Raw genomic sequence first — 115,343 nt, 5'->3', positions numbered from 1 at the left:
TCCAGCGTCTTGCAGGCGCGATTGACCGGCACCTTGTCCATCAGCGTGAGCTGCGAAAGCTCGCGCTGGGTCAGCGGCCCGCTGTCGCCGAGCACCGCCATGATGCGCCATTCGGTAGTCTTGAGCGCGAACCGCTTGCGATACTGCTCCGCAATGCGGGTCGAGACCGCGTTGGAGGCGACCGACAGCTGGTACGGCAGGAAGTCCGCTAGGCGCTTGGCAGGTTGGCGTTTCGACATGACGCCACCCTTGCGAAGGCGGCGCGCCTTGGCAAGGCCGTTGCGTTTGTAACCGTCACAAGCGTTACTATTCGTACCCCGGTTCGTCCCACCAGGGGTAGAAGTCGGGCATGTTGCCGCTGACCGTGTCGGGATAGGCAGGCGCACGCTTCTCGAGGAAGCTGGCGATGCCCTCCTTCGCATCCGCACTGCGGCTGAGGCGGTAGATCGCACGGCTGTCCACGCGGTGCGCCATCATCGGATGTTCGAGCGGCGAGAGACGCCACAGCATCGCGCGGGTCATGGCGACCGACACGGCCGAGGTGTTGTCGGCAATCTCGCGCGCGATACCCATGGCGGCATCCATCAGCTCTGCTTGCGGGTGGAGCGAGCGGACCAGACCGCGATCGAGCGCTTCCTGCGCGTCGAACACGCGGCCCGTCATGCACCATTCGAGCGCGGTTTGCATCCCGACGAGGCGGGGCAGGAACCAGCTCGAGGCCGCTTCCGGCGTGATCCCGCGCCGCGCGAAGACGAAGCCGAACCGCGCATTGTCGCTCGCCAACCGGATATCGAAGGGCAGCTGCATGGTCGCGCCCACGCCCACGGCCACGCCGTTGCAAGCGCCGATCAGCGGCTTCTGCGAGTTGAACAGGCGCAGCGTCAGCCGCCCGCCGCCATCGCGCACGCGTTCGTCGGACAGGCTGTCCACCGGGTTGGGATCGGAGAAGACGTGCCCCCCGCCCTCCGGCGTGAGGTCGGCCCCGGCGCAGAACGCGCGGTCGCCATGCCCCGTTACGATCACTGCGCGCACGCTGTCATCGGCATCGGTCACGTCGAGCGCATCGATGAACTCGTCCATCATCACGCGGGTGAAGGCGTTCATCTTCTCCGGCCGGTGCAGCGTGACGATGGCCACGCCATCGGCGATGTCGAGCTTGATCTGCGTGTAGGCGCTCATTCGGATTCCCTCTCCTTTAGCGCCTACAGGATGGAACACATGGAACAGGGTCCTGGGAGGAAATACTTCCCCTCCCGCCCAGCCGGGTTCCGAGGCGCTTTTTCTCGCTGCTTTCCATGCACCACGCCTAGCTGCGAAGACAAGTGGTAGGAAAGCGTGCCCTTACCTCACCGCCGCTCGAACGCCGCGATCAGCGAGGCAAGGTGGGCGCGGTGGGCGCGCGTTTCCGCATCCGCCGCAGGTCCTGCCGCTATCGCCTTGATCCGCGCGATCCCTGCCAATGCAGCAGAGCGCGAGACATAGTCGTAGGTCGGCAATGGCCGCGGTCCCATGGGGGTCGGCTCCATCCCGCCGCCAGCACCCGAAGCGATGCCGATCAGGCGGGTGAGATATTCCACCTGAAGGTTCTGGCGATAGGTGTTCACCGCGCCGACGCGGTCAGCGTCGAACATCACGCCGGTCAGTTCCGCCATGTAGGTGCTGACCGGATAGGCCCCGCCATAGCGGCGCGTATCGGTAAGGCGCGCAAGCACATTGGGATGCAGCAGATGGTCGAGCAGCGACTGCTGGACCTGCAGCGCCCGGGCGTGCGGGCGCGGATCCACATTGGTGCCGTACATGTCGAAGCCGCGGCGTTCGACCTGCAGGCGGTTCAGCAGGCTCTCGCCAGCCGAAAAGGCATCGGGCGCGAACGCAAGTTTGCTGACCACGCCGAGCGCGCGGCGCTGTTCGGCCACGGACACGGGCACCAGCGGCTGCTGGGCGCCCGGCTGACCGACAACCGAACGGTTGTTGTAGACGCCCGCGATCCAGCGCGAGGCGATATTCGCCGCGCGCGCCTTCTGGCCCGTCAGGCCGTAATAGCTGTTCACCAGCGCCTGGTAGGTATCGCCGCTGTCGACCACGCGGTCGGCGAGCACGGCGAGCGTCTGGTCGACCAGCGCGGCGCGCTGCGTTGCCCAGCCGATCGGATCGTCCGACAGATCGTCGATCATCACGCGCGGATCGATATGGGTTCCGGGCGAGCGCATGTCGTCGGCATCATTGCCATAGACCAGCGCCGGTTCGGTCGAGCGCGCCACGATGCCGGGCAGCAGGCTTTCTTCGGGCGTATAGCCGTACTGGATGGCCCAGACGTCGTAGGGGCCGGGCCGCGCGATGGCGAACTGGCCCTGCGGCTGGCCCGAAGGCGCGATGTTGATCTCGGTATAATCCATCACCGAATTGGTCGGCAGCGCCGAGCCCGATCCAAGCGAGGACAGCGGCACCGAATGCGAGGAGCGCATGTTGTGCGTCAGGCCCAGCGTGTGGCCGACCTCGTGCAGGACGAGATAGGCCAGTTCCTGCCTCAGCAGCTCGTCCAGTTGGTCATCGGTCGCCCCGCGCGCCGCGAAGACTGAACGTGCGGCCATCATCTTGGTCTGCAAATCGGCGGCCAGCGTGCAGTTGGCGGCATGACGTCCCATGCCCGCAAGGGGCTTGCCGTAGGAAGGCAGGCCCGCCGTATCGAAAATTTCCGACTGCCATATCCGGCTCTTCAGATAGATGAATTCCAGCATGATATCCGCGCCGATGATCTCGCCAGTGCGCGGATTGGTGAAGCTGGGGCCGTATCCGCCGAAGGGGGGCGTGGGCGAAGACGTCCAGCGCATCACGTTGTAGCGGACATCGCCTGCGTCCCAGCTGGCATCGTCGGGCTGGATCTGCACCTCGATCGCGTTGGAGATGCCGGCTGCCTCGAACGCCTCGTTCCAAGCCAGCGTCGCGTCGCGGATCGTGCCGCGCAGCTCCATCGGCGTGGTATTCTCGATCCAGAAGGTGATCGGCTTGACCGGGTCGGACACCGCCGCAGACGGATCCTTCTTTTCCAGCCGCCAGCGGTTGATCACGTCGCGGTAGGGCGCATGCTCGATCGATGTCAGATCGGTCTTTTGGTTGGTGAAATAGCCCACGCGGAAATCGTCGGCGCGCGGTTCGAAACCGGGGGCAGGCATCTTGAGGAAGGAATGCTGCACCAGGATCGCGACCGACCGCGCATCGGTGATGTCTGCTCCGCCGAAATGGAACGGCTTGGGATTGTCGAAGACGTATTCGACGCGGATATCGGTGTTGTCGGGGAAGTTGGCGAAGGTGGAAATCTGCGTCTTGTCTTCGGACAATTCGCCCAGCGCGAAGGCGGAGCCGGGCTTGTCGTCGGGCGATTGCCACGGCCTGATCTGCGAGAGCGCTTCCTTTTCCAGCAGCGCGTCGGCGGAAATCAGGAACTTGCGGCCATCTTCGCTGGTGGCGGCAATCTTGACGTTGCCGATGGGCGCGCGGGCGATGTTCGCTTCCGAAGCGCGGGCGAGCGCGCTGTCGGGATCGAAATAGAAGCTCGTGTTGACCGCTTCCACTTCGACGCGGTCGTACTTCTTGTTGAAGGTGACGATCCGGTTGTCGCGGAAATTGCCGCGGAAATGGTTGGCCTCGACCGGGCCGTTTTCGGTGTAGGTGAAATAGATGAACTCGCTGCCCAGTTGGTCGGCATCGAGTTCGAGATAGACCTCGCCGGTCTTGGGGTCGCGATAAAGCGGGAAGAGGCCGTCGGTCTTGCGGAAACCTTCGACGAACTGGGCGAGCGTCTTGGCCGCTTCTTCGCCGCCTTTTTCCTTGGCTTCGTCCTTGTCCTTGGCCTGTGCCGTACCGGTTGCAAGCAGGGCAGTGCCCAGGAACAGAAATGCCTTCTTCATCGAAATCCCCCTCGTGCCGAGTCCCGGCGCGAAGTGATCGCCTTTCGCGAAGAAAAAGCAAGCGATTAGACGGCGCGGCCATCCCCTGAAAAGCAAGTGCCGCCCGCCCCTTGCGGGACGAGCGGCACTGGATGCGGCCTGTGACCGGAAACGCGCTTAGCGCGGCGCCATGCGGATCGCACCGTCGAGGCGCACGTCCTCGCCGTTGAAATAGCCGCACTCGATCATGGTCATGGCAAGCATGGCGTATTCTTCCGGGTTGCCGAGACGCTTGGGGAACGGGACCGAAGCGGCCAGCGCTTCCTTCACCTGCGGCGGGGCGGCGTTCATCAGCGGGGTGTTGAAGATACCCGGCAGGATGGTGTTCACCCGGATGCCTTCCTGCATCAGGTCGCGTGCGATCGGCAGGGTCATGCCGATGACGCCGCCCTTCGAGGCGGAATAGGCGGCCTGGCCGATCTGGCCGTCTTCACCGGCAACCGATGCCGTGTTGACGATCGCGCCGCGATCGCCGTCTTCCGACAGCGGGTCGAGCGTCATCATGCCGGCAGCCGACTTGGCGATGCAGCGGAAGGTGCCGATGAGGTTCACCTGGATGATGAACTCGAAGGCGGACAGCGGGAAGTGCTTGATCTCGCCCGTCTGCTTGTCGCGGCTGGCGGTCTTCATCGCATTGCCGATACCGGCGCAGTTGACGAGGATGCGTTCCTGGCCGTGGGCTGCGCGGGCCTTGGCGAAACCGGCATCGACATCTTCGTCGCTCATGACGTTGACCTTGCAGAAGATGCCGCCGATGTCCTTGGCGACCGCTTCGCCCTTCTGTTCGTTCATGTCGAAGATGGCGACCTTGGCGCCCTTGGCCGCGAGCGCGCGGGCGGTGGCTTCACCGAGGCCCGATGCGCCGCCGGTGACGACTGCGGGGGTATTGGCTGAAACTTGCATGGAATGTCCTCTCCAAATGGGGGTGATTAGAGCGATTCAACGATGGTGACATTGGCAACGCCGCCGCCTTCGCACATCGTCTGCAGGCCGTATTTCTTGCCGCGCGCCTTCAGCGCATGGACGAGCGTTGCCATCAGCTTGGTGCCGCTTGCACCAAGCGGGTGGCCGAGCGCAATCGCGCCGCCGTTGACGTTGAGGCGGTCGGGATCGGCACCGGTGTGCTTGAGCCAGGCGAGCGGGACCGGGGCGAAGGCCTCGTTGACCTCGAACAGGTCGATGTCCTCGATCTTCATGCCGGCGCGCTGCAGCGCACGGTCGGTGGCGAACAGCGGTTCTTCCAGCATGATCACCGGATCGCCTGCCGTGACGGTCAGGTTGTGGATGCGCGCCATCGGGGTGAGGCCGTATTCCTTCAGCGCCTTCTCGCTGACGACCAGCACCGCGCTCGACCCGTCGCAGATCTGGCTGCTGGTGGCTGCGGTGATGGTGCCTTCGGGGCTGAGCAGCTTGACCGAGGAAATCGATTCCAGCGTCGCATCGAAGCGGATGCCTTCATCGACCGTGTGCATTTCGGTGCCTTCGGGCGTTTCCACCTCGACCGGCACGATCTCGGCATTGAATGCGCCCGAACGGGTCGCCTCGATCGCCTTCTGGTGGCTCGACAGGGCGAAACGGTCGAGATCGTCCTTGGTGAAGCCGTGCTTCTTGACGATCATCTCGGCGCCCATGAACTGCGACCACTGGATACCGGGGTATTTCTCCTCGAGCCCGGGCGACTTGTAGTTCCCCAGCCCCTCTTTCATGTGGAACATGGCGGTCGAGCCCATCGGCACGCGGGTCATGCTTTCGACGCCGCTGGCGATCACCACGTCCTGCGTTCCGCTCATCACGGCCTGCGCGGCGAACTGGATCGCCTGCTGCGAGGAACCGCACTGGCGATCGATGGTGACGGCCGGCACGCCTTCGCCGAGGCGCTTGGCTGCCAGCACGGCATTGCGGCCGACCTGCATGGCCTGTTCGCCGCCCTGGCTGACACAGCCCATCACCACATCGTCGATCGCTTTCGCCTCGAGCCCCGAACGTTCCATGATCGCATCGAGCGACCTTGCAGCGAGGTCGACGGGGTGGATTCCGGCAAGGCGCCCTCCGCGACGGCCCCCGGCAGTACGGACGGCTTCGACGATATAGGCTTCGGGCATTGCTCTCTCCGGTAAAAGTTGGTTTCGATTTGCTACGGGCTAGGATCGCTTTCCGTTTACGTCAACTGCGAAAAGCGGCGGGTGCGGGTGTGCGTTGCATGGTTGCGACAAAAGAACGTTATCACCCGAAAATCGCGGAAAACGGCCAAAAAAACGGTGTTGCAGCAATGATACACCATAGGATGCAAATTGCCCGCATGGGTGCGCAGTCCTTTTCATCAAACCGTCATAAGGCGTAGTCCGTCGCGCAGGGAATGGACGAGGGGAGAATCTGGCATGAAGACCAGTGGCTCCAAGGCCTTCACCCACCGCATTTGGTTGGGGGACCATGGGCTGCGCTTCGGCACGGCGTCTGGGCTACCCAACCTGCAACGCCTTCGCCGCTTCGGCGGTGCGGGCACTTCATAAGGGTATGAAACCAGATGAAAAAATCTACGCAACTTCGCCTTAGCGCCGGATCGCTGTCCGTCGCTCTGGCCATGGTGGCGGCTCCGGCCTTCGCCCAGGATGCGGATGTCACCGACACCGCAGCCTCGGAAGAAGCCGCACCGGCCATTATCGTGACGGGTACGCGCCTCAACGCAAACCCGAACCTCGAGAGCGCTGCTCCCGTCCTCTCGGTTTCGAGCGAGCAGATCCAGTCGACCGGTACGGTTCGTATCGAAGACCTCGTGAACCAGCTGCCGCAGGTTTTCGCCGGCCAGGCCGGTGAAGTCTCGAACGGCGCTTCGGGTACTGCAACCCTCGACCTTCGCGGCCTCGGCTCGGTCCGTACGCTCGTCCTGATCGACGGTCGTCGCCTGCCCTACGGTTCGTCGCAGATCTCGTCGGCCAACCTCGACCTTATCCCGACCCAGCTGATCGAGCGCGTCGACATCCTGACGGGTGGTGCATCGGCAGTTTACGGTTCGGACGCAGTCGGCGGTGTTGCCAACTTCATCCTCAAGCGTGACTTCGAAGGCGTCGAACTGGACTTCCAGGGCGGCTTCCAGCAGCACGGCAACGACATCGACTTCTGGGAAGGCGTCCTTGACAGCGCCAGCCAGCCGAAGCCGGGTCCGATCGTGGACGGCGCAGAATATGCCTTCACCGGCATCTTCGGCACGAACACTGCCGACGGCCGTGGTAACGTCACCATTTACGCCAACTACGAAAAGCGTGAAGCCGTTACCCAGAACAACCGCGCATTCTCTGCCTGTACGGTAGGCCCCTCGAGCCGTGGCTTCGAAGGCGTCGGCTGCGTCGGTTCGGGTAACTTCCGCCTGTTCGGTGGCCCGGGTGGCTTCGCTTTCCAGCAGGAAAACGGCACCATCATCCCCTACGCTGGTGGCCCGCAGCAGACCTACAACTTCGGCCAGCGCAACTTCTTCCAGCGTCCGTCGGAGCGTTTCACGCTTTACGGTAAGGCGTATTACGAAATCTCCGACAACGTCGAAGCTTTCGCCGACATCAGCTATGTCGACAACTTCTCGGATGCACAGATCGCAGAAACCGCTTCGTTCGGTATCGGTTCGTACTCGATCAACTGCGACAACCCGTACATCCAGAACACGCCCGGCCTCCAGCTGACCGACATCTTCGGCTGTTCGGCTCAGGACATCATCGACGGCACGATCGTGAGCGGCATCACCGCTTCGCACCGTAACGTCGAAGGTGGTCCGCGTAACTCGCGCCTCGAAAACTCGGCGTTCCGTATCGTGGGCGGTTTCCGCGGCACGTTCGGCGACATCTGGGACTGGGAAGCTTTCGGTCAGTACGCCGAAACCTCCGACACCTCGACCTCGACCAACGACTTCGTCGTTTCCAAGCTGCAGCAGGCGTTCTTCGCAACGACCGATGCAAACGGCAACGTGGTCTGCGTCGATCCGTCGGGCGGCTGTGTTCCCTACAACCCGTTCCAGCGTAACCCCGATGGCACCACCGCCATCACCCCGGACCAGTACAACTTCATCCAGGGTGTCGGCATCGTCATCGGTGAAACCTCGCAGCTGGTGCTCGGCGCCAACCTGCAGGCAGACCTTGGTGATTACGGCTTCAAGTCGCCGCTCTCCGAAGAAGGCGTCGCCTTCCTCGTGGGTGTGGAATATCGCCAGGACAAGCTGAACGCGATCCCTGACGAAATCAGCCAGGTTCCGGGCGGCGGCTTCACGGGCGTCGGCGGTGCAACCCTGCCGGTTTCGGGTCGTGTGGACGTCCACGAGTTCTACAGCGAACTCCAGATCCCGCTGATCACCGATCGTCCGTTCTTCAACGAACTGGTCCTCGCCGGTCAGTACCGTCACTCGGAGTATGAAGCTTCGGGTAACGACACCACGAACAGCTTCGGCACGGACGCTTTCGGCGCCCAGCTGAGCTGGTCGCCGGTCGACAGCCTGACGCTGCGTGCCAACTTCCAGCGTGCAGTTCGCGCACCGAACGTTATCGAGCTCTACACGGGCCAGAACACCGGTCTGCCGAACCTGAACGTTGCCGGCACCAACAGCAACGGCGTGCAGGTCTATGACCCCTGCGCCACCAGCGCTCCGATTGCTTCGCTCGCAGCTTGCGCCAACACCGGCGTGACTGCAGCACAGTACGGCACCATCCTCGACGTGATCTCGGGCCAGACCCAGGCACTAACGGGTGGTAACCCGCAGCTGCAGCCGGAAAGCTCGGACACCTGGACCTTCGGTGCGGTTTTCGAACCGACCTTCGTCCCGGGTCTGTCGATCTCGGTGGACTACTTCGACATCACCGTCGAAGATTACATCAGTGCCGGTATCGCGGCTCAGGTTTCGCTGGATAACTGCCTTGCAACGGGCGATCCGACGTTCTGTGACCTGATCACCCGTGGTCCGGGCGGTACGCTTGCAGCTGGTCCGCAGGGCGTCGGCTTCCAGCAGACCAACATCAACATCGCAGAACTGACCACGTCGGGCATCGACGGCCAGATCAGCTACCGTACCAACCTCGGTAGCCTGGGCGGCCTGAACTTCAACTACGCAGCGACCTATCTCGATACGGCTGACTTCATCCCGTTCCCGGGTGGTGATCCGATCGTTTGTGCCGGTTACTCGGATAACGGCTGTCTCCAGCCCGTTAACGCGCAGTACCGTCACCGTCTCGCTGTCACCTGGGAAAGCGACTTCAACCTGGATGCTACCGTCGCGTGGCGTCACTACAGCGAAGTCGATGCCTTCGGTGGTGAAGATGTGGGTCCGAACGAGTCGCTGATCGACGACAACCTGCCCGCTCGTAACTACGTCGACCTGTCGATGTTCTACGACGTGACGGAGTCGATCACCCTGCGCTTCGGTGTGAACAACATCCTCAACGCAAACCCGCCGGTCAGTGCATCGTCGGGCCCGCCGCTGGGTAACGGTAACACCTATCCGACCATCTACGACACCGGTCGGACCTTCTTCGCAGGCCTGAACATCCGTTTCGGCGAATAAGAAGAAGCTAAACGCTACGAAGGAGCCGCGGACCGAAAGGTCCGCGGCTTTTTCTTTGCCTGCTGCAGATGGGCGATGGGTGGTGGTTCGGACCCGGGAGACCCTGCGCCGCTCCCACCCCTGGTACCCGCCCCTTCGCACGCCGCCCTCCCCGCTTCCTCACGTGCGTCAGCTCCCTGCTGGGCAATGCGCGGCTTCGGCTTTTGCGATCCGTCGTGGCAGACCGCTGCTCTGGATAGGGCGCCGCTGGAGTGCGTGTCCCCTTGGTGTCCGACGCCAGGTCCGGACCGTCCCAATGGGTAGAGCCTCGCCAGCAAGGCGGTGCACCACTGTCTCCCCCCCCCCCTCGGAGCCGATGATTGAGGCTCAGACCGCCCACAAGGTGCTGAAACAGGCATCGTAACGCAGATCGCGAGCCGTGCCGCACCGGACTTCGGCGACGAATGCGGCCGCGGGTCCCTGATAGCCTTCACCTTCGCGCTTCAGAGCGCGCTAGGGCAATCCCCTGAGGCAAGTCACTCCGGCACCGGCTCGCGCAGCACAGTTCGTGAATTGGCCTGCCGGGAATGTGTGCCGCGCACGCTCGGCCCGGCGGCCAAGCGGGACCTGTCTGCTCGCCGAGGTGACAGGTTCGGTCTGGCCGCAAGGGCGCGGCATCGGGGAGGCGAGTTTTCTGCCCATGGTCCTGCTGGCGGTCTCACTCACATCCAGCAAACATTCCGCAGCGCTCGATCACGAGGCAGTCACTGCCTGCCTCGCCACCGCGCGAACCAGCGTCGCCGTCCACGTGGGCGTCAGATACAAAAACGGCCCCGTACCGAAGTACGGGGCCGTCCTGTCGGCCGTTACCGGCCAGATCGGATTAGAACTTCACGCCGATCGAGGCGAAGTACTCACGACCGTTGAGGTCGTAACCGTTACCGATCGGAGTGTTCGAGATGCCGAGCACTTCGTTGGTGTCCACCAGCGGCGGCTTCTTGTCGAAGATGTTCGAAACACCCACGCGGATGTCGAAGCTGTCGAAGTCGAAGCGCAGCGAGGCGTTGCTGACGAAGTAATCGTCGGCGTAGCCGATGTCGCGGCAGAACACGCCGTCACCCGCGACGATGCCGTCGGGGATGAACGCGCCGGTGACCGGATCGTTGCTGCCCGAACCGTTACCAAGGCAGGTGTTACCGATGAAGCCGGTCGGCTGGCCGTCCGGACCACGTCCGAAGGCATCCGACAGCGGGTCGATACCGTCTTCCTGCTGCTCGGTCTCGCCGATGTAGCGGGTTTGCCAGGTGAAGGTCACGTTGTCGACCTGGGCGCTGAAGATCGCGCGACCCGTCCAGGACGGGAAGCCGAACTCACCGGCGTCGCTGTCCACCGTCGGTTCACCGGTGTCGGTCAGGAAGACCGAGTCACGCTGGATCAGGTGGTTGGCACGCAGGTTCAGGCCGAGACGGATGTCCTTGCCGAAGGCAGCGACATCAGCACCGAAGTTGGCGTTCAGGTCGATACCGCGGACCGCTTCTTCGTTGATGTTCACGAAGCCTGCGAAGACGTCCGTGATCAGCTGACGCGAAGCCGGGTCGGTGTCGTACTGGATGAAGTCACAGAAGTTCGAACGCTGGCCATCGTCGCGCAGGAAGCACTGGTTGACGATGAACTGGCCGGTCGGTTCTGCGATCGCACCCTTCACGTTGATGTCGTAGTAGTTGAAGTTGAAGCCGAAATCGATCGGGCCGAACGACTCTTCGAAAGCGAAGCCGGTCGTGATCGAGGTCGAGGTTTCCGGATCCAGCGCGAAGCTACCACCCGAGGTGATTTCGACGCTCGGCACGGTGACCGTGTTCGCACCGTCGGTACCGACGCGGGTCGGATCGCGGCCTTCACGGCGGCAGTTGTCGAGAACCGAAGCATCACGCGTGTCGTTGCCCGGCTGATAGCCACCAGCCAGCGGTGCGTAGGCGTTCGCCGGGACGGCGCAGGGGTCGGTGATGCCACCGAAGCCCGACTGACCGGCCAGGAACAGTTCGCGCAGGTTCGGCGAACGGAACGACGTACCGTAGGAGAACTTCACGAGCAGCTGCTCGATCGGACGCCAGCCGAACTTCAGCGAGTAGGTACCGTTGGTGCCGTAGAACTCGTCTTCGGTCACACGGCCCGACAGGTTGACGCGCAGGTCTTCGACCAGCGTTTCACCCGACATGAGCGGAAGATCGATTTCGCCGAAGGCTTCCCAGATTTCCTTGCTGCCGGTCGCGCCCTGGTCGGCGAAGAAGCCGAAGAACAGGCCTTCCGAAGCAACTTCGTCGGGGATCGAGGCGAGCGAGTCGTTACGGTATTCACCACCGATCACCATCTTCGCGGTGCCGCCGGGCAGTTCGAAAACGCTACCCTGCAGGTAAGCCGAGACGATGGTCTGTTCGTAGGTCGTGTCGAAGTCACGCGTGTCGAACAGGTAGTCGCGTTCGGCCTGGGTGGCGAAGTCGCCAACCGCGGTCTGGTAAAGGCTCGGCGCGAAGAGGTTCACGGGCACACAGCCTGCAACCACATCGTCGCGGAGATTGTCGGGGTTACGGAAGCCCGTGGTACCGCAAGCACCGCTCGAGAGGACCGGCGGGGTCGCGAAGCGAACCGCGCTGTCGACCGTCGGGTCGAGGCCGAGGGCCAGGGCCAGGCGGTCCTGACGGATACCGGCGCGCGACGAGGTACCTTCCGAACGCGAGTACACACCCGAGATGTCGAAGGTCCAGTCGTTGCCCGGGCCGAAGTTGATGAAGGGCAGGTCGCCGCGGATGCCGAAGACACCGCGATACTGCTCCTGCACCGTCTCGACCACGTTGCGGTCGCCGTCCACGCCGACAACCGGGCGGACCGTGTAGGAACGGCCGGTCGGACGAGCGAAAGCACCACCAGCGAAGGTGTAGAGACCGTCGAAGGTGTTGTTGTCGTCGCCGCAGTCGTTGTTGGCGATGTTACACGGGTTGAACGGGTTGCTGCCCTGAACGTAAGGGAACAGCTGCGGCTGGGTGCTGCGTGCAGTCACTTCTGCGCGGCTGTAGTTCGCTTCGAAGTACGGCGTGATGTTGTAGTCGCCGCCGAAGCTGTACTCACCGTAAGCCATCACGTTGTACGTGTCCTGCGGGCTCACGAACGAGGGGCTGAGGTCGGTACCGTTACGCGTCACTTCGGCGAAGTTGACGTCCAGCAGGCCGTCGCCGTTGCGGTCGACAGGGTTGCCGAATGCGTCGAAGGCGTCGCTGAAGAACGGGATACCCGTGTTACCGGCCTGGCCGGTGGTCGGGTAAACGGTCTCGTCGTAGTAGATCGAGCTGAAGAACAGCGGGCTGTTCGGGATGATGCGGCGGACCGCTGCGTCGATCGTACATTCGGTCGGGATTTCACCGATCGTGCCGTTGCTGTCGGCCAGCGTGTTGGCATTGTCCGAGATGCCCAGCGTACGGATTTCACCGCTGTCGGTGATTTCGTAGTGGGTGTTACAACCCGACAGGAAGTCGCGGTCGCCGATCTTGATCTCGTCGCGCTTCTGGTATTCGAAGCCGATACCGAAGTTCCAGTTGCTGCCGTACTTACCCCAGGCAGCGCTGATGCGGTAATCGTTGCCCGCGCCCTGTTCGTTCACGTCGCCGCTGGCAAACAGTTCGAGGCCGTCGAAGTCCTTGCGCAGGACGATGTTACCCACGCCGGCAACTGCGTCCGAACCGTAGACCGACGATGCACCGTCGAGCAGCAGGTCGTAACGCGCCACGAGCGACGACGGGATGAGGTTGATCGACGGGTTGCTCGGTGCGCCTTCGACACCGGCCGGTGCAAGACGGCGGCCGTTGACGAGCAGCAGGGTGCGGTCGGCACCAAGACCACGAAGGTCGAGGGTCTGCGAGCCCGGGCCGTTGTTGAGCACGAAGCCCTGGAAGGTGGCATCGATCTGGATACCGGCAGCGGATTCGCTCTGCTGGAGGATCGCGGCGGTATCGAACTGGCCGGTGTCCTGCAGCGTTTCGGTTTCGAGAACCTGCAGCGGCGAGATGCTGTTGTAGGTGTCGTTGCGCTGAATGCGCGAACCGGTAACGACGATCGCGCCCGGCACGGCTTCCGTGCTGGCGTCGGTTACGTCGACGGTTTCGGCGACGCATTCGCCACCCACTTCTTCCTGGCCTTCAGGACAATCGGCGTCCTGAGCGAAAGCCTGGCTTCCGACGGTCAGCGCAATTGCCGACGCCGAGAAGGCGAGACCCTTGATGGTTTTCGTGTGAATTTTTCGCATTGAATACTCCAGTCGCGACAACTGGAACTGCGCCCCCGTGTCCCCGGACAACAAAACCGGACACACCCCTAGTGGCGTCCGGTTCCGTCATGATCATGCCCGGGACTTTGAAAGCCCCCAGTCCCAACTAAGGGTGGTTCTGCGTGAACGCCCCGCAAGTGTCAAAGCGCCCACGCGGATTTGGGGCGGATGTTGCGTAAATCCCACATTAATCTGGCGGTCAGGGGAAACCGTGCAAACCTATGCGCAATTATCAGTCTAATTATTGCAACTGATCTGGAATTTTCTTTCGTGAGAGAGTGCAGCCGGTTTTCGCGAATTGAGCAAAAGCCGCGAATCACTGCGGATTTTGCAGCTTCATGACGGGGCGGGACTGGTGCGCCCCGCCCCTCGAAATCAGCTCACCTTCATGTCCAGCTGGCCGTCACCCTCGTCGATCCGGACTATCGATCCATCGGGCACCTTGCCCGACAGGATCATGTCGGCCAGCGGGTCCTGAACATAGCGCTGAACGGCCCGCTTGAGCGGCCTTGCGCCGTAGACCGGGTCGTAGCCGACGCGGCCCAGCCACTTCTTCGCGCCGTCCGTCAGGTCGAGCACGATCTTGCGGTCCTTGAGCAGCTTCTGCACCCGCGCGACCTGGATGTCGACGATCGGCGCCATGTGCTCCTGCGCAAGGCGATGGAACAGGATTATCTCGTCCAGCCGGTTGAGGAATTCGGGCCGGAAATGACCGCGCACCACGTCCATGACCTGCGGCTCGACATCCTCGACCTTCTGGCCATCGTCGAGATTGGCGAGGTACTGGCTGCCGAGGTTGGAGGTGAGGATGATCAGCGTGTTGCTGAAATCCACCACCCTGCCTTGCCCGTCGGTCAGCCGCCCGTCATCGAGCACCTGCAACAGCACGTTGAAGACGTCGGTGTGGGCCTTCTCGACCTCGTCGAACAGCACCACCTGGTAAGGCCTGCGCCGCACTGCCTCGGTCAGCACGCCGCCTTCCTCGTAACCGACATAACCCGGAGGAGCGCCGATCAGGCGGGCGACCGCGTGCTTCTCCATGAATTCGCTCATGTCGATGCGCACCATCGCGCTGTCGTCGTCGAACAGGAAGCCGGCTAGCGCCTTGGTCAGTTCGGTCTTGCCGACGCCGGTGGGGCCCAGGAACAGGAAGCTGCCCAGCGGACGGCCCGGGTCCTGCAGGCCGGCGCGCGCACGGCGCACTGCCTTGGACACGGCATCGATCGCCTGGCTCTGGCCGATGACGCGCTTGCCGAGGATGTTTTCCATGTCGAGCAGCTTCTCGCGCTCGCCTTCCATCATCCGGTCGACCGGAATGCCGGTCCAGCGCGACACCACACCCGCGATGTCGTCTTCGGTGACTTCTTCCTTGAGCAGGGCGTTGTCGGTGTGGCCGCTTGCCTCCTCTAGCTTCTTCTCGAGCTCGGGAATGCGGCCGTATTGGAGCTCGCCCGCCTTGGCGAGATCGCCCGCGCGTTGTGCCTGTTCCAGTTCCAGCCGTGCTTGGTCGAGCTCTTCCTTGACCCGCGCCTCGGCGTGGATCTTGTCGCGCTCGTTCTGCCAGCGGGTGGTGAGTTCCGAGGACTGCTGTTCGAGTTCGGACAGCTCCTTGCGCAGCGCCTCGAGGCGATCCTTGGAGGCGCTGTCGGTCTCCTTCTGCAGCGCCTGCTCTTCGATCCGCAGCTGGATGATGCGGCGATCGAGGCCCTCGATTTCCTCGGGCTTGCTCTCCACTTCCATGCGGATGCGCGAGGCCGCCTCGTCCATCAGGTCGATGGCCTTGTCGGGCAGGAAGCGGTTCTGGATGTAGCGGTTCGACAGCTGCGCCGCCGCGACAATCGCACCGTCGGTGATGCGCACGCCGTGGTGCAGCTCGTACTTGTCCTTGATGCCGCGCAGGATCGAGATCGTGTCCTCGACCGTGGGCTCGTCGATATAGACGGGCTGGAAGCGCCGCTGCAGTGCCGGGTCCTTCTCGACATACTTCTGGTATTCGTCGAGCGTGGTCGCGCCGATGCAGTGGAGTTCGCCGCGCGACAGGGCGGGCTTGAGCAAATTGCCTGCATCCATGCTACCTTCGGACGCGCCCGCGCCAATCAGCGTGTGCATCTCGTCGATGAACAGGATGATCTGGCCTTCGGCGCCCTTCACCTCATCGAGCACCGCCTTGAGGCGTTCCTCGAACTCGCCGCGATACTTCGCGCCTGCAATCAGCGCGCCCATGTCCAGCGCCATCAGCGTGCGGCCCTTGAGGCTGTCGGGTACGTCGCCATTTGCGATGCGCAGCGCGAGGCCTTCGGCAATCGCGGTCTTGCCGGTGCCGGGTTCGCCGATGAGAGCGGGGTTATTCTTGGTCCGGCGGGCGAGGATCTGCACCGTGCGGCGGATTTCCTCGTCACGGCCGATCACCGGATCGAGCTTGCCGTCGCGCGCCGCCTGCGTGAGGTCGCGCGCGTACTTCTTCATCGCGTCATAGCTTTCTTCGGCGCTGGCGCTGTGCGCGGCGCGGCCCTTGGTCGCTTCTTGGATGGCCGCTTCGAGCGACTTGGCATCCACACCCGCCGACTTCAGCGCGCGGCCGGCATCATTGTCCGCCAGCGCAAGCGCCTGCAGCAGGCGTTGCACGGGCACGAAGCTGTCACCGGCCTTCTCGGCCAGCTGTTCGGCCTGGTCGAGCACCCGCACGGCATCATTGTCGAGGCCGGGCGTCTGCTGCGCCCCGCCGCCCGACACGGACGGCACCTTGCCGAGCGCGGTGTCGACTTCGGTGATGGCCACGCCGGGGTTGCCGCCGGCGCGCTGGATCAGCTGCGCAGCCATGCCCTCGCTGTCTTCCAGCAGAGCCTTCAGCAGGTGCAGCGGCGAGATGCGCTGGTGGCTCATGCGGATGGCCACGGTCTGCGCGCTTTGAAGGAAACCCTTGGCGCGATCGGTGAACTTCTCGAGATTCATGCTGGTCCCTCAGTAAGAATTACCGCTCGAATATGGTGTTGCGATTATGCAACACAAGCCCTCCCCCGCAAAAATCACGAGGTGTGTTACTCGAATATAGGGGTGCCTCTTCGCTTGGCGAGAGGCAAGGCGAAAATTATTCCGCCGGCTGGCCTTCCAGCCCCGGCACCATGACGGTGCGGCTGCCGCCGAAATCCTCGCGCACCACGATCAGGCCCTGGCGCTCGAGATGGTCGAGCAGGCGGCGGATGCGGCCCGGCGAGCTGGTGCCATAGGCGCGGGCAAGCGCGTCCTCGTCCACTTCGGTCTCGCCCGCATGGGCGGCCTTGGCGATGACGAGGAAGGGACCGAGCAAATCGTCGTCGACCATGCCCGACAGGTGCATGATCTGCGCCTGTGTCGCTTCGTCCAGTTCGGCCAGCCCTGCCCCTGCAACCGCGAACTTGCGGCGGAAGGCCTGCATGTCGGGCATCGGGCCGATCAGCCGCTCGCGGCGGCAGCGGGTCAGAAAGGTCTGGTACTGCGCGCTGGCGGACTGGAAGGCGATGCCTTCCTCTGCGGCCAGTTCGGCGATGATCTCCGCTATGCGCGAGACGACCGCCGAAGTGTCTACTCTCGGTTTAGGAGCATCCAGCTGGCGCTCCTCAGCACGGGCGATGCTGTCCTCCATCTCCTCCACGCGCGGCGCGGGCGGCGGTGCGGGAGGTGGCGGCGCCTTGGCGACATCGCTGGCAAGGTCGCGGGTGAGGAGGTCGGCCATGTCGGCAGGGGCCGTGTCGGGCAGCGCCATCAGCCCTTCGGCGCGGGCCTTCAGCCCCGTTTTCACCGGTCCGATCTTCACCGCCACCGGCAGGCGAGTGATCGCCGGGCCGAGCGCGAGGAAATGCCCGCGCTCCAGCTCGCGGATGCGTTCCGCCTGCCGCCGTTCCATCCCGAGCAGGTCGGCGGCTCGGACCATGTCGATATCGAGGAAGGTGCGCCCCATGAGGAAGTTCGACGCTTCGGCCGCGACGTTCTTCGCCAGCTTCGCCAGCCGCTGCGTCGCCACCACGCCGGCCAGACCGCGCTTGCGCCCGCGGCACATGAGGTTGGTCATGGCAGACAGCGTCATGCGGCGCGTGTCCTCGGCGATCTCGCCCGCCACGGCAGGCGCGAACATCTGCGCTTCGTCCACCACCACCAGCACCGGATACCAATGCTCGCGCGGGGCATCGAACAGCGCGGTCAGGAACTGGGCGGCGCAGCGGATCTGCTGTTCAACCTCCAGCCCGTCGAGGTCGAGCACCACGCTGGCGCGGTGTTCGCGGATGCGGCGGGCAAGCGCCTCGATCTCTGCGGGCGAATAGGCCGAGCCGTCGATGACCACGTGGCCGAATTCTTCCGCGAGCGAGGGAAAGTCGCCTTCCGGGTCGATCACGACCTGCTGCACCATGCCGGCGCTTTCCTCGAGCAGGCGGCGCAGCAGGTGCGACTTGCCGCTGCCGGAATTGCCCTGGACGAGCAGGCGCGTGGCAAGCAGCTCCTCGATATCGAAGAGGACCGGCTTGCCGGACGATTCATGGCCGATGGTGATGCTGGTGGTCACAAGGCTCTGGCTAGCCAGCCGAATCCCGTTAACGAAATAGCCGCGCGGCGGTTTTGCCCAGCGAGATTGCACCGTTCGTCGCAGGCCGCTAGGCGAAGGGCCGAGAGAGGATTGTCATTCATGGCCAAATGGGTCGGGCGGATCGGATTTGCCCTTCTGTTCATCGTCGTCGCCGTATTCATCACGCTGGCGACCTGGGAGCCGTTCTGGGCACGCGGGGCCGAAGTCGACCCGCCGGACGAGGTCTACACGGCGGAAATCATTCGCAGCGAGTTCGGCGTGCCGCACATCTACGGCAAGCGCGACCGCGACGTGGCCTATGGTGTCGCCATCGCCCATTCGGAAGATGATTTCTCGACCCTACAGGACGTGATCGCGATGGCGCGCGGCCGCTACGGCGCGATTGCGGGACAGGAAGGCGCGGCGGTCGACTACGTCTACCACCTGCTCGACGCGCGCGGCACGGCAGAACGCCGCTATCCCGAACTGCCCGCCGATACGCGGGCGCTGTTCGAAGCCTATGCCGCGGGCCTCAACGACTATGCCGAGCAGAACCCCGACGAGATCAAGCTCGGCAATCTCTTCCCGGTTGCGGGCATGGACGTGGCTGCGGGCTTTGCGCTGCGCCAGCCGTTCTTCTTCGGTCTCAACGGCGTGATCGAGCCGCTGGTGGCAGGCGACGACCTGCGTCCCGAATTCGGCCCCGACATTCCCGGTTTCCCGCGGGGGTCGACGGACCAGCAGGCCGAGGAAAGCGCCGACAAGGTCGCCTATTCTCCCTTCGGTCCCGACGGCGCGCACAACGGCTCCAATGCCTTTGCCGTCACGCCCGCAAAATCCGGTGGCCCCACCACGCTGATCTCCAACAGCCACCAGCCTTGGCGCGGCGGCGTCGCCTGGTACGAACTGGTCGTGGAGAGCGAGGAAGGCTGGCACTATGCCGGGGCCAATTTCCCCGGCTCGCCCTTCCCGTTCCTTGGTCATAACGAGGACCTCGGCTGGACCAACACGGTCAACACGCCTGACATGGTCGACGTCTACCGGCTTGAACTCGACGAGACCGGCACGCGCTACCGCTTCGCCGGCGCATGGCGCGACCTTGAAAGCCGCACGGTCACCCTGCCTGTCCGCCTCGGCCCGATTGTCCTGCCGATCCAGCGCGAGGTGTTCCGCTCGATCCACGGGCCGGTGATCAAGAACGAGAACGGCGCCTTTGCCTTCCGCTATGGCGGGATCGACAATCTCGGCCAGCTGGACGCCTATTACCGGCTAAACAAGGCGAAGGACCTTGCCGAATGGGAGAGCATCCTTGCACGGATGGACATCCCCTCGACCAACTTCATCTACGCCGATCGCGAAGGCAATATCGCCTATGTCTATAACGCCGCCCTGCCCGACCGCCGGCCTGGACCGAACTGGCGCGGCATCCTGGCAGGCGACGATCCCGAGCTCCTGTGGGACGGCCCTGTCGATTACGAGGAGCTGCCGCGGCTTGTGAACCCTGCGTCGGGCTGGCTCTACAATGCGAACAACGCGCCCTTCACCGCTGCGGGCCCCGGCAGCGACCTGTCGCCCGGCGACTTCGCGCCCGAACTGGGCGTGGAACTGAAACAGACCAACCGTTCGCGCCGGGCATGGAAGCTGCTGAGCGAGGCAGACGTGCTAGACCGCGCCAATCTGGAGCGGATCAAGTACGACACCGGTTATGCCCGCGAGGATTACGTCGCGCGGCTGTGGGACGACCTGGAAGAGCTCGACCTGTCGGGCGATCCCGCGCTGGCGCGTGCGCGTGCCCTGCTGATGCAATGGGACTTCACCGCCGACAACGTGGGCCGCGCCGATGCGCTGGCGCTGCTGATAATCCGCGAATTCATGTCCTCGTCCTACCAGAACAAGCCGTGGCCCGATGTCCGCGCCGAACTGGAAGAGGCGGTTGCCCACCTCACCACCCATTTCGGGCGGATCGACCCGCCGATGGGCGAAGTGCTGCGGCTGCGACAGGGCGAAGTCGACCTGCCGCTCGACGGGGGTTCGGACACGCTGCGTGCCTCGACGCTGTGGAACGTGGAGGAGGACGGGCGCCTGTCGGTTAAGCACGGCGACAGTTTCATCCAATGGGTCGAATGGGAACCGGGCAAGCGGGTCCGCTCCCGCTCCATCCAGCCCTATGGCGCGGCAACCACGCGCCCTCTCTCACCGCATTACGCAGACCAATCTACGCTGTTCGTCCAGCACCGCTTGAAGCCGGTGCACTTCTGGCGCGAGGACGTGTTGCAAAATGCCAAGAGTCGCAAGACGGTGACTAATCGCCGCTAATAGATTACGAACACTTAGGAATTTCCAGGGGACTGCAACATGAAACGCGTTATTTCGACCAGCATCATCGCGCTCGCCGTATCGGCCTGCTCGACCTATTCGGACACGGCCGTGGAATCGGCGGCCGCTCCCGCAGCAGAAGCCGCTGCCTTCGAGCCGGCCCCGCTGTCGGCGCTGGTCGCGGAAGTCGACCTTCCGTACGAAAAGTTCGTCCTCGACAATGGCCTGACCGTCATCGTCCATGAAGACCGCAAGGCGCCGCTGGTCGGCGTATCGGTGTGGTACGACGTCGGTTCGAAGCACGAACCGGCCGGCAAGACCGGCTTTGCCCACCTGTTCGAACACCTCATGTTCAACGGCACCGAAAACGCGCCCGCCGACTGGTTCGAATACATCCAGCAGATGGGTGGCACCGATGTGAACGGGACCACGAACCCCGACCGCACCAACTATTTCCAGACCGTACCGACCGGCGCGCTCGACCGCGTGCTGATGCTCGAAAGCGACCGCATGGGCCACCTGCTTGGCGCGGTCACGCAGGAGAAGCTCGATAACCAGCGCGGCGTCGTCCAGAACGAAAAGCGCCAGGGCGACAACAACCCCTTCGGCCTGCTGCGTTACGAAATCTTCGAGAACCTCTTCCCCAAGGGCCACCGCTACCACCACTCGACCATCGGTTCGATGGGTGACCTCGATGCCGCGTCCATGGATGACGTGCGCAGCTGGTTCACCGACCACTACGGCCCGAACAACGCCGTCCTCGTGCTGGCCGGCGACATCGACACAGCGACCGCCCGCGCCAAGGTCGAAAAGTGGTTCGGCGATATCGAGCGCGGCCCCGAAGTGAGCCATCCGACCGTCACTGTCCCCACTCTGGCGGAATCGAAAACCAAAACGGTCACCGACCAGATTTCGACCACGCGCCTTTATCGCATGTGGACGGTGCCGGGTTCGAACTCGGCTGAATCGGTTCCGATGAACCTCGCCTCCTCCGTGCTCGGCGGCCTGTCGAGCTCGCGTCTCGACAATGCGCTGGTCCGTGAAGACCCGGTCGCCGTGTCGGTCAGCAGCTTCAACTTCACGCTCGAAGATGCCGGCGTCTTCATTGTCCAAGCCGACGTGAAGCCGGGTGTCGATCCGGCGGAAGTGGCTGCAAAGCTCGATGCGCAGATCGCCAGCTACATCGCCACCGGCCCGACGGCCGACGAACTGGAGCGTGCCAAGGTCTCGACCATGGCGGGCGTCATCCGCGGCCTTGAATCGGTCGGCGGCTTCGGCGGCAAGGCCCCGCAGCTAGCCTCGGGCGAACTGTTCATGAACGACGCGGGCTATGTCGAGAAGCAGCTGGAGCAGATGGCCGCCACCACTCCCGAAGTGGTCCAGGGCCTGATGCAGAAGTGGCTGACCCGCCCGGTCTTCAACCTCGTCTACAACCCGGGCGAGCGCACCGAAGGCGGCGAAAACCGCGGCGGCGCGATCACCGGTCCGGATTCGCTGGCCGACATCGCGCAGGCCAATTACTGTGCCGAGGAAAGCTGCGAACTGTCGGGCATCGCCACCACGATGCAGGCCGATCGCGACACGCTGCCCGAACTGGCACCGCTGGCCGGTCTCGACTTCCCCGATATCGAACGCGCCACGCTGTCGAACGGGATGGAAGTCTATTTCGCCCACCGCGATGCAGTCCCGACCGTGCAGGTCCAAGTCGAGTTTGATGCCGGTCGTGCAGCCGAAACCGCTGCCACGCTCGGCACGCAGCGCCTGCTGCTGGCGGTGATGGGCGAAGGCACGGAGCGTCTCGACGCGACCGAATATGCCATTGCGCAGGAACGCCTCGGTGCCTCGATCTACGAAGGCTTCGATGCCGACTTCACCAATTTCGGTGTCGCCGCGCTGGCTCCGAACCTGGCTCCCTCGCTCGAACTGCTGGCGGAAACTATCCGTTCGCCGGGCCTGCGTGCCAATGTGATCGAGCGCGAGCGGGCCCGCCTGCTCAACGGCCTGTCGTCGGAACTGAAGGATCCGAACTCGATCGCCGACCGCACCGCGCGGCAGGTGGTCTTCGGTTCGCACCCCTACGGCCTGCCGGCATCGGGTCTCGGCTCTGCCGATCGCCTTAAGGCGCTGACCGAAGCCGACCTGCGCCAGTTCCACGCGACCTGGCTGCGTCCCGACAATGCCCGCATCTACGTGGTGGGCGACACCTCGCTGGCCGAAGTGACCCGCCTGCTCGAAGCGAGCTTCGGGGACTGGAAAGCGCCGGCTACGGCCAAGCCGGAGCGGCTCTACAACGTTGCCATTCCGGCACCGGAACAGCGCATCGTGCTGGTCAACCGCCCCAATTCGCCGCAGTCGGTGATCTACGGCGCACAGGTCCTCGACCTGCGCGGCCGTGACCAGGACATCACGCTCCTGTCGGCTGCGAACGAGGCGCTGGGCGGCGGCTTCCTGGCCCGCATCAACATGAACCTGCGCGAAGCCAAGGGCTGGTCCTATGGCGCCGGCAGCGGCGTCGGCAACGCCTTCGACCGCGTCTATTACGGCGTGCGTGCACCGGTGCAGTCGGACAGGACCGGCGATTCGATCAGCGAGATCCGCAAGGAGATCAACGAATTCGTCGATGCCCGCGGTGTGCAGCCGAACGAGCTGGAGCGGATCGTGAACTCCAACATGCGCGAGCTGCCCGGCCAGTTCGAGACGGCGGGCGACGTGCTCGGCGGCCTCGTGAACATCGTGCGCTACAACCGTCCGGACAATTACTACGAGACCCGGGCGCAGTTCTTCAGCAAGCTGACCGCTGCCGAACTCGATGCAGAAGCGCGCCGGAACCTGGACGAAGGCGACATGGTCTATATCGTGGTCGGTGACGCCAAGGTCGTCGAACCGCAGCTCGAAAGCCTCGGCCTCAAGGTCGAAGTCATCGAGCCGCAGGAGTAAGCCCTTGTTGACATCGGTGTAAGTAGCGCCGATGTCACCACCACCGTTTCGGTCCGCAGGTGCGGGCCAGCCAATTGAGGAGAATACGCATGTCCGTAGCCGGTACCTATGACACCATCGTCAAGAGCCCGATGGGCGACCAGAAGGGCACCTTCACCGTCGTTCCGGGTGACGATGGCTCCAGCTTCACCGGCTCGATGGCCGGCGGCATGGGCTCGATGGACGTCAAGGACGGCACCATCGACGGCAACACGCTGAACTGGAAGATGGACATGACCGTGCCCATGCCGATGACGCTGACCTGCACCGCCACGGTGGACGGCAGCCAGCTGACCGGCAAGGTCAACGCCGGCGCATTCGGCGACATGCCGCTGACCGGCGAGCGCCAGGGCTGATCCCCTCAGGCAATTGCTTTCGAAAGGGGCCGTCGGAGCGATCCGGCGGCCCTTTTCCTTTTCGGCCTACCCCGCCCGCCGCAAGGGCGAGGCATCTTGGTCCCCGGCCGCATAAGCCAGCGCACGCCACTTGCCCGGCGTCATACCTGCCACCTTGCGGAAGGCCCGAACGAAGCTGGACGGCTCCGAATAACCAAGGCCCAGCGCGATCTCGGATACCGGAAGGTCGGTCGAGCGCAGCTTTTCCGCCGCCACCTGCACCAGCGCGTGGCCCGACAGGTCGCGCAGGGATATTCCGTCGGCAGCCAATTGCCGGGCAAGCGACCGGACCGAGGTCCCTCGCGCCTTCGCAAGTTCCGTCATCTGCGGTGCGCGGCCGCGTTCGCGCAACGACGCCAGCACAAGCGTGGTAATCTCGCCCTCGAGATTGCCGCCCTGCCGGTTCGCCCCCGCTGCGTTACCGCCGAGGTCGCGCATCAGGTTCTGCCAAGTCGACGCGCGGTACCCAGGGTTCGCCAGCCTGAGGGTCTGCGCTTCCAGCCGGACGAATGTTCTGTCCGCCCCTCTGCTGATGGTGACAGGAAGCAGCCCGTTGACGGCTTGCAGCAAGAGCGGGTCCACATGCACCGCTTCCACATAGGGCGAGCTTGCCAGGCCCTCACCGGGCGGTCCGAAGCGCGCAAAGGAATCGGCAATGCGCAGCACGAACAGCGTCGTCATGACTTCGACGAAACCTCGGAACTGCCCGAGCGCAGGATCGGCCGAAATGACGAAATCGCACCACGTCCCGTCGTCGACGAGTTGCAGGTCGAGCTGCGGATTGGTGCGATTGATGATCCGCGCAACGGCTTCGAGCGCAGCACCCAGGTCCGGAGCGCTGAACACAACCGTCTCGTGCGGAACGTAAGGCCAGTCGAGGAATTTGCGGATGAGCGCTTCCTCGCCGTGTAATTCCATCAAATTGCCGACCATCCGCAGGTCGTCGGCGACCGATACATTTTCCGTCGAATAGGTCTCCGCGGTCAGGCTCGTCCCGCGCCACAAGTCTTCGGGCCAGCCGAAGCTCGCTGCCCAATAGCGGGTAAGGCCGACCGGCACGGGAGCGGCCGCAAGATCGGGCCGCAGCGTCTCCAGCCTTTCGATCGACTCCTGCAACCGGTTCATCGTCCCCCTTCCCTCGTCAGGAATAAGAGAGTGCCGCAATGGCAGAAAATGTCAATCGATTGGCAGGAAGGGTCAATAGGAAGTCGGAAAAACCTCTGATACGCTGCGCAAGACTCGGAAAGGGTTAGAAAAAGACAGGGAAATTTTACGTCTCACGAGCCCTTCGGATCGCAAAAAAAGAAACTCAGGAGATCGTTATGAAAACCCGTATCGCGACAGCTGTCGCATTGGCAGCAAGCACGGCGCTCGTGGCCACGCCGGTTCTGGCCCAAAAGGCAAGCGCCCTGGTCGGGCTCAATGGCGCACCCGCTGCGAATGCCGAAAACGAACTGAGAAGTCTCGGGTTCAAGAACATCTCCAGCCACAGGGGCTCTGGGGGCTTCGTCAACAGCTACTGGTGGAACGAACGCGGCGACAACTGCGTGGTTGTCGAATCGCGCGACGGCCAGGTCATGACCGTGAACGACGCGACCGATCAGGATTGCGGCCATCATAAGGGTAGCGATGCCGGTGCTGCCGTTGCCGCCGTGGCAGGAGCTGCGATCCTAGGCGCCCTGCTGAGCCACAAGTCGCACCACCGCGAAGGCAAGCAGTACGACGAGACACAGACGCCCGAATTCGAGCGCGGCTACAAGGACGGCCTCTACAACGGCGCGTACCACAATTATAACCGCAACGACGCCTACTCCCACGGTTACTCGAAGGGTGTCGAGGAACGCGAAGCTAACTTGAGCCACCACTATAACCGTGGGGGCTATGTCCAGACCGCGCGTTTCGATGACCTGCAGGGCGCACGCGCGGCAGGCGGCATGGACACGCTGGAGCGGCGCGGTTTCCGCCAGGTGGACAATTTCACCAGCGGCAACACGCGCTATTCGATCCAGTGGAACCGCGACACGCGCCAGTGCGTGCAGGTGACGATCGCCGACGGTCACTTCTACGACCTGCGCGACATCGGCCGCCATCCGCAGTGCCGCTGATCTGACGGGAGAGCAGACGATGCGGTATGCATTCATCGTGGCGGGCGCTTCGGCGCTCGCCCTCTCCGCTTGTGGCGGCGCGGCCGAAGACACTTCCGAAGCCGAAGCGCCGGCCGAAGAGCTCGCGGTGATCCCCGAAACCCTCGCCCCCTTCGGCGACGGGTATCCCAACCCGGGCGATCCTTGCGTCCGACTGGGCGAAAGCGAAGCGACCTCGAACTATCTCGACGACAGCGCCGTCCTCGTCGGCTGCCCCAGCGAAGCGGCGGCGGAAGCCGTGGGCGGGGAAATCGTCGGCAATGTCGAAGGCGTGAGGCTGGTCAGCGTACCGATGGGCGATGCCAATGCTGGCATGGTGTCACCGGTCGGTGAAAACGGCCCCGCGGAAGCGCCTGCTCCGGCCAAGGCTGCCGAGGTCAAGATCCGCGGCGCGAACAGCCTCGAAAGCAAGTGCGCTGCCAAGGTCGGCCGCGAAACGGGTGCGCCCGTGATCGGGACCAACCGGATCGAGGAATCGGAAGCGGCCATCGCCATCTACATCAACGTGCAGGGCGGCGAAGCGCCGTGGCAATGCCTCGCCTATCGCGACGGGACGATCGGCGACATCATGTACACGGGCAGCGAAGGCGCCATGTAATCGGGTGACGGGGCGGCGGGCGGTTTACGCACCCCGCCCCGGCCCAGCGGAGGGAAACCATGCGTAGATTCATCGTAACCGGCGCGCTTGCCATTGTGCTGGCCGCATGCGGAGGCGCGGCAGAAACGGAAGATGCAGCCCCGGCGGAGACCGAGATCGCTGCGGACGCCGGCAGCGAAGCTGCGCAGCCGGCCTATGGCGAAGGCGATGCGCTCGTCGCCGGGACCGATTACAATGCCACCACCCTCCTCAAGTGCGGCTTCGACAATGCCGCGCCCGAGCAGACCTGCGAGGCGGGCATCAAGCGCAACTGGGGCGAGGAAGGCCAGCACCTGATCGAGGTGTCGAAGCCCGACGGTTTCAAGCGGGCGATCTTCCTGCGCGGCACCGAACCCTATGGCGCAGACAGCGCGCAAGCGGACGGTTCGGCCGGATGGGACTTCGCAACCACGCGTGACGGAGACATGGTGACGGTCAAGTTCGGGCCGGAAACCTACGTGCTCGTCGATGCGATGGTGACGGGCGGATAAGCGACCAAGCGGAGGAAATCATGAGCAAGACTGTAGTCGGAATTATCGCCTTCATAGTGGGCATCCTGGGTGGCGTCTTTCTCGCCGCGCCGCTGGTTGGAGGAACGATGGCCGGAGTTGGCGCAGGCGTTGGAATCGCCACAGGGATATGCTCGACCGCCCAGGCGGCACAGGAACTCGGCTATCTGACGCCAGAGCAGCTAGACGAGGTGCTCAACAAGGCTGCCATGGACGTTTCGGGCAAGACCGAAATTCCGGAAGGCGAAGAAGTCGCCAACAGTGCAGCGGCCTGCGAAAAGGTCATGGCCGAACTCGCAAAATCGAAGGAAGGATGAGCGATGACGCATTCGCATCTTTACCGCATGGCAGCGCTCGGGGCGGCTGGGCTGGCCCTTGCCGGCTGCGAATCCTTGCCGGGTAATGTCTACCACCCGTTGAACGGCACGACATGGCGTCTCGTCGATGTTGAAACTTCGGGCACGTCCACGCGCCTCAACCCGGAGCTCCAGGCACGCCACACGCTGACGTTCGAGCGCGGCGGAAGGGTGAATATGCAATTGGATTGCAACCGCGGGTCGGCCAGTTGGGAGGCTACGCTGCCCCAGACCTATAACGGTTCGATCAGCATCTCGCAGGTCGCCGCGACCCGCGCTTTCTGCCCTGACCCGACATTCGGGGAAGCGCTGGCTGCGGATCTGCCGAGTTCCAGCGCCTACACGCTGACGCCCGACGGGCGAGGCCTCGTGATCCGCACTGCGCGGATCGTTTACGCTTTCGAGCGAAACTGACGGCTATGAAGAACAGAGGGCGGATGCGAACCAGACATGCCACCGTGCTGGCGGTATCCGCCCTCTTCCTTGCATCCTGCACCCAGGCGCGTGCGGAAAGCCCTTCGCCGCCACCTGCGCCCGACTGGGATTTCGTCGTCTTCGAGGTGAAGAGCTGGGGCGGTCCGATCACATCGTGGCGTATCCTGCCCAATGGCGGGGGCAGCTGGACCGAGGCTATCCGTCCCGAAGGTCAGCCACCGACCGCGCCCGCTTCGCAGGCCTGGCACGAGATCGAGCCCGAGGCGGCCAATTACATCAAGCTGGAGTCAATCCTGCGCAAGCTCCCGAGCCCGGCACCCGATTTCAACGACTGCGACAATCGTATGAACGACATGGCCTATGGCACGCTACGCCTGACGCGCGGAGCCACCACGACCGAGATCGCGTGGAACGAAGGCTGTCTCGACGACGATTACCAGGATTTCATGGGCATCTTGCGCGAAGCGGACGAGCATATGCGCGCGCTCGGCAAGGCTGCACCTGTCAGCCGAGTGGAGCCGCCCGAAGGCGGCTGACAATCCTCAGCGTTTCCAGAGCCAGTACAGGATCGCGGCGTTGATCGCCGGGGCGAGGATGGCGAGCCATGCGCCGGTCAGCCCGATCTTGTCGCCGAGGATATTCCACGGCAGCCCCAGCGGCATCAGGAAGACACCCGAAAGCGGATCCTGCTCCTGCCCGAACCAGCCGAAGGTGCCGACCGCCAGCAGGAACAGCGCCACCACGTAAAGCACCACGAAAACGATGAAGACCCACTTCATGAAACCGCCCTCCCCGAAGTGGCATGAAGCTATGTCATTCGCGCAGCAATGAAAAGGCCCGCCGGATCGCTCCGGCGGGCCTCTGTCGTTTACGGAAGGACGGTCGTTAGTCGACGATGTCCATTTCCTCGATCAGGCCCTGCGCACCGTCGACCTTGTCCATCACCCACAGCATGTAGCGGGTGTCGACATGGATCGTGCGCGTGGTGCGCGGATCGAAGTCCCAGTCGGAATTGACGCTTTCGAAGGTGCCGTCGAACAGCAGGCCGACCAGCTCTGCGCGCGCGTTGAGCGTGGCCGAGCCGCTGTTGCCACCGGTGCTGTCGAGATCGGACAGGAAGTTGACCGGCACCGAACCGATACTGTCGAGCTTGTACTTGCCGTAATCCTTCTCGCGGATTTCCTTCAGCTGCTTTTCCGGAGCGTTGAAGGGATCGATGCCCGTGTCCTTTTCGAGGATGCCTTCCAGCGTGGTGAACGGCAGGTAGGCCATGCCGTCACGCGGCGAACCGCCGAGCACGGTGCCGTAGGTGACGCGCAGGGTGGAGTTGGCATCGGGATAGGTCGTGATGCCCTGCGAACGCTGCCACTGCATGATCGCGTCCATGTAGGCCGGACGCAGCGCCTGTGCACGGCCTGCACGCTCCTCGCCCTCGGCTTCCTTGGCGCGCTCGTATGGATAGAGCGCTACGGCCAGCTTGACGAAGGGATCGTTGCTGGCCTCGAAGGTCGCCGCATCGGCTTCCATCAGCGACAGGCGGGTTGCCGTCTCGTCCAGCGTGGTGCCGGCGTAATAGGCGTCCAGCTTGTCCGACAGCTGCTGCGTGGTCATGCCCGGCGTCAGGCCGAGCGCCTTGTCGAAGACAGCCACACGGTTTTCCTCGGGCTGCTTGATGTAGGTGCTCAGGAACATCAGCCATTCCGCCTTGTCGACCGAGGCCTCGTAGCGGCGATCGAGCGCCTGCAGGCCCTGGCGGAAGAAGGTCATGTCGCGGTCCTGGTAGCCCGGATCGCGCAGGGCGTTTTCCTTCTCGCGTTCCTTCGACAGGCGATAGAGACGCTGGGCTGCCGACAGCAGCGCAGGACGCGTGGCGTTGTTGTACCAGAAGCTCTTGCGCGCTTCGGCAGCGCTTTCGACCGTGAGAGCCTGAAGGCCCGAGATCGCCTCGCCGTAACCGGCGCGCGACTTGTCGGCGGCAATCCATGCAGCCAGCGCTTCCTCACGCTCGCGGCGGCGATCGACGAGGCCGACACGGCGCGCACCTTCGATCTGGCCGCGCAGGTTCTTCTCGCTGTTGTTGAGACCGGCGAGGCGCGATTCGTACTTCACGCGCGCGTCCGACCCTTCGGGTGCGGCTTCCTCGATCGTGTCGATCCAGTCGTTCAGCAGCGTGACGAAGGTCGGGTAGGACCAGTCGAAGGTGTTCTCCACCTCGGCCAGCGTCGCATAGCGCTGGGTTGAGCCGGGGTAGCCCGCAGCCATGACGAAATCGCCGTCCTCGAGCCCGGCAGCGCTCACCTTCAGGTGATGCTCCGGCGCGTAGGGCACGTTGTTTTCGGAATAGTCGGCCGCCGAACCGTCGGGCGCGACATAGGCGCGGTAGAAGGCGAAGTCGCCCGTGTGGCGCGGCCACATCCAGTTGTCGATGTCGCCGCCGTACTTGCCGATCGAATCCGCCGGAGCGTAGACGAGGCGCACGTCGCGCACTTCGAGGCGCTTGATCAGCGTGTATTCCGCACCGCCGTAGAAGCTAGCGACCTGGCAGCGATAGCCGGCCTCGGCCTCGCATTCGGCGGTGATGTCCTTCATCCGCTGCTCGAGCGTCTCGTAACGCTCGGTCGCGGACATGGCGTCGACGCCGTCGCGCATGCGGCCGGTCACGTCGGTGATCTCGGTCGTCACGTAGATGCGCGAGCCGGGAGCGGCAGGCAGTTCATCCTTGAACGCCTTCGCAAGGAAGCCGTTTTCGAGATAGTTGTTCTCGGCCGTCGAATTGTACTGCACCGAACCGCGCGCGCAGTGGTGGTTGGTGACGACGAGGCCTTGCGGCGAGACGAAGCTGGCCGAGCAGCCGCCGAGCGACACGATCGCGCCCATGGGGAAGCCGGTCAGGTCCGACAGGGCTTCGGGATCGATTTCCAGACCCGTTTCCTTCAGGTCCTTGGCGATTTCGGGCAGCTGGCCGGGCGTGAACATCCCTTCCTTGGCGGCAAGCGGTGCGGTTGCGGTGCAGGCAAGCAGCGCCGCAATCGTTGCGGTCTTACGCATGTAGTTACAGTCCCCTCAATTGTGCGCACGAACGGCGCAAGAACGGCAAAGGGGCTATGCTTTCCAGAGGCTTGGAGCAAGCGCGGGCTCGCCGAATGACATATGCGCCCGACGAACGGGCGGCGGCGCATCAAATGATGTGCTTGCGCACCGCCTGGTAGGCCGCTGCAGCAACGGTATTGGCCAGATTGAGCGAACGGACCTTGTCCGAGCGCATCGGCAGGCTGACCATCTGGTCGCGGTGCGCCTCGACGATTTCGCCCGGAATGCCCTTCGTCTCGCGCCCGAAGACGAGATAGGCATCATCGGGGTAATCCGGTTCGTAGAAATTGCGCGGGGCATATTCCTCGAACAGGAACATCTGGTCGCTGCGCGGAGCCCGTTCGGCAATGAAGTCCGACCAGCTGCCGAATTCGACCAGCCGGATATGCGGCCAGTAGTCGAGGCCGGAGCGCTTCACCCGCTTGTCCGAAATCTCGAAGCCGAGCGGGTGGATCAGGATCAGTTCCATGTCGAGCGCGACGCAAGTGCGCCCCACCGCCCCGGTGTTGCCGGGTATCTCGGGCTGGACGAGGACGATGGAGGTCATCGCCTTGCGCTCAACCGTCGAGCTTGTCCTTCAGGATCTGGTTCACCACCGCCGGATTGGCCTTGCCCTGCATCGCCTTCATCGTCTGGCCGACGAAGAAGCCGAACAGCTTATCCTTGCCGCCGCGGTATTCGTCCACCTTGTCGCCATTGGCCGCGATGATCGCGTCGATCGCCGCCTCGATGGCGCCGGTGTCGCTGACCTGCTTTAGGCCCTTCTCGTCGGCAATCGTCTCCGGATCGCCCCCGGTCTTGAGGACGATCTCGTAGATCTCCTTGGCCTGGCCGCCGGAGATGTCGCCTTTGTCCTGCATGGCGAGGATCTTGGCCTGCGCTTCGGCGGTGGCGTTGGCCGGATCGGCTTCGTCGCCCAGCGATTTCAGGACGCCGGGTGCGACCGAGAGCGCCCAGTTGGCGACCTGCGTAGCGACCTTGGCCTCGGGCTTGCCGATCTGCTTGGCGGTTTCGGCCAGCAGCGTTTCGAAGCGCGCGAAGGTTTCGACCTCTGCGGTCAGTTCGCGGGCATTGTAGGGCGTCAGGCCCAGATCGTTTTCGTAGCGGGTGCGCTTGGCATCCGGTAGCTCGGGCAGCGAAGCGCGGCATTCCTCGAGGAAGCTGTCTTCCAGTTCGAGCGGAAGCAGGTCCGGATCGGGGAAGTAGCGGTAGTCATGCGCATCTTCCTTGGAACGCATGGTCCGCGTGGTGCCGGTGTTCGGGTCGAACAGGCGCGTTTCCTGGTCGACCGTGCCGCCGTTCTCGATCACGTCGACCTGGCGGTTCGCCTCGTATTCGATGACCTGCATCACGAAGCGGACCGAGTTCACGTTCTTGGTCTCGGTGCGCGTGCCGAATTCCTCGCCCGGGCGGCGGACCGACACGTTCACGTCGGCGCGCATGGAGCCTTCTTCCATGTTGCCGTCGCAGGAACCGACATAACGCAGGATCGAGCGCAGCTTGCGGACATAGGCGCCCGCTTCGGCAGGGCTGCGCATGTCGGGCTTCGACACGATTTCCATCAGCGCGATGCCGACGCGATTGAGGTCGACATAGGACATGGTCGGATGCTGGTCGTGCATCAGCTTGCCCGCGTCCTGTTCGACGTGGATGCGCTCGATGCCGATGACCTTGTCTTCGGGAATGCCGGCCTTCTCGTCTGCCTCGATCAGCAGCGAGCCCTCGCCCACCAGCGGGTGGTAGAGCTGGCTGATCTGGTAGCCCTGCGGCAGGTCGGCGTAGAAGTAGTTCTTGCGATCGAAACGCGACCACTTGTTGATCTGCGCCTCGATCGCCATGCCCGTGCGCACCGCCTGGCGGATGCATTCGCGGTTCGGCACGGGCAGCATGCCCGGCATCGCCGCGTCGACGAGGCTGACCTGCGTATTCGGCTCGGCACCGAAGGCGGTGCTTGCGCCCGAAAACAGCTTGGCGTTCGAAGTGACCTGCGCGTGGACTTCGAGGCCGATCACGACCTCCCATTCGCCGGTTGCGCCCTGGATACGGTAAGTGCTCACCACCATTTCTCCGGCTGAGCGTTGAAGTTTGCGCGGTTCTGGATCGCAAGACCTGCGTTCAGCACGCCCTGTTCGTCGAACGGCTTGCCGACCAGCTGGAGGCCGAGCGGCAAGCCATCGGAATTGAGCATGGCGGGCACGCTCATCGCCGGGAGGCCTGCAAGCGAGGCCGGCACCGCGAAGACGTCGTTCAGGTACATCGTCAGCGGGTCTTCGTTGAGCGAACCCAGCGGGAAGCTGGCGGTCGGCGTGGTCGGCGCGAGGATCACGTCGCACTGGGTGAACCCCTGCTCGAAATCGCGGGCGACCAGCGTGCGGATCTTCTGGGCCTGCGTGTAATAGGCGTCGTAGAAACCGGCGCTGAGCACATAGGTACCGATGAGGATGCGGCGCTTCACCTCGTCGCCGAAACCGGCGGCGCGGGTGGCGGCATACATGTCCTGCAGGCCTGCACCCTCGGGCAGTTCGCGCAGGCCGTAGCGCACGCCGTCATAGCGCGCGAGGTTCGACGAGGCTTCTGCCGGGGCGACGATGTAATAGGCGGGCAGCGCATACTTGGTATGCGGCAGCGAGACGTCGACGATCTCGGCGCCTGCATCGCGTAGCCATTCCTTGCCCTGTTCCCAGCTCTTGAGGATTTCCTCGTCGGTGCCGTCCATGCGGTATTCGCGCGGGATGCCGACCTTCTTGCCCTTGAGGTCCGCCGACAGCGCGGCTTCCCAATTGGGCACGGGCATGTCGAGGCTGGTCGCGTCCTTCGGGTCGAAACCGGCCATGGCTTCGAGCATGATCGCGCAATCCTCGACGCTGCGGGCCATTGGGCCGGCCTGGTCGAGCGAGCTCGCGAAGGCGACGACGCCCCAGCGGCTGCAGCGGCCGTAGGTCGGCTTGATGCCGCAGATGCCGGTGAAAGCGGCGGGCTGGCGGATCGAACCGCCGGTATCGGTGCCGGTGGCAGCCGGCGCAATGCGCGCGGCGACCGCGGAGGACGAACCGCCCGAGGAGCCGCCCGGGCTCATCGCGGCATTGGTGCCATCTTTCTTCCACGGCGAATTGACGTTGCCGAAATAGCTCGTCTCGTTGGACGAACCCATGGCGAACTGGTCGAGGTTGAGCTTGCCCAGCATGCCAGCGCCTGCGTCCCACAGGTTCTGCGAGACGGTGCTTTCATACTCGGGCTCGAACCCTTCGAGGATGTGGCTGGCCGCGGTGGTCTGGACGCCCTTGGTGGCGAACAGGTCCTTCATGCCGATCGGCACGCCGCCCATCTTGCCCAGCTCTTCGCCCTTCGCACGCTTCGCGTCGGTCGCGTCGGCAGCAGCCAGCGCGTGGTCGGGCGTGGTAACGATGAAGGCGTTGAGTTCGGCCGCTTCGGCCACGGCCGCGTTGAAGGCTTCGGCTACTTCGCGCGCGGTGAAGTCGCCGCCGGCCACGCCGTCGCGGATCTGCTTGACGCCAAGCTGCGTAAAATCGGTCATTATTCGATCACCTTGGGCACGCCGAAGAAACCGTGTTCGGCGGCAGGGGCATTGGCCAGCACGTCGTCGCGGCGACCGCCGGCAGTGTGCGGGTCGGCATCGACCACGTCGTCGCGCAGGCGCAGCGTGTTGGGGATGACCGCGGTCATCGGCTCCACGCCTGCAGTATCGACCTCGCCCAGCTGCTCGACCCAGTCGAGAATGCCGTTGAGTTCGGGGACCATGCGATCGAGCTCCGCATCCGCCATGCGAATGCGTGCCAGCGAGGCGATTTTCGCCACTTCTTCTCGGGTAACGGACATGGCCGCGCGTTAGCCGCGAGAGCGGCGCGCTTCAAGCGGCCAATGTGCCCTTATTCGACGGGCGCACCCTCGGGAGCGGCCTGGCCCTGCTGTGCCTGCATCTGCTGCTGGAGCTGCATCAGGCGCTGCTGCGCTTCGGGCAGCGGCATGATGTCGATGATTTCGACTTCGAACACGAGGTCGGCATCCGGCGGAATCGGCGATCCCGCGGGGGGATTCGCGCCGTAGGCCTGGTCGGCCGGGATCTCGATGCGGTACTTGCCGCCTTCCTTGGTCTGCAGCAGTCCGTCGACGAAGCCCTGGATCAGGCCGCCATTTTCCTCGAGCGGGAACGGCGTACCGTCAGGGAACACGCCCGGCGGGAACGGGCTGGGCTGCGACCGATCGAATTCGGTGCCGTCGGTCAGCGTGCCGACATATTTCGCGAAGACCACGTCGCCGATCTGCGGCGAAGGACCGGTGCCTTCGGTAATCACTTCCACATCGAGACCCTTGGGCATAGCGGCCCAGGCAAGGCCGCCGCCGATCAGTATGGCCACGATGACGCCCAGCCACAGCTTGGTGAGCGAGCCCTTGGCGATGGGCTGGAGGGGAACGCGGGTGATCTCGGTCATGGAAAATTCGTCCTGATACGCAAAGGGCGCGGATTTCTCCGCGCCCTCATGGCTTGGCTTGGAAGCTAAGGCAACGGCTTACTTGATGCCGTCACGCTCCATGCGCTTGCGCTCGAGCTTGCGGGCGCGGCGAACGGCAGCAGCCTTTTCGCGGGCGCGCTTTTCGCTCGGCTTTTCGTAGTGGCGACGCAGCTTCATTTCGCGATACACGCCTTCACGCTGCAGCTTCTTCTTGAGCGCGCGGAGGGCCTGGTCGACATTGTTATCGCGAACCATGATCTGCATAAACTTCAATACCTCGACTATCGGGCCAGAGCCCGCATTTGCGGGGTTTGCCTCCTTGAATAGGGTTTCGCTCTTTCAACGAAAAGCGCGCCGAATCCCTTTCGGACCGGCTCGAACGGCGCGCACATACGGATTCTTCCTACAAATGGCAAGCCTGCAGTGCCGCCTTTCGCAAACCCGCGCGAGGCGCTAGGGCTGCGCGCAATGTCGACCCTCTCCCCATCCATCGCCACGCTCTACGTCGCCCTAGGCGGCGGAGTCGGTGCCGCGCTGCGTTACCAGACCGGCCGCGCCATGACGCAGTGGCTCGGCGCGCCGATCATGGGCGCCTTCCCCTTCGCCACCCTCGCCGTGAACGCAGTCGGCAGCCTCCTGATGGGCCTGCTGGCCGGCTGGCTGGTCAGGAGCGGCGGCGCGATGAGCGAACAGGCCCGCCTGCTGCTCGGCGTGGGCGTGCTGGGCGGTTTCACCACCTTCAGCGCCTTCAGCCTCGAGATGGTCCTTTTGATCGAGCGCGGCCAGTACCTGTTCGCAACGCTCTATGCCGTCCTGTCCTTTGCGCTCGGCATTTCCGGCCTGATGGTAGGCCTTGCGCTAATGAGGATGACGGCATGAATACCGCCGACGAAGTTCGCCAGTTCACTGTCGCACCCGACGATGACGGCATCCGCGTGGACCGCTGGTTCAAGCGCCACCTGCCGCAGATCGGCTTCGGCACGGTCAGCAAGTGGGCGCGCACCGGCCAGATCCGCGTCGACGGCAAACGCGTGAAGCCCGACGACCGGCTCGAACAGGGTCAGCAGATCCGCGTCCCTCCGGGCGGCAATGCACCGCACAAGAAGGCAAAGGCGCGCCGCGAACTCAAGCCCGCCGAGATCGAACAGGCGGCGGAAATGGTGATCGAGAAGACCAAGTCGGCGCTCGTCCTGAACAAGCCGCCGGGCCTTGCCACGCAGGGCGGCACCAACACCTTCAACCACATCGACGGCCTGCTCGACGCCTATATGGAAGATGGCGACGACCAGCGGCCGCGCCTCGTCCACCGGCTCGACAAGGATACGTCCGGCGTCCTGCTGGTGGCGCGCACGCCCGGCAGCGCGGCATTCTTTTCCAAGCGGTTCTCCGGTCGCAGCGCCAAGAAGATCTACTGGGCGCTGGTGGTCGGCGTGCCGGACATCCGCGAAGGCGTGATCGAGGCCCCGCTTGCCAAGCAGCCCGGATCGGGCGGCGAGAAGATGCATGTCGACCACGAAGGCGGTGCGCCTGCCAAGACCAAGTACCGCGTGGTCGAGAGCGCGGGCAAGAAGGCCGCGTGGCTCGAATTGCAGCCGATGACGGGCCGCACCCATCAGCTGCGCGTCCACTGTGCGGCGATGGGCCACCCGATCGTCGGCGACGGCAAGTACGGCGGCAAGGAGGCCTTCCTGACCGGCTCGATCAGCCGCAAGATGCACCTCCACGCCCGCCGCCTGATCATCGACAGTCCCGACGGCGGAAAGCTGGACGTGACGGCGGAACTGCCCGAACATTTCGCCGCCAGCATGGAGCAGATCGGCTTCGACGAGAAAGCCAGCGACGCGACGCCGATGCGCGACGACCCGCCGCCCAAGTCGCGCGAGGAAAAGAAGCAGCAGGCCCGCCAGCACGCCAAGAACTATCGCAAGGCGCGCAAGGGCGAGCGGCGCGGACGCGGCGCCGCTACGGCCAGCAAGCCCAAGCCGCGGGCGAAGCCGGCCAAACCGCCCAAGGGCAAGCGCTGATGCATCCAAACCCGCTGTTCCGGAGCGAGGACAGGGCCCTGTTCGAGGCGCTGATCGACGAAATCGGGTTCGGCATGGTCTTCCACACCACTCCGGACGGGCCGCGCGTGGCGCATGTCCCGCTGCTGTCCACCGGCGACGGCGCGGTGCAGTTCCACCTCGCGCGCGGCAATGCGCTTACCCGCCACCTCGACCAGGCGACCGCGCTGGTTACCGTCAACGGCCCCGATGCCTACATCAGCCCGCGCTGGTATGACGAGCGCGACACCGTCCCCACCTGGGATTACGTCGCGCTGGAAATGGAAGGCCGCGTGCGGCGCATGGACGACGAGGGCCTCGAAGCCCTGCTCCACGCTGTCATCCAGAAATTCGAGGGACGGCTTGATGGCGAAGGCTGGTCGGCGGACGAATCGAGCGAGACCACATGGTCGCGCCTGTTCAAGGGCATCGTGGGCTTCGAAATGGAAGTTCTCGCCTGGCGCCCGACCTTGAAGCTGTCGCAAAAACGCACTCCGGCCGAGCGCGAACGGATTGCCACGGGCCTTGAAACGAGCGGCAGCCCCAACCTTGCCCAGCTGATGCGGAGCTTTGCGGCATGACGCGGCTTGCCGTCTTCGATTGTGATGGCACGCTGGTCGACGGCCAGGCCGCCGTGTGCGAGACGATGGAGCGTGCCTTCGGGGCGATCGGCGCGCCGCCTCCCGACCGCAACGCCATCCGGCGCACCGTCGGCCTCAGCCTGCCCCTCGCCGTACGCCAGCTGATGATGGACGGTCGCGAGGTCGACCGGCTGCAGGTGGTCGAGGCGTACAAGCGGCTGTTCCGCGAAACGCGCCTTTCGGGCGCCCTGCACGAACCGCTGTTCGACGGCATGGCCGACCTGCTCGAGCGGCTACACGCAGATGGCTGGCTGCTCGGTGTAGCCACGGGAAAGAGCGACCGTGGCCTGCATTCCTGCCTCGATACCCACGGCATCAAGCACCGCTTCGCCACGCTGCACGGCGCGGACCGCTATCCCTCCAAGCCGCATCCCGCCATGCTGGAGGCCGCGCTCGCTGAAACGGGTGTCGATGCGGGCGATGCGGTGATGATCGGCGACACGGTCTTCGACATCCACATGGCCTGCGATATCGGCGTGCGCGCCATAGGGGTCGACTGGGGCTATCACGACGCCGAGGAGTTGCTCGGGGCAGGCGCCGTTGGCGTCGCGCAGACCATGGACGAACTGGAGAAACTGATCCGTGAGTGACGAAGACAAGGCCGCGCAGCGGTTCTGGCTGCTTCAAATCATCCGCCTGTCGGGCGCCGTGATGGTCCTGCTTGGCGTAATGGCCATCGCAGGCGCACTGCCCTGGCCGCAGATGGTCGGTGTGGTGCTGCTGGTGGGCGGCGCAGTGGACTTCTTCTTCATTCCGGTCCTCCTTGCCAAGCACTGGAAGCAGCACGGATGAAACGCTTCTACAAGGACGTGACCGTCGTCCGGACTGACCTTGGCTGGACGGTCCAACTGGATGGCCGACCGATCAAGACGCAGGGCGGCAAGCCGCAGGTTCTGCCAAGCGAGACCTTGGCGGAAATGCTCGCAGCCGAATGGCGTTCGCAGGGCGAGACGATCGATCCCTCGACTTTCCCGTTCCGCGATATGGCGGACTATGCGCTCGACGTGGTGGCAAGCGATCCCCAACCGGTGGTCGAGAAGCTGCTCGGCTATGCGGAAACCGATACGCTTTGCTACCGCGCCGATCCGGAAGACCCGCTCTACCACCGGCAGCAGGAAATCTGGGAGCCGCTGCTGACCGCTTTCGAGGCGCGCGAGGGAGTGACCTTGCATCGCGTCAGCGGCGTGCTGCACAAGCCGCAGGCTGCAGCTTCGCTGGCACGGCTGCGCGAACGACTGGCAGGGCTCGGCGCGTTCGATCTTGCCGCACTTGAACAGCTTACCTCTCTTGCGGCCTCGCTCTTCATCGGGCTCGGCGCGCTCGAGGGGAACTCGGATGCGGAAGCGCTGTGGGCCGCCGCCAATCTCGAAGAAGAATGGCAGGCAGATTTATGGGGCCGCGAAGAAGAAGCGGAAAAGCGCCGCGCCAAGCGGAAGCGCGATTTCCTGGCCGCTGTCGAGTTTGCGCGGGTCGCTGGCTGAGGCTTGCCGACCCGGCTTGCGGCCATTCCGACCGGTCAACCTAGCATCCGCGTGAAGGCCGCCCCGGCCCTGCACCTTCGACGGAAGCTCGAGCCCACCCGCCAGCATCGGCGCGCCGATCTGCTCGCTAGAATGTGTATTCAATGCCGATCAGGGGCGCATGGCCGATTTCATCCGGCCCTTCATCCTCGAAATCCTGTTGGCGCAAGTACGACAGGCCGAGCGTAAGGTTCTCGTTGACCTCGTACTCCACGCCGACTGTCGTACGCAGGCCCGTGATGCCCGTATCGCTATCGACATTGTTGCCCCGCAGTACCCAGAAGAGTTCGGCATCGGCTCCTGCGGACCAGCGGCCGTCGGCGGTCAGGTCGAACCCCACGCCAAGCCGGGGCCGAAGGCGCAAGCCCATCCGATCGGCTCCGTCGACGAAGCGCTGCTCCAGTCGTAGCCGTGTCTTCAGGATGCCGTGACTGGTGGAAAGCTGCTGCATCGTGCGAACTTCGTTCGATCCGCCGTCGTTGATGCGGTACTCGACCGCACCGGCCAGGGTGGCGTTGTCGGCAATGTCCTGCTTGACCCAGCCGCGGAAGAAGTAAGTGTCCACCCGGCCGTCGCCTTCCGAACGGAAGCGCTGGGCGGTTTCGAGCTCGAAAGCCGTGTCGTTATCCAGTCCGACTTCGACCGAAGGGTTGAGCCATAGTTCCGCGGCGTCATCGCTGGCGTAAGCGGTCGACGGGGTTGCCGCCAATGCCACCGATGCAAGCATAATGCCTTGTTTTCTCACCTTGGGTATCCTTCGATTATGCTTGGGTCGGGATCAGGAGATGCTGTGAGGCTTGCGACGCCGGCAGCGGCGCCTGCGTTTTGATGGGGTCGTGAACCGCAGGAGCGGCAAGCAATGCTGCGACATAGGCCGCGTACCCCACGATCAGGACGATACCGGCCGGCCGGCCGAAACGCTTCCAGGTGAGGCTCACGACCAGGACCGCGATCGCAGTCGCTGCCATTACGCCGAGATCGAAGGGAAAGAGCGTCGCCGGAATGGCAGCCGGACTAACAACCATCGTGACGCCCCCGATCCCGAGAATATTGTAGATGCAGGAACCGACAACGTTTCCGAAAGCGATTTCGGCTTCGCCTCTGCGCGCAGCTACGACCGAGGTAACGAGTTCCGGGAGCGAGGTTCCGATCGCCACTATCGTGAGGCCGATCACCGCCTCGCTGAGGCCGGCGATCCGGGCCAGGTCGATCGCTCCGCTCACCAGGAAGCGCGCACCCAGCATCAGCAGAGCCAGTCCGGCCAGTAGGAGCAGAGCGGCCTTCCACCAGCTTTCCCCCTTCTGGTGCAGGGCAGTATCGGTGATTTCCAGCGCCTGCTGGCGGTCGAAAGCCGCCGAGTGGACGGCGTCGGCTGGCACCACACGCTCGTCGCGGTAGCAGCGCACGATATAGACGAAGAGGCCGGCCACCATTGCAAGGCCGATCCATGCCCCGTGCCAACCGGTCGCAGCCAGACCCAGAAGCCCCAGCGATGCCGCGACACACACGCCGGTATCGCGAAGCAGGTTCCCGCCGCGCAAGAAGATTGGGGTAATCAGGGCCGCAAAGCCCAATATCACCAGTACGTTGACGATATTCGAGCCCACGATGTTGCCCCACGCAATTGCGGGCGAGCCTGCCATGGCCGCTTCCACGCTGGTCATCAATTCGGGCGTCGAGGTGCCGAACCCGACAATCACCAGCCCCACAATGAGCGGCGTTACACCTGCTTTTTCGGCGAGCCGGACAGCGCCGCGCACGAGCAGTTCGCCCCCGATCAGCAATCCGGCCAGGCCGACGACAAGGAAGGTAATTGTTTCGAACATGTTGGGAGATGGCCCCGGCTCGATGACTGGAAGGCGCTAAGGCCGAGGACCGAAAGGACACCGCGCGGATTTGCACGGTGTCCTTGTCGGGAGGATTAAGATTGTCAGAAGCGATAGGCGAGGCCGGCACTGAGAACCCACGGATCAAGATCGTGTTCGCTCTGCAGCGCAACGGTCTGACCCGCACTGAAAGTGGCTGTCGTGCCGACGAAGTAGCGCTTGGCGTCGAGCGAGAGGCCGAGTCCGCGATCGTTCAGCGCGATGTCGACACCGCCCTGCAGCAGGAAGCCGAATTCGTCCGACAGGTCGACATCGGTCGCGCCGAGTGCAGCAGCGTCAGCGCCGACATCTTCCGAAAAGATCATGAAGTAGGTGGCGCCGGCGCCGAGGTAGGGCTTGATCCCGCCGCCGAGGTTGAAGTGATACTTCGCCGTCAGGCTTGCAGGCAGGATGATCGCATCGTCGATCAGTTCCGCGCCTTCCAGAGCGCCCGCCCCGGTGACGTCGTGCGGCGTGACGCAGCAGATCGTCTCGAGCGAGAAGTTGGGCGACACGAAGTACTCGATCGCGACGGTCGGCACGACCGAATCCGAAGCTTCGGTCTGCGAATCCGCGGGCAAGCCGATGAGGTCGGTCTCGACCTCGGTGATGGCACCATCGGGCAGAACGCCCGTGACGAAACCCTTGATCTGGATATCGCCGGCTTCCTGAGCGGCGGCAGGCGTTGCGAAAGGCAGCGCAACTGCGGCGCATGCGAGAAGGTAACGGGTCTTGAACATGGGGGAGGTCCTGATGCGGCCTTTGCCCGATCCGCGAGCTGTGCGGATGGGGCCCTGGCTCTCTTGCTTGGGGGGGTGGCCCCGGCGCGCCCTTGGGGAGGGGAGTTAGCGCGCGCCGGAGCCGGGTTGGCTCGCTTAGTCAGCCGAATACGGCAGCGAGGAGTGGTGGACCACGATGCGCAGCTTGCCGTCCGGACCGCGGACATAGCCCCAGGTCTTGTCGACCGTGGTGCGATTGCCCTTGGCGTCGATCACCGTCACGTGGCCCATCGAAGTGGCCGAGTTGCCAGTGATGAGGATGCCGGCATTGTCGATTTCGAACGAACGCCAGCCCTTGAGCGCGAAGCCGCCGTCCTGGGCGAACTTCGGATCGCCGCCCACGAAGTAGGACACAGCGCCGTCACGCGACGTACGGAAGGTCTGTTCGCCTTCGCCGTTGGCAAGGGTCGGCTTGAACAGCACGGGGCCGAGATTGTAGCCGTAAGCGCTGTCGATGATCTCGCCTGCCAGCTTCTTGGCGGCTGCGTGGCCCTTGTTGTCGTATTCGGTTGCGATGGCGACCAGAGCGTTGCCCCAGGCCTGCTGCGCGGCAATGACTTCGGCTTCCGTGATCGGTGCGTAGGTTGCGGTCGATACGGTCTTCTTGGCACCATGGTCATGTGCTGCGACAGGTGCAGCGATGGCAGCGAGCGGAAGGGCGGCGGCGAGGCCGAGGGCCTTGATACGGGTAAGCTTCATGTTTCGTCTCCTGTTAGCCTGCGCGATCTTCTTGCGATGGCGCTGAACCGTTTGCGGGGATCAACCCGACGGAGCTCATCTAGGCGGACGGGACACGGTCCAAATCTGCCGGGCGGCTAACCGCGCGGCGTAGGCCGGATGGCCTATGCGCTTTGCGCCAATTCCTCTAAAGATCGACGAATGCGGCAGCAGGTGCCCTCCTCTCCCCCACCGCTCGAAACGGTTGCGGAACTGCGCGAACTATATCGCGCAGCAGAGGCGCGTGCCGCACGTATGCGTTTGCTGTCGAGCGTCGCGAAGACCCTGTCCGAAGCCAGCCCCGAAGCCTTGAGCGAGGTGCTCGACCAATGCGCGGAGAGGCTGGCTTTCTTTCTTGGATATCGCAGCGCGCGCTTCACCCCTGGCGGCGAGGGATCGGGGATCGCGATCCGCGCGGTCGGCAGCGATCAGCCGCTCGGCTTTATCGCTATTGAAGGCCTTGCTGGCGAACGGGACATCCGGGACGAGGAAGACCGGGAGACGTTTCGTCTCTATCTCGAGCTCATGGGCGCGGCCATCGACCGCAACCGGCGCGACGGAGAGCGCCAGCGACTTGTCGAAACCTTGCTGGATCGCGAAAAGCGGCTTGAAATGCTGGTCGAACGCATGTTCTCGGCGCAGGAAAGCGAACGCCTACGCGTTTCGCAGGAATTGCACGACGGCGTCGCGCAAACCGCGACAGCCCTCGCGAGGCTGATCGAAGGGCCGGGTTCGGAGGCTCCGGACTTGCCAGCGGCAGAGCGGGCACGGCTCGCTGATATCGCCCGAGGCCTGGTGCGGGAGCTGAGGGCAGTCATCGGCGGCTTGCGCCCGACACTGCTCGACGATCTCGGGCTTGAAGCGGCCATACGCGCCCTCGCCGATGGTCTGGAAGACGAAGGCTACAGGGTTTCGGTCAGCCTTTCAGGCTCGGCCGATCGCCTCCCGAGGATCCTGGAAACCGCCCTGTTTCGCGTCGCCCAGGAAGCAATCGCGAACATCCGCAAGCACGCCGGAGGGCCCTGCGCCGTCGGGCTGGAGCTTGCACTTCCAAAAGAGGGCCGCAGCGGCTTCTTGCGCATTGCGGATACCGGTCGCGGCCCGCCCGGTGATTGCCTGCCCCAGGAAGATTCGGGCAAGCACATCGGCATTGGGGTCATGTCGGAGCGCATGACGGCCGTCGGCGGCAGGCTCGACTGGCGGGCAGGCGAACGCGGAGGCGTTGTCGTTACTGCCTATCTCCCCGAGGTGCCGGCTCCATGACTGCAGCAACCCGCGTCCTGATCGTCGATGACCACCAGCTGGCCCGCGAAGGTCTCAAGGCAGTTCTCGCCGGTCCCGACATCGAAATCGTCGACATGGCGTCGACCGGCGAAGAGGCGGTGGAGCAGGTGCGCCAGCACCAGCCGGAAATCGTCCTGATGGACATCCGGCTGGGTGCGGGAATCGATGGCCTGGAGGCGACGCGGCAGATTGTGGCGCTGGGCCTAGGAACACGCGTGCTTATGCTGACCTTGCACGAAATGCCGGCCTATGTTCGCGAAGCGCTGGCCGCAGGGGCAGCCGGTTATATCCTCAAGGACGCCGCAATTGCGGAACTCAAGGCTGCTATCGCGCAGGTTCGGGCGGGCCAGTCGGCCGTATCGCTAGACCTCGTGAACGCCGCGATGCGCGCGGCGCCACTTCCGGGCCGTGAAGCCGACCTTTCCCGCATGCTGACCGGCCGGGAGCGCGATGTAGTGGCGCTGGTCGCGGAAGGGCTGACCAACAAGGAAATCGGTCGCCGGCTCGAAATCAGCCCGGCGACCGTGAAGGTGCATGTCGAGAGGATCATCGGCAAACTCGGCGTCGCCGACCGTACGCAGGCTGCCGTTCTGATAACCCAGATGCGGCGCGAAGACGGGTAGGCTGGGCAGGCGGTGAGACCACAGACAGCCCCCATGCGATTCTGGGCGGATCGTCCTCTGGCGATCAAGGGCTTGGTGTTTATCGCCATCCCTCTCGCCATCCTGTTCAGTGCGCTCGCCTCGCTCTATTTTGCGAGCACTGCCGAAGAAAGGGCCGAGGCCGACGTCCGCCGGGCATTCGCGATCCAGCGCGACACCTATCAGGTCCATGCGCTGCTTTCACAGGCTGCGGCCGGGGTTCGTGGGTATGCGCTGACAGGGCAGGACCGGTTCCTCGAACCGTTCTCCGTGGCGGAGCGGGAATTGCCCCCCACCATGGAACGGCTGGACGAGGCGATCGAGGATCCCGGCGTGCGGAAGGAATTCGTCGTCCTCGAACAGCTGGTCGATGCGAAACGCCAGGGGCTGGGCGACATTGTGCGGGTGTCTCGGGGCGGCGCGGATCTTGCCTCGTCCCGGCAAGCGCTGGAGCAAGAACTGAACGCAAACCGCGACGTGCTCGAACGCCTCGGGAACCAGGTCGACGTCATCCAGCGCAAGGAGGCGGTCCTGCTCGACCAGCGCAGGGAGCGGGTGGATGACGTGCGCTCACGCTTTCTGGCATTGACCGGCATCAGTGCGCTGCTCGGCCTGCTTGGCAGCGTCGCGGCGGTCTATCTTTTCTCCACCGGGATCGTGCGGCGCGTGCGGGTCCTCGAAGGCAATGCCGAGCGCTTGGCGCAGGGTGCAGAGCTGGACGATCTGCCGGAAGAGGCCGACGAGATCGGGCGGCTTGCGCAGCGGCTCGGGCGTGCCAGCGCCCTGCTACGCGCCCGGGAGAAGGACCTGAGCGAGAGTGAGGAACGCTTCCGTCTCGTTGTCGACCGCGTCAGCGACTACGGCATTTTCGCGCTCGATACAGAGGGCAACGTAGCCACCTGGAACCTCGGCGCCGAGCGTATCAAGGGGTGGCGGGCAAGCGAAATTCTGGGTCGCCATTTCAGCTCGTTCTATCCGCCCGAGACCCGCGAATTCCTGCCGCAGCGGATGATAGAGCGCGCGATACGGGACGGCTCTGCCGAGGACGAAGGCTGGCGTGTCCGCCGCGACGGGACGCGCTTCTGGGCCAATGTGGTCATCACCGCCCTGCGTGATGGAGAAGGCACCTTGCGCGGCTTTGCCAAGGTCACGCGGGACATGTCCGAGCGCCGCCGCACGGAAGAGGAACTGCGCAGCGCCCGCGAGGAAGCCATCGCGGCCAGCCGCGCCAAGACCGCCTTCCTTTCGCGAACCAGCCACGAATTGCGGACCCCGATGAACGCCATTCTCGGCTTCGGGCAATTGCTCGAGATCGACGAGGAGCATCTCGCAACGCAACACCGCTCCGCCGTGACGCAGATCATGAAGGCGGGGCGCCACCTGCTATCGCTGATCAATGACCTGCTCGACATCTCGAGCATCGAAGCAGGTGCCAACGAGTTGGCAATCGAGCCGATCGGCCTGCGCGAACTGCTGACCGAAGCGCACGCGATCGGCCTGCCGCTGGTCGAACAGGCCGGGCTTGCCTTCACACTCGACGTACCAGAGGGAGAAGTGACCGTGCTGGCCGACAAACGGCGCGCCTTACAGGTTGCCCTCAACCTCATCGGCAATTCGGCAAAGTACAATCGCACCGGAAAGACCGTACGCCTGTCCGGCCGCATCGAGGGTTCGACTGCGATAATCGAAGTGGAAGACGACGGGCCCGGTATCGAACCTGACAACGTCCCGCGGCTCTTCACGGCATTCGACCGATTGGGCGAGCAGAGCCGGTCAGCCACCGAAGGTACAGGCTTGGGACTGGCGCTTTCGAAGAGCCTGGTGGAATCCATGAAGGGCGAAATCGGGTATCAACCGCTGACGGCCTCCGGCGCACAGTCTGGCGCGCGCTTCTGGTTTTCCCTGCCTCTTGAGGGTTCATCGCCGGAAGACGAGGCCGACGATGCCGCCAGAATTCCCCAAGGATCATGACCATGCAACTCGTGGCGCCTGCCGAAATCACCTCCTGCCGCATTCTTGCGATCGATGATGAAGAGGCCAACGTCCTCTTGCTGCGAAGCGTGCTCGAACGCGAAGGATACACGGACATCCATTGCCTGACCGACCCCAAGAAGGCGATGCGGGCCTATATTGATCTCGAGCCGGATATCGTCCTGCTGGATTTGATGATGCCTGAAATCGATGGCTTCGAACTGCTCGAATCTTTCTCGCGTCATGATCGGGCGGAAGAGTTCCGACCGATCCTCGTCCTGACGGCCGACACGACCCTGCAGGCACGGCGGCGAGCCCTTTCGCTGGGAGCGAAGGATTTCGTCGCCAAGCCTTTCGACGTGATCGAGGTCGGCCTTCGCATTGCCAACCTGCTCGAGACACGCATCTTGTACAAACGTCTCAGGGCGGGCTGAGATTTCCGCTCCAAACGCGCTTTTACGTTTGCGTGGGAATGTCCGCTTTCGGATCGTTGGCGGACTGCAGCAAGACTAGCCGACCCACTCCGCGACCTGTGCTGCGACATCGTTCGCGGCGCGGTTGAGCGCGGGGCCGACGCCCTGCACGTCGGGAGTCACGCCGGGCACGACCGCCTGGAAACGGCGGGTTTCGACTGCCTGGCCCTCGCCGGGACGCACGGCATCGAAGACCACCACCACGCTCGACGTCGTGGCGTCATAGCCGAACTGGCGCAGCGTGCCGGTCAGGCGGTTGGTTGCCAGCGCGCCCGGGTCGTCACCGTCGATTACCACGCGGCCCGACTGGGTACGGATGGTTTCGGCGACAAGGCGGCGGAACAGGCGGGCAGGCTTTTCGACCCAGACGGCATCCTTGAGATAGGCCAGCTCGGTCGCGGTCACCTGGACGGGCACACGGGTCACGTCGAGCGCGGCGGGCGCATCGAAGTCCACGAGTGCGATCGCCGTGCCCGATGCGCTGGAGCCGCCGGTTCCGGCAGGCGCACTGGCGCTCGGCGTCAGGGTGAGCAGGCTTTCGGGCGGTTCGGCGCCGAAGCTGATGCAGCCGCCCAGCAGGAGCGCGGGGGCGAGGATCGCGAGGGTCTTGGTCGGGTTCATCGCGGTATCGCCTCTTAGGGTTCGTATTCGGGCAGCGGCTGGCTGGAAAGCAGCGAGCCCGCGCCCTTCTCTTCGATTTTCTCGGTCACGCTGCGCAGTGCCTTGCTGGTCGCACGCAGGTCGCGCAGCGTCGCCTCGGCAGCGGGCAACGTGCTTTCGGTGAGCTGCTTGGTCGCAGGCCGCGCTTCCTCGAGCGTCTGTTCAAGCGCCCTTGCAGCGCCGCCGGCAGACGCCAGCGTCTTGCGCAGTTCGGCAGCCAGCTGTTCGCCTTCGGTGTTGATCAGGCGGTCGGTAGAGGCCGTCACCTTCTCGAATTCGTCGAGCGCCTCGCTCGCCTCGCGCAAGGTAACCTGCAGCTCGGCCATCGTGCGCTCGATCTGCGGGGCGGTGGCGGCAAGACTGCGGGTCATGTCGTTCGTATTGGCGAGGATACCGGCAATCTCGCCTTGGTTCTCGTCATCGAGCAATTGCGTGAGGCGCTCGGTCAGCGTCGCCAGCCGTTCCAGCAGCAGCGGGGCGTTCGACAACAGCGCATTGAGCCCGCCGTCCTGCGGCGGGATGATCGGCACGCCTTCGGTGCAGGCCGTCGTCTCGCAGGAAATCGGCGGAGCGCCGCTGCGCGCACCGTCAAGCAGGATGGTCGAAACGCCGGTGAAGCTGCCCTGGATGGTGGCAGTGGTCCCGACGAGGATCGGCACTTCTTCCTTCACGGAAATGCGCACGCGGACAAATTCGGGGTCCTTGTCCCACAACACGATCTGGCTGACCTGGCCCACAGGAACGCCGGCAAAGCTCACCTGGCTGCCGTTGGCGAGGCCCGCCACCGACTGCTTGAAGAATATGTCGTATTCCTTCTGGGCGCCTTCGCCCCAGCGAGCCAGCCAGACGATGAACAGCGCGAGCGCCGCCAGCACAGCCAGCGTGACGGCCCCCACCCAGATGTAATTTGCCCGCGTTTCCATCTATCCTCGCTTATGCCTTGCCTTTTTCGGCTTTGTCCAACGCTTTGACCGCGTGCGCGGCGACCGGCATGTCCATGTGGCGGCGCAATTCGTCGAGCGCCTGCGCGGTCAGCGCTGCCCGTCCGCGCGGGCCGTTGAAGTATTCCTGTATCCAGGGATGATCGAGTTCCATGAGGTTCGGAACGGTATCGACCGCGATAACCCGCTTGTCCGCCAGCACCGCCACCCGGTCGCAAATCTCGTGCAGCGTATCGAGGTCGTGGGTGATCAGGAAAACCGTCAGCCCCAGCGTTTCCTTCAGTTCGCGCGTCAGGTTGTCGAATGCCGCCGCGCCGATCGGGTCGAGACCCGCGGTCGGTTCGTCGAGGAACAGCAGTTCGGGATCGAGCGACAGGGCACGGGCAAGGCCTGCGCGCTTTTTCATGCCGCCCGAAAGCTCACTCGGGTACTTGTTGACGGCGTTCTCCGGCAGACCGGAAAGCATGACCTTGTAGCGGGCGATCTCGTGCCGCAGCTCGTCCGAAATGTCGGGATAGAACTGCTTGAGCGGAACTTCGACGTTTTCGCCCACCGTCAGCGTCGAGAAGAGGGCGCCGCCCTGGAACAGCACGCCCCAGCGGTCGCGCACGCCGATTTCCTCGTCCGGCTCGGCATCGATAATTGATCGGCCGAAGACATGGACATCGCCCGCGGTCGGCGGCTGGAGGCCGATGATCGAGCGCATGAGCACCGACTTGCCGGTGCCCGATCCGCCGACCACGCCGATGATTTCGCCACGCCGGACCTTGAGGTCGAGGTTCTGGTGGACGACGTGTTCGCCGAACCGGTTTTCGAGGCCCTCGACCACGATCGGGAACTCGCCCTTGTATCGCTCGTGGCGGCGGGCCTTGTGCGGATCGCTCATCAGCCCCACCCCAGCTCGGTGAAGAACACGGCGAAGAAGGCATCGAGCACGATGACCGCAAAGATGGCGGAAACGACCGACATGGTCGTACGCCTGCCGACCTCTTCGGAATTACCCTTCACCTGCATCCCGTTGTAACAGCCTGCAAGGCCGACGATCAGGCCGAAGACCGGCGCCTTGATGAGGCCGACCCACAAGTCGTAGGTCGGCACGACTTCCTGGATGCGAGACAGGAACGTCCAGAACGGAATGCCGAGCATCGTTTCGCCGATCACCGCACCGCCGAGGATCGCCATGCAGGAAGCGTAGAAACCGAGCAGCGGCATCATGACGACCGCCGCCATGATGCGCGGGATGACCAGCGCTTCCATCGGGGAGATGCCGATCGTACGCATGGCGTCGATTTCCTCGGTCAGCTTCATCGTGCCGATTTCGGCGGCAAAGGCACTGCCCGACCGGCCTGCGACCATGATCGCGGTCATCAGCACGCCCAGTTCGCGCAAGGTGATGCGGCCGACGAGGTTCACCGTCAGCGTCTCTGCCCCGAACTGTGCCAGCTGCACCGCGCCCTGCTGGGCGATCACGACACCGATGAGGAAGCTCATCAAGCCGATGATGGGCAGCGCCGAAACGCCGACGTATTCGACCTGCCGGACCAGCGCGACCATGCGGAAGCGCGAGGGATTGCGCAGGAGCGAACCGCAGGAGATCAGCAGCGCACCGAGGAAACTGACGACACCGATGATACCGGTGCGGGCATTGAACATCTTCTCGCCCATCGCCTCGGGCACGCGGCTCCAGAACGGGAGGCGGGGCGCGGACAGCTTCTCTTCGCCGCCAAGGCCGGAAATGGCTTCGAGCAGGCGCTGGGCGCGTTCGTCCGCGCCGTGGATTTCCGCGTCGTGTTCGGTGGAGATCGTGCAGGCGAGCCAGGCGCCCGTGGTGTCGATCTCGGTCACCCCCGAGATATCGACCCGCGCGATCGCACCGTCGATGCCGCGCAGGTCGTCGTCGGCTGCGCCGATGGTCGATACGAGATAGGGCCCGGTCAGCACCAGCGTGCTGCCGCCCTCCCCTTCGACGACCTCATATTCGGCAAGCCCTGTCATTGACCCCTGCGTATGGGCGGAATTGCCGCATCAAACAAGCACGTTAGCAATGCGCAGCGCCCCAATGCCGTCTCCGGCGTTGCATCGCAGCATGACGGCTGGCAAAGGCCGGTCCCATGAGCACCGAGCTATCCAAGACTTTCGACCCGGCCGAAATCGAGCAGCGCTGGTATGCGCACTGGGAGGACAACGGCCTGTTCCGGCCCGAGCGCAAGGACGCGCAGCCCTTCACCATCGTGAACCCGCCGCCGAACGTCACCGGCTCGCTCCATATCGGGCACGCGCTCGACAACACGCTGCAGGACGTGGTGATCCGCTACGAGCGCCTGCGCGGCAAGGACGCGCTGTGGGTAGTCGGGACCGACCATGCGGGTATCGCCACGCAGATGGTGGTCGAGCGCCAGATGGAGGCGAAACAGGACAAGCGCACCAATTATTCGCGCGAGGATTTCGTCGACAAGGTGTGGGAATGGAAAGAGGAAAGCGGCGGCACGATCACGCGCCAGCTGCGCCGCCTCGGCTGTTCGATGGACTGGAGCCGCGAACAGTTCACCATGGATCCGCATTTCACCGAGGCCGTGCTCAAGGTCTTCGTTGACCTTTATCGGGACGGGCTGATCTACCGCGACAAGCGTCTGGTGAACTGGGACCCCAAGCTCAAGACCGCGATTTCAGACCTCGAAGTCGAGACGCAGGACGTCAAGGGCAGCTTCTGGCACTTCCGCTATCCGCTGGCTGACGGCGTCACGACGTCGGAAGGCAAGGATTACCTCGTCGTGGCGACGACCCGGCCCGAGACGATGCTGGCCGACATGGCCGTCGCCGTGCATCCCGACGACGAACGCTACAAGTCGGTGGTGGGCAAGGACATTCTCCAGCCGATCACCGGGCGGCGCTTCAAGGTCGTGGCCGACGAACATGCCGATCCCGAACTCGGTTCTGGCTGTGTGAAGATCACGCCGGGGCACGACTTCAACGACTTCGACGTGGGCAAGCGCGCCGGCTTCGCCCCGGGCGAAATGCTCAACATGCTCGATGCCGAAGCGAACGTCTGCCAGACGGCCGACGGTCTGGTCCCCGACGAGTTCATCGGCCTGCACCGCTTCCGCCGCGACGGTGTCGATGGCGCGCGCGAATTGGTTGTCGCGCGGATGAAGGAGCTGGGCTTCCTGATCCCGCACGTCACCAAGGACAAGGACGGCAACGAGACCGAACACGATGCCGAACCGCGTACCATCGCGACGCCCTTCGGCGACCGCGGCGGCGTGGTGATCGAACCCTGGCTGACCGACCAGTGGTACGTCGATGCCGAAAAGCTCGCGCAGGCCCCTATCGAGGCAGTGCGTTCGGGCGCGATCGAGATCGTCCCGAAAAGCTGGGAAAAGACCTTCTTCAACTGGATGGAAAACATCCAGCCCTGGTGCGTCAGCCGCCAGCTGTGGTGGGGCCACCGGATTCCCGCGTGGTACGATGCCGAGGGCAACGCCTATGTCGCGATGACCGAGGACGAGGCGCAGGCGCAGGCAGGGGCCGGCGTCGAACTGACCCGCGACGAGGACGTGCTGGACACGTGGTTCTCTTCCGCGCTGTGGCCCTTCGCCACGCTCGGCTGGCCGGAGAACACCGACCTTCTGGCGAAGCATTATCCCAACGACCTGCTGATTTCCGGCTTCGATATCCTGTTCTTCTGGGATGCGCGCATGGCGATGCAGGGCATGAAATTCATGGGCGATGTGCCGTGGAAGCGGCTCTATCTCCACGGCCTCGTACGCGCGGCCGACGGGGCGAAGATGTCCAAGTCCAAGGGCAATGTCGTCGATCCGCTGGGCCTTATCGACCAGTATGGTGCCGACGCGCTCAGGTTCTTCATGGCGGCGATGGAAAGCCAGGGCCGCGACATCAAGATGGATGAGAAGCGCGTCGAAGGGTATCGCAACTTCGCGACCAAGCTGTGGAACGCGACCCGCTTCTGCCAGTCGAACGGCATCGGGGCGAGCACGAGCATCGCCGCGCCCGCTGCCACGCTGGCGGTCAACAAGTGGATCATCGGCGAGGTCGTCGAGACCAAGGACGCGCTCGACAAGGCGCTGGCGGACCTGCGCTTCGATGCCGCGGCGAACACGATCTACCACTTCGTGTGGGACCGGTTCTGCGACTGGTACCTGGAACTCATCAAGGGCAATATCGACGAGGAAACCAGGGCGGTCGCCGGCTGGGCGCTCGACCAGATCTTCGTCATGCTGCACCCCTTCATGCCCTTCATCACGGAAGAACTGTGGTCCAAGCAGGGCGACCGTGCGAACTACCCGCTGATCACTGCCAAGTGGCCCGATCCGCAGGCGGACGTGGATGCCGCGGCCAAGGCCGAAATCGACTGGCTGATCGCGCTCACCAGCGCGGTGCGCACGGCGAAAAACGAACTCGGCATTGCGCCGGGCGCGAAGCTGGCAGCCTATTGCCCCGCCCCGTCGGCGCTCGGCCGCAAGGTGGTGGAAGAGAACGCTGCCGCGATCGAACGCCTTGCGCGCTTGACGCCCGTCCACTTCGCCGATGCTCCTGCGGGCGCGGCGATGCAGGTTGCGGCGGGCGAGGATGCTTTCATCGTGCCGCTCGAAGGCGTGATCGACATTGAGGCCGAGAAGGCCCGCCTGTCGAAGGCACTCGAAGCCTCTGCCAAGGAAGCCAAGTCGCTCGAGGGGCGCCTCGGCAATCCGAACTTCGTCGAGCGTGCCAAGCCCGAAGCGGTCGAGAAGGCGCGCGCCGACCATGCGCACCACACGGCCGAAATCGAACGGCTCGAAGCGGCGCTGGCGCGGCTGGGGTGACGTGAGCCTCGTCCTCGCCACCGACGACACGGGCGGGCCGGAGATTTTCGCTTCGGTCCAGGGCGAAGGGCCGAGCATGGGTATGCCGGTCGCCTTCATGCGGCTGTCGCGCTGCAACCTTGCGTGCGTGTGGTGCGACACGGCCTACACCTGGTATTTCGAGGGCGATAACCGCCCTCACCGCTCTGGCGAATTCTTCGACCGAAAGGGCAATCAGGTGACGCTGGAGGAGGCGGAGGTGGCGGAGCGCATCCTCGCGCTCGGCCAGAACCGCCTCGTGATCACTGGCGGTGAGCCGCTGCTGCAGGCCCCTGCGCTTGCGAAGCTGCTCGACCTGCTGCCCGATATGTCGGTCGAAGTGGAAACCAACGGCACTACCAAGGCCACGACTGCGCTCGATATCCGGATCGACCAGTTCAACGTCAGCCCGAAGCTGGCGCATAGCGGCAATCCGGCAGACCTGGCGCTGATCCCCGAACGGCTCGACGCCTACGCCACCGATCCTCGCGCCTTCTTCAAGTTCGTGATCGCAGAACCTTCGGACGTGGACGAGGTAATAGCCCTGCACGAACGCTATCGCTTCCGTCCCGGCCACGTTTTCCTGATGCCGGAAGGTACCGATAGCGATACGCTGCGGACGCGCGAAAAATGGCTCGCGGACCTGTGCCTGGAACACGGCTTCCGCATGAGTGACCGCCTGCATATCCACCTGTTCGGCGATACCCGCGGAACGTGATTGCGTTTCGCTCGCGCCTCCGCGCGAGCGTCCTCGCTAGACGCGCAGCAAGCTGCGCCCGCTGCGGGCGGGCGGTCGCCCTTGCCTCGCCTGCGGCTCGGTAGGCCGCAACCGAGACCCCTTATCCCTGGCTACGCCACCTTTGGACAGTGCGCTGGACGATGTCCTCTTCGCCGCCGCTCTGGCTCCACAGTTCGACGAAGCTCGGGTCTTCCGATGCCGGACGCTTGATTTCCTCGAGATTGTCGAAGCTCACGCGGATCGGGATGGCGACACCTTCGCCGCAGATGATGCACTCGCGGTTGCGCAGCGCCGGGATGGCATCGAGGAAGCCGCGCGCGCCTTCGGGCATGGCCGCGCGGACGAAGTCCTGGTCGCGGTCGTTGTTGAGGCGCATCGAGATGATAGTACCGCACTGCGACAGCACGCCTTCCGCAAGGTCGGACGGACGCTGCGTGATCAGGCCCAGCGAAATACCGTATTTACGGCCTTCCTTGGCGATACGCGAAAGGATCGTGCCGACCGAGTTGCCGTCGGCGTTCTTTTCGCTCGGCACGTAACGGTGGGCTTCTTCGCAGACCAGCAGGATCGGCGTGGTCTTTTCCTCGCGGCCCCAGATGGCGAAGTCGAACACGAGGCGGCTGAGCACCGCGACCACGGTCGAGGTGATGTCCGAAGGCACGCCCGAGACGTCGATGATCGAGATCGGCTTGCCGTTGGCAGGCATGCGGAAAATCTTGGAGACGAATTCGGCCATGGTGTCGGCCACCAGCATGCCGGAGAACATGAACTGGTAGCGCGGGTCGGCCTTCAGTTCGTCCAGCTTGTTCTTGATGCGCATGTAAGGTGCGGAATTGGTCGCCTTGTCGAGCTTGCCCATCGCGTCCTGGATGGCGTTCGACAGGTCGGACAGCAGGTAGGGGATCGGCGAATCAACCGTGATCTTGCCCATCTGTTCGGCAAGGCGGCTCTTCTGGCGGGCCAGCAACAGGCACTTGGCCAGAATGTCCGCATCGATCTGGCGGTCATTGCCATTGCTGGTGAGCAGCACTTCGCAGTGCTCCTCGAAGTTCATGATCCAGTACGGCATCTGCAGGTTCGATACGTCGAGGATCACCCCGGTCGTGCGGAAGGCCGCCGAATATTCGCCGTGCGGGTCGATCATGACGATGTGACCTTCGGGCGCCGCCTCGCAGATCCGGTGCAGGATCAGCGCGGCGCTGGTCGATTTACCGGTACCGGTCGAACCGAGCAGCGCGAAGTGCTTGCCGAGCATGGCGTCGACATAGAGGCCTGCGCGGATGTCCTTGGTCGGATAGACGCGGCCGATGGTGACGGCGCTGCGGCCGTCGCTGGCGTAAACTTGTTTCAGGTCGGCGGTGCTGGCCGGATAGACCATCGCACCCGGAACCGGATAGCGCGTCACACCGCGGCGGAAGCCGTGCAGCCTGCCGGTGAGCTTTTCTTCCACGCCCTCGCCAAGGAAGTCGATATTGGCGAGGATGCTGCCTGCGCGGCGGTCCTGCTTCTGGTTGCGAACACTGGCTAGGAGCCAGCTGTTGCCGACGCGAATCTTGATCTGTGAACCGACCTGGCCGGCCATCGCGATGGAAGGGTCGGCATCGTCGGCACACTCAGTCAGTCGCTGGACGTCGATGGCGATCATCGAACCGGAACCGGAGATTTCGAGCACGACGCCGATGGGCTGAAGGCCGTTATCGGAAACGCCGTCGGCAACCGGGTCCGCCTCCAGCTCGGCAACCGGGGTCGGCGGCTCGGATTTTACGGGTGCAGGCGCTTCGGCCTCGACCGGCGCGACGGGTGCTTCGGCCTGCGGCTGCTGGGGCGCGTAGTCCTGCGGCGGAACTAACGGCGCGGCCTGTTCTGCCACGGGCGCTTCATATTGCGGTTCGGGCGAGGCCTCCGAAACCTGCTGCGGCTGGTGGACATAGCCCGAACGCGACACGGCGGCGGCCGGAGCCTGTGCCTGCTCGGAGCGCCGGATACGGTCGCGCAGCGAATTGCCGCGCGGCTGCGGCGGCTCCGCGCCTTCTTCCTTGGCCGGATCGAAGGTCCGAAAGTTTCCGCTACCCATGTCGTTCATAACTGGCGCAAGCCCCCAATGCACATCACGCAGAATTGCATGACGGGGATGACGCAGAAGGGTTAAAATCGCGTCAACGATGACGCTTTTTGGCGCTTGTCAGAGCCTGGCGAAGAGGCGCCCTGCACCCCAGCCCATACCGACCGAAAGCATCACGGCAAGCAGACCGTAGGCAAGGCCCCAATTGTTTGCCCCGTTCTCGACCACGCGTTCGAAGCCTACCTTGCGCACCTCCACTTCCGATATTGCGGAGGCGATGACGCGGCCGCGGGTCACGGCAAAGGTTTCTGCCGAATAGGTCCCGGTGGTCACGTTCGAGGGTAGCTCGATGCGCGCTTGGTAAAGCACGCCCTCGTTTATCTGCACGCCGCCGAAATCTTCCCGGTAAAGGCCTTGCCGACGCTTGAGATCGACGAGGCCCGCAGCAAAACGCCGCTCCACCGCCGGTTCGATCGACCCGCTTGGCGACAGCTGGATATAGTCGGTGCCGAATTCGTAGATGGCGGCCGTCTTGTCGTCGACGATCTCGTTGATGGGACGCGATGACGCGACCGCGAAATAGCTGGGCACGGAGCGGAAATCGCTGCTTTCCGCATTGATCCAGACGCCTGCGAAACGTTCTTTTTCTCGCAGGCGGATCGGTTCGCTCGGGCCTTTCAGGACAACGACGATATCATATTCCTCGCCCGGGCCACCCGAGGGGTCGAGGATTGCGCCGAACAGGAGCAGCTCCTGCCCCACGAAGCCCTGGCGCACCTGCACCTCGTGCTGCGACACTTCGGGCACCAGCACCGGATCGCGCTGTCCCATCAGCACGAAGGCGGCGATCGTGAGGAGTATCGCGCGGATCACAGCGGCGACACCGTGAAGATCTCGTCCGGCCGGTAGAACAGGCGAAGGAACATGTTGAAGGCCACGAGCAGCACGATGCCGGCAAGCACGAGGCGCAGTACTTCCGGCTTGGCCTTGACCGCGAATTGCGATCCGAACTGCGCACCCGACACCGAACCGAGCAGCAGCAATGCGACCAGCACGATGTCGACAGCGCGCGTGGTCAGCGAATGCATGAGTGTCGTCGCGATGGTCACGAAGAGGATGTTGAACAGGCTCGTGCCCACCACGACGTTCGCACTCATGCCGAGAATGTAGAGCATGGCGGGGACGAGGATAAAGCCGCCGCCCACGCCCATCAGCATGGTCAGCATTCCGACGACCACTCCGACCAGAAGCGGGGCCAGCGGCGAGATGTAGAGGCCCGAGGCGTAGAACCGCCAGCGGAACGGAAGGCTGGCCACCAGCGGATGGTGGCGCCGGCGCGGGGCCTGCTTGCCGGCGGCACCGCGCAGCGTCTGCAGGGCTTCCTTGGCCATCAGGATGCCGATCGAGCCAAGCAGAACGACGTAGAGCGCGTTGATGACCACGTCGATCTGGCCGATCGCGCGGAAGAAATTGAACAGCAGGGCTCCGAAACCAGAACCGATCACGCCGCCCCCGATCAGGACCGCACCCATGCGGTAATCCACGCCGCGACGCTTCGAATGGGCGATCACTCCCGAAACGCTTGCGCCGGTGACCTGAGTCGAGGCCGAGGCTGCCGCTACCGTGGGAGGGATGCCGTAGAAAATGAGCAGCGGAGTTGTCAGGAAGCCGCCACCGACGCCGAACAGGCCCGACAGCACGCCCGTCAGCGCACCCAGCGCGACGATGACGAGGCCATCGACCGACAGGTTCGCGATTGGCAGGTAGACGTCCATTGCGGTGCCCTATCGCAGGCGCACCGTCGATAAAAGCTGAACCGTGTCAAAAGCCCGTCGAAAGGGTCAGCGCAGGCCCGTCACCCGGCTCCGCATCGCCGGCAATCCGGATGCGATAGTCGAGCCCGATGCGCGCCGGGACATCGCCGATCTCCATCTCGAGGGTGGCTGACGGACCGACATCGATTCGCCCGGCGCCTTTCTGGATCCCGCCCCATGCTCCTGCTCCGATACGCAGGCGCGCCAGATCGAACTTTGCGACTTCGCGATCCACGACCAGCTGGCCATCGGCGAAGCCGGTCGCGAAATCGCCGCCGACGTAACCGGCTTGCGCATAGGCGCGCGCACCCAGCGCTTGCGGCAGGTCGCGATTTTCATAGCCGTAGGTGGCGAAAGCTGCGGGGCGTACCTGTGTACCGGAGCCGGCGTGCGCGGCGCGAACTTCCACGTGGATCGCAAGCCGCTTGTTACCCAGTGGCCGCACGCGCAGTCCCAGGGCCGCTTCGCGCTGGCCGGGTTCGCGCAGGGCAGCACTTGCTCGCAAGTAGATTGCCGGATCGCGCCGCGATCCCGGGGCGAGCGAATAGGCAAGCAATGCACCTGCCTGGCTGCCTCCATAGGCAGGGGGTGCCGGACCAGTGCCAACCTCGCCCTCGTTCCCGCCGCGCAGCATCAGCCACCCGTCGAACCGCCAGCGGCGCTGCGGAACTTCCTCGGAAGCAGCGGGAAGAGGAGCCACCGTCCCGGCCATATCGTCCCTGGGGAGCACGTCTGCGATGCTGGAAGGCATGGGAAGGCGCGCCATCGCTGCCATGAGCAGCAGATTGTGCCCAGCGAGGGTCCGTCCCTCGGAGAAGGGAGCTGGAAGCGTAGCGATGTCGTAGGCGGCATTGAGGTCCCTTCCATGCGAAACGCGCTTGGCGAGCCTTTTTTGGGCAGGACCTGCCAGTACGGCGCTGGCTGCAAGCTCATTAGTCGTCCTCGCCGGGGCTACTTCTAGGACGAAGCGCTCCACGGCGGGTGCTACCCATTGCGGCACAAGCTGGTGGGGAAAGGGGTTCTCCCACGTCGCCATGCGCAGCATGGTCCAGCCGCCCAGCACGACGAGGAGGAAGATGAGCGGACGTCCGCGCCGCTCGACCCCGGCGGAAATCATGCCGGTAATTCCTTTTGCAGCGCCATGGCCGGATGGTCGCTATGTTCCGTCTTGTCCCAGACGACCGGCGCGCCGCACAGCGTTCCGAAGTAGGCGGCGAGCGCCCTCCTCCCGCTCATGATCGCGATAATGTTCGAAACGAACACGCGCGGAACGGCGCGCAGACCTTCGGCGGCCCCGTATTCGCGTGCCGTGAAGACCGCTCTTGCCGCCCACCGCCAGAACAGACCCGCAAACGTGAACAGGAGCAATGCACGAAGCATGGGCGATGGTTCGAGCGCAGCGACAAGGCCGAATTCGACCGCCAGCCCCGAAACGAAGGATGCGGCAACGAGCAAATAGGCACAGGCGAGCACCAGAGCCGCCAGCGGGCCGCGCCGGTCGCGCAGGGTCATCCACCGGTTCAGCACCGACCCGCCCCACCCGAGCCGGTCCCAGCCCTGTAGCGCGATGCCATGCACCCAGCGGGTCTTCTGGCGGACCGAGGTTTCCAGCGAGGACGGGAAATAGGCGCGCGTCGCGACCAACCTGCCGCCTTCTGTTCGCACGCGCAGGAACCGCCCTGCCCCGCCCAGCGCGACCACCCTCTGGCCAAGCTCGTAATCCTCCGTCAGCGAATAGCGTGCGAAAGGTTCGCCCTGGTGGGCGCGCGCCAGCCGGTCCAGCATCGGGCGGGCAATGGCAGAGCCGACCCCCGCTCCCGGGATGGCGCAGCCGAGGGCATTGCGCACGACCATCACCTTGGCATGGGATTCCGCAAACTCGTCGGAATAGTGGCTCGCGATCCAGCGAGAATCCGATGGCGGCAGTGCCATGACCGGCAATTGCACGAAATCGCTATGCCAGACTGCACGGTCGAGCAGTACGAGCGCTGCGGGATCGACCATGTCCTCTGCATCGTGCAGCACGACCATATGCGCTTTGCAGCACATCCGCGCCTCGTCATCCCGCAGCGCAAGATAGAGACGGTTCAGGCAGTGCGCCTTGCTGGTCGGCCCATCCTCCCCGACGATGACCATGCGCACCCGCCGATCCGTTCGCGCGGCAACGGCGATAGAGGCCTGCGTTTCAGGATCGTTGCGATAGCAGCCGACATAGATCCGCAGGTCCTCTTGCGGCCATGATGCAAGCGCATGGGTCAGAGTCGGACCGATAACCGCGTCTTCCCGCCAGGCGGGAATGAACACGGCGGCCATGCCCGTCAGTTCCTCGTCCCGAAGATCTGTTCCGGGGAGCCTTTCGGTCTTCGCGCGGCCTGTCAGGCGCAGCCAGACATAGGCAGCGTCCATCGCCAGCTCGTCCAGCAATCCGATGCCGAAAAACACCGCTGCCATGAGCAAGAGTTCATGCTGAATGAGCGCCAGCCATTCGCCGGCGGTAAATTGTGCGACCAACAAACCGTTTCCCCCCAGTGAGTTACCTAACGCAGGGAATCGACCCTTGCAACGAGCGATGCTTTGCGAAAGAGAGCACCCCGATATGACTGACAGGCAAAATCCCATCCGTCTCGTGTTCGCCCCGGTTCGCGCCCTCTTCGTCAGCGACGCTTCTGCGGGCATCCTGCTGATCCTGGTTGCACTCGCTGCGATGATCGCGGCTAACTCGCCCCTGGCGAACGAGTATCACCACCTCTTCCACGGTGAGCTGTTCTCTGCCGAGGCGTTCAAGCTCAACACGCTGCACCTGTGGATCAATGACGGCCTTATGGCGATTTTCTTCTTCGTCGTGGGCCTCGAGGTGAAACGCGAGTGGATCGAGGGCCAGTTGTCCGACAACGACCAGCGCAAGATGCCGGTTCTCGCGGCGGCGGCAGGCATGATCCTGCCTGCGCTGGTGTACCTCTTCTTCGTCAATGCCGAAGGCGCGCAGGACCTGACGCGCGGCTGGGCTATCCCGGCCGCCACCGACATCGCCTTCGCCATGGGCGTGCTGGGTCTGCTGGGTAACCGCGTTCCCGCTTCGCTGCGCCTGTTCCTGCTCACTGTCGCCATCGTCGACGATATCGGCGCAGTGCTGGTGATCGCCTTGTTCTATACGGCCAACCTCAAGTTCAGCTGGCTGGTCGGCGCAGTAATCGTGACCGGCATCATGATGGCGATGAACCGCGCGCGCGTGAGCGCTTATACGCCTTTCATCCTGATGGCCCTCCTGCTGTGGTTCCTGGTGCTGAATTCCGGCGTCCATGCCACTATCGCTGGCGTCGTGGCGGCGCTTACCATTCCCATGGTCGGCAAGGACGACGACACCATGCTCGAACATCTCGAGCACAACCTCGCACCGTGGAGCGCCTATCTCATCGTGCCCGTGTTCGGTTTCGCGAATGCCGGCGTCGAGCTGGGCGCACTGGGCCTTGCGGGCATCCTTGCCCCGCTCCCGCTGGCGATTGCCGCTGGCCTGTTCGTGGGCAAGCAGGTCGGTATTTTCTCGGCCATCTGGATCGCCGACAAAGTCGGTTTCGCACCGCGTCCGGAAGGGGCGAACTGGGCGGAAATCTGGGGCGTATCGATCCTGTGCGGGATCGGCTTCACCATGTCGCTGTTCATTTCCAGCCTGGCATTCGCCGGCAACAGCCTGCTGATCGAGGAAGCCAAGATCGGCATCCTGATGGGCTCCCTCATCTCCGCAGTGGTCGGCTACACGATCCTTCGCATGACGACCGACCACCCCGACGACCAGCGCTCGCCCTATCTCGAGGAAGACGAACGCTAGGTAGGGGTGCTTACCAGCTTCCGGTATTCTGCATGCTGGCCCAGGGTTCCTGCGGCTCGAGGTAGCCTTCCTGCAAGAGCTCGATGGAAATTCCGTCGGGTGTCCGCACGAAAGCCATGTGCCCGTCGCGCGGCGGACGGTTGATCGTGTGTCCGGCGTCCATCAGCCGCTGGCAGGTCTCGTAGATATTGTCGACGCGGTAGGCGAGATGGCCGAAATTGCGGCCGCCAGAATAAACCTCGCCATCGCTCCCGTCTTCGGGCGGCCAGTTATAGGTGAGTTCCACCTCGGCCACGCCTTCCTGCCCGGGTGCGGCCAGGAAGATAAGCGTGAAGCGGCCCTGCTCGCTATCCGCCCGGCGGACTTCCTTCAGGCCGATCAGCTCGAAGAACGCCACCGTCGCTTCGGGATCGGTGACACGGATCATCGTGTGGAGATATTTGGTCATGAACCGCAACTAGGCATCTTGGCCTCCAAGCGAAAGGGGGCCCGTCACAAGGACGAGCCCCCTCCGGTTGACCTCGTGCGAAATCAGAAGCTGGCTGTGATCGTCCCGACCAGCGCATCGTCGGTGAAGCCATCGATCGAGGGGCCCTCGACGCCGACGTAGGACACGCCCACTTCGAGAATACCGGCCGTCACGCTCGCGCCGATCGACCAGTCCATGCCGCTGTCGTCTGCATCGCCGGCAAGCAGCGGCGGAGCCAGTGCGCCATCGGTATAGCCGAGGTGTCCGGTCACCGTGACCGGCGTGCCCGGCAGGCCGGCACTGAGATCGGTGTAGACATAGAGGTTGTCGTCGCCGCCGAGCGAATCCTGTTCGAAGGCGTAGGCAACGCCAACGGTCGCCTCTGCCGGGCCGAGGTTGAAGCCGACGGAGGCGTAAGGCTCCCAATAATCGGTATCGAGGCCCAGTTCCTCGGTCGGATAGGCGTAATAGAGCAGGCCGACATCGAGACTGACCGCGTCGGTCAACTGGCCCGACCAGCCGCCGTAAATGTCGAATTCCATCTCGCCGTAGACATCTCCGCCATCGATGGAGGATGCCCATACGCCGACGTAGAAGCCGCTTTCGTGCGCGACGTCGACGCCGCCCTGGATCGCCGGGTCACCGCCCGAAAGCGATACGCCGCGGAAACGGTAGTCGGTGGTCAGGGCAGCATTGGCCGATACGGTGATCGGGCCGGATTCTTCTTCGTCCTGCGCAAGCGCCGGGGAGGAGATGCCGCATGCAAGGGCGGCGAGGGATACGGCCAGACGGCCGCGAAAGGACGTGAGCATTTCGAACTCCTTGGGTTCGGATTGGTGCTTCGTCCCACCTGCGTTTTCGCCGGGTCCCGATTCTTGAAAGAGCTCCTCGGGCGAAATCGAAATAAAGGTGCAATATCCTCTTCATCTGCGCAAGATAGCTGCTTCATCTTTTCGCTATCGCAGCGTGAAGCGTGTCTATTGTGCAACTGCGAACGCATTCACCCCTCGCTCATCGCTTGCTGCCATGACGGCTAACCCCTAAATGCGCCCGCAACAGGTAACCGCTTCGAACCATGCTCAACGCTCTTCGCCAGATTTTCCGCAAGCCAGAAAAGGTGGGCCGCATCGCGCACGTCCCGCAGGGTGAGCGCTGGTACGTTATCGGCGATATCCATGGCCGGCTCGACCTGCTTCAGGCCCTGCAGGAGGCGATCGAGGCGGACGATGCGGCCTGTGCCCCGGCAAATTCCACCGTGGTATTCCTCGGCGACCTCGTCGACCGCGGGCCGGACAGTGCAGGTGTCATCAAGCTGGCGCGCAGCTGGGGCAAGACGCGCAAGGTTCGCTATCTGGCCGGCAATCACGAGGAAATGTTCCTCGAAAGCTTCGAGGACAAGGAAGTGCTCCGCCATTTCCTGCGCCACGGTGGCCGCGAGACGGTGCTGAGCTACGGGCTCAAGCGCAAGGAATACAATCGCATGCAGATTGCCGAGGTGCAGAAGGCAATGCACAAGATCGTTCCGCAGAAGCACCGCGATTTCCTCGCGGCCTTCGAGGACATGATCGTGGTCGGCGACTATGTCCTCGTCCATGCCGGCATCAATCCCAAGCGCCCGGTCGAGGAACAGAAGCGCAAGGACCTCCTGTGGATCCGTGAGCGTTTCCTCGATCACGCCGAGCCTTTCAGCCACGTCGTCGTCCACGGGCATACGATCTTCGAGGAAGTCGAGGACACGGGCGACCGCGTCGGGATCGACACCGGCGCCTTCCGCACCGGGGTACTTACCGCGCTGGTGCTTGAAGGCGACAGCCGACGCCGGATCCAGGCGTTCGAGGCCGAAGACGGCAGCATCGCCGTCCGCAAGCAGGACTGATTTCCCGATAGTGATGCCAGGGGGCCTGTAAGCCGGGTTCTGTCTCCGCAGACGGTATCCGGAAGACCGGACCGTATCTGTGGCGGCAGCCATTCGTCTGGGCCATGGGTTGCCCCATGGCTCAAGCAGCCAACCCGGGCGGTCGATGCGAAACGCATCTGCTCCCTTGCGGGAACGTGCCGCCCCTATTCGGCCTTGCTCCGGGTGGGGTTTACCGTGCGAGCCCTGTTGCCAGCGCCCCGGTGCGCTCTTACCGCACCCTTTCATCCTTGCCTGATCCCGCAAGCGGGCCATCGGCGGTTTGCTTTCTGCGGCACTTTCCCTGGGGTCGCCCCCGGCGGGCGTTACCCGCCACCCTCGTTTCGTGGAGCCCGGACTTTCCTCGGATGCAAGCATCCGCGGCTGCCCGGCCCCCTGGCAAGGGTGCAGATAATGCGCCCCGCCGATTTATCCAAGCGCGAAGCTCAGCCGACGAAGAGACCGGCCGCGATGCTGGCAAGGAAGACCGCTCCGAGCAACAACGAATACTTGCGCACGAAAGCATCCTGCCGGTCGTAGAATTCGTCCTGTTCGGAGCCGAGTTGCAAGGACACCAGTTTCATCGCGTCATTCTCCCTGCCCCCCTTGGATCACCCCCGTTTACTGCGCGTCGATCGTGATGGTGACGGCGCGCCTGTTCTTGGCCCATGCGGCTTCATTGCTACCCAGTTCCACGGGGCGTTCCTTGCCGTAGCTGACGGCAGTCAGTCGCCGCTCGTCGATCCCGAGGGAGATAAGGTAGTTGCGAGCGGCATTTGCACGCCGCTCGCCCAGCGCGAGGTTGTATTCGCGCGTACCGCGTTCGTCGGCATGGCCCTCGATACGGGCAGGTTTGCCCGGATATTTCGAGAGCCATGCCGCTTGCGACCGAAGGGCGGCAGCATCGATATCGTCGATATTGAAGCGATCGGTATCGAAGAAGATCACGTCCTGGCCCGCCATCTGGCTGAGGAAGTCGGCCTGGCTGCCCGGTATCATCGAGTTGCCAGAAGCGGTGGGGGCCGAAACCGCCGCACCGGGAGCGGGCGGAAGATCCTCGACCTTCTTCTTGCCGCAGGCCGACAGGCCAAGCGCAAGCGTGAGGACGAGGACGGAAGTAAGATTGGGAGACATCGGATTATTCGCTCCATCAGGAAGCCCGCTGCCGGGCCGTTCGACTGATGGATAGCGCGGTTGGCAAAGAACCGTTCGTACGCCGTTTTTATGCCTGCGTTAAAAAGCCGTGGGAACGGGATTGCAGGATCTGGGCTAAGCCGACTCAGCGCCCAAGCGATCTCGGCGCACGTAGCCGGCGGAAGTCCCCTCACACCTTCGATCACAACCGCCGGCTACGCCTTTTTCCAAGGCGAGCCAGTCGGCCTCGGGACGCGAGGGCAAGCTCAGTCGACCTGGACGAGAGGCTCCGTCAATCGATAGCCTACCCCGCTCTCCGTAACGATAAGCTCCGGGTCCGACGGATCGACCTCCAGCTTGTCTCTGAGCATGGCGATATAGCTGCGCAGGTACTGTCCATCGACGACCGGATCATCCCAACCCGCGATCATCAGGCGCCGCTGCGTCACGACCTGCCCCGCGTTGCGCGCCAGGGTTTCGAAAATGGCGAATTCCTTGGGCGAAAAATGGATCGGCTCGCCCATGAGGACGACCTCGCGCGTTTTCAGATCGACCCGCAACAGGTCCGATTGCAGGACCTTGGGTTCCTTGCCCCGCGCCTCGTTGCGCCGCCGTTCGACCACGCGAATCCGCGCAAGCAGCTCTTCCATGCCGAACGGCTTGTCGATGTAGTCGTCCGCGCCTTGGTCGAGAGCGCGGACCTTGTCCGTTTCCATGTGACGGGCCGAAACGACGATCACCGACGCCTCGGCCTTCTTCTTGAAGGTCGAGATAAGGTCCGACCCGTCCGCATCGGGTAGGCCCAGGTCGAGCAGGACGAGATCGAGCTCAGAGACGCCTACGGCGGCCAGTGCGGTTTTCGCATCCACCGCCTCGAGCACGTCATGCCCGAGAGCGGACAGGACCGGCCTCAGTGTGCGGATGATGGAGGGTTCGTCATCGACGATGAGTATCTTCATGGCCGCGCCTCGTTATTGCGTTCGTCGCGCTGGAGCAGGGGAAACCGCAGCGAAACCCGCGCCCCCCTGCCCTCGCTGGCCGGGGATTCCACCGATATGCTGCCTCCGCAGCCTTCGACGAAGCCCTTGGCGATGAACAGGCCAAGTCCGGACCCTTCTGAGGCACGACGGGCGCTACCCTTGTAGAACCGCTCGAAAACCCGCTTGAGATCGGGTCCGTCGATACCGTCTCCCTGGTCTGTCACGGACAGCTGCGCGACGCCGTCACTTGCTTCGACCTCGATCGAGACGGGAGCGCCCGCGCCGTATTTGCCGGCATTGTCGAGCACGTTGAAAATGGCCTGCTCGACCATGGCCGGGTTCGCCGAAATCACCACCGGACCATCGCCCAGCCTGCGTTCGAACACCACATCCGGGTACAGTGTGCGAGCCTGCCGTAAGGCGAGATTGGCCAGTTCACCGAGGTCGACGACCTGCATCGCCTTGGGCGAGACGCCGGCCTCGATCCGGCCCACGTCGAGCAGTTCGCTGGTATAGCGGTCGAGCCGGTGGCACTGCTCTATGATCGAGGCGAGCAGTGCTGCGCGCTCTTCCTCGGGCAGGCGGATAGCGGGCGAGGACAGGGCCCCGGCTGCCGCCTCGATGACCGTTATGGGCGTCCGCAGGTCGTGCGAAACCGAAGACAGCAGCGAATCCTTCAGCGCCTCGCTACGCGCCTGCGCTCTCGCCTCGGCTACTTCGTCGAGCAGGACGCAGCGCTCGATCGCCAGCGCAATGAGTGCGGAAATCGAATTGAGGTCGGGGATGCCCGGACGGTCACTGCCCGCCTCGGCAAGGTGGAACTGGGCAATCCCGATCACACCCCGTGCGCCGGTCAATTCGAGCACGATTGGATCCAGCGTGCCGGCAGAAGCGGGCGTCATCGGCTCCTGCCCTATCGGGTAGGTCACGATTTCGCCCGTACTCGGACGCAGGAACAGGTCGCCCTGGGACAGGAATATCTTCACCGACCTTACCCCCTGACGCGGCAGGAGGTCGCGCATGACGGCCTCTACTTCCTCCACCTTGAGCGCGCGCTGGAGACGGTCGCTCACGGTCAGCAGGAAGGCGGTCTTGAACTGCGCCTGGGACGCGCGGTCGACGGAGTCGCGCAGCCTGCCGACCAGCAGGCCGGTGATGAGCGCGGTGACGTTGAAAGCGATCAGCGGCACGGCCTCGTCCGCCGTGGTGACCCCGAATTCGAACACCGGCTCGCTGAGGAAGAAATTGTAGACCAGCGACGCGGCAATCGCCGAACCCAGCGCAGCAAAGAGGCCCGAATGCACTGCGATCAGGATAACGCCGCTCAGATATACCAGCACGGCAGTAATCGGGCGGTCGGCCCATTGGGCAACATAGGTTCCCGCGGTCGCGATGAGGAATATCGCGACATCGAGTGCCCATGCGTGGTTGGTCTTGTTCAAGCGGCGGCCTTCATCGTGCTGGTCGGGAAGCATCCCTCCTAACCGCTTTGGCCGCCAGCCGCATGCACGGGTTTTCTACACCCCTGCCATCGCGGCCGGATGAAACAGCAAGCTACCGATGCGCGCCGCGGTCCCGGTCGAGCAGGAGCTGGAACAGGATCGCACGGATTTCGCCGTCGATCTCGCCATCGATCTTGCGCGGGCGCCAGCGGCGCTGGAACGCTTCCACGGCCTTGTGCCCGTTGGTGATGTCGTAGCCGTAGCGCTCCAGCGCGAGATAGAACGCCCCGTCGTTGTCGAACGGGTCGCCCAGTTCGATCTTCGGGGTGGAAAGGCACAGGCCGTATTCCGCCAGCCGTTCCCACGGAAACAGTTCGCCCGGATCGATCTTGCGCGCCGGTGCCACGTCGGAATGGCCGACCACGTTGGCGCGCGGAATATCGTATTGCTTCACCATGCGCGCCAGCAGCGGCACCAGAGCCTCGAACTGCGCTTCGGAGAAGTCGCGATAGCCGTTGAGATGGCCGGGATGATCGAGCTCGATCCCGATGCTGGCCGAATTCACGTCTTTGTGCCCGCGCCAGTAGGACAGGCCCGCATGCCAGGCGCGCTTTTCCTCGGGCACGAGGCGGATGACCTCGCCTTCCTCGCTGATGAGGTAGTGCGCGGAAACCTTGGTTTCGGGATCGCACATACGCTCCAGCGCGGCCTCCGCGCCGAGCATTTCGGTATAATGGATGACCACCATGGTGATGGGGAGCGCGCGCTCGTCGAAATTGGGTGACAGCGCCTCGCGGTGGACGAGTTCGTCCCGGCTCCCCTCCGCGCTCAACCGATGAGCCCTTCGCCTTCGGGCATGACCGCGCCCATCACCAGCGTATCGTCGGTGCGGGCGTATTGCAGACCGCCGCCGGTCTGCTCTGCCAGCAGGGCAATCATGTGGGCCGCCGCAGTGCGGCTGGAGAGTTCGTGGGCCGGCAGGCTGCCGTCGAGCGCCTTGCCGATGGTGTCGTCGAACGCGATCTTGGGGCCGCTGGCGCGAACCACGATCTCGCAATTGCCTTCGCGGATTTCGGCGCCGACATCCAGCGTGCCGCCGCGCACCAGCGCGTCGATCGCGATCTGGGCGAAGTTGAGGAGCACCTTGACCGCCGGCTTGCCGAGGTTCGCGGTCTCGATGGCCCAGTTTATCTCGATCTTGTTCTTGTCCGCGACCAGCGCCTCGATCAGCGCGCGCGGTTCAGCCACGTCGACGCGGTCGCCGAAACCGCCAGCCGCACCGAAGGCGAGACGGAAGAACTTGAGCTTGTTGGTGGAAATCGCCGCGCTCTGTTCCAGCAGCGCGACCACGTTGGCACGCATTTCGGGGTCGGTTTCCATCGCCAGCAGTTCAAGCCCGTTGCTGAGCGCGCCGACCGGGCTGAGCATGTCGTGGCACAGGCGCGAGCAGAGCATTGCCGCAAGATCGGTGGAAGTACTGTCAGTCATGAAGATCCCGTCGGGTACGATATATTAAGCGCCTTCTAGCGTTCGCGGATCACATAGGGAAGCGCATGGAAACCGCCATCCCCCGAGCGCCAGAAGGTGACTCCGCCTGCCGCGATAATCGCCCAGACCGCCCCGTCGCCTGCCGCCAGTTCGGCATCGCGGGGCGACGGACCGATGCGGCCGTTGGGATGCGAGTGGTAATAGCCGAGCACCTGCGGGCCGCCCGCGCGGGCAGCGCGGTGGGCATCGATCAGGGTCTGCGGATCGATCTCGAAATGGTGCCCGGGTTCCTCATGGACGTTGGCGGCGGGCACAATTTCCTCGATCCGCGAATCGGCGCCGAGCAACACGCCGCAGCATTCGCGCGGGTGGGCATTCGCCGCTTCATCCAGCAGGCGCTGCATCACGTCACTTGAGAGTTCGAGCGTCATCGCGCATGGCCCTAGCATGGCCGAGCCAGAAATCCTCTCCGGAACGCTGTCAGAGGGCGGTCGCCTCGACAAGGTGCTTGCCGAGGCCAGCGGCCTGTCGCGCGAACGGGTCAAGACGCTGATCGCCCAAGGCGCGGTGACGATCGGCAAGACCGTGGCGAAATCGGCGTCCGCCAAGGTCAGGGGCGAGGAAAACTGGCGCATCGCCTTGCCCCCGCCCCAGCCGCTCGACACGCCCGCGCAGGACATCCCGCTCGACATCGTGTTCGAGGACGACGACCTCCTGGTGGTCAACAAACCCGCCGGAATGGTCGTGCACCCGGCTGCCGGCAATCTGGAAGGCACGCTGGTCAATGCCCTGCTCCACCACTGCCGCGGCAAGCTGTCGGGCATCAACGGGGTCGAGCGTCCCGGCATCGTCCACCGCATCGACAAGGACACGAGCGGGCTGCTGGTTGTCGCCAAGTCCGATGCAGCGCACGAGGGTCTTGCCAAGCAGTTCGCCGACCATTCGATAACGCGCCGCTACCTCGCGGTCTGCGCCGGACATCCGAACCCTCCATCGGGCACGGTTTCGGGCCGCATCGGGCGGTCGGACAAGGATCGCAAGAAGATGACGATCCTCCCCGACACCTCTTCGCGCGGGAAGCACGCGGTCACGCATTTCGAGACGCTGGAGCGGCTCGAAGGTGCATCGCTGATCGAATGCAGGCTGGAAACGGGCCGCACGCACCAGGTCCGCGTTCACTGTGCGTCAATCGGTCATGCGCTATTGGGAGACCCTGTCTATGGACGCACTCCCAAGGCCCTCCGGACCCTTCTCGAACGGCTCGATTTCCGCCGCCAGGCGCTGCACGCCGCGAGGCTCGGATTCAGACATCCTATCACCGGTGAAACCTTGGATTTCTGCGCCGAATTGCCTGCCGATATGCGGGAACTGATCGACGAAACCGCTCGTTGAAATCGACGAAAGGGCCGTGCAATCCGGCGCCCGCTACTGTATAAGTAACCGAGTGGCCCGAATGACCGGATGCCCATCAGGGGTCCGGCAAGAGAGGTCGACGCAAGAAAGGTCAGGATATTAGTGTCTAACGCAAAATCTTTGAGCGTCCCGGCGCTCGGCGGTGAGCAGAGCCTCAACCGCTATCTCTCTGAAATCAAGAAGTTCCCGGTGCTGACGGCTGAGCAGGAATACATGCTCGCCAAGCGTTTCGAGGAACACGAGGATCCCGAAGCTGCGGCGCAGCTCGTGACCTCGCACCTGCGACTCGTAGCCAAAATCGCCATGGGCTACCGCGGCTATGGCCTGCCCGTCTCGGACCTCATTTCCGAAGGCAATGTCGGCCTTATGCAGGGCGTAAAGAAGTTCGAGGCCGATCGCGGCTTCCGTCTCGCCACCTATGCCATGTGGTGGATCAAGGCTTCGATCCAGGAATACATCCTGCGTTCGTGGAGCCTCGTGAAGATGGGCACCACCGCTGCGCAGAAGAAGCTGTTCTTCAATCTGCGCCGCATGAAGAAGAATCTCGACGCCTACGAGGACACCGACCTCCACCCCGACGACGTCACGAAGATCGCGACCGATCTCGGCGTGCCGGAGCAGGAAGTCGTCAACATGAACCGCCGGATGATGATGGGCGGCGACGGCTCGCTCAACACGCCGATGCGCAACGGCGAAGAAGGTTCGGGCGAATGGCAGGACTGGCTGACGGACGACCGTCCGCTGCAGGACGAAACCGTTGCCGAAGCGGAAGAAAAGGAAGTCCGCCACGAAATGCTCGTGGAAGCGATGGACAGCCTCAACGACCGCGAGAAGCACATTCTCACCGAACGCCGCCTGACGGACAATCCGCAGACGCTCGAAGAGCTCAGCCAGGTTTATTCGGTCAGCCGCGAACGCATTCGCCAGATCGAGGTGCGCGCCTTCGAGAAGCTCCAGAAGGCTATGCAGCGTATTGCCGGCGAAAGGCTGCTGCCAGGCGTCGCCTGAGGCATCCGCGCCTGAGTACAGACACGGAAGGGGCGGCCATGTGCCGCCCCTTTTTCGTCTGTGACTGCCAGGCGTGCTTGGGATTGGCATTGCCTTGCGGTTGCATTCCGGTCCCCCGGTCGCTTCAATAAAGGTGGGTAGCGATCGCCATAGGTCGCGTGGGTTCGAGGTAGCCAGGGGGGACCGATGAAATTCACCACTTTGACGACTGGCCTTCCACTGGCCATTGCAGGGATTGCAGTGTCTTTCCCGTCCGAAGGCCAAGCGCAGAAACGGATCGAGCAGCAAACCGGCCCGTGGAAGCACAGGGGCGCAGGCGTGGTCTTCCCGGACAAGGTCGGTCAGTTCGAGCGAACCTCGATCACCGAGTTTTCGTCCGACGGGCGAGATGCCGGTGTGCGCTACAAGCTCGTCAACGACGGCGGGACGCTGTCAGTCACCATCTTTCTCTACCCCAAAATCAAAGGCGTAAACTGCGCCGAGAATTTTGCCGACGGCGCAGGCCTGATCGCGAAGTATCCGGGTGCGCAGGAAAACCGCTTCTGGATTTCGCCTTCGCCCGACCGTTCGCGCTCATCCGCAGCGCTTTCCATCCGGTTCGATGTGCCGGAAAACTCCACCGGCGAAGGTCATCAGGCATCGCTTTCCGACCTGTATCTCTACTGCCCGGCCAAGGGCGATTGGCTGGTCAAATATCGCGCCACCTGGTTCGGCGGGACGGCGGAAAATTTCCCGGACCCGCTGGACCTGACGTCAGCCATCGACTGGCGCCCCGCCGAGCGCTGAGCGCGCGCCTCCCGCTATTTCGGAGGCGCCAGGTCGAGCACCGCGGCAATCATCGCACGCGTCCCCAGCGTCACGCTCTCGCGCGGCGAGATCTTGAACAGCGGCGAGTGATGCGAAGGGACCGGCGGCCCGCCATTGGCGGCCGCCTCGAAGTCTTCGGGCGGAGTGCCCCCGACCGCGAAGTAATAGCCCGGCACGCCCTGTTCCTTGGTGACGAAATAGGCGAAATCTTCCGCCCCCATGCCGGTCTGGACCGCAGGCAGGAAGCCGTCTTCGCCGAATGCGTCGATCATCACCGCATTAAGTCGGCGCGCAAGCGCAGGATCGTTTGCCGTGACCGGCGTCCCTTCTGTGCGGGTGACGCGCGGCAGCAGGTCTTCGGGAAGGCCGTGCGCGCGGCCGATATTGACGGCGATCCGCTCGATCGCCTCGTGGACCTGGGCCCGCACCTCCTCGTCATTGGCGCGCACCGTGAGCTGAAGCCGCGCTTCGTCGGAGATGATGTTGTGCTTGGTGCCCGAATGGAATGAACCCACGGTGACGACCACCGGTGACAGCGGCCCCACTTCGCGGCTGTCGATCGACTGGAGCGCCGTCACGATCTGCGCTCCGATATAGACGGGATCGCGGCCCTGGTGGGGCGATGCGCCATGCGCGCCGATACCGGGCACGACGATGTCCACCGAATCCGCGCTCGAGCCGACGATGTCTTCCGACCCCGAAACCTTGCCGGTCGACAGGTCCGCATCGACATGGAAGGCGACCGCGTAATCGGGCTTGCCGAAGCGTTCGTAGAGGCCATCCTTGAGCATCAGCTCCGCCCCGCCCACTCGCTCTTCCGCAGGCTGGACGACGAACATCAGCGTGCCGGACCACTGGTCCTTCATCTCCATCAGTTGCCGCGCGGTGCCGACCATGGAGGTGATGTGAACATCATGCCCGCAGGCGTGCATCACGGGGTATTCAACGCCGTCCTGCGCGACCTGGACGGCCTTGGATGCATAGGGCAGGCCGGATTTCTCCGGCAAAGGCAGGCCGTCCATGTCCGCACGCAGCATGACCAGCGGACCCGGACCGTTGCGGACCATGCCCACGACGCCGGTCCCGCCGACGCCTTCGGTTACCTCCATGCCGGTCGCACGCAATTCGGCTGCCATCCGTTTGGCGGTGTTGGTTTCGAGGAAGGACAGTTCGGGATTTTCGTGGAAGTGCCTGAACAGCGCGCCCAGGTGGTCGGCATAGTCTGCCTCCACGGCCTTGGCGATTTCGCCGGTATCGGCACTCGCGTGGCTTGCCCCCATTGCCAGCGCCACTGCGGCGGCGCCGATCCATTTGCTGTCGACTCGCATGTCCTTCTCCCCTGTTGCGGATTGGAACAGAGCATGCCGCCGCGCTATCAACAAGCGCGATTGCGCGGTGCGTCCGTGCACAGTAGACGCGCTGGCATGCGTGTCGTCGTGCGTTTCCTCTTCCGCTTCCTCGTCGGTTTCCTGGGCCTGAGCATCGCGCTGGTCGTGCTGTTCAAATTCGTGCCCGTGCCGGTGACTGCGACCATGATCATGGACGGCAACGGTATCACCAAGGATTGGGAACCGCTGTCGAACATCGACCGCAACATGGTGCGCGCCGTCATCGCGGCAGAGGACGGAAAATTCTGCACGCACGATGGTTTCGACCGCGAAGCCATCGAAAATGCCATCCAGCAGAATGCCAAGGGCGGGCGAATCCGCGGCGGTTCGACCGTGAGCCAGCAGACCGCGAAGAACGTCTTTCTGTGGCAGGGCGGAGGCTATTTTCGCAAAGGTCTGGAGGCCTATTTCACCGTTCTCATCGAGAATATCTGGGGCAAACGGCGGATCATGGAGGTCTATCTCAATGTCGCGGAAACGGGGATCGGCACTTATGGCGCGGAAGCCGGGGCGCAGCGATATTTCGGCAAGTCGGCAACACGGCTGACCCCGCTGGAGGCGGCGCGCATGGCGGCAGCCCTCCCCTTGCCGAAGGAACGGTCGGTCAAGAACCCGGGCGGCTGGCTGCGGCGCCACGGCAATACCATTTCCGCCCGTATCGGCGTCGTCGGCCGCGACGGTCTCGACACCTGCATTTACGAATAGGCAGCGTTCGGCACAGCAGACCTTTACCCTGCAACACCGTAGGTGTATGTTATATCATTGCAGATGCGATATTTCGTATCCCGCTGTATTCCAGCGTTTTTCCTTGAAGGATGTCCGGAAAAACGGCAGTCGGGCGGGATTAGGGGCATGGGGAGCCGGCGAAATTGGGAACAGGCCACGGCCACCATCACGCGCACGCGGGGCACGGTCATGACGGGCACGGCCATGGAGGCCATGGCCACTCGCATGCACCGAAGGATTTCGGCCGCGCATTCCTGATCGGCATCATCCTCAACAGCGGTTTCGTGATCATCGAGGCTGCATACGGATGGATTTCCGGTTCGATGGCGCTGATCGCGGACGCCGGGCACAATCTTTCCGATGTTCTTGCCCTGCTGCTGGCCTGGGGAGCCAGCGTGGCTGCCAAGCGTCCGCCGAACGAGCGTTTCACCTACGGCTACAAGAGCTCGACCATCCTCGCCGCGCTCGCCAATGCGGCGCTTTTGCTCGTCGCAATTGGTGCAATCGCGTTCGAGACCGCGCACCGGATGACCGATCCGCTGCCGGTCGACGGAACGACCATGATCATCGTCGCCGGCATCGGCATCGCGATCAACACCGGCACCGCCCTGCTTTTCCTTCGCGGGCGCGAGCATGACCTCAATATCCGCGGCGCCTTCCTGCACATGGCGGCCGACGCGCTGGTCAGTCTCGGCGTGGTGCTGGCGGGGATCGCCATCCTTTATACCGGGGCGCTCTGGATCGATCCGGTGGTCAGCCTGATCATCGTGGCCGTCATTGCCTGGGGAACATGGGGGCTGCTCAAGGATAGCTTAGCCATGAGCTTGCTTGCCGTGCCCAAGGGTATCTCCGAAAAAGCCGTCCGCGGCTATCTCGCCTCGCTGGACGGGGTGAGCGAGGTGCACGACCTCCATATCTGGCCCATGTCGACCACCGAAACCGCGCTGACCGCGCATCTCGTCATGCCCGGCGGGCATCCGGGCGATGCCTTCCTGCGCGAAGCCGCGCACGAGCTGGAGCACCATCACCGGATCAATCACGCGACCATCCAGGTGGAGACGACCAGCAAGCAATGCGGGGTCGGCTGCCCGTGAAACCGGCAAGCGCAGCGGCCCGCGAAAGGCTGAAGGCGGCCATGGCACGCCTTGCAGGCGGGGACCGCGGCGCGCTGGAGGAAATTTATCGCGCCACCTCGGCGAAGCTTTTCGGCATCTGCCTGCGTATCTTGGGGGACGAGAAGGAAGCCGAGGACGCGTTGCAGGACGTCTACATCAATCTCTGGCGCAGGGCCGACCGGTACGATCCCGGCCGAGCGAGCCCGATTGCGTGGCTGGCAACCTTCGCCCGCAACCGCGCGGTCGACCGCCTGCGCGCCGGCAAGCTGCGCCAGGCGAGCGTCGGCGAGGAAGAGGCCGCGCCGATAGCGGACGCATCTCCGCTCGCCGAAGACCTGCTCATCGACGCCGAGCGCGAGGCCCGTGTCCACCAGTGCATCGAAAAGCTGGAAGACGAGCCGCGTAGCGCCATCCGCTCCGCTTTCTTCGAAGGCCGCACTTACGCCGACCTCGCAGAAAGCAGCGGAACGCCGCTGGGGACGATGAAGAGCCGGATCCGCCGCGCCCTTGCGCGTCTGAAGACTTGCCTGGAGAAGGGGGAATGACCGATGCGCCCCGCCCCGACGACGACACGCTTACCGCGGAATATGCGCTCGGCCTGCTGGAGGGCGAGGAACTGCTGGCCGCGCGCGGCCGCGAGGCAAGCGATCCCAGCTTTGCGGCAGCGGTTGCCTGGTGGCAGGACCGGCTGGCCCCGATGCTCGACGAGATTTCGCCTGCGACACCGCGCGCAGAGGTCTGGCGCCGCATCGAGGAGGCGCTGGACGGTGCTGCCCCGTCGGCTGAGGTCATCGATCTCAGGAACCGGATGCGCCGCTGGCAGGTCTTCGGCACGGTGAGTGCCGCCGCTGCCGCAGCGATTGCCGTCTTCGCCTTCACGTTCATGACCCTGCCCACCACACCTCAGGTGCAGCCACAGGCGGAAGCACCGCTGGTCGCATCGGTGCCGATTGCGGACACCGACCTTAGGCTGGCCGTCACCTACCTGCCCGACCGCGGCGAACTGCTCGTTTCGGCAAGCGGCCTGACCGCCGATGGGGTCCACGACCACGAGCTGTGGCTCGTCCCGCAGGACGATACGCCGCTCCTCTCGCTAGGCGTGGTAGCGCCCGGCGAGGAACGCCGCGTGACGCTGGAACCGGCAGTCGCGGCGAAGATGGCCGACGGTGCGCCGCTGCTCCTCACGCGCGAGCCGCTGGGCGGCAAGCCGGAAGGCGTCGATGCCGGGCCGGTGGTCGCGGAAGGCCAGCTGAAAAAAATCTGAGGCCGCATGCATCCGCGGGGCAACACGCTCCGTAACTCTCCCACGCAAGAAGGACGGGCTTGCACGAAAAGGAGAGTTTCAATGCCGATTTCGAACCAGCTCAAGGCCGCAGCAGCGGCGTCCGTACTTGCCATGGGCGGGTTTGCGCTCGCCGCCGCGACGCCGGCTGTCGCGCACAACCTTGGCAAGCATTCGATGAAGAGCCAGCCCAACATCGTCGAGGCCGCCATGGGCACCGGTGTGCACGACAGGCTGGTCGCCGCCGTCAAGGCCGCCGACCTCGTCGACACGCTGTCTTCGCCCGGCCCCTTCACCGTCTTCGCGCCGACCGACGATGCATTCGGCGAACTGCCGGCCGGCACCGTCGATGCGCTGCTGCAGCCGGCCAACAAGGGCAAGCTGCAGACCGTGCTGACCTATCACGTCGTCTCGGGCCGTATCCCGGCAGCCCAGCTTTCGGCCGCGATCAAGCAGGCCGGTGGCAGCTATGAATTCGAAACGGTCGCGGGCGAGACGCTGACCGCCAGCTTCGATGGGCACACCATCGTCGTCACCGACGCCCTGGGTCGCGAAACCAAGGTCGTGCAGGCCGATGTGAAGACCACCAACGGCGTGATCCACGTCACGGACGGCGTCTTCCTTCCGAGCGCCTGAAGGTTGCAAGGCACCGCCACTTAGCCTTCCCCCTCGAAAGGCGGTGTCAACTTGTCCCGCCCGGCTTGCGTAGCGCCGGGCGGGATTTTTCATGTCCGGTTTGAGGCCTTGAGCGTGAGCGACCAGTTCTGCGGCGCGGTCGATGCGACGCCCACCGGCGTCTTGGGGCGATAGGGCTTCTCCAGCCGGTCGACCTCGTCGGGGGTGAGACCGAGCGCCATGGCCTCTACCGCCGCGCCGATATGGCCCGGCTTGGTCGCCCCGATAATCGGCGCAGTGATGCCCGGCGTGGCGAAATGCCATGCGAGCGCCACGGTCGCGCGCGAAACGCCGCGATCGGCAGCGATCCGGCCGACTGCCTCGATCACCTCGCGATCCGCATCCACGTTCTGCGTGTAGAGCAGCTTGCCGAACCCGTCGGTCTCGCTGCGCACGGTGGCCTCGTCCCATGCGCGGGCGAGCTTGCCACGCGCGAGCGGGGACCAGGGAATGATGCCGACGCCCTGGTCGCGGCAGAGCGGGATCATCTCGCGCTCTTCCTCGCGGTAGAGCAGGTTGACGTGGTTCTGCATCGAGATGAAGCGCGTCCAGCCGTTAGCGCGGGCTACCTCCTGCGCCTTGGCGAACTGCCACGCGGCCATGGAGGATGCGCCGATGTAGCGCGCCTTGCCCGCCTTCACGATGTCGTGCAGCGCCTCCATCGTTTCTTCGATCGGAGTGGTGTCGTCCCAGCGGTGGATCTGGAACAGGTCGACATATTCCATGCCGAGCCGCGCCAGGCTGTCGTCGATCGCCTGGAACAGGCTCTTGCGCGAATTGCCGCCGGTATTGGGCGCCTGCCGCCAGGGCAGGAAGGCCTTGGTCGCCAGCACGATCTCGTCGCGCTTTGCGAACTGGGGGAGCAGGCGGCCCACGACCTCTTCCGATGCGCCCATCGAGTACATGTTGGCCGTGTCGAAGAAGTTGATGCCCGCTTCCACTGCCTCGCGGATGAAGGGGCGGCTGTCCTCTTCCGACAGCACCCACTCGCCATGCCAGCCTTTGCTGGTGTCGCCATAGCTCATGCACCCGAGGCACAGGCGCGAGACCTTTAGGCCCGAAGGGCCGAGATTGACGTATTCCACCGTGTCAGTTCCCTACGCTCAGGCCGCCATCGACGCTGATTGTCTGGCCGACCACGTAATCGGCCAGCGGCGAGGCAAGGAACAGCGCCGCGCCCGCCATGTCCTGCGGCAGGCCGAGACGGCCCCGCGGGGTGCTTGCGATGGTAGCATCGCGGAACTTCTCGTTGCCGAGAAAGGCGTCGTTGATCTTGGTGTGGACGTATCCCGGCGCAATGCCGTTCACGCGGATGCCTTCTGCCGCAAAGGCGAGGCTGAGCGAGCGGACCATGCTGATCGCGGCCGCCTTGCTGGCGCCATAGGCCGGGTTGCCGATCAGGCCGCGATAACCGCCGATCGAGCTGATGATGATCAGCGATCCGCCGGTATCCGCCAGCTTGGGGCGCACGGCATTGGAACAATCGAGCAGCGAATCGAGATTGACCGCCATGACCGCGTCCCAGCCTTCGCGGTTGAATTCGTCGCGGTTGTAGCGGGCGATGCCCTGGCACAGCACCACCACGTCGAGCCGTTCGGGCCATGCGAAGGCATCGAGCGCCGCGCGGTCCGCCACGTCGAGCGAATGGAAGGTCAGCCCTTCGAGGACGCTGCCGTCTTCGGGCGAATAGTCGTCCGCGCTGGGCCTGGTGCCGGTCACGTGGACCTCGGCCCCCTGTTCGCGGAAGCCGTGGGCGATGCCGTTGCCGATTCCGCTCGTCCCTCCGACGACGAGGACGGTCTTGCCGGTAAAATCGAGCGGATTGGCCATGTCTGTCTCCTCAGATCGCGCGGCTGACGACTTCCTTCATGATCTCGTTCGTGCCGCCATAGATGCGCTGGACGCGGGCATCGCGCCACAGGCGGGCAATGGGATATTCGTTCATGTAGCCTGCCCCGCCATGCAGCTGCAGCGATTTGTCGCAGCATTCCCACTGCAGTTCGGTGTGCCACAGCTTGGCGGCGCTTGCCTCGTCGGTGGTCAGTTCGCCCTTGAGGTGGCGCTGGATCGCCCAGTCGAGATGCGCCCAGCCGACCTGCAGCTTGGCGGCGAGGTCTGCGAGCACGAACTTGGTGTTCTGGAATTCGAACACGGTGCGTCCGAAGGCCTTGCGGTCCTTGGTGAACTTCACCGCCTCGTCGAAAGCGCGCTGGGCGCCGGCCTGCGCACCGACGGCGATCGACAGGCGTTCCTGCGGCAGTTCCTCCATCAAATGGATGAAGCCCCGCCCTTCGCCGCCGAGCAGATTGTCCTTCGGCACGCGGCAGTCGTTGAAGAAAAGCTCGGACGTATCGGCGGCGTGCTGACCGATCTTGTCGAGATTGCGCCCACGCTCGAAACCGGGCGTGCCGGCATCGACCAGGATGAGCGAGGTGCCCTTGGCGCCCTGCGAGGGGTCGGTCTTGGCGACCACTATAACCACGTCCGCATTCTGGCCGTTGGTGATGTAGGTCTTCGAGCCGTTGATAACCCATTCGTCGCCGTCGAGCGTCGCGGTGGTGCGCACGCCCTGCAGGTCGGAGCCCGCACCCGGCTCGGTCATGGCGATGGCGGTGATGACATCGCCGCTGATCATGCCGGGCAGGTATTTCGACTTCTGCTCCTCGGTGCCGAGCCGCTCGAAGTAATTGACCGTGATGTCGTTCTGCAGCGTGAATCCGGCAGACGAGCCAAGGTAGCTCAGTTCTTCCGCGATCACGCAATTGAAGCCGAAATCGAGGCCGAGCCCGCCGTTCTCTTCCGCGACCGTGGGGCACAGCATCCCCGCCTCGCCCAGCGCTTTCCACGCGCTGCGCGGGACGATGCCCTCTTCCTCGTGCTGGTCGAGATAGGGCGTCATGTGTTCGGCAAAGACCTTGCGCACCGTGTCGCGGAAAGCCTCGTGGTCTTCGGAATAGGCGAAGCGTTTGGACGTATCGAGCATCTGGGGGGACCTTATGCGTTCTGGAAACCTGCAAGCCGCTTGGTGATGATCTCCTCGGCCTGAGCCATGATGCCGTCGATCAGCTCCTTGCAGGTCGGGATGTCGTGGATGAGGCCTGCAACCATGCCGCAGGACCATGCGCCTGCATCCATGTCGCCTTCGGTCATGATGCGCGGATAAACGCCGGCGACCTGTTCGATGATATCCTCGAACTTGAGGTCCGAGCCCTTTTCCTTCTCGATGCGGAGCAGTTCCTCCACTGCGTCATTGGTCATCACGCGCTCGGTGTTTCGCAGCGGGCGCATGACGAGGCGCGTGTCGAGTTCGGAAGCCGCGACGATCGCCTTCTTCACGTTCTCGTGCACCGGCGCTTCCTTGGTGGCGATGAAGCGCGTGCCCATGTTGATGCCGTCCGCGCCCATCGCGAGGCTGGCGACGAGGCTGCGGCCATCGGCCATGCCGCCGCTGGCGACGAAGGGGATTTCCAGCTCGTCCGCCGCGCGGGGCAGCAGGATCATGTTGGGGATGTCGTCCTCGCCCGGGTGCCCGCCGCATTCGAAGCCGTCGACCGAAACCGCGTCGCAGCCGATCGACTGGGCCTTGAGGCTGTGGCGCACGCTGGTGCACTTGTGGATGACCTTGACGCCCGCATCCTTGAAATAGGGCAGGACCTGTGCGGGATTGTTGCCCGCCGTCTCCACGATCTTCACCCCGCCTTCGATGATCACGCGCACCAGCCCCGGATAATCGGGCGCGTTGACGGTGGGCAGGAAGGTCAGGTTCACGCCGAAGGGCTTGTCGGTCATGTCCTTGCAGCGCGCGATCTCGTTGGCGAGCTTTTCGGGCGTGCCCTGCGTCAGGCCGGTGATGATGCCGAGACCGCCGGCATTGGACACGGCTGCCGCCATTTCGGCGAAACCGACATAATGCATGCCGCCCTGGATGATCGGATGCTCGATGCCGAACATTTCGGTGATGCGAGTCTTCATGGCCTGCCTCTCCTGCTGGTTGCTTTTCGCAACCGGTATCGGGCGGGCAGGAGAGAGTCTAGCGCTTCGCGATGCCTTCTAGCGCCCGCAGCAGTTCAAGGCCGCGTTCCGTAAGGGCAAGTCCCTCGCCCGATTTCTCCGCGAGGCCCTCGTGCTCCAGATCCTCGCCGGTCGGCGCGCGCATCAGACGCCCGTACCGGCCGGAATGATAGATCAGCGGTTCGGCATCGCGGCGCTCGAATTCGACCACTTCGCCGAGGAAGATCGCATGGTCGCCGCCTTCGTATTCGAAGCGGGCGCGGCAACCGAACCGCGCAGCGTATCCTGCCAGCAGCGGCGCGCCTTCCGGCCCGTCGACCACGTCGAGCCCGGCAAACTTGTCGTTGCCCGGCTGCGCAAAGCGGTCGGACATGGCCTGCTGGTCTGCGGCCAGCACGTGGACCGCCCAGCTCTGCGCCTCGCGAAAGACCGGCAGGCTGCCCGAATGGAGCGAGAGGCTCCACAGCACCATCGGCGGGTCGAGGCTCACCGAATTGAAGCTGTTGGCAGTCAGGCCCACCGGACGCCCGTCGGCATCGCGCGTCGTCACGATGGTGACGCCGGTCACGAATGAGCCAAGTGCGCTGCGGAAGGCCTGCGGGTCGAACATCGCCAGCGGCGCTAACGCCACGCGCCGAAGAGAGCAATGGGGGCGTTGCGCGCAATAGCTGAAACAGGAATGTCACACTTCGCGCAATTTCTGTGCAAACGAATCCACTGGAATTGACCGAGTGAACGTTATCAAATAGGTGAACGTTCACATTTAGCTTTGCGTGCGCGCCAAGCGCATGTCTTGGGAGGAGAATCACAGATGGCTTTTGGACGTAAGCCCTCTTTTGCCAAATTCATGGCGGGGGCATCGGTGGTGGCAATGGGACTCAGCGCCACCCAGGCAATGGCGCAAGACGCCACTGCCGGCGAGGAGGCGGCTGAAGAAGTCGTCGCAGAAGACGACGTTATCGTCGTCACCGGTATTCGCGCTTCGCTGCGCGATGCCATGAACATCAAGCGCAACGCGCAGGGTGTCGTCGATGCGATTTCGGCAGAAGATATCGGCAAATTCCCCGATACCAACCTGGCCGAATCGCTGCAGCGTATCACCGGCGTGTCGATCGACCGTGAAAACGGCGAAGGCGCCCGCGTCACGGTTCGCGGCTTCGGTCCGGAATACAACCTCGTCACGCTCAACGGCCGCCAGATGCCGACTTCGACTCTCGGTGACGGCGCCAGCGCGCCTTCGTCGCGTTCGTTCGACTTCGGCAACCTCGCTTCCGAAGCAGTCGTCGCCGTCGAGGTCTACAAGACCGGCCGCGCGACCGTTCCTTCGGGCGGTATCGGTTCGTCGATCAACATCCGCACCCCGCGCCCGCTCAACAATCCGGGCTTCAGCGGCAGCTTTGCCGTCAAGGGCGTCTATGACGAATCCGAAAACGACGATGTGAGCATCACGCCGGAAGTTTCGGGCGTCATCAGCAAGACCTTCGCCGAAGACCGCATCGGTATCGCTGTCACCGGCAGCTACCAGAAGCGCAAATCGGGCTTCAACCAGTTCTTCAGCGAATTCCGCGACGGTTACCTTGGTTGCGGCAGCGGCTACGAAAACGAGTGGGGCGCTATCCCCTGCGATCCGGGCAACGACTGGCGTGGTAACTACAACCTCCAGGAAAACCGCCCCGACGCCAACACCGTCTACGCGGTTCCGCAGAACGGTTCGTACAACGTCACCAACATCGACCGCGAGCGCATCAACGGCCAGGCCGTGCTGCAGGCGAAGCTGGGCGACAACGTCACCGCGACGCTCGACTACACCTTCTCGCAGAACACTGTCGAAGCCGCGCAGAGCTCGGTCGGCATCTGGTTCAACCACGTCACGACTTCGAGTGCGTGGGGTGACGGCCCGGTTGCGGACATCCTGTTCTACTCGGAAAACTTCGGCGGCGCACCGTCCGACCTTTCCTACAGCGGCTCGCTCACGGCCAACCGCTCGATCAACCACTCGCTGGGTGGCAACATCGAATGGGAAGCGCCCAACGGCTTTACCTTCACGCTCGACGCGCACAGCTCGAGCGCAGAATCGAAGCCGACGCTGCCGTACGGTTCGAACCTGTCGGTCGGCACCGCCGTGTTCAACGTGCAGACGCAGACCATCGACTACACGTCCTACCTGCCGGTCATTTCCTACACGAATGCGACCGGTACGGACGGCAACGACGTGGCGCAGCGCTTTGCCACGGGTAACGCGTTCCGCAATGCCTACTTCAAGGACGAGATCGATCAGGTCCAGCTGAGCGGCAACTACACGCCGGAAGCAGATTCCTTCCTGCAGTCGCTCGACTTCGGCGTGACCTACACCAACAACCGCGTCCAGTCGGCCTACGGCTTCATCCAGAACGATACCTGGGGCGGCCTCGGCACTCCGGCTGATATTCCGGACGACATCTTCTTCCCGATCAGCGTGACCGATGCGTTCCGCGGCCTTGAAGGTGTCGATAACCCGAACATCATCCAGAGCTTCTACGGCTTCGACGTGGAACGCATGGTCGACCTGCTGGAAAGCCAGTTCGGCATCTGCTCGAGCCCGGCAACCGGCGCTGCACAGCCCGGCACCTGCCTTGCTGTCCAGGACATCGACCGTCGCATCACGGAAAAGACCCTGGCTCCTTACGCCGAGGCGGCATTCTCGTTCGACGTCGGCGCTGGTGAGGCACACCTCATCACGGGCCTTCGTTACGAAGTGACCGATGTCGATTCGCGGGCTCTTTCGCTGATCCCCGACGGTTCGGCCTGGGTTGCGGCGAACGAGTTCAACCTCAGCTACGCAGATGCTCGTGACTTCACCCGTGCCAAGGGTAGCTACGACTTCTGGCTGCCGAACATCGACTTCGACATCGAGCCGATCCAGGATGTGATCTTCCGTGCTTCCTACAGCCACACGATCACCCGCCCGACCTACGACAACCTGCAGGGTGGCCTGAGCCTGAACCCGCTGTTCCGCGTGGACGGTGGCGACGGTAACCAGGGCAACCCGAACCTGCTGCCGTTCAAGTCGGAGAACTTCGACGCTTCGGTCGAATGGTACTACGGCAACGCCAGCTACATGTCGGTCGGCTACTTCCGCAAGAACGTGGAGAACTACATCACGGTCGGCGGGATCCAGCAGTTCTTCGAAGGTGTCTACCAGCCCTACAATGGTCCGCGTGCTGCAGAAGCGCGTGCAGCCCTTGGCGGCGGTGCCATCTCGAACGACGACATCCGCGCCTACATCATTGCCAACTACCCCGAGACGACCTCGTTCAACCCGGTCACCGGCCAGACCGCCATCCTCGGCGTTCCGGGCGATCCGCTGCTCGAGTTCAACATCTCCGTTCCGATCAACTCGGACCAGAAGGCAACGATCGACGGTTGGGAATTCGCGCTCCAGCACAACTTCTGGGAAACCGGCTTCGGTGTCATCCTGAACTACACCATCGTCAACGGCGATGCCGAGTTCGACAACACCCAGCCCTACCGAATCCCGCAGTTCGCGCTGGTCGGTCTTTCGGATAGCGCCAACGCCGTCCTGTTCTACGACAAGGGTCCGTTCCAGGCTCGTGCGGCGTGGAACTGGCGTGACGACTTCCTGGCCGGTTACAGCCAGAACCCGACCAACCCGTTCTATCGTGACGAGTACTGGCAGATCGACGCCAGCGCCTCGTACGAGTTCGACAACGGGCTGACGGTGTTCGCGGAAGCGATCAACCTGACCGGCGAGAACCTGAAGGGTTACCGCCGCAGCGAGAACAACACCTTCTTCGCCTATCGTGGTGCACCGCGCTACGCGGCGGGTGTTCGCTTCAGCTTCTAAGAGGCAGCCGGGGGCGGATCCGTCCGCCCCCCTTCGCTTGGAAACGAAGGGCCGCGCTGCCGAAAGGCTGGCGCGGCCCTTTCCTTTTGCCCCATGCATCGGGCATGTAGGGGCAGAGTTCAGGACATGGCGCGACAGATGCAAAATGTGGTGATTGCCGGTGGAGGCACCGCGGGGTGGCTTTCCGCCGCCTATCTCGCCGCACGTCGTCCCGACCTGTCGATTACCCTGGTCGAGGCACCGGACATCCCGACCATCGGTGTGGGAGAGGGCACCTGGCCGACCATGCGCGACACGCTGCGCACCATCGGCATCCCCGAAGCGGAATTCCTGCGCGAATGCGATGCCAGCTTCAAACAGGGCTCGCGTTTCGACGGCTGGCGCACCGGAAAGGCCGGCGACAGCTATCTCCACCCGTTCACGGCCCCCGCTCCCGGCGATATGCGGGCACTCCTGTCGGCATGGCAGCAGCATGCGCCGGGCGTTGCCTTCGCCTCCGCAGTGACGCCGCAGGCCGATGCCTGCGTTCGCAACCTTGCCCCGCGACAGCGTTCCATGCCGGATTACGCGGGCGCGCTGAATTACGGCTATCACCTCGACGCGGGCAAATTCGCACGCCTGCTCGAACGCCACGCGACCGCGCGGCTCGGCGTTACTCATCTTGCCGATCATATTTCCGGTGTCGAAGTCGGTGCAGACGGGCTGGTGGATGCGCTGGTCTTGCGCGAAAACGGCAGGCTGGAAGGCGATTTCTTCCTCGACTGCACCGGCATGGCCGCGGTGCTTGCGGATGGACACCTCGAAGGGGGATGGGTCGACCGGTCCGACGTGTCGTTCAACGACCGCGCGCTCGCCGTACAGGTCCCCACCCTCCCCGACGCGCCGATCGCCTCGCAGACCATCGGCACCGCGCACGAAGCGGGCTGGCTGTGGGACATTGCACTACCGACCCGCCGCGGGATCGGCTGCGTCTATTCCTCCCGCTTCTGCGACGATGCACAGGCGGAGGCTACCTTGCGCACGTACATCGCTGCCAATGTCGCCGGAGCCGACCTCGACAGCCTCGCCCCGCGCAAGCTGTCCTTCAGGACCGGGCACCGCGAACGGTTCTGGCAGGGCAATTGCCTTGCCGTCGGTCTTTCGGCAGGGTTCATCGAGCCGCTCGAAGCTTCTGCCATCGTGCTGATCGAACTGTCGCTGAAGGCACTGGCGGAAAACTTCCCCGCGAGCCGGGCGGCGCTGCCCGCCCACGCGGCGCGGTTCAACACGCTGTTCCGCTACCGCTGGAACCGGATCGTGGACTTTCTCAAGCTCCACTACGTGCTGAGCGAAAGAACAGAACCCTACTGGCGAGCCCAGCGCGCCCCCGAAACTGTCCCCGCCTCGCTGGGCGAACAGCTGGTGCTGTGGCGTGACCAGCCGCCCTCGCAATGGGACTTTCCGCAGATCGACGAGATATTCTCCGCCTACAGCCAGCACTACGTGCTTTACGGCATGGGCTTCCCGGCGCCCGAAACTGCGCCGGGCGCGGATCTCGAACTTGCGCAGCGCCGCCTTGCCGAAGTGCGCGAACGTGCGCGCGGCTTGGCTGCTGCATTACCGACAAATCGCGTCTATCTCGACGCTGTGAACACAACCGCTGCGCCGGATGCGCGCGAGGGAGAAATTGCCTGAAATGAGCAACCACCAAGTCCTGAACAATGCCGATCACCGCGATCTGCGGGTCCTGCTCGAGCCTAGTGCGGAGCGCGGCGACGCCGTCATGGGCACGCTGGTCACGCCGATCGAATTCCGGCGCGTGCAGGCGGAATATCCGATCGTGTTCCGCAAGAACCAGGAAGATGACAGCTTCACCGCGCTTGCCCTGTTCGGGTTCGAGAACGGCGAGAACCTGTTCCTGAAGGACGGAAACTGGGACGCGCGTTACCGCCCGCTCAGCCTTGCCATCCAGCCGTTCCTCATCGGGCGGACGCAGAACGGCGAAGGTGTGGGCCAGGTGCACATCGACATGGACCATCCGCGCGTCTCGAAAAACGGCGAAGGCACCCGCGTTTTCGACGAGGATGGAGGGACCACGCCGTTCCTCGAGGATATTGCAGGCATGCTGGGCGAACTCGACCAGGGCCACCGCGACAGCGCCGGCTTCTTCGACGCCCTGAAGCGGCACGATCTGCTCGAGCCGTTCACGCTGGAAGTGCCCTTGTCGGACGGCTCGAAGCATTCGCTCGTCGGCTTTCACATCGTCAATGAAAGCAAGCTCCAGAGCCTCGATGGCGATGCCCTCGCCGACTTGCATGGAAGCGGCCACCTGATGCCCGTATTCATGGCGCTGGCCTCGCTGTCGCATTTCTCCGATCTCGTCGAACGCAAGGATGCCAAGGTCCGGAATGGCTGAAGCCGACCCTTCCATCTTCGCCGCCATGAAGGCGGTACCCGAACGCGAAGTTCGGGATGAAGCGGCGCTGGATGCGCTGCTGAAGGACGCGCGCGAACCGTTTCTCGTGCGCGGACTGGTGAAGGATTGGCCGCTGGTCCAGGCCGGGCTGGAATCGAACAATGCAGCCCGTGCCTATCTCGTGGAGCGGGCGCGCCCGGTACAATTCGCGATCTCGTTGGGTCCGCCAGCCCAGGGCGGTCGCATGTTCTACGACGACGACATGTCGATGAATTTCCGCATGGGCAAAGGAAAGCTGGCGGAGATATTCGCCGGCTTCGAAAAGCACGAAGGCCAGCCCGATGCACCGACAGCCTATCTTGGCTCCATCGACATCAAGAGCCATTTCGATGGCGTGGCGGAGGAAAATCCGCCTCCGCTGGGCGAACGCAACCCGCGACACAGTATCTGGATAGGCAATGCGACCAGGGTCGCTGCCCATAGCGACTTTCCCGACAACCTGGCCTGTTGCGCTGTCGGAAAGCGGCGGTTCACGCTGTTTCCGCCCGACCAGTTCCGCAACCTCTACCTGGGGCCGCTGGACAACACTCCTGCGGGCAGGCCCATCAGCATGGTCGATTTCCATGCCCCGGACCTCGATCGTTTCCCGCGCTTCGCCGAGGCTCTGGGCCATGCGCAGGTGGCGAACATGGAGCCGGGGGACGCGCTGTTCGTTCCTTCCATGTGGTGGCACCATGTCGAAGGGCTTTCGGACTTCAACGTCCTCGTGAATTACTGGTGGCGCGATGGCGCAGCCTGGGGCGGCGATCCGCAGGTGGCGCTGAACCACGCGATACTTGCATTGCGTGACCTTCCGCAGGCCGACCGCGAGATCTGGCGCGACCTGTTCGACCACTATGTGTTTTCCCATGAACCTGCGAACCATGCGCACATTCCCGCCGGGAAAAGGGGTGTCCTCGACCCGCTCGATGCACCTGCCGCCTCGCGCCTGCGCTCATTTCTCCTCAGGATGCTGAACTCATGAAGACCGATTACACTCCTCGCCGCATCGTCATTGCCGGGGGCGGCACTGCCGGATGGATGGCGGCGTGTGCGCTCGCCCGCACGATGGGCAAGACGATCGAACTGACGCTGGTGGAAAGCGACGCGATCGGTACGGTCGGCGTGGGCGAGAGCACGATCCCGCCGCTGGTGAAATACAATCAGCTGATCGGCATCGACGAAAACACCTTCATGCGCGAGACGCAGGCGACCTTCAAACTCGGCATCGAGTTCGAGAACTGGAAGGTCGATGGCGAAAAGTACTTCCACTCCTTCGGCGCAACCGGCCGCGACCACTGGTCGGCAGGCTTCCAGCATTTCTGGCTCCACGGCCTGACCAAGGGTCACACCGAAAGCTTCGACGACTACTGCCTCGAACTCAAGGCAGCCTATGCCGGCAAGTTCGCCCACCTGCCGGAAAACCGGATCAACTACGCCTACCAGCTCGATGCCACCCGCTATGCCGCCTACCTGCGGCGTGAAGCCGAGGCGCATGGCGCCATGCGCAAGGAAGGCAAGATCGCGCGCGTCGAGCTTGATGGGGAAAACGGCAATATCGCTGCCCTGCACCTCGAAGACGGTTCGCGCATAGAAGGCGACCTGTTCGTCGACTGCACCGGCTTCCGAGCCCTGCTGATCGAAGGCGCGCTGCACGTCGGCTTCGACGATTGGAGCCACCAGTTGCCCTGCGACCGCGCCATCGCGGTCCAGACCGAGAGCGTTCGTCCGCCGATCCCCTATACGCGTGCCATCGCACATGATTCAGGCTGGCAGTGGCGCATCCCGCTCCAGCACCGCCAGGGCAACGGCATAGTTTACTGCAGCCGCTATCTCTCCGACGACGAGGCCGAGGCTCGCCTGCTTTCGTCGGTCGAAGGCGAGACCTGCAGCAAGCCCAACCGCATCCGCTTCGTCACCGGCGCGCGCCGCAAGCAGTGGCACCGCAATTGTGTCGCGGTCGGTCTTTCGAGCGGATTCATGGAGCCGCTGGAATCGACCTCGATCCACCTCATCCAGCGCGCGGTACTGCGGATTATCCGCATGATACCGTTCGGAGAGATCGCCCAGGCCGATATCGACGAGTTCAATGACCAGCAGTTGACCGACATGGTCCAGATCCGCGATTTCCTTATCCTCCACTACAAGGCGACCGAGCGGCGGGACTCGCCCTTCTGGCGCCAGTGTGCGGACATGGAGATTCCCGAAAGCCTGGCGCACAAGATCGAGCTTTTCCGCGAAACCGGGCGCGTTTTCCGCCGCGACGAGGAACTTTTCGCCGAGAACAGCTGGGTTCAGGTCATGATGGGCCAAGGCATCATGCCCAAGACCTATCACCCTGTGGCGACCAAGATGAGCGAAGAGGAACTGACCCGCTTCCTTGCCACGATCAGGGAAAACGTGGCGCGAACGGTTGCAGGATTACCCGAACATCATGCCTATGTGGCACGGTATTGCGGGGCCAACCAGGCCGAAGCGGCCTGACGACGTAGACAGAGTGCGGCCTATTCCTGCGCGGGATCGCAGGAGCCGGACCGCAGGGATGGAAAGAACGAGGGGGGTTTTAGACGATGGGGCGCAGGCGCCAGGCGGTGACCATCAAGCATGTGGCGGCAGATGCGGGCGTTTCGCTCCAGACCGTCAGCCGTGTCATCAACAATGAACCCAACGTCCGCCCCGTCATGAAGGAGCGGGTGCAGGCCAGCATCGACAAGCTGGGTTACGTGCCGTCCAAGGCCGCCCAGCAGATGAGCGGATCGCGTTCGTATCTCATCCTCGCGATCAACGACCGCGACCTCACGATTGCCGACTGGAAGGCCCGCGAGGGCCGCGACTGGGTCGACCAGATGATGTTCGGCGGCATGCTGACCTGTGCTGAGCACGGCTATCGCATGATGATCGAACTGGTTGACACGCATACCGACCATGTCGAGCGCGAGCTGGGCGCTGCCATTTCGGCGCTGCAGCCCGACGGCGTCATCCTCACCCCGCCCCACTCGGAAAACCCGCTCATTACGGGCCTTCTGGCGGAACGGAACATTCCCTTCGCCCGGATCGGCTCGACCCAGCCGGGGCCGGGCATCGCTATGACGATGGGCGATACGCACAATGCGCGGATCGCGACCGAACACCTGCTCGGGCTCGGCCATACAGCCATCGGCTTCATCGCCGGGCCTGCGGAATTCAGCCTCAGCGGCTGGCGCGTGGCCGGCTGGCAGGAAGCGATGTTCGCGGCCGGACTTTCGACCGAGGGACTGCTCGAAAAGGGCGATTTCGGGTTCGAGACCGGCCTCGCCGCAACGCGCAAGCTGCTGGGCGCCGCCAATCGCCCGACCGCCATCATCGCCAGCAGCGACCAGATGAGCATTGCCGTGCTCGAAGCGGCCAAGGAGTACGGCCTCGAAGTCCCCCGCGACCTGTCGGTCATCAGCTTCGACAATTCGCCGATCGTGCGGTTCACGCAGCCCGCCCTTACTGCCATCGACCAGCCGATTGCGGCCACGGCTTCGCGGGCGGTCGAATTGCTGATTGCGGCGCGCGACACCCCTCCTCCCACCGAGCCGGTTCGCGTGAAGGGCGAGCTGGTGGTCCGCGATTCGACCGCGCCGGCTCCCGGCCCCAATGCCGCCTGAGGCCGGATCGCAGGCGGAGCAATCGCGCCGGTTCCTGTATCTTTACGCACTGGCGGCCGCCGGCGGCGCGGTCGCCTACGTCCCGTTCCTGACATTGCTCCTTCCCCTTCGCGTTACCGCGATGGAAGGCTCGGACACGGTCGGCGTGCTCGCATATATCGCCTTTGCCGGCGCGATTTCCGCGAGCCTTGCCAATATCTTCTTCGGCTGGGCGAGCGACCGCACGAACAATCGCCGCATCTGGATCGCAGCCGGCCTCGGATTGTCGTGCCTGTTGTTGGTGTCGGTCAGCCGCACCAGCAATCCGACAGAACTGCTTGCCCTCATCGTAGTCTGGCAAATCGCACTCAACATGATGCTGGCCCCGCTGGCCGCCTGGGCCGGAGATTGCGTACCCGATGGCCAAAAGGGGCGACTGGGAGGACTTCTGGCCTGCGCCCCGGCCCTGGGTGCGCTCTCCGGTGCAGTGATCACCCTGCCCGGCGTCGCGGAACCCGATGCGCGCCTGTTGATCGTCGCGGTCATCGTGGCGCTGATGGTTGCGCCCGTCCTCCTGTTCGGCCGACCGCGCCCGATGCCGCACCTCATGGAAGCGCCGGAAATCCAAACGCCGCTGAGAGCGTCGGTCCTGCCCCGGATCGACCGCACGGTGGCCCGGATGTGGTTCGCGCGGCTGCTGGTCCAGATCGCCGAAGCCGCGCTCTTCGCTTATCTTCTCGTCTGGTTCGCGACGATCGATCCCACGTTCGGCGACAACCAGACGGCGACCGTTTTTACAGTCGTGCTGGCCCTGTCCATTCCCGCTGCCATGCTGGCAGGCAAATGGTCGGACCGGACAGACCGCCCGATCGTCCCGCTTGCATGGGGAGCAGGTGTCGGAGCGGCGGGCCTCGTGATCATGGGTCTTGCCGACGGACTTGTGCCGGCCATCGCGGGCTATGTCGTTTTCGGCCTCGCCACCAGCGTGTTCCTGGCATTGCACACCAGCCAGACACTGCGTTTCCTGCCCAGGCCCGCCACGCGCGGACGCGATCTCGGCCTGTTCAACCTCACCAACACCGTTCCGAGCCTCATCATGCCCTGGCTGACGCTGGCGCTCGTACCGGTGTTCGGCTTCGATGCGCTGTTCCTCGTCCTGGCCGCACTTGCAGCCCTGGCCATGCTCCTGCTGATAACCCTGACCCGCAAAATCTGACCGCTTGATTTTGCTGTCGAAGCATGTCACTTCTCGAGATTGATAACGTTCTCAATCAACCGAGAGCGGGAGGGATAGGATAATGAAAGCGTATTGGTTGGCAACGGCAGCGGCCCTTGCCGCGGCGGGGTGCACCACTGTTCCGGGCGACGTCGAGAGCGCACCGGCCGCAACCGCAGTTTCGGCCGAAGACGCCGTCGTTTCCGACCTCGTTTCGCGCATGAGCCTGGAGCGCAAGGTCGCACAGCTCATCCAGCCGCAGATCAATTCCTTCACCGCCGAAGACATGCGCCGCTACCGGTTCGGCAGCTATCTCAATGGCGGCAATGGCGGCCCCTATGGCGACGAATTCGCCCCCGCTTCCGAATGGCTGCGCCTTGCCGACGAAATGTACGATGCCTCGGTGGAGCCGCTCGCCAACGGCGAACCGGCAATCCCGACCATGTGGGGCACGGATGCCGTTCACGGCCACACCAATGTCGTGGGCGCGACGATCTTCCCGCATAATATCGCGCTCGGCGCGGCGGGCGATGCGGACCTCGTCCGACGCATCGGCAAGGCCACTGCGGTCGAAATCGAGGTCACCGGTATCGACTGGAACTTCTCGCCCACCGTTGCCGTCGCACAGGACGACCGCTGGGGCCGGACCTACGAAAGCTATTCCGAAAATCCCGATCTCGTCGCCAAGCTGGGCGCCGCACTTGTCGAGGGACTGCAGGGCCGCAAGGGCGATCCCGATTTCCTCGGCGACGGCCACGTGATTGCCACGGCCAAGCACTTCTTCGGCGATGGCGGCACGGCCAATGGCGTCGACCAAGGCGAAGTAAACGGCGATATCGAGCAGCTCATCGCGCTGCACGGCCGCCCCTACCCCGCGACCATCGCCGCCGGCGTCGAATCCGTGATGGCCAGCTTCAACTCGATCAACGGGCGCAAGATGCACGGCAACGAGGCCCTGCTGACCGGCGTCCTGCGCAATCGCATGGACTTCGACGGTCTGGTGGTGGGCGACTGGAACGGTCACGGCCAGGTCGCGGGCTGCACTGTCACGGATTGCGCGCAGTCGCTGCTTGCCGGCCTCGACATCTACATGGTGCCCGACGACTGGAAGGCGCTGATGGAAACGCTGGTCGCGCAGGTCAAGGACGGCACCATCCCGATGTCGCGTCTCGATGAGGCGGTGACGCGGGTCCTCAAGGTCAAGTACCGCGCCGGCCTGCTCGGCGCGGATGCCAAGCGTCCGTCGGAACGCGGCTATGCCGGACAGTTCGACAAGCTCGCTTCGAGCGAACACCGCGCCATCGCGCGCGAGGCCGTGGCCCGTTCGCAGGTCATCCTGAAGAACAACGGCGTCCTGCCGCTGCGCAGCGGCGCAAAAGTGCTCGTTGCCGGCACTGCCGCAGACGATATCGGCCAGGCGTCGGGCGGCTGGACGCTCGAATGGCAGGGCGGCAGCGAATACGTGATGGGCGGCGATGCCGGAAAGAACGGCGCGTTGTTCCCCAACGCCAGTTCCATCTGGGACGGGCTGAAGGAAGCGGTGACCGCCAGGGGCGGCAGCGCGACCCTTTCGCTCGACGGCAGCTTTAGCGCCCGTCCGGACGTTGCCATCGTCGTCTTCGGCGAGAAGCCCTATGCCGAATTTGCCGGCGACCAGGGCGACATGGTCTTCCGCGACGAGGAGGGGCTGAAACTGCTCCGCTCTTTCCGAGAAAAGGGCATTCCGACCGTTGCTGTCTTCCTTTCGGGCCGTCCCATGTGGATGAACCGCGAGCTGAACGCCGCTGATGCCTTCGTCGCATCGTGGCTGCCGGGTAGCGAAGGCGCCGGCGTGGCCGACGTGCTGACCGGCGCCCGCCCTGCATCCGGCCGCCTGTCGTTCTCCTGGCCCGCCGATTGTAACGGCAAGCCCGTGAACGGCCCTGAAGGCGCGTTGTTTGCTTTCGGCTATGGCCGCAGCCTCGAGGACACCTCGCCGCTCGGCCAGCTCGACGAGAGCTGCCTTGCGCTCGAGAGCTTCGACAGTTCCGAACTGTTCGGCTCGGGTCGCCTCGCCTCGGGCGTGGTAGCCTATGCCGCAGGCGGAAACCTCTCCATGGCGAGCGACATGCTCGCGCAGATGCGCGGCACCTCCAGCGCGGCGGGCGTCGCCGTTCGCGGGGTCGATCGCAATGCGCAGGAAGATGCGCGTGAGATCACCATGCAGCCGGGCTCGCGCTTCGGCATCCTGCAGCCCGAAGGCGGCAGCGGCGCCTATCGCATCACTTACCAGGTGCAGGGCCGCCCGACCGGTCCGGTCAGCCTGACCGTCGCAAATGGCGACCAGACCACCACGATCGACGTGACGCGCGAATTCCAGCACGCGGGCGACAAGGGATGGCGCGAAATGGTCGTCACCGCGGCCTGTGCAGCGACGCTCGGCAACCGGATCGAATTTGCGACCGGGTCCAGGCTGACCTTCGGCATCGCGTCCGTATCGCGCGAGGATTTGCCGGAAGGCACGGAATGCACGTTCTGAAGGACATTCGTATTCGCTTTGCCTGAGCCCGTAAGGCTGGCAAACCGGACAGATTAGGAATGCCGGCAATTCATCGGGTCGCCGGCCATTGGGAGGGTAAACTGAATGGCATTGGCACCTGACGTTGCGTCGAGCACCGATCCGGCACCGGTCGTCGACGACGACACGCCGCCGGTAAATGCACCGGGCCTGCAGTATTTCGTAATGGGCCTGTTCTTCATCTTCGGCGGGATCACCTCGCTGAACGATGTGATCATTCCCAAGCTGAAAGAGTTGTTCACGCTCAGCTACACCGAAGCGATGCTGGTGCAGTTCTGCTTCTTCGCCGCCTACCTCGTGATCGGAATTCCCGGGGCGAAGCTAGTCAAGAAAATCGGCTACATGCGCGGCGCGGTGGCAGGCCTTGCCACAATGATCCTGGGCTGCCTGCTGTTCATCCCGGCGAGCCAGACGGCAACCTATGCTATTTTCCTCGGCGCCTTGTTCATCCTCGCCAGCGGCGTGGTGATCGTCCAGGTGGTGGCCAACCCGCTCATCAGCCTGCTCGGGCCGCCGTCCACCACCCACAGCCGCCTGACCTTTGCACAGGCGTTCAATTCGCTGGGCACCACGGTCTTCCCGATTGTCGGGGCGGCCGTGATCCTCGGCAGCCTTGCAAACATGTCGGCAGACCAGCTGTCGGGCGCCGAGCTGCAAGCCTATCGCGCCGCGGAGAGCGAAGCGATCTGGCAGGGCTACCTCGGCGTTGCCGCGCTGATCGCGCTTGTTGCCGCAGCCGTCTGGATGTTCCGCAACCGCCTCCCACATGACGAGAAGATCATGGGCGACGGCGAACTGGTGTCGAACGGCCGCTATCTCGTCGGCCTGGCGCTGGCGGCAGCAGGCGCATTCCTCGCTCTCAACGTGAGCGGCTGGCTCGGCGTGCTCTTCATCCTCGCCGCACCGGTGGTCTGGCTGTACGACAACGCCCTGCTGCGGCGCACCCGCTTCAGCTTCGGCGCGCTGTGCATCTTCCTATACGTCGGCGCGGAAGTCGCCATCGGTTCGATCATCATCAACTACCTCTCGACCGAGCGCGTGCTGGGCGAGCCGGAAAGCGTGATCGGCTGGATGATCGGCCTCTACTGGGGCGGTGCCATGATCGGCCGCTTCATCGGTTCGGGCCTGCTGCGCGTCTTCAGCCCGGGCAAGATCCTGGCCTTCAACGCCATCGGCGCGATCCTGCTGATCGTCATCTCGGCCAATACCGCAGGCCAGGTGGCTGCCTATTCGCTGCTGGCCGTGGGCCTGATGAACTCCATCATGTTCCCGACGATCTTCTCGCTCGCCTGTGAGAAGCTGGGCCCGCGTGCGGCAGACGGTTCGGGTATCATCAACGTCGCCATCTTCGGCGGCGCGGTGGTCCCCCTGCTCTACGGCGTGGTGGCGGATGCCACCGGCGGCAACCTCGCACTCGCCATGGTGATCCCGGTGATCTGCTACGGCATTATCGCCGCCTTTGGTATCTACGCGCGGCGGCCTGCCGTCGCCTGATCCGTCCGGGGTGCAAATTCGGGGGTTCGCATGGCGACTTCGGTCTGCCATGCGGGCCCCCTAGCTTTTGGACCCGATGCAATCGCCATGACCGACGCCGACCTTGCTGCACATCTTGCCGCCACCGCGGGCCGCATCCTGCTGGAAGTGCGCGCGAGCGGCATGTTCGAAGGCAAGGCGCTGGGCCGGGCGGGCGACGAGACGGCCAATCAGTTCCTCTGCCACGCGCTTCGCCAGCAGCGCCCCGATGACGGCCTCCTTTCCGAAGAGCGCAAGGACACGGACGAACGCCTGTCGAAGGACCGCGTGTGGATCGTCGATCCGGTGGACGGGACGCACGAATATGGCGAGGAACGGTCCGACTGGGCAGTCCATGTGGCGCTGTGCATCGAGGGCCGGCCCGAAGTCGGCGCGGTAGCCCTTCCCGGCCTCGACCTGGTGCTGCGCAGCGATGCGCCCGCTCCGCTGGCCGCTGCGGCTGCACCGCCCCGCATGGTGGTGAGCCGCACCCGTCCCGCAACAGAGGCCGTGGCAGTCGCCGACGCGATCGGTGCGCAGCTCGTGCCCATGGGCTCGGCAGGGGCCAAGGCGATGGCAGTCGTGCGCGGCGAGGCGGAAATCTACCTCCACACCGGCGGCCAGTACGAATGGGACAGCGCCGCGCCGGTCGCGGTCGCGCTCGCCCATGGCCTGCACGCCAGCCGCATCGACGGCAGCCCGCTGGTCTACAACCAGGCGGACAGCTACATGCCGGACCTGCTTATCTGCCGGCCCGAATATGCCGAGCAGGTGCTGTCCGAAGTGGCGCGCGTTTCAGCCTAGCCTTCGACCTGCGCCAGCAATTGCCGCGCCCGTGACAGGTGCGGCCGGTCGAGCATCCGGCCATTGTGTCCGATCGTGCCCGCGCCCGGGTTGGCGTCGAACAGGGCCACGATTTCGCGCGCTTCGGCCACTTCCTCGTTGCTCGGCGAGAACGCAGCATTGATGACCGGAACCTGTGCCGGATGGATGGCCAGCATCCCGCGATAGCCGTCGCGGCGGACCCGTTCAGCGCGCTTCTTCAAGCCCTCGAGATTGCGGAAATCCCCGTCGATGGTCTCGATTGCCGGAACGCCTGCCGCAGCCGCGCCGAGCAGGGTTAGGCTGCGCGCCAGTTCGTAGGTGAAGGTGTATTCGCCGTCCTCGCCTTTATTGGACAGGGCGCCGATGGAATCGGCCAGGTCTTCCGCCCCCCAGGTCATGGCAGCAAGCCGCGGGGCACCCGCGTAATCGCCCGTGGTGAACATGGCGGCGGCGACTTCGGTCACCAGCGCGATGACCGGGGTGGAGCCGGGTGCAATGCCGAGTTCGACCTCGAGCGACGTTATCAGTCGGTCCAGTTCCTCGACGTCGTGACGCCCGCGCGATTTGGGCAGCATGATGCCCCCCGGCCTGCCCGCCATGATCGCCGCAAGGTCGTCTGCCGCATGCGGACCATCCAGCGGGTTCACGCGCACCCACAAGCGGGCACGCGCCTCTTCACTCTGTGCGAGTAGAAACGCGCGAATGCCTTCGCGAGCGGCGGGTTTGGCTTCCTCGGCCACGGCATCTTCGAGGTCGAAGATGACGATGTCGGCCTCGCCTTCGGTCGCCTTAGCCATCTTGCGCTCGCTATCTCCGGGCGCGAACAGCCAGGAGCGAAAACGCGGGGTCAGAACGGGGGTATCGGTCAAGTCAGCCATCCTCAATTTACAGGCCCAGCCGCACGCCGGCCCACACGGTGCGCGGTGTGCCGAGGTCGATCGATCCGCCCTGGTTGCGGGTGACGATTGTCTCGTCGGTCAGGTTCTCGCCGCGCAGGACGAGCGCGAAGCGGTCGCTGAAGGGTATTTCCGCAAACACGCCCAGAGTCGTCGCAGCAGGCAGCACGTCACTTTCCAGGTCATCTTCGAACTGGTCCCCGACATGGCGCAGCGTGGCGGCCAGCAGCCAGCCTTCCGCCGGTCGCCAGCCGAGTGTCGCGCTGCCCGCCCAGCGCGGTGTCTGCGACGGGCGATTGCCGTCGAAATCCGCACCGGGCTGGGTTGCCTTCGCATCGGTATAGGCGAGCGAGCCGTCGAAGCGCAGCTGGCCGAAGGTGATCCCGACCGAGACTTCTGCCCCGCGCGCGCGGATTTCCTCGATGTTGCGGCGCTGGCGGGTCACTGCGTCCAGCGTCACATTGGCGATAGCATCCTCGACGCGGTTCTCGAACACGGTCGCGGACAGCTCCACGCCTTCCGCCGGCTCAAGGTCTACGCCCACCTCGTATCCGACAAGGCGCTCGTTCTTCAGCTCGGCGTTGGCATTGGTGGTGACCGGAAAGACCACGAAGGGACGGTAGAGCTCGTTGAGCGTCGGCAAGCGCAGGCCGGTATAGGCCGCCGCTCGCAGCCGCGCAGTGTCGCCCAGGCGGTAAAGCAGCCCGCCGCGGAAAGATTCCTCCCAGCCCGACCTGTCCGCGAAATCGTCGCGCCGCACCAGGATGCCGCCCGCATTGCGCGCTTCGTAGAAGCCTTGCGAAATCGCGTAGCGGTCGATGCGCGCGCCGCCCGTCAGCGTCAGCGCGCCGAGCGTCCAGTCGTGTTCGATGAATAGGCCGAGGTCGCTGTTGGTCCCGCCGGCATTGCGCCGCTCGGTCACATTGCCGGAAAAGGCGCTGATTGCCGTCTCGTAGAGCTCGCCGTCCGAGCGGCGGTAGTCCGCACCGATCCGCAGGACGTGGTCCTCGCCGACCGGCGGGCGCAATTCCAGCTTGCCGCCGAGCCCGGTGGAGGGAGTGTTGCGCTGGTCGAGCACAGGCACGAACCGCGTCGAGCTGATCACGATATTGGTGAAATTGCGCGCCTGCACATAGGCGAGCGCCTCGAACGCCCAGTCACCATGACCGACCAGGCGCAGGCTGGCATCCTGCCCCGTGCTGGAGCTGTCCGCCCCGTCGAAGCGCAGGGTCCGACGGTCGTCGTAGACAAGCCCCCTCGCCTGCAATTCCATCGTCTCGCCAATCGGGACGACGCCGCGCACCTGCACCGAATAGCTGTCATAGGCCGCGCGCGCGGTAGCAGGCACGCGGTCTTGCTCCGGCGTGGTCTGGAAGCCGGGATCGCGGTCCCATCGCGCCGATAATGCGCCGAAGCCGCCGCCCAGGCCTGCAGCGACATGCGCCGAGGCCTCGGTCCCGCCGCGGTCGTTCACCAGCGCCTGTGCGCCGAAGGTGCCGAGATCGTCCAGCCCGGCGCTCGATAGTTCGATCGTGCCGGCCAGCGCGCCCGCGCCGAAGGGCCCTGCCCCGCCGCCACGCGTCACGCGGACCTCGCCCAGCGTTTCGGGAGCGATGGCGCTGAACGGAATGAAGCCGAAGAAGGGATCGGCCATCGGCACACCGTCGAGCAGAACCAGCGCGCGGCTGGTCGCATTGCCGCCCAGCGCCCGCAAGGTTGCGCCCTGTGCGCTGGGATTGGCCGAGCGGCTGTCCGAACGGCGGAACTGCTGGAACCCCGCGACGCCCGACAGGACATCCTCGATCCTGCCCGAGGCGCTTGAGACGATCTCCTCGCGCGAAATCGCCTGCGTCGAATAGGCGGGTGCTGCGGGCGTTTCGGAAAGTCCCTCGCCTGTCACGACGATTACGCCCGTATCCTCCTCGCCGCTGTCTTGCGCGCTGAGCGGGGCGCACAGCGCCATGGAAGAGACTAGAAGGGTCCCAATTCGCGAGAGGTTTTTCATCGCCGACGCTTTCGGCGAGGCGGCACGGCGGGTCAAGGGATGCTCGACCGCCGCATCGCTATGCCTCGGCCAGATCGCCAAGCGTGTCGCGCAAGGGACCGAGGTATTCGGCGTAAGGCCTCCAGACCTCCATCCCGTCGCGGTTGAGCGGACGGCGAACCTGCTCGCTACTGGGCGTGCGCACGACGCGGTCGGACTGGTGGAACTGGAGGATATCGTCCTCCCACTCCAGCCCGAGGTAATCGAGCGCGGCACCGATCTGCGTTTGCGGGTCCTCGACCAGCGCGCTGTAATCGACATGGTGGATCATGCCCGGCGCAACCGCGTCGAAATGCGCCATCAGGCGGACATTGTCGGCATAAGCGCGGCCCATGTCCTCCAGCGTGAAGGACGAAGGGTGGGCGCTGGTGAAGGACTGGGTGAAGTTCGACCAGCAGCAGTCCATCGCCGGACGGCGGATGTCGATGAAGCGCGCCTGCGGCAGAATCTTGCGGATGAAGAGCACATTGCTCCAGTTCTGCGGCAGCTTGTCGAGGAAGAAGCGGGTGCCTTCGGTCCGATGCACCTCTGCCCGCTCCATGTAATCGCGTCCGAAGGCCGCAGCCTGCTCGTCCGGCAGGGCGGTAATCGCCTGCGGTACGGTCAGCTTCCCGCGGCGCGTGGCGAGTTCCATGTAGCTGCGCAGGATGGCCGGCACATAGGGCAGTTCGCCCACCGGCTCGATCTGCGAATGCGAGCCGAGCATCTGCTCGAGCAGGGTCGACCCCGAACGGGGCAGCGAGATGATGAAGACCGGAACGGCATCCCCCACCGGCGCCTGCGACATCTTGGACAGGTAGGCTGCATCGACCATGCGCGCGGTTTCCGCGACCTCGCCGCTCAGTTCCTCGGCATTGTAGTCGAGCGACTTTGCGCGCAGGTCATTGCCCAGCTTGTAATGCCCGAACGCCTCGGCGTGCTGCTTGCGGTCGTGGAATGCCCGCGCAAGGGCGAAATGGAGCGGTGCGATATTGCGTTCGTCGATGGCGATTGCCAGCGCCGCGCGCATCGTCTCGATATCCTCGTCGGTGAGGATCTTCGCCTTGATGCTGGCCAGCCCCCACCAGGCATCGCCGAACCCGTCGTCGGCAGCGATCGCCTGCCGGTATGCCGCGACTGCTTCGTCGACCTGGCCCGCCGAACGCAGGCTGTGGCCATAGGCGATGAGGGTCGGTGCATGATTGGGGTTCTGCTGCGCCAGTTCGCCATACATCTCGCGCGCCCGTTCGCTCTCGCCGATCTTCTCGTAGATCGAGGCGAGGAGCAGGCGGGTGTTGGGATCGGGGCGTTCCTGCTGGAGCGCTTCCAGCATCCGTGCCGAAGGGACCGGCCGGGCCTGCTGGTTGAGGATCGTCGCCAGCTGGAACCGGTTGTCGTAGGCGCGCGCGCCCATCTGGATGGCCTTGCGCATGAAGTGTTCGGCCTGGCCCAGCGCGCCGAGCCGGTTTGCTGTTTGTCCCAGCATCGCCAGCGCATCCGCATTGTCGGGATTCTGGCGCAGGAAACCGATAAGATATTGCGCGGCCTGCTCGTACTTGCCGTCCTCGATCATTTCCCGCGCAGGGAACAGTCGCGGATGGATGGAGATCGTGCCGGCACCCGGCGCGTTGGTCACATTGCCGTTCATGCGTAGCCCAATACCTTGCGCAGGCCCGGAGCCTGATAGTCGACGAGCGCGCGGTGACGTTCGCCAAGTTCCTTGGGCAATTCGATACCTACACCGGTAAGATTTTCCCGCGCTGTAGCGCTTTCCTCGCGTGCGGAGCCAGTGCGGACGCGCTCGCGCCAGTCGCCAGGCTTGGCGATACCCGAAGCCTCGAGGAGGTCGGAAAAGAAGGTTTCCGCCGCGTCGCTGTCAAGGTCGGCCAAGTGGCGCATGAGGTCTTCGTATTTGACGACATGGCAGCGCGCGCCAAGCCATGCGGCGGCGTTGAGCTCGTAGATGTCATTGAGCGAAGGAAGCTTCTGCGGCAGGCCGAAAATCATCATCGTCAGCAGCTCGTCACCCGACAGGGCGCCGCTGCTCAGATGGTCGACATTGCCCTGGAACTGGTCCGACAGGATGAAGCGCGCACGGGCGATGACCCAGTCGTAGGGATCGCGGTAGAGCAGGATGCGGTGTGCGGGCGCAGTCTCGATGGCCGAGGCATCGGCGTAGAACAAATGACCCCAGCTCAGTTTGGGGGTGGCCGGATCGAAGGCCTGGCGGTGCGCCTGCAGATTGCCCCACTGGATGAAATCCGCCGGGTAGGTCTGCTCCACCGGCACGAACATCCGCATGATGTTGCGCAGCAGGTGGCTACCGCTCTTGGGGATGGAATTGAGGAAGACGGGGCGTTCCAGCCGCGCCTGCTCGAACCGCCTGCTCGCTTCGTCCAGATTGTCTCGCTGAACCAGAATTTCCGGCATTTTTGCTCCTTGGGGGAGGCCCTAACAGAAGGGGCGACATGTTGCCATGCCGCCCCGTCATTTCGGGCGTTCAACCGCCCAATGTGTCGCCGATCAGAAGTTCATCGACACGTTGATGAATGCGCGGCGTCCGACGAACGGATACTGCGAGGCAGCAACCACCGGGCCGAGCATCGAGATCTGGCCACCGTTCAGCACCGAGACGCGCGGCGGGCGCGTGTCGAAGATGTTGCTGAGACCCGCGGTGAAGGTAGCGCGGCCGTCCGCGATTTCCTTCGTCAGCGAGAAGTTGTGGTAGAACACCGCGTCGGTTTCCACGACCGGGCAGTAGGTGCCGCGGATCGGGACCGGGTTGCCGTCGTTCGGGTTGATCGAGTCGATGCAGGGACCGTCGAAGGCCGCTTCGAGTTCGGCGCGGTTCGACGTACCGCCGATGACGTTGATGCCGTAGAACAGCGTCAGGTCGGACGGCAGACGCCAGTTGGCGCGGAAGTCGCCGACCCACTTGGGCGAACCGGCTTCTCCGTTGTCGCTTTCCACCGGCGAGGTCGGGAGCAGACGCGTGTCGTCCTTCAGCTGCCAGGTCATGTCGGCGGTGAAGCTGAGGTCGCCCCACGAACCAAGGCCCTGCTCGACACGCAGCGCGAGGTCGATGCCCTCGTTTTCCTGCTGCGAGATGTTGATGTAGGGATCCTGCACGGTCTGGATTTCGAACGCAGTGGTCGAGTTCGGATCACGGTTACGCGTGATGAGGTCGCACAGCGGCTCGTTGGCGAAATCTTCCGAATCGTAGCAGCCGAAGATGATCGTGCCTGCACCGAGCTGGTCGATTTCGTCCTTCACCTTGATCTTGAAGTAATCGACCGCAAGGCTGAGACGCGTGTCGGCGAATAGGTCGGGCGTCAGGATGACACCGACGACCGCAGCTTCGGAGGTTTCCGCTTCGAGGAAGCCGATACCGCCCGACGATAGCGAACCGAAGGTGATCGCGCCGGCCTGGTAGTCCAGCGGGATGCCGTCGGCGAGGCAGTTGTCGTAGATGCGCTGCGAGATGTCGCCTGCGGCAAATGCGCCGGCATAGCCGCCGCAGATGTCGAAGCGCTGCGACACGAAGCCCGTTTCATCGGCCAGGAACTGCTCGAACAGCGCCGGAGCACGATAGGACGTGCCGTAGCTGCCGCGCAGGCGGAGCCAGTCGGTCATCGCCCAGTTTGCACCCAGCTTGTAGGTGAAGTTGCCGTTGTCTTCGTCGGTGAAACCATCCGATGCGCGGGTAGCCTTCACATTGGTGACGCGCGCGGCACCGTTGAAGGTCAGCTCTTCGAAGAAGGGCTTGTCCGCTAGGATCGGGATGTTGATTTCGCCGAACGCTTCGGTCGTGACGCTCTTGCCGGCGGTGATGCCGGACAGGGCAGCGCCCCAGGCGTTACCGGCCAGGGTGATGTCACCCGGCGTGTCGTTGATGCGGTCGCGGCGTGCGGTCACACCGACAGCGATACCGAGCGGGCCGGCGGGAAGCTGGATCGGCTCGCCCGAAATCACTGCTTCACCGGTCAGCTGGGTGTAGACCGTGCGGCCTTCTTCCCAGTCGAACAGGAAGTCGATTTCTTCCGCGGTCAGGTCGCCGCGCAGGAAGCGCGGATCGGCCCACGGAATGTCGATGCACTGCTTGCCGGAGACCGGCAGGGTCGTGCCGACGCAGGACGAGTACTGGAAGTAACCGCTGTCGTACGCATCCTGCAGGATCTGCTGCGCGCGGTAGCGACCGTCGCTGCGGCTGTACTGGGCGTAGATTTCATACTTCCAGTTGCCGGCATCGGAAATGTTGCCGCGCACGCCGCCCACGCCGCGGTAGTAATCCACGCGCTGGCTGTTGTCGGCCTGGTTGGTGATCGGCGTCGGGCTCAGGAAGTTGATGCCCTGGAAGCCGTCGGCCCAGTAGTTCCAGTAGTTGCCCGCACCGGTCGAATAGATGTCGCCGGTCCAGCCGAAGTTCCAGAACTGGCGCCAGCCGTTCTGGTAGGTCTCGCGGCGGTTGAACAGGAATTCGCCGAACAGCTCGACCGCGTCGGACAGTTCGAACGAAGCTTCGCCGTATGCCGTGTAGAGGTCGGTTTCGGGAATGATCGTCTGTTCTTCGACGAACGGGTGATAGGCGTTCTGCACCGCAAGCGATGCTGCGTCATATCCAGTCGGGAAGAAGCCGGCAGGAGCCGAGAAGTCGCCGACATAGGCCGGAGCGCCATAGGCCGGGATGTTCAGCGCACCGCCGAAATAGGGGAAGCTGTCCGGATACTGGTACTGCAGCAGGACCGAACGGCCGCCGATCGAGGTGTTGATGCCCGTGTCGGGTCCGCCGGGACCGTCGAGACGCATGTTGTCGATCAGGTTGTAGGTCCAGATGTGGCCCCAGCGCAGGTCTTCACAGTGCGGCTGGCCGGTACGCGGATCGATAAGGTCGGCGCGCGAACCGTCTTCGCGGAAAGTGTAGGCTTCCGGGCAGGCGAGATAGTCGCGATCGCCGCGAGCAAGCTCGTTGGTGCGCGAATAGTCGCCGGCGATGGTGATGTGACCGCGGCTGAAGTTCTTCGTGTAGGCGATGCTGCCGCGATATTCCTCGCCGCCGCCATCGAAGGGCACCGAAACGTTGAAGTCGACGGTCAGGCCGTCTTCACGCTTGCCGGTGAAGATGTTGACCACGCCGGCGACCGCGTCCGAACCATAGACCGACGAAGCGCCGGTCTTCAGGATCTGGATGTCGTTGATGATCGACAGGGGCAGGACGTTGAGGTCGAAGGACGACACACCGCCACGCGTACCGGCCGGGCCGGCACGGCGGCCGTTCAGCAGGACCAGCGTGCGGTTCGCACCGAGGCCGCGCAGGTTGATGGTCTGTGCGCCGGGACCGCCGTTGGTCACGAAGTTCGACGACAGGGCCGAGGTGATCTGGGTCGAACCGGCAGCGATCGGCGAGCTCTGCAGGGCTTCGGCAAGGCTGAGCTTGCCTTCCTGGCGGGCGATCCCCGGGTCGACGATCGCAATCGGGTCCGGGCTGTTGAACTGGTTGACCGAGCCGATGCGCGAACCGGTCACGACGATTGCCGGCGGAAGTTCTTCTTCCGCGGTGTCGACGGTTACAGGCTCTTCCTGCTGGGTGTCCTGCGCCGCGGCGCTGGTGGAAAGTGCGATGGCGGCAAGGCCCGCCCCTGCGCAAAGGATGGAACGGCTCGCGAATGCGTAACCCGATTTGGTCTTGAGCATCAAACCCCTCGTGTCAAAACTCTTCTGGATTGGACGGGAGTGCTGCACGCCCCTGCAAGATGCAAGGCGCGATCGCCCCCTATCCCCAAATCGGCGACCAGTGAGACATAGAAGCAACAGGCTGGAAAACGCGGCTAGGCCTTGTTGCGAAAGGCATTTTGGTCCGCAGCAAGGCTCAATTGGCGTCCGATGTTGCCATTGTGTCGAGTGCCGCGAGGAAGCCGTCGGCAAAGCGGCGCGCAGCGGCCCGAGTAGCCGCCCGGTCGGTCTCGTCGCCCACCTCGTAAGTATAGGCGGGTATGTCGTAGGTCTCGTGAAACCAGTTCTTCGACGTCCCCGATCCGGGGTTCGCATTCCGGCGCTCGATGGTGAAGTCGTAGCCCTCCAGCGCGCCTTCGAGATCCCCGAGCCATCCCTTGAGAAATGCCTCTTCAAGCGGGCCCGTTTCCTCTTCCCCTTGCACATAGAAGAGATTGCTGCGGGTCGAATGGAAATCGACCATGGCCATAGGCGCCGCCCTTGAGGAGTTGATATCCAGCCAGCGTTTGACTGCAGCCGTTTCGGGCTGCGAGAAGATGCCCCAGTCGCGGTTGAGGTCGCGCCCGCCGCGATTGGCTCGCCAGTGGCCTCGCGCAACGCCGTCGGGATTGAGCAGCGGGACCACCAGGAAGCGGTGTCTCTCCGCCAGGCCAGGGTCCTCAGCCAGTCGTTCGACGATGCGATTGACGAATGCTTCCATGGCGACCGCGCCGCTCACTTCGGGCGGGTGCTGGCGGCCGAGGAGCACGACCAGCCGCCCCGCACTTTCGCTTCCCAGCGTCAATGCCTCTACCGGGCGTCCGTCGAGCGACCGGCCGAGCACGGTCCGTTTAGCGCCGCCGCTTTGCCAGCGGTCCATCGCTCGGCCGTGCCAGCGTGTATCGAGCACCTCCTGTGCACTGACACGCGCGTTGCCAACAGGCAGGACCAAGCTCGCCCGCTTGCCATCCTGTGAGAGCTCCACCTCGAGCTGCCGATCGGTGCTGCCGTCGCTCCACTTGGGAGCATAGCGGTGGTCACCGACGAGATAGTCGAGATGGACCGTCACCGGCGCGCCCTGCCCTGCCTCGTAGCGGAAGGCGTACCACGGGCTCGGGTTGATCGGCGGGGCGTGCTCTGGTGCGACCAGAAGGGTGAATTCGCGCTCGCCGTTAATAACGCAGCGCGACAGCGGCGCGCCTTCGAAATCGAAATATATCCGGACCGCCGGGGTAGCGCAGCCACTGGCCGCTGCTACGGGGCCCGAATGCACCGACGGGGGCACGCTCGTCGAGCATGCCCCCGTGGCCAATGCGACCCAGATTATCAGGTGTCGCATCTTCACTGCTTGCAACCCTCCAGGTCAGAACTCCTTGCGCAGTTCGATGTGGAACACCCGGCCGCGCGCACTGTGCAGTTCGCTGTAATAGCCGAACTGCTCGTCCGCCAGCGGGGGATCCTTGTCGAAGAGGTTGTTGATGGCAAACCGGAGGCGGGTGCCGTCCAGCGCGGTGTCGTTGTCGATCGAATAGGCGATCGATAGATTGACGGTCATCTGGTCCTTGACACGGAAGAAGTTCCCGTTGGGATCGTCCGTGTCCAGCAGGACGTCGCGCGTGACGCTCGTGTCCCAGACCTCGCCAACATAATTGGTGAAGAGGCCGACATCCACCGGACCGCTTTCCCAGTTGACCGAACCGCTGAAGCGCCACTTGGGACGCCCGTCGACCTCGAGCAGTTCGCCAAGGCCGCCCACCGTCACGTCGGTCGGAAGCTCGCCATTGGCAATGCCCTCCAGCAGTTCCTGGCTGTCGGGGCCGGCCGACTGCACGAAGCTGTTCAGGCGCGCCGCGTTGAAGCGCAGGCGGAACTTGCCGAGCCCGAAATCGGGCACGCGGTAGAAAAGGCCGAAGTCCCAGCCCTTTGAAACACGGCTGTCGAGGTTGAGATAGGGGTCGAGCACCTGGATGATAGAACCGGCCGGAGCAAGGCTCGTGCCTGCGAACAGCGCGATGTCCTCGGCTGTCGGATCGGCGCGGATCACGTTCGGGTTCGTGTCGCCATTGAGGCGGCGCAGCAGGTCGAGCGCGATGGCGTTGTCGTCGCCGAAGGTGCCGACGAGCCCGGTCTGCTTCACGCGCCAGTAGTCCGCGGTCAGCGTCAAGCCGGGAATGAATTCCGGCTCCAGCACGATGCCCAGGTTGATGCTTTCGCTGTCTTCGGGAACGAGGTTCTCGGTACCCGAACGGAAGCTGACGGTACTCGCCCCCGGGCAGGCGCCCAGATTGGCGAGCAGGCCCTTCTCGACCTGCGCCTGGCAGAAGACGAAGTCGTCGCGGGTGTTGACGCGGGTGGTGCCCTCGTCGTTCACCTGCACCAGGTTTGGCGCACGGAAGCCTTCCGACCAGGCACCACGCAGCGTGACGCCGGGGAAAGTCGTCCACGAGGCCGCGATACGCGGGACCATTGCGGTCTCGTCGATATCGGTGAAGCGCTCGATGCGGCCGGCCAGCTGGACGTTGAATTCCTCGACCAGCGGGATGTTCATGTCGGGGCTGACGAGCGGCACGAAGACTTCGGCGAAGGCCGAATAGACCTCGCGCTCGCCGCTGGTGTCGGGCGAAGGGCTGGTGCCGACGACGTCGCTGCCGTTGAAGTCGCCCGTCACGCTGTCCGTGAAGGTGATCGTGCCGTCGAGGCGCGGGTCACGGTCGTCGAAGAAAGTCTCGCGGCGCCATTCGACGCCTGCCGCCACGCCCAGGTTTCCGCCCGGAAGCGAGAACAGGTCGTCACGGCTGACCTTGAAGTCGGCCAGCGCAAGGCTGGTGCCGCCCTTGCGGAAGACGTCGATCCGCATGGAATCCATCACCGATTCCGGATTGGGCGTGCAGTCGCCCTCGCCCGGATCGCCCAGGCACCCGCCGTTGAACGGGTTGTAGGCATCGGGACCGGTGCGGTTGATGGCTTCCTGCGCCAGCGTCAGCGACACGCGATTGCGCGCAAGGTCGTTGGTCTTGGCTTCCGAATAGAGCACGCCGGTGTCGAAGTCCCACGAGCCGAAATTGCCGCGCAGGCCGCCGACCAGGCGATAGACGTCCTTGTCGACCGACACGTCGCGGCTACCGACATCGACGAAGCGGTAACGCTCCATGATGACGTCCGCACCGCCAGAAGCGATGGTCGTGCCCGGCAGGCGGTTCGGGCTGCCGACGGGACCGAAGGGGTTCCAGTAGGCATTGCGCGAAATGCCGATCGGCACTGCGCCGAGGATCGCCGAGGCCTCGTTGTTGCGGCGGCTTTCGGAACGGTAGAAGCTGCCTTCGAAATAGGCCTCGAGGCTGCTGGTCAGCTCGTAATTGAGCAGCGCCATCGCGTTGTAGCGCTTCTTCTCGCTGATCAGAGTGCCGTCATAGTTCTGGTTGTAGCGCACGGCGGTGGTCGGCGTGGTGCCGTTACGCGCGCAAACGCCATTGCCGAAATCGAGGCGGCAACCCGGGAAATAGTCCGGCTGCAGGTAGAAATCGTCATCGCCGATCGGCGTGCGGCTCGAAGGCGCTTGGATATCGAACTGGCCGAACGGGCCGAAAGTGTTGCGGTTGTTGAACGAGGCATCGCCTTCGAAATCGGTGCCTTCGACCAGCGGCAGGCGGTTCTCGTCCGCCGCATATTCGCGTTCCGAAGTCGGCATGCCGTTTTCATAGTAATAGCCGCCGTAGACGGTCATGTTGCCCCGTCCGCCGGCGAAATCGAAGCCGAGGCCGCCGCTCAAGCGATAGCTGTAAAGGCTGGTGCCGTCCGAAGCGCGCCAGTCCCCTTCGACGAAACCGCCGTTGAGATTGCCCTTCAGCACCGTGTTGATGACACCGGCGACCGCGTCGGCGCCGTAGATGGCCGATGCGCCGTCACGCAGGACCTCGATCCGCCGGATGCTGCCGGGCGCGATTTCGTTGGTGTCGGAGCTGACAACCGGGACCAGCAGTTCGGTCTGGAAACCCGGGTGCAGCGTCATCCGGCGACCGTTGATCAGCAGCAGCGTGTTGCCCGTGCCAAGGTCGCGCAAATTGATCGAGCCGACGTCGCCGCGCGCGCTGTTCTGCGTGGTAGCGTTCTGTTCGTTGAAAGCGACCGTACCGGCCTGCGGAATGGCGCGGAACAGTTCGTCGCCCGAAGATGCACCGGTGTTCTCGATCGCCTGCTCGTCGAGCACGGTGACCGGCAGCACATCGTTGATCTGCGCACCCTGGATCTGCGAGCCGGTGACGACGATGACCTGCTCGTCCTCCTCGGTCACGGGCTGCTCAACGGCAGCGGCCGGTGCGGACGCGGTGCTCTGCGCCTGTGCGGTGGTGGCAGCAAGGAGGCTGGTGCCTCCCAGCAGGCCGATCCGGGCAATGGTCTTGATACGCATGGAATTCTCCCCGTTATTCCTCGAATGTCCGCCTGGTGAGCCAGGTTTCGAAAATACCCGGCCACTGGTTCAGGATCTGGTCGCTCGAACCGAGGCCCCAACCGTGGCCTCCGTCCTCGAAAATATGCAGTTCCGCCGCCGCGCCCTTTGCCTTCAGGGCCTGGAACAGGGTGATGCCATGTCCCGGGGGCGTGATAGGATCGTCGGCGGAAGCAAAGATGATGGTCGGCGGCGCGTCCTTGCTCGCATGGGTATCGAGCGACCAGGCATCTTCAGCCGCGCTGGTCGGGTTCTCGCCGATGATCTCGCGCCGCGTGCGCGTGGTGTCGTAGGGCTTGCGCAGCGACACGACAGGGAACAGCAGCGCTGCGAAATCGGGCTTTGCGCAGGCCGTCTCGAACCGGTCGCTGCCTTCGTAAAGCGCATGGTCGGGCCGGTAGGCGGTGTAGCCTGCAAGGTGCCCGCCGGCGGAGAACCCCATCACCCCGATCCGGTCGGGACGGATGCCGAATTCCTTCGCGCGCGAGCGGATGATCTTCATCGCGCGCTGCGCATCGGCGAAAGGCGCGCTCGCGTCCCAGCCATCGTTCGGCAGGCGGTAGATAAGGTCGAAGACGGTAAAGCCGCGGTCCTGCAGCCAGCGCGCCGCAGGCTCGCTTTCCTTCCACAGCTGGATGCGAAAATAGCCGCCCCCGCCGCAGATCATCACCGCCATGCCGTTGGGGTGGTTGGGCCGGTAGACGCGCATGCGCGGGGTCGAGATATTCGATACCGCACCGTAGCCCGCACCTTCCGTGCCAATCTTTTCCGGACCCGTGGGTCCTCCCCTGCCCGGCGGCGAACCCGGCCAGAGCATGATTTCCTCGTAGGGGTGGGCGAGTGCGCGCGTGCCGGACATCGCCAGGCCCGCCGCACCCGCCACCAGCGCGCTCGAGGAGAGAAACCCGCGCCGGTTGATCATACCGCTCCTCCGAGGGATTCGCTGATCGCCTCGCTGTGGGGGCCGCTGCGTTCGTGCCGCTCGATGTCCTCTTCGGGCAGCGGCATCGGATTGCCCGCCATGGCGGCGGCAAGCCGGTCGGTGTCGAGCGCGTTTTCCCACTTCGCCACGACGATGGTGGCAACGGCGTTGCCGACGAAATTGGTCAGCGCCCGGCATTCGCTCATGAAGCGGTCGATGCCGAGGATCAGCGCCATGCCGGCGACCGGCACCGACGGCACGACCGAAAGCGTTGCGGCGAGGATGACGAAGCCTGCCCCGGTAACGCCCGCCGCGCCCTTGGAACTGACCATGGCGACGAGCACCAGCGCGACCTGCTCGCCCAGCGACAGGTCGATACCCACGGCCTGCGCGATGAACAGTGCCGCCAGCGTCATGTAGATGTTCGTGCCGTCGAGGTTAAAGGAATAGCCCGTCGGTACGACCAGCCCGACCACCGGCTTGCGGCATCCGGCGATTTCCATCTTCTCCATCAGGCTGGGCAGCGCCGCTTCCGAGGAGGACGTACCGAGCACCAGTAGCAGTTCTTCGCGCAGGTACTTGATGAGTGCGAAGATTGAGAAGCCGGTGGCCCATGCCACCACGCCCAGCACGACGAGGACGAAGAGGAGCGAGGTGATGTAGAATGTCGCCACCAGCTTCGCGAGGCTGGCGAGCGAGCCGATGCCGAATTCCCCGATGGTGAAGGCGATTGCGCCGAACGCCCCGATGGGCGCCAGCTTCATCAGCATGTGCACCAGCTTGAAGATGACCTGGCCGAAAGAGCTCAGCACGTCGAACACGAGATCGCTGTGCGGGCGCGTCGCGGCAATGGCGACACCGCTGAGGATGGCGACCAGCAAGACTTGGAGGATCGATCCGCTCGTTACCGCGCTGAACAGGGTGGTCGGGATGATGCCGAGCAGGAAGCCGCTAAGGGTCTGCTCTTCGGCAGTGCTTGCGTAATTGGACACTGCCTCGGTATCGAGCGTGGCCGGATCGATGTTGAGCCCGGCACCCGGCTGGACCACGTTCGCAACGATCAGGCCGATGATCAGCGCAAGGGTCGAGAAGAACAGGAAATAGGCGAAGGCCTTCCAGGCCACACTGCCAACGGAAGACATGTCCTTCATGCCTGCGATACCGGTGGCCACGGTTACGAAGATAACCGGCGCGATGATCATTTTCACCAGATTGATGAAGGCATCGCCGAGCGGTTTCAGCGAAGCGCCGAATTCCGGATAGAAATGGCCAACCAAGGCCCCGACGACGATGGCCGCCAGAACCTGCGCATAGAGCTTGCGGTAGATCGGCACCTTGCGATCCGGCGTCCCGCCCGAATCCGCGACCAGCTCAGCTGCGACCAATAATCTTCTCCCCAAATCGGCGGTCTTCACCGCTCGGGCGAAATAATTGCGCGCAGCGCGGAGAGCAGCAATCACGAGAATGCAATTATGTTACTGTTGTAAAATCATGGCGTTACCGATTGTTGGCCCGAAATTTGTGCGGTTTTTCACACACGATGGTTGCAGTTTGTGCGAAAACTCGCACAACTCTCATGCATGAAGGGGTGGAGGGCACAACCGGGCAGGCTGGCTGCCATAGCGCTGCTGGTGGCGCTTGCTCTCTTTGCCATCATCAAGACCGACGACGTGATGCGCGCCAACGCGCTCGTAGCCGAAGAAGAAGCTGCCATGGACGGCGCGGCAATTCTTGCATCGAGCCTTTCCAGCGAACTCGACAAGTTCAGCCTGCTCCCTCTTGCACTGGCAGAAGATCCGCAGGTGAAGGCGCTGGTGGCAGGCGACCGCGACGCAGCGCGCGCGCTCGACCGCAGACTGGAAACCCTGGCATCGCAATCCGATGCGGCTGCGATCTACGTGATGGATGCGCAAGGGCTGACCCTGGCGGCAAGCAATCATGCCCTGCCCACCAGCTTCGTGAACTCCAACTACGCCTTCCGCAGTTATTTCCGCGAGGCGATGGACAAGGGGTCGTCGACCCAGTTCGCGCTCGGCACGGTCAGCCGCAAGCCGGGGCTCTATATCGCTGCGCGCGTCGGCCCTTCGAATGCTCCTTCAGGCGTTGTCGCGGTTAAGGTCGAGTTCGATCGCACGGAAGAGAACTGGCGCCGCGCAACGCGCGGGGTCTACGTGACCGACCGCGAGGGCGTGGTACTGCTGACCAGCGAGGAAGCCTGGCGCTTTCATCTCACCGGGAGCGGCCCTGCCGCTCCCCGCGACCCGGCAGAAGACCTCCGGCAGTTCGGGATCGCCGAATTGCCGCGGCTCGAGCTGCCCCTTGCAGGTGCGTCCGGCGAGATCGTGCAGGTTCCGCTGGTCGAAGCGCAGCAGGCCATCGGGCCTGCCGGTTGGGATATCCACCTCATCGTCGATCCGGGGCCGCGCGTGGCTGCGGCCTTGGCAACAGGACGCCTGATACTCGTCTCGATTGCGGTCGTCGTGCTCGCCATTGTCTTTGCCCTGTTCGCGGCCAATCGACGGCGGCGTGCGCACGAGGAAGCGGTTGTCGCGCAGCGCACGCGTACGCTGCGCGAGCAATTGTCACAGGCAAATCGTCTCGCGACACTCGGCCAGATCTCTGCCGGAGTGAATCACGAAATCGGCCAACCTGTCTCGGCAATCCGCGTGTTTGCGGAAAGCGGATCAAAGCTGGTCGCCGCCGGCAAGACCGGTCAGGCAGTGCAGAACTTTGGCGAAATCGTCTCCCTTGCCGACCGGATCGGGGCGATCACGAGCGAGCTTCGGCGCTTCGGCCGCCGCCAGCCCGGCGAGAAACGGATCGTCGCGATCGGCGAGATAATCGACGGTGCGCTGCTGCTGCTGCGCGACCGCATCCATTCGCACGGGCGGGATATCGATCTTCCCGAGGAGGATCTGCGCAGGGTCACGGTTGAGGCCGAACACGTCCGCCTGGAACAGGTCTTGGTCAACCTGCTCCAGAACGCCCTGGATGCGACCGACTTCGGAGAACGGATCGCCATCGAAATCGAGCTCTTGCCCGATGCCGTGCACCTCCA

Annotated in this window: 97 protein-coding genes and 1 other RNA gene (2 of these 98 running past the window's edge); 43 read left to right on the top strand and 55 right to left on the bottom strand. The window is 64.2% G+C overall.

The features are described 5' to 3' along the window. The 5 genes from LC083_RS10075 to LC083_RS10055 all read right to left on the bottom strand — a co-directional run. Positions 1-239, bottom strand: partial view of a MarR family winged helix-turn-helix transcriptional regulator gene (locus LC083_RS10075; protein ID WP_222554456.1) — the 5' portion only. 232 nt of this gene lie to the left of the window's left edge; 239 of the gene's 471 nt are visible here — the first part of the coding sequence; it begins with the start codon at positions 237-239; the stop codon falls past the left edge of the window. A gap of 67 nt (positions 240-306) precedes the next feature. Beyond that, a complete protein-coding gene (locus LC083_RS10070) occupies positions 307-1,179 on the bottom strand; it encodes a crotonase/enoyl-CoA hydratase family protein (RefSeq protein WP_226700286.1) in 873 nt (290 codons plus the stop codon). A gap of 167 nt (positions 1,180-1,346) precedes the next feature. Further along, positions 1,347-3,908, bottom strand: coding sequence for a zinc-dependent metalloprotease (locus tag LC083_RS10065; RefSeq protein WP_226700285.1), 2,562 nt, complete (start codon positions 3,906-3,908; stop codon positions 1,347-1,349). A 156-nt stretch (positions 3,909-4,064) separates the two neighbouring features. Then, the gene (locus LC083_RS10060) at positions 4,065-4,850 is read right to left on the bottom strand and encodes an SDR family NAD(P)-dependent oxidoreductase (protein ID WP_226700284.1); all 786 of its coding nucleotides are present in this window, start codon (positions 4,848-4,850) and stop codon (positions 4,065-4,067) included. A 26-nt stretch (positions 4,851-4,876) separates the two neighbouring features. After that, the gene (locus tag LC083_RS10055) at positions 4,877-6,049 is read right to left on the bottom strand and encodes an acetyl-CoA C-acetyltransferase (protein ID WP_226700283.1); all 1,173 of its coding nucleotides are present in this window, start codon (positions 6,047-6,049) and stop codon (positions 4,877-4,879) included. A 422-nt stretch (positions 6,050-6,471) separates the two neighbouring features. On the opposite strand from LC083_RS10055, the gene LC083_RS10050 reads away from it, so the two are divergent. Further along, positions 6,472-9,483, top strand: coding sequence for a TonB-dependent receptor domain-containing protein (locus LC083_RS10050; protein ID WP_226700282.1), 3,012 nt, complete (start codon positions 6,472-6,474; stop codon positions 9,481-9,483). 862 nt (positions 9,484-10,345) lie between these two features. Here LC083_RS10050 and LC083_RS10045 read toward each other — a convergent pair. The 3 genes from LC083_RS10045 to LC083_RS10035 form a co-directional block, all read right to left on the bottom strand. Then, positions 10,346-13,756 carry a TonB-dependent receptor domain-containing protein gene (locus LC083_RS10045; protein WP_226700281.1) on the bottom strand — a complete coding sequence of 1,137 codons (3,411 nt, stop codon included), beginning with the start codon at positions 13,754-13,756 and terminating at the stop codon, positions 10,346-10,348. 396 nt (positions 13,757-14,152) lie between these two features. Next, entirely contained in the window at positions 14,153-16,729 is a 2,577-nt protein-coding gene (clpB, locus tag LC083_RS10040; protein ID WP_226700280.1) for an ATP-dependent chaperone ClpB, read from the bottom strand. 136 nt (positions 16,730-16,865) lie between these two features. Further along, positions 16,866-18,314, bottom strand: a complete 1,449-nt coding sequence (locus LC083_RS10035; protein ID WP_226700279.1) for an ATP-binding protein — start codon at positions 18,312-18,314, stop codon at positions 16,866-16,868. Between the two features lie 120 nt (positions 18,315-18,434). Between LC083_RS10035 and LC083_RS10030 the strand changes: the two genes are divergently transcribed. The 3 genes from LC083_RS10030 to LC083_RS10020 all read left to right on the top strand — a co-directional run bounded on the left by LC083_RS10030 (position 18,435) and on the right by LC083_RS10020 (position 23,962). Then, a complete protein-coding gene (locus LC083_RS10030; RefSeq protein ID WP_226700278.1) occupies positions 18,435-20,630 on the top strand; it encodes an acylase in 2,196 nt (731 codons plus the stop codon). Positions 20,631-20,669: 39 nt separating this feature from the next. Next, entirely contained in the window at positions 20,670-23,567 is a 2,898-nt protein-coding gene (locus LC083_RS10025; RefSeq protein WP_226700277.1) for a M16 family metallopeptidase, read from the top strand. An 89-nt stretch (positions 23,568-23,656) separates the two neighbouring features. Then, entirely contained in the window at positions 23,657-23,962 is a 306-nt protein-coding gene (locus tag LC083_RS10020) for a hypothetical protein (RefSeq protein WP_160606190.1), read from the top strand. A 66-nt stretch (positions 23,963-24,028) separates the two neighbouring features. On the opposite strand, the gene LC083_RS10015 is transcribed toward LC083_RS10020, so the two are convergent. Beyond that, a complete protein-coding gene (locus LC083_RS10015) occupies positions 24,029-25,126 on the bottom strand; it encodes a helix-turn-helix domain-containing protein (RefSeq protein ID WP_226700276.1) in 1,098 nt (365 codons plus the stop codon). Positions 25,127-25,323: 197 nt separating this feature from the next. Here LC083_RS10015 and LC083_RS10010 point away from each other — a divergent pair, with 197 nt between their 5' ends. From LC083_RS10010 to LC083_RS09985, 6 genes are read left to right on the top strand one after another with little or no spacing between them, the layout of a single operon-like run. Next, positions 25,324-26,106 carry a hypothetical protein gene (locus tag LC083_RS10010; protein ID WP_226700275.1) on the top strand — a complete coding sequence of 261 codons (783 nt, stop codon included), beginning with the start codon at positions 25,324-25,326 and terminating at the stop codon, positions 26,104-26,106. A gap of 19 nt (positions 26,107-26,125) precedes the next feature. After that, a complete protein-coding gene (locus LC083_RS10005) occupies positions 26,126-26,743 on the top strand; it encodes a hypothetical protein (RefSeq protein ID WP_226700274.1) in 618 nt (205 codons plus the stop codon). 59 nt (positions 26,744-26,802) lie between these two features. Beyond that, positions 26,803-27,273, top strand: coding sequence for a hypothetical protein (locus tag LC083_RS10000; RefSeq protein ID WP_226700273.1), 471 nt, complete (start codon positions 26,803-26,805; stop codon positions 27,271-27,273). Between the two features lie 20 nt (positions 27,274-27,293). Beyond that, complete coding sequence (locus tag LC083_RS09995) at positions 27,294-27,608, top strand: hypothetical protein (RefSeq protein WP_226700272.1); 315 nt, start codon at positions 27,294-27,296, stop codon at positions 27,606-27,608. 3 nt (positions 27,609-27,611) lie between these two features. Further along, complete coding sequence (locus tag LC083_RS09990; protein ID WP_226700271.1) at positions 27,612-28,061, top strand: META domain-containing protein; 450 nt, start codon at positions 27,612-27,614, stop codon at positions 28,059-28,061. Between the two features lie 23 nt (positions 28,062-28,084). Beyond that, the gene (locus tag LC083_RS09985) at positions 28,085-28,618 is read left to right on the top strand and encodes a hypothetical protein (RefSeq protein ID WP_226700270.1); all 534 of its coding nucleotides are present in this window, start codon (positions 28,085-28,087) and stop codon (positions 28,616-28,618) included. 6 nt (positions 28,619-28,624) lie between these two features. Here LC083_RS09985 and LC083_RS09980 read toward each other — a convergent pair whose 3' ends face one another. From LC083_RS09980 to rpsU, 8 genes are all read right to left on the bottom strand, one after another. After that, a complete protein-coding gene (locus tag LC083_RS09980) occupies positions 28,625-28,861 on the bottom strand; it encodes a hypothetical protein (RefSeq protein ID WP_224832070.1) in 237 nt (78 codons plus the stop codon). Between the two features lie 106 nt (positions 28,862-28,967). Further along, positions 28,968-31,130: a S46 family peptidase gene (locus LC083_RS09975; RefSeq protein ID WP_226700269.1), complete on the bottom strand. Its 2,163-nt coding sequence runs from the start codon at positions 31,128-31,130 to the stop codon at positions 28,968-28,970. 130 nt (positions 31,131-31,260) lie between these two features. Then, positions 31,261-31,719 carry a tRNA (cytidine(34)-2'-O)-methyltransferase gene (locus LC083_RS09970; RefSeq protein ID WP_226700268.1) on the bottom strand — a complete coding sequence of 153 codons (459 nt, stop codon included), beginning with the start codon at positions 31,717-31,719 and terminating at the stop codon, positions 31,261-31,263. Positions 31,720-31,729: 10 nt separating this feature from the next. After that, the gene (gene gatB / locus LC083_RS09965) at positions 31,730-33,235 is read right to left on the bottom strand and encodes an Asp-tRNA(Asn)/Glu-tRNA(Gln) amidotransferase subunit GatB (protein ID WP_226700267.1); all 1,506 of its coding nucleotides are present in this window, start codon (positions 33,233-33,235) and stop codon (positions 31,730-31,732) included. Then, a complete protein-coding gene (gene gatA / locus LC083_RS09960) occupies positions 33,226-34,707 on the bottom strand; it encodes an Asp-tRNA(Asn)/Glu-tRNA(Gln) amidotransferase subunit GatA (RefSeq protein ID WP_226700266.1) in 1,482 nt (493 codons plus the stop codon). Before gatA ends, gatB begins: the two co-directional genes overlap by 10 nt. Beyond that, positions 34,707-35,009: an Asp-tRNA(Asn)/Glu-tRNA(Gln) amidotransferase subunit GatC gene (gene gatC / locus LC083_RS09955; RefSeq protein WP_160606178.1), complete on the bottom strand. Its 303-nt coding sequence runs from the start codon at positions 35,007-35,009 to the stop codon at positions 34,707-34,709. The genes gatA and gatC overlap by 1 nt, the downstream gene beginning before the upstream one ends. Before the next feature lie 50 nt (positions 35,010-35,059). Then, positions 35,060-35,623, bottom strand: a complete 564-nt coding sequence (locus LC083_RS09950) for an FKBP-type peptidyl-prolyl cis-trans isomerase (protein ID WP_226700265.1) — start codon at positions 35,621-35,623, stop codon at positions 35,060-35,062. 78 nt (positions 35,624-35,701) lie between these two features. Next, the gene (gene rpsU, locus LC083_RS09945) at positions 35,702-35,908 is read right to left on the bottom strand and encodes a 30S ribosomal protein S21 (protein ID WP_006834591.1); all 207 of its coding nucleotides are present in this window, start codon (positions 35,906-35,908) and stop codon (positions 35,702-35,704) included. 204 nt (positions 35,909-36,112) lie between these two features. Here rpsU and crcB point away from each other — a divergent pair, with 204 nt between their 5' ends. From crcB to LC083_RS09915, 6 genes are read left to right on the top strand one after another with little or no spacing between them, the layout of a single operon-like run. Continuing rightward, complete coding sequence (gene crcB, locus LC083_RS09940) at positions 36,113-36,523, top strand: fluoride efflux transporter CrcB (RefSeq protein WP_222554481.1); 411 nt, start codon at positions 36,113-36,115, stop codon at positions 36,521-36,523. Further along, positions 36,520-37,668, top strand: coding sequence for an RluA family pseudouridine synthase (locus tag LC083_RS09935; RefSeq protein WP_226700264.1), 1,149 nt, complete (start codon positions 36,520-36,522; stop codon positions 37,666-37,668). Before crcB ends, LC083_RS09935 begins: the two co-directional genes overlap by 4 nt. Further along, positions 37,668-38,267, top strand: a complete 600-nt coding sequence (locus LC083_RS09930) for an FMN-binding negative transcriptional regulator (RefSeq protein WP_226700263.1) — start codon at positions 37,668-37,670, stop codon at positions 38,265-38,267. Before LC083_RS09935 ends, LC083_RS09930 begins: the two co-directional genes overlap by 1 nt. After that, a complete protein-coding gene (locus LC083_RS09925) occupies positions 38,264-38,917 on the top strand; it encodes an HAD-IA family hydrolase (RefSeq protein ID WP_226700262.1) in 654 nt (217 codons plus the stop codon). Before LC083_RS09930 ends, LC083_RS09925 begins: the two co-directional genes overlap by 4 nt. Then, a complete protein-coding gene (locus LC083_RS09920; RefSeq protein WP_222554485.1) occupies positions 38,910-39,119 on the top strand; it encodes a hypothetical protein in 210 nt (69 codons plus the stop codon). The genes LC083_RS09925 and LC083_RS09920 overlap by 8 nt, the downstream gene beginning before the upstream one ends. Continuing rightward, positions 39,116-39,808, top strand: coding sequence for an ATP12 family chaperone protein (locus LC083_RS09915; protein ID WP_226700261.1), 693 nt, complete (start codon positions 39,116-39,118; stop codon positions 39,806-39,808). The genes LC083_RS09920 and LC083_RS09915 overlap by 4 nt, the downstream gene beginning before the upstream one ends. A gap of 127 nt (positions 39,809-39,935) precedes the next feature. Here LC083_RS09915 and LC083_RS09910 read toward each other — a convergent pair whose 3' ends face one another. From LC083_RS09910 to LC083_RS09895, 4 genes are all read right to left on the bottom strand, one after another. Continuing rightward, entirely contained in the window at positions 39,936-40,592 is a 657-nt protein-coding gene (locus tag LC083_RS09910) for a DUF2490 domain-containing protein (RefSeq protein WP_226700260.1), read from the bottom strand. Between the two features lie 16 nt (positions 40,593-40,608). Further along, positions 40,609-41,673 carry a calcium/sodium antiporter gene (locus tag LC083_RS09905; RefSeq protein ID WP_226700259.1) on the bottom strand — a complete coding sequence of 355 codons (1,065 nt, stop codon included), beginning with the start codon at positions 41,671-41,673 and terminating at the stop codon, positions 40,609-40,611. Between the two features lie 104 nt (positions 41,674-41,777). Beyond that, positions 41,778-42,452, bottom strand: coding sequence for an OmpW/AlkL family protein (locus LC083_RS09900; RefSeq protein WP_226700258.1), 675 nt, complete (start codon positions 42,450-42,452; stop codon positions 41,778-41,780). Between the two features lie 135 nt (positions 42,453-42,587). Then, positions 42,588-43,190, bottom strand: a complete 603-nt coding sequence (locus LC083_RS09895) for a phosphoribosyl-AMP cyclohydrolase (RefSeq protein WP_226700257.1) — start codon at positions 43,188-43,190, stop codon at positions 42,588-42,590. A gap of 180 nt (positions 43,191-43,370) precedes the next feature. Between LC083_RS09895 and LC083_RS09890 the strand changes: the two genes are divergently transcribed. Genes LC083_RS09890 through LC083_RS09875 form a run of 4 tightly spaced genes read left to right on the top strand, consistent with a single transcriptional unit; the run spans position 43,371 to position 47,538 of the window. After that, positions 43,371-44,471: a sensor histidine kinase gene (locus tag LC083_RS09890; protein ID WP_226700256.1), complete on the top strand. Its 1,101-nt coding sequence runs from the start codon at positions 43,371-43,373 to the stop codon at positions 44,469-44,471. Further along, a complete protein-coding gene (locus LC083_RS09885; RefSeq protein ID WP_226700255.1) occupies positions 44,468-45,115 on the top strand; it encodes a response regulator in 648 nt (215 codons plus the stop codon). Before LC083_RS09890 ends, LC083_RS09885 begins: the two co-directional genes overlap by 4 nt. A 33-nt stretch (positions 45,116-45,148) precedes the next feature. Further along, positions 45,149-47,104 (top strand): ATP-binding protein, encoded by a 1,956-nt coding sequence (locus LC083_RS09880; RefSeq protein ID WP_226700254.1) that lies wholly within the window; start codon positions 45,149-45,151, stop codon positions 47,102-47,104. After that, the gene (locus LC083_RS09875) at positions 47,101-47,538 is read left to right on the top strand and encodes a response regulator (protein WP_226700253.1); all 438 of its coding nucleotides are present in this window, start codon (positions 47,101-47,103) and stop codon (positions 47,536-47,538) included. Before LC083_RS09880 ends, LC083_RS09875 begins: the two co-directional genes overlap by 4 nt. A 75-nt stretch (positions 47,539-47,613) precedes the next feature. Here LC083_RS09875 and LC083_RS09870 read toward each other — a convergent pair whose 3' ends face one another. Genes LC083_RS09870 through LC083_RS09855 form a run of 4 tightly spaced genes read right to left on the bottom strand, consistent with a single transcriptional unit; the run spans position 47,614 to position 51,173 of the window. Then, positions 47,614-48,198: an ABC-type transport auxiliary lipoprotein family protein gene (locus LC083_RS09870; protein ID WP_222554495.1), complete on the bottom strand. Its 585-nt coding sequence runs from the start codon at positions 48,196-48,198 to the stop codon at positions 47,614-47,616. A gap of 14 nt (positions 48,199-48,212) precedes the next feature. Beyond that, positions 48,213-49,160, bottom strand: coding sequence for an MlaD family protein (locus LC083_RS09865; RefSeq protein WP_226700252.1), 948 nt, complete (start codon positions 49,158-49,160; stop codon positions 48,213-48,215). 10 nt (positions 49,161-49,170) lie between these two features. Further along, complete coding sequence (locus LC083_RS09860; protein ID WP_226700251.1) at positions 49,171-50,064, bottom strand: ABC transporter ATP-binding protein; 894 nt, start codon at positions 50,062-50,064, stop codon at positions 49,171-49,173. Then, positions 50,064-51,173, bottom strand: a complete 1,110-nt coding sequence (locus LC083_RS09855) for an MlaE family ABC transporter permease (RefSeq protein WP_226700250.1) — start codon at positions 51,171-51,173, stop codon at positions 50,064-50,066. The genes LC083_RS09860 and LC083_RS09855 overlap by 1 nt, the downstream gene beginning before the upstream one ends. Before the next feature lie 116 nt (positions 51,174-51,289). On the opposite strand from LC083_RS09855, the gene LC083_RS09850 reads away from it, so the two are divergent. Both LC083_RS09850 and LC083_RS09845 read left to right on the top strand, forming a co-directional pair. After that, positions 51,290-53,998 (top strand): valine--tRNA ligase, encoded by a 2,709-nt coding sequence (locus tag LC083_RS09850; protein WP_226700249.1) that lies wholly within the window; start codon positions 51,290-51,292, stop codon positions 53,996-53,998. A gap of 1 nt (position 53,999) precedes the next feature. Beyond that, positions 54,000-54,734, top strand: coding sequence for a 7-carboxy-7-deazaguanine synthase QueE (locus LC083_RS09845; protein WP_226700789.1), 735 nt, complete (start codon positions 54,000-54,002; stop codon positions 54,732-54,734). Between the two features lie 121 nt (positions 54,735-54,855). On the opposite strand, the gene LC083_RS09840 is transcribed toward LC083_RS09845, so the two are convergent. The 5 genes from LC083_RS09840 to LC083_RS09820 all read right to left on the bottom strand — a co-directional run bounded on the left by LC083_RS09840 (position 54,856) and on the right by LC083_RS09820 (position 61,142). Next, on the bottom strand, positions 54,856-56,838 hold the full coding sequence (locus tag LC083_RS09840) for an ATP-binding protein (RefSeq protein ID WP_226700248.1): 1,983 nt from the start codon (positions 56,836-56,838) through the stop codon (positions 54,856-54,858). 99 nt (positions 56,839-56,937) lie between these two features. Then, entirely contained in the window at positions 56,938-57,648 is a 711-nt protein-coding gene (locus tag LC083_RS09835; protein WP_226700788.1) for a TIGR02186 family protein, read from the bottom strand. A gap of 38 nt (positions 57,649-57,686) precedes the next feature. Beyond that, positions 57,687-58,592 (bottom strand): sulfite exporter TauE/SafE family protein, encoded by a 906-nt coding sequence (locus LC083_RS09830; RefSeq protein ID WP_226700247.1) that lies wholly within the window; start codon positions 58,590-58,592, stop codon positions 57,687-57,689. A 46-nt stretch (positions 58,593-58,638) separates the two neighbouring features. Then, the gene (locus LC083_RS09825) at positions 58,639-59,748 is read right to left on the bottom strand and encodes a hypothetical protein (protein WP_226700246.1); all 1,110 of its coding nucleotides are present in this window, start codon (positions 59,746-59,748) and stop codon (positions 58,639-58,641) included. Beyond that, on the bottom strand, positions 59,745-61,142 hold the full coding sequence (locus LC083_RS09820) for a glycosyl transferase family protein (RefSeq protein WP_319003436.1): 1,398 nt from the start codon (positions 61,140-61,142) through the stop codon (positions 59,745-59,747). The genes LC083_RS09825 and LC083_RS09820 overlap by 4 nt, the downstream gene beginning before the upstream one ends. 85 nt (positions 61,143-61,227) lie before the next feature. Here LC083_RS09820 and nhaA point away from each other — a divergent pair, with 85 nt between their 5' ends. Beyond that, positions 61,228-62,457, top strand: a complete 1,230-nt coding sequence (gene nhaA, locus LC083_RS09815) for a Na+/H+ antiporter NhaA (RefSeq protein WP_226700244.1) — start codon at positions 61,228-61,230, stop codon at positions 62,455-62,457. A gap of 10 nt (positions 62,458-62,467) precedes the next feature. Here nhaA and LC083_RS09810 read toward each other — a convergent pair whose 3' ends face one another. Together LC083_RS09810 and LC083_RS09805 are read right to left on the bottom strand one after the other, a co-directional pair. Further along, a complete protein-coding gene (locus LC083_RS09810) occupies positions 62,468-62,905 on the bottom strand; it encodes a VOC family protein (protein WP_226700243.1) in 438 nt (145 codons plus the stop codon). Positions 62,906-62,988: 83 nt separating this feature from the next. Then, entirely contained in the window at positions 62,989-63,738 is a 750-nt protein-coding gene (locus LC083_RS09805) for a TorF family putative porin (protein ID WP_226700242.1), read from the bottom strand. Between the two features lie 263 nt (positions 63,739-64,001). Between LC083_RS09805 and LC083_RS09800 the strand changes: the two genes are divergently transcribed. Further along, positions 64,002-64,802 (top strand): metallophosphoesterase family protein, encoded by an 801-nt coding sequence (locus LC083_RS09800; protein ID WP_226700241.1) that lies wholly within the window; start codon positions 64,002-64,004, stop codon positions 64,800-64,802. A 12-nt stretch (positions 64,803-64,814) separates the two neighbouring features. Here LC083_RS09800 and rnpB read toward each other — a convergent pair. From rnpB to LC083_RS09760, 8 genes are all read right to left on the bottom strand, one after another. Continuing rightward, an RNA gene (rnpB, locus tag LC083_RS09795) (RNase P RNA component class A) lies at positions 64,815-65,220 on the bottom strand. Positions 65,221-65,266: 46 nt separating this feature from the next. After that, positions 65,267-65,404 carry a hypothetical protein gene (locus LC083_RS09790; RefSeq protein WP_226700240.1) on the bottom strand — a complete coding sequence of 46 codons (138 nt, stop codon included), beginning with the start codon at positions 65,402-65,404 and terminating at the stop codon, positions 65,267-65,269. A 37-nt stretch (positions 65,405-65,441) separates the two neighbouring features. Continuing rightward, the gene (pal, locus tag LC083_RS09785) at positions 65,442-65,954 is read right to left on the bottom strand and encodes a peptidoglycan-associated lipoprotein Pal (protein WP_226700239.1); all 513 of its coding nucleotides are present in this window, start codon (positions 65,952-65,954) and stop codon (positions 65,442-65,444) included. Positions 65,955-66,220: 266 nt separating this feature from the next. Next, the gene (locus LC083_RS09780) at positions 66,221-66,913 is read right to left on the bottom strand and encodes a response regulator (protein WP_226700238.1); all 693 of its coding nucleotides are present in this window, start codon (positions 66,911-66,913) and stop codon (positions 66,221-66,223) included. Beyond that, positions 66,910-68,376, bottom strand: coding sequence for an ATP-binding protein (locus LC083_RS09775; protein WP_226700237.1), 1,467 nt, complete (start codon positions 68,374-68,376; stop codon positions 66,910-66,912). The genes LC083_RS09780 and LC083_RS09775 overlap by 4 nt, the downstream gene beginning before the upstream one ends. A 112-nt stretch (positions 68,377-68,488) precedes the next feature. Beyond that, the gene (locus LC083_RS09770; protein ID WP_226700787.1) at positions 68,489-69,124 is read right to left on the bottom strand and encodes an N-acetylmuramoyl-L-alanine amidase; all 636 of its coding nucleotides are present in this window, start codon (positions 69,122-69,124) and stop codon (positions 68,489-68,491) included. An 80-nt stretch (positions 69,125-69,204) separates the two neighbouring features. Then, positions 69,205-69,864 carry a histidine phosphotransferase family protein gene (locus LC083_RS09765; RefSeq protein ID WP_226700236.1) on the bottom strand — a complete coding sequence of 220 codons (660 nt, stop codon included), beginning with the start codon at positions 69,862-69,864 and terminating at the stop codon, positions 69,205-69,207. 35 nt (positions 69,865-69,899) lie between these two features. Beyond that, on the bottom strand, positions 69,900-70,295 hold the full coding sequence (locus tag LC083_RS09760; RefSeq protein WP_226700235.1) for a Mov34/MPN/PAD-1 family protein: 396 nt from the start codon (positions 70,293-70,295) through the stop codon (positions 69,900-69,902). Between the two features lie 16 nt (positions 70,296-70,311). Between LC083_RS09760 and LC083_RS09755 the strand changes: the two genes are divergently transcribed. The 3 genes from LC083_RS09755 (at position 70,312) to LC083_RS09745 (ending at position 73,071) form a co-directional block, all read left to right on the top strand. Then, positions 70,312-71,256 (top strand): RluA family pseudouridine synthase, encoded by a 945-nt coding sequence (locus LC083_RS09755; RefSeq protein WP_226700234.1) that lies wholly within the window; start codon positions 70,312-70,314, stop codon positions 71,254-71,256. A gap of 69 nt (positions 71,257-71,325) precedes the next feature. Beyond that, positions 71,326-72,285 carry an RNA polymerase sigma factor RpoH gene (rpoH, locus tag LC083_RS09750; RefSeq protein WP_264187267.1) on the top strand — a complete coding sequence of 320 codons (960 nt, stop codon included), beginning with the start codon at positions 71,326-71,328 and terminating at the stop codon, positions 72,283-72,285. Positions 72,286-72,471: 186 nt separating this feature from the next. Next, positions 72,472-73,071, top strand: coding sequence for a hypothetical protein (locus LC083_RS09745; RefSeq protein WP_226700232.1), 600 nt, complete (start codon positions 72,472-72,474; stop codon positions 73,069-73,071). Positions 73,072-73,085: 14 nt separating this feature from the next. Here LC083_RS09745 and LC083_RS09740 read toward each other — a convergent pair whose 3' ends face one another. Further along, on the bottom strand, positions 73,086-74,420 hold the full coding sequence (locus LC083_RS09740; RefSeq protein WP_226700231.1) for a M20 metallopeptidase family protein: 1,335 nt from the start codon (positions 74,418-74,420) through the stop codon (positions 73,086-73,088). A 96-nt stretch (positions 74,421-74,516) separates the two neighbouring features. Here LC083_RS09740 and mtgA point away from each other — a divergent pair, with 96 nt between their 5' ends. The 5 genes from mtgA to LC083_RS09715 all read left to right on the top strand — a co-directional run bounded on the left by mtgA (position 74,517) and on the right by LC083_RS09715 (position 78,239). Continuing rightward, the gene (gene mtgA / locus LC083_RS09735) at positions 74,517-75,185 is read left to right on the top strand and encodes a monofunctional biosynthetic peptidoglycan transglycosylase (RefSeq protein ID WP_226700230.1); all 669 of its coding nucleotides are present in this window, start codon (positions 74,517-74,519) and stop codon (positions 75,183-75,185) included. A gap of 164 nt (positions 75,186-75,349) precedes the next feature. After that, entirely contained in the window at positions 75,350-76,300 is a 951-nt protein-coding gene (locus LC083_RS09730; protein WP_226700229.1) for a cation diffusion facilitator family transporter, read from the top strand. Continuing rightward, entirely contained in the window at positions 76,297-76,866 is a 570-nt protein-coding gene (locus LC083_RS09725; RefSeq protein ID WP_226700228.1) for a sigma-70 family RNA polymerase sigma factor, read from the top strand. Before LC083_RS09730 ends, LC083_RS09725 begins: the two co-directional genes overlap by 4 nt. Next, complete coding sequence (locus tag LC083_RS09720) at positions 76,863-77,585, top strand: anti-sigma factor domain-containing protein (protein ID WP_226700227.1); 723 nt, start codon at positions 76,863-76,865, stop codon at positions 77,583-77,585. The genes LC083_RS09725 and LC083_RS09720 overlap by 4 nt, the downstream gene beginning before the upstream one ends. Positions 77,586-77,666: 81 nt before the next feature. Continuing rightward, a complete protein-coding gene (locus tag LC083_RS09715) occupies positions 77,667-78,239 on the top strand; it encodes a fasciclin domain-containing protein (RefSeq protein WP_226700226.1) in 573 nt (190 codons plus the stop codon). 89 nt (positions 78,240-78,328) lie between these two features. On the opposite strand, the gene LC083_RS09710 is transcribed toward LC083_RS09715, so the two are convergent. The 5 genes from LC083_RS09710 to LC083_RS09690 are packed head-to-tail and all read right to left on the bottom strand — an operon-like array spanning position 78,329 to position 82,920. Continuing rightward, a complete protein-coding gene (locus tag LC083_RS09710) occupies positions 78,329-79,363 on the bottom strand; it encodes an aldo/keto reductase (RefSeq protein ID WP_226700225.1) in 1,035 nt (344 codons plus the stop codon). A gap of 4 nt (positions 79,364-79,367) precedes the next feature. Then, positions 79,368-80,108: an SDR family NAD(P)-dependent oxidoreductase gene (locus LC083_RS09705; RefSeq protein WP_226700224.1), complete on the bottom strand. Its 741-nt coding sequence runs from the start codon at positions 80,106-80,108 to the stop codon at positions 79,368-79,370. Positions 80,109-80,118: 10 nt separating this feature from the next. Next, on the bottom strand, positions 80,119-81,261 hold the full coding sequence (locus tag LC083_RS09700; protein ID WP_226700223.1) for an acyl-CoA dehydrogenase family protein: 1,143 nt from the start codon (positions 81,259-81,261) through the stop codon (positions 80,119-80,121). Between the two features lie 11 nt (positions 81,262-81,272). Beyond that, positions 81,273-82,250: an NAD(P)H-dependent flavin oxidoreductase gene (locus LC083_RS09695; protein WP_222554524.1), complete on the bottom strand. Its 978-nt coding sequence runs from the start codon at positions 82,248-82,250 to the stop codon at positions 81,273-81,275. A 58-nt stretch (positions 82,251-82,308) separates the two neighbouring features. Further along, entirely contained in the window at positions 82,309-82,920 is a 612-nt protein-coding gene (locus LC083_RS09690) for a flavin reductase family protein (protein ID WP_226700222.1), read from the bottom strand. 240 nt (positions 82,921-83,160) lie between these two features. Here LC083_RS09690 and LC083_RS09685 point away from each other — a divergent pair, with 240 nt between their 5' ends. The 10 genes from LC083_RS09685 (at position 83,161) to LC083_RS09640 (ending at position 98,267) form a co-directional block, all read left to right on the top strand. Further along, the gene (locus tag LC083_RS09685) at positions 83,161-86,133 is read left to right on the top strand and encodes a TonB-dependent receptor (RefSeq protein WP_226700221.1); all 2,973 of its coding nucleotides are present in this window, start codon (positions 83,161-83,163) and stop codon (positions 86,131-86,133) included. 126 nt (positions 86,134-86,259) lie between these two features. Continuing rightward, positions 86,260-87,807, top strand: coding sequence for a tryptophan halogenase family protein (locus LC083_RS09680; RefSeq protein WP_226700220.1), 1,548 nt, complete (start codon positions 86,260-86,262; stop codon positions 87,805-87,807). 1 nt (position 87,808) lies between these two features. After that, on the top strand, positions 87,809-88,528 hold the full coding sequence (locus LC083_RS09675; RefSeq protein ID WP_226700219.1) for a SapC family protein: 720 nt from the start codon (positions 87,809-87,811) through the stop codon (positions 88,526-88,528). After that, a complete protein-coding gene (locus LC083_RS09670) occupies positions 88,521-89,552 on the top strand; it encodes a cupin-like domain-containing protein (protein ID WP_226700218.1) in 1,032 nt (343 codons plus the stop codon). The genes LC083_RS09675 and LC083_RS09670 overlap by 8 nt, the downstream gene beginning before the upstream one ends. Next, positions 89,549-91,051: a tryptophan halogenase family protein gene (locus tag LC083_RS09665; RefSeq protein ID WP_226700217.1), complete on the top strand. Its 1,503-nt coding sequence runs from the start codon at positions 89,549-89,551 to the stop codon at positions 91,049-91,051. Before LC083_RS09670 ends, LC083_RS09665 begins: the two co-directional genes overlap by 4 nt. Before the next feature lie 86 nt (positions 91,052-91,137). Next, positions 91,138-92,199: a LacI family DNA-binding transcriptional regulator gene (locus tag LC083_RS09660; RefSeq protein ID WP_226700216.1), complete on the top strand. Its 1,062-nt coding sequence runs from the start codon at positions 91,138-91,140 to the stop codon at positions 92,197-92,199. After that, the gene (locus LC083_RS09655) at positions 92,189-93,394 is read left to right on the top strand and encodes an MFS transporter (RefSeq protein ID WP_226700215.1); all 1,206 of its coding nucleotides are present in this window, start codon (positions 92,189-92,191) and stop codon (positions 93,392-93,394) included. Before LC083_RS09660 ends, LC083_RS09655 begins: the two co-directional genes overlap by 11 nt. A gap of 82 nt (positions 93,395-93,476) precedes the next feature. Continuing rightward, positions 93,477-95,912, top strand: coding sequence for a glycoside hydrolase family 3 protein (locus LC083_RS09650; RefSeq protein WP_226700214.1), 2,436 nt, complete (start codon positions 93,477-93,479; stop codon positions 95,910-95,912). Positions 95,913-96,017: 105 nt separating this feature from the next. Then, positions 96,018-97,445: a sugar MFS transporter gene (locus LC083_RS09645; protein ID WP_226700213.1), complete on the top strand. Its 1,428-nt coding sequence runs from the start codon at positions 96,018-96,020 to the stop codon at positions 97,443-97,445. 87 nt (positions 97,446-97,532) lie between these two features. Continuing rightward, on the top strand, positions 97,533-98,267 hold the full coding sequence (locus LC083_RS09640; RefSeq protein ID WP_226700212.1) for a 3'(2'),5'-bisphosphate nucleotidase CysQ: 735 nt from the start codon (positions 97,533-97,535) through the stop codon (positions 98,265-98,267). Here the strand turns inward: LC083_RS09640 and LC083_RS09635 are convergent. The 9 genes from LC083_RS09635 to LC083_RS09595 all read right to left on the bottom strand — a co-directional run bounded on the left by LC083_RS09635 (position 98,264) and on the right by LC083_RS09595 (position 113,670). Continuing rightward, complete coding sequence (locus tag LC083_RS09635; RefSeq protein WP_226700211.1) at positions 98,264-99,157, bottom strand: HpcH/HpaI aldolase/citrate lyase family protein; 894 nt, start codon at positions 99,155-99,157, stop codon at positions 98,264-98,266. The genes LC083_RS09640 and LC083_RS09635 overlap by 4 nt on opposite strands. 16 nt (positions 99,158-99,173) lie before the next feature. Further along, positions 99,174-101,147 (bottom strand): TonB-dependent receptor plug domain-containing protein, encoded by a 1,974-nt coding sequence (locus LC083_RS09630; protein ID WP_226700210.1) that lies wholly within the window; start codon positions 101,145-101,147, stop codon positions 99,174-99,176. Positions 101,148-101,247: 100 nt separating this feature from the next. Next, positions 101,248-102,855, bottom strand: a complete 1,608-nt coding sequence (locus LC083_RS09625) for a tetratricopeptide repeat-containing sulfotransferase family protein (protein WP_226700209.1) — start codon at positions 102,853-102,855, stop codon at positions 101,248-101,250. Then, a complete protein-coding gene (locus LC083_RS09620) occupies positions 102,852-103,637 on the bottom strand; it encodes a hypothetical protein (RefSeq protein WP_226700208.1) in 786 nt (261 codons plus the stop codon). The genes LC083_RS09625 and LC083_RS09620 overlap by 4 nt, the downstream gene beginning before the upstream one ends. 93 nt (positions 103,638-103,730) lie before the next feature. Then, positions 103,731-106,898 carry a TonB-dependent receptor domain-containing protein gene (locus LC083_RS09615; protein ID WP_226700207.1) on the bottom strand — a complete coding sequence of 1,056 codons (3,168 nt, stop codon included), beginning with the start codon at positions 106,896-106,898 and terminating at the stop codon, positions 103,731-103,733. 175 nt (positions 106,899-107,073) lie between these two features. After that, entirely contained in the window at positions 107,074-108,255 is a 1,182-nt protein-coding gene (locus tag LC083_RS09610; RefSeq protein WP_226700206.1) for a M14 family metallopeptidase, read from the bottom strand. A gap of 24 nt (positions 108,256-108,279) precedes the next feature. Continuing rightward, the gene (locus LC083_RS09605; RefSeq protein WP_226700205.1) at positions 108,280-111,324 is read right to left on the bottom strand and encodes a TonB-dependent receptor domain-containing protein; all 3,045 of its coding nucleotides are present in this window, start codon (positions 111,322-111,324) and stop codon (positions 108,280-108,282) included. A 13-nt stretch (positions 111,325-111,337) separates the two neighbouring features. Further along, on the bottom strand, positions 111,338-112,285 hold the full coding sequence (locus LC083_RS09600; protein ID WP_226700204.1) for an alpha/beta hydrolase: 948 nt from the start codon (positions 112,283-112,285) through the stop codon (positions 111,338-111,340). Further along, the gene (locus LC083_RS09595) at positions 112,282-113,670 is read right to left on the bottom strand and encodes a dicarboxylate/amino acid:cation symporter (RefSeq protein WP_413469454.1); all 1,389 of its coding nucleotides are present in this window, start codon (positions 113,668-113,670) and stop codon (positions 112,282-112,284) included. The genes LC083_RS09600 and LC083_RS09595 overlap by 4 nt, the downstream gene beginning before the upstream one ends. Before the next feature lie 195 nt (positions 113,671-113,865). On the opposite strand from LC083_RS09595, the gene LC083_RS09590 reads away from it, so the two are divergent. Then, positions 113,866-115,343 carry the 5' portion of a sensor histidine kinase gene (locus LC083_RS09590; RefSeq protein WP_226700203.1) on the top strand. It continues 199 nt past the right edge of the window, so only the first 1,478 of its 1,677 coding nucleotides appear in the window; its start codon is at positions 113,866-113,868; the stop codon falls past the right edge of the window.

The sequence above is a fragment of the Qipengyuania gaetbuli genome (genome assembly GCF_020524765.1).
Classification (GTDB): Bacteria; Pseudomonadota; Alphaproteobacteria; order Sphingomonadales; family Sphingomonadaceae; genus Qipengyuania; species Qipengyuania gaetbuli_A.
The sequence above is the reverse complement of the archived record's forward strand: the minus strand, read 5'-3'. Positions and strand labels throughout refer to the sequence as shown.

What these genes read in the sequence shown, in the direction of transcription:
- LC083_RS10070 (WP_226700286.1), bottom strand. Translation starts at nt 1,179, where the DNA reads ATGAGCGCCTACACGCAGATCAAGCTCGACATCGCCGATGGCGTGGCC.
- LC083_RS10065 (WP_226700285.1), bottom strand. Translation starts at nt 3,908, where the DNA reads ATGAAGAAGGCATTTCTGTTCCTGGGCACTGCCCTGCTTGCAACCGGT.
- LC083_RS10060 (WP_226700284.1), bottom strand. Translation starts at nt 4,850, where the DNA reads ATGCAAGTTTCAGCCAATACCCCCGCAGTCGTCACCGGCGGCGCATCG.
- LC083_RS10055 (WP_226700283.1), bottom strand. Translation starts at nt 6,049, where the DNA reads ATGCCCGAAGCCTATATCGTCGAAGCCGTCCGTACTGCCGGGGGCCGT.
- LC083_RS10050 (WP_226700282.1), top strand. Translation starts at nt 6,472, where the DNA reads ATGAAAAAATCTACGCAACTTCGCCTTAGCGCCGGATCGCTGTCCGTC.
- LC083_RS10045 (WP_226700281.1), bottom strand. Translation starts at nt 13,756, where the DNA reads ATGCGAAAAATTCACACGAAAACCATCAAGGGTCTCGCCTTCTCGGCG.
- clpB (WP_226700280.1), bottom strand. Translation starts at nt 16,729, where the DNA reads ATGAATCTCGAGAAGTTCACCGATCGCGCCAAGGGTTTCCTTCAAAGC.
- LC083_RS10030 (WP_226700278.1), top strand. Translation starts at nt 18,435, where the DNA reads ATGGCCAAATGGGTCGGGCGGATCGGATTTGCCCTTCTGTTCATCGTC.
- LC083_RS10025 (WP_226700277.1), top strand. Translation starts at nt 20,670, where the DNA reads ATGAAACGCGTTATTTCGACCAGCATCATCGCGCTCGCCGTATCGGCC.
- LC083_RS10020 (WP_160606190.1), top strand. Translation starts at nt 23,657, where the DNA reads ATGTCCGTAGCCGGTACCTATGACACCATCGTCAAGAGCCCGATGGGC.
- LC083_RS10015 (WP_226700276.1), bottom strand. Translation starts at nt 25,126, where the DNA reads ATGAACCGGTTGCAGGAGTCGATCGAAAGGCTGGAGACGCTGCGGCCC.
- LC083_RS10010 (WP_226700275.1), top strand. Translation starts at nt 25,324, where the DNA reads ATGAAAACCCGTATCGCGACAGCTGTCGCATTGGCAGCAAGCACGGCG.
- LC083_RS10005 (WP_226700274.1), top strand. Translation starts at nt 26,126, where the DNA reads ATGCGGTATGCATTCATCGTGGCGGGCGCTTCGGCGCTCGCCCTCTCC.
- LC083_RS10000 (WP_226700273.1), top strand. Translation starts at nt 26,803, where the DNA reads ATGCGTAGATTCATCGTAACCGGCGCGCTTGCCATTGTGCTGGCCGCA.
- LC083_RS09995 (WP_226700272.1), top strand. Translation starts at nt 27,294, where the DNA reads ATGAGCAAGACTGTAGTCGGAATTATCGCCTTCATAGTGGGCATCCTG.
- LC083_RS09990 (WP_226700271.1), top strand. Translation starts at nt 27,612, where the DNA reads ATGACGCATTCGCATCTTTACCGCATGGCAGCGCTCGGGGCGGCTGGG.
- LC083_RS09985 (WP_226700270.1), top strand. Translation starts at nt 28,085, where the DNA reads ATGCGAACCAGACATGCCACCGTGCTGGCGGTATCCGCCCTCTTCCTT.
- LC083_RS09980 (WP_224832070.1), bottom strand. Translation starts at nt 28,861, where the DNA reads ATGAAGTGGGTCTTCATCGTTTTCGTGGTGCTTTACGTGGTGGCGCTG.
- LC083_RS09975 (WP_226700269.1), bottom strand. Translation starts at nt 31,130, where the DNA reads ATGCGTAAGACCGCAACGATTGCGGCGCTGCTTGCCTGCACCGCAACC.
- LC083_RS09970 (WP_226700268.1), bottom strand. Translation starts at nt 31,719, where the DNA reads ATGACCTCCATCGTCCTCGTCCAGCCCGAGATACCCGGCAACACCGGG.
- gatB (WP_226700267.1), bottom strand. Translation starts at nt 33,235, where the DNA reads ATGGTGGTGAGCACTTACCGTATCCAGGGCGCAACCGGCGAATGGGAG.
- gatA (WP_226700266.1), bottom strand. Translation starts at nt 34,707, where the DNA reads ATGACCGATTTTACGCAGCTTGGCGTCAAGCAGATCCGCGACGGCGTG.
- gatC (WP_160606178.1), bottom strand. Translation starts at nt 35,009, where the DNA reads ATGTCCGTTACCCGAGAAGAAGTGGCGAAAATCGCCTCGCTGGCACGC.
- LC083_RS09950 (WP_226700265.1), bottom strand. Translation starts at nt 35,623, where the DNA reads ATGACCGAGATCACCCGCGTTCCCCTCCAGCCCATCGCCAAGGGCTCG.
- rpsU (WP_006834591.1), bottom strand. Translation starts at nt 35,908, where the DNA reads ATGCAGATCATGGTTCGCGATAACAATGTCGACCAGGCCCTCCGCGCG.
- crcB (WP_222554481.1), top strand. Translation starts at nt 36,113, where the DNA reads ATGTCGACCCTCTCCCCATCCATCGCCACGCTCTACGTCGCCCTAGGC.
- LC083_RS09935 (WP_226700264.1), top strand. Translation starts at nt 36,520, where the DNA reads ATGAATACCGCCGACGAAGTTCGCCAGTTCACTGTCGCACCCGACGAT.
- LC083_RS09930 (WP_226700263.1), top strand. Translation starts at nt 37,668, where the DNA reads ATGCATCCAAACCCGCTGTTCCGGAGCGAGGACAGGGCCCTGTTCGAG.
- LC083_RS09925 (WP_226700262.1), top strand. Translation starts at nt 38,264, where the DNA reads ATGACGCGGCTTGCCGTCTTCGATTGTGATGGCACGCTGGTCGACGGC.
- LC083_RS09915 (WP_226700261.1), top strand. Translation starts at nt 39,116, where the DNA reads ATGAAACGCTTCTACAAGGACGTGACCGTCGTCCGGACTGACCTTGGC.
- LC083_RS09905 (WP_226700259.1), bottom strand. Translation starts at nt 41,673, where the DNA reads ATGTTCGAAACAATTACCTTCCTTGTCGTCGGCCTGGCCGGATTGCTG.
- LC083_RS09900 (WP_226700258.1), bottom strand. Translation starts at nt 42,452, where the DNA reads ATGTTCAAGACCCGTTACCTTCTCGCATGCGCCGCAGTTGCGCTGCCT.
- LC083_RS09895 (WP_226700257.1), bottom strand. Translation starts at nt 43,190, where the DNA reads ATGAAGCTTACCCGTATCAAGGCCCTCGGCCTCGCCGCCGCCCTTCCG.
- LC083_RS09890 (WP_226700256.1), top strand. Translation starts at nt 43,371, where the DNA reads ATGCGGCAGCAGGTGCCCTCCTCTCCCCCACCGCTCGAAACGGTTGCG.
- LC083_RS09885 (WP_226700255.1), top strand. Translation starts at nt 44,468, where the DNA reads ATGACTGCAGCAACCCGCGTCCTGATCGTCGATGACCACCAGCTGGCC.
- LC083_RS09880 (WP_226700254.1), top strand. Translation starts at nt 45,149, where the DNA reads ATGCGATTCTGGGCGGATCGTCCTCTGGCGATCAAGGGCTTGGTGTTT.
- LC083_RS09875 (WP_226700253.1), top strand. Translation starts at nt 47,101, where the DNA reads ATGACCATGCAACTCGTGGCGCCTGCCGAAATCACCTCCTGCCGCATT.
- LC083_RS09870 (WP_222554495.1), bottom strand. Translation starts at nt 48,198, where the DNA reads ATGAACCCGACCAAGACCCTCGCGATCCTCGCCCCCGCGCTCCTGCTG.
- LC083_RS09865 (WP_226700252.1), bottom strand. Translation starts at nt 49,160, where the DNA reads ATGGAAACGCGGGCAAATTACATCTGGGTGGGGGCCGTCACGCTGGCT.
- LC083_RS09860 (WP_226700251.1), bottom strand. Translation starts at nt 50,064, where the DNA reads ATGAGCGATCCGCACAAGGCCCGCCGCCACGAGCGATACAAGGGCGAG.
- LC083_RS09855 (WP_226700250.1), bottom strand. Translation starts at nt 51,173, where the DNA reads ATGACAGGGCTTGCCGAATATGAGGTCGTCGAAGGGGAGGGCGGCAGC.
- LC083_RS09850 (WP_226700249.1), top strand. Translation starts at nt 51,290, where the DNA reads ATGAGCACCGAGCTATCCAAGACTTTCGACCCGGCCGAAATCGAGCAG.
- LC083_RS09840 (WP_226700248.1), bottom strand. Translation starts at nt 56,838, where the DNA reads ATGAACGACATGGGTAGCGGAAACTTTCGGACCTTCGATCCGGCCAAG.
- LC083_RS09835 (WP_226700788.1), bottom strand. Translation starts at nt 57,648, where the DNA reads ATGGGACAGCGCGATCCGGTGCTGGTGCCCGAAGTGTCGCAGCACGAG.
- LC083_RS09830 (WP_226700247.1), bottom strand. Translation starts at nt 58,592, where the DNA reads ATGGACGTCTACCTGCCAATCGCGAACCTGTCGGTCGATGGCCTCGTC.
- LC083_RS09825 (WP_226700246.1), bottom strand. Translation starts at nt 59,748, where the DNA reads ATGATTTCCGCCGGGGTCGAGCGGCGCGGACGTCCGCTCATCTTCCTC.
- nhaA (WP_226700244.1), top strand. Translation starts at nt 61,228, where the DNA reads ATGACTGACAGGCAAAATCCCATCCGTCTCGTGTTCGCCCCGGTTCGC.
- LC083_RS09810 (WP_226700243.1), bottom strand. Translation starts at nt 62,905, where the DNA reads ATGACCAAATATCTCCACACGATGATCCGTGTCACCGATCCCGAAGCG.
- LC083_RS09805 (WP_226700242.1), bottom strand. Translation starts at nt 63,738, where the DNA reads ATGCTCACGTCCTTTCGCGGCCGTCTGGCCGTATCCCTCGCCGCCCTT.
- LC083_RS09800 (WP_226700241.1), top strand. Translation starts at nt 64,002, where the DNA reads ATGCTCAACGCTCTTCGCCAGATTTTCCGCAAGCCAGAAAAGGTGGGC.
- LC083_RS09790 (WP_226700240.1), bottom strand. Translation starts at nt 65,404, where the DNA reads ATGAAACTGGTGTCCTTGCAACTCGGCTCCGAACAGGACGAATTCTAC.
- pal (WP_226700239.1), bottom strand. Translation starts at nt 65,954, where the DNA reads ATGTCTCCCAATCTTACTTCCGTCCTCGTCCTCACGCTTGCGCTTGGC.
- LC083_RS09780 (WP_226700238.1), bottom strand. Translation starts at nt 66,913, where the DNA reads ATGAAGATACTCATCGTCGATGACGAACCCTCCATCATCCGCACACTG.
- LC083_RS09770 (WP_226700787.1), bottom strand. Translation starts at nt 69,124, where the DNA reads ATGGTGGTCATCCATTATACCGAAATGCTCGGCGCGGAGGCCGCGCTG.
- LC083_RS09765 (WP_226700236.1), bottom strand. Translation starts at nt 69,864, where the DNA reads ATGACTGACAGTACTTCCACCGATCTTGCGGCAATGCTCTGCTCGCGC.
- LC083_RS09760 (WP_226700235.1), bottom strand. Translation starts at nt 70,295, where the DNA reads ATGACGCTCGAACTCTCAAGTGACGTGATGCAGCGCCTGCTGGATGAA.
- LC083_RS09755 (WP_226700234.1), top strand. Translation starts at nt 70,312, where the DNA reads ATGGCCGAGCCAGAAATCCTCTCCGGAACGCTGTCAGAGGGCGGTCGC.
- rpoH (WP_264187267.1), top strand. Translation starts at nt 71,326, where the DNA reads ATGCCCATCAGGGGTCCGGCAAGAGAGGTCGACGCAAGAAAGGTCAGG.
- LC083_RS09745 (WP_226700232.1), top strand. Translation starts at nt 72,472, where the DNA reads ATGAAATTCACCACTTTGACGACTGGCCTTCCACTGGCCATTGCAGGG.
- LC083_RS09740 (WP_226700231.1), bottom strand. Translation starts at nt 74,420, where the DNA reads ATGCGAGTCGACAGCAAATGGATCGGCGCCGCCGCAGTGGCGCTGGCA.
- mtgA (WP_226700230.1), top strand. Translation starts at nt 74,517, where the DNA reads ATGCGTGTCGTCGTGCGTTTCCTCTTCCGCTTCCTCGTCGGTTTCCTG.
- LC083_RS09720 (WP_226700227.1), top strand. Translation starts at nt 76,863, where the DNA reads ATGACCGATGCGCCCCGCCCCGACGACGACACGCTTACCGCGGAATAT.
- LC083_RS09715 (WP_226700226.1), top strand. Translation starts at nt 77,667, where the DNA reads ATGCCGATTTCGAACCAGCTCAAGGCCGCAGCAGCGGCGTCCGTACTT.
- LC083_RS09705 (WP_226700224.1), bottom strand. Translation starts at nt 80,108, where the DNA reads ATGGCCAATCCGCTCGATTTTACCGGCAAGACCGTCCTCGTCGTCGGA.
- LC083_RS09700 (WP_226700223.1), bottom strand. Translation starts at nt 81,261, where the DNA reads ATGCTCGATACGTCCAAACGCTTCGCCTATTCCGAAGACCACGAGGCT.
- LC083_RS09695 (WP_222554524.1), bottom strand. Translation starts at nt 82,250, where the DNA reads ATGAAGACTCGCATCACCGAAATGTTCGGCATCGAGCATCCGATCATC.
- LC083_RS09685 (WP_226700221.1), top strand. Translation starts at nt 83,161, where the DNA reads ATGGGACTCAGCGCCACCCAGGCAATGGCGCAAGACGCCACTGCCGGC.
- LC083_RS09680 (WP_226700220.1), top strand. Translation starts at nt 86,260, where the DNA reads ATGGCGCGACAGATGCAAAATGTGGTGATTGCCGGTGGAGGCACCGCG.
- LC083_RS09675 (WP_226700219.1), top strand. Translation starts at nt 87,809, where the DNA reads ATGAGCAACCACCAAGTCCTGAACAATGCCGATCACCGCGATCTGCGG.
- LC083_RS09670 (WP_226700218.1), top strand. Translation starts at nt 88,521, where the DNA reads ATGGCTGAAGCCGACCCTTCCATCTTCGCCGCCATGAAGGCGGTACCC.
- LC083_RS09665 (WP_226700217.1), top strand. Translation starts at nt 89,549, where the DNA reads ATGAAGACCGATTACACTCCTCGCCGCATCGTCATTGCCGGGGGCGGC.
- LC083_RS09660 (WP_226700216.1), top strand. Translation starts at nt 91,138, where the DNA reads ATGGGGCGCAGGCGCCAGGCGGTGACCATCAAGCATGTGGCGGCAGAT.
- LC083_RS09655 (WP_226700215.1), top strand. Translation starts at nt 92,189, where the DNA reads ATGCCGCCTGAGGCCGGATCGCAGGCGGAGCAATCGCGCCGGTTCCTG.
- LC083_RS09650 (WP_226700214.1), top strand. Translation starts at nt 93,477, where the DNA reads ATGAAAGCGTATTGGTTGGCAACGGCAGCGGCCCTTGCCGCGGCGGGG.
- LC083_RS09645 (WP_226700213.1), top strand. Translation starts at nt 96,018, where the DNA reads ATGGCATTGGCACCTGACGTTGCGTCGAGCACCGATCCGGCACCGGTC.
- LC083_RS09640 (WP_226700212.1), top strand. Translation starts at nt 97,533, where the DNA reads ATGACCGACGCCGACCTTGCTGCACATCTTGCCGCCACCGCGGGCCGC.
- LC083_RS09630 (WP_226700210.1), bottom strand. Translation starts at nt 101,147, where the DNA reads ATGGCGCTGTGCGCCCCGCTCAGCGCGCAAGACAGCGGCGAGGAGGAT.
- LC083_RS09625 (WP_226700209.1), bottom strand. Translation starts at nt 102,855, where the DNA reads ATGAACGGCAATGTGACCAACGCGCCGGGTGCCGGCACGATCTCCATC.
- LC083_RS09620 (WP_226700208.1), bottom strand. Translation starts at nt 103,637, where the DNA reads ATGCCGGAAATTCTGGTTCAGCGAGACAATCTGGACGAAGCGAGCAGG.
- LC083_RS09615 (WP_226700207.1), bottom strand. Translation starts at nt 106,898, where the DNA reads ATGCTCAAGACCAAATCGGGTTACGCATTCGCGAGCCGTTCCATCCTT.
- LC083_RS09610 (WP_226700206.1), bottom strand. Translation starts at nt 108,255, where the DNA reads ATGCGACACCTGATAATCTGGGTCGCATTGGCCACGGGGGCATGCTCG.
- LC083_RS09605 (WP_226700205.1), bottom strand. Translation starts at nt 111,324, where the DNA reads ATGCGTATCAAGACCATTGCCCGGATCGGCCTGCTGGGAGGCACCAGC.
- LC083_RS09600 (WP_226700204.1), bottom strand. Translation starts at nt 112,285, where the DNA reads ATGATCAACCGGCGCGGGTTTCTCTCCTCGAGCGCGCTGGTGGCGGGT.